The 115,343-nt window shown below is 62.8% G+C and carries 94 protein-coding genes, 1 pseudogene and 1 riboswitch (2 of these 96 cut by a window edge); of the genes and pseudogenes, 41 read left to right on the plus strand and 54 right to left on the minus strand.

Going from position 1 to position 115,343, the window contains the following annotated elements; all coding sequences use genetic code 11:
- Together G522_RS0114590 and G522_RS29030 are read left to right on the plus strand one after the other, a co-directional pair.
- On the plus strand, nucleotides 1-140 hold the 3' portion of the coding sequence (locus tag G522_RS0114590; protein ID WP_026791685.1) for an alpha/beta fold hydrolase. 625 nt of this gene lie to the left of the window's left edge; the window shows 140 of its 765 coding nt (coding positions 626-765); its start codon lies off the left edge, out of view; its stop codon occupies nucleotides 138-140.
- Between the two features lie 445 nt (nucleotides 141-585).
- Nucleotides 586-2,478: a PAS domain-containing sensor histidine kinase gene (locus G522_RS29030; RefSeq protein ID WP_051228645.1), complete on the plus strand. Its 1,893-nt coding sequence runs from the start codon at nucleotides 586-588 to the stop codon at nucleotides 2,476-2,478.
- Between the two features lie 31 nt (nucleotides 2,479-2,509).
- On the opposite strand, the gene G522_RS0114600 is transcribed toward G522_RS29030, so the two are convergent.
- On the minus strand, nucleotides 2,510-3,523 hold the full coding sequence (locus G522_RS0114600) for a zinc-dependent alcohol dehydrogenase family protein (RefSeq protein WP_026791686.1): 1,014 nt from the start codon (nucleotides 3,521-3,523) through the stop codon (nucleotides 2,510-2,512).
- A gap of 91 nt (nucleotides 3,524-3,614) precedes the next feature.
- On the opposite strand from G522_RS0114600, the gene G522_RS0114605 reads away from it, so the two are divergent.
- Nucleotides 3,615-4,478: a LysR family transcriptional regulator gene (locus tag G522_RS0114605; protein WP_026791687.1), complete on the plus strand. Its 864-nt coding sequence runs from the start codon at nucleotides 3,615-3,617 to the stop codon at nucleotides 4,476-4,478.
- A 399-nt stretch (nucleotides 4,479-4,877) separates the two neighbouring features.
- Entirely contained in the window at nucleotides 4,878-5,663 is a 786-nt protein-coding gene (locus G522_RS0114620; protein ID WP_026791688.1) for a nucleotidyltransferase family protein, read from the plus strand.
- Here the strand turns inward: G522_RS0114620 and G522_RS0114625 are convergent.
- Both G522_RS0114625 and G522_RS0114630 read right to left on the minus strand, forming a co-directional pair.
- On the minus strand, nucleotides 5,660-6,982 hold the full coding sequence (locus G522_RS0114625; protein WP_026791689.1) for a sensor histidine kinase: 1,323 nt from the start codon (nucleotides 6,980-6,982) through the stop codon (nucleotides 5,660-5,662). The two genes, G522_RS0114620 and G522_RS0114625, sit on opposite strands and share 4 nt — an antisense overlap.
- Nucleotides 6,979-7,641 (minus strand): response regulator, encoded by a 663-nt coding sequence (locus G522_RS0114630; protein ID WP_026791690.1) that lies wholly within the window; start codon nucleotides 7,639-7,641, stop codon nucleotides 6,979-6,981. The genes G522_RS0114625 and G522_RS0114630 overlap by 4 nt, the downstream gene beginning before the upstream one ends.
- Nucleotides 7,642-7,754: 113 nt before the next feature.
- Here G522_RS0114630 and dsbD point away from each other — a divergent pair, with 113 nt between their 5' ends.
- The 4 genes from dsbD (at nucleotide 7,755) to G522_RS26970 (ending at nucleotide 11,839) form a co-directional block, all read left to right on the plus strand.
- Nucleotides 7,755-9,554 (plus strand): protein-disulfide reductase DsbD, encoded by a 1,800-nt coding sequence (gene dsbD, locus G522_RS0114635; RefSeq protein ID WP_084633204.1) that lies wholly within the window; start codon nucleotides 7,755-7,757, stop codon nucleotides 9,552-9,554.
- A gap of 21 nt (nucleotides 9,555-9,575) precedes the next feature.
- Nucleotides 9,576-10,181: a DsbA family protein gene (locus G522_RS0114640; RefSeq protein WP_026791692.1), complete on the plus strand. Its 606-nt coding sequence runs from the start codon at nucleotides 9,576-9,578 to the stop codon at nucleotides 10,179-10,181.
- A gap of 14 nt (nucleotides 10,182-10,195) precedes the next feature.
- Nucleotides 10,196-10,864, plus strand: a complete 669-nt coding sequence (locus G522_RS26965; protein ID WP_051228647.1) for a L,D-transpeptidase — start codon at nucleotides 10,196-10,198, stop codon at nucleotides 10,862-10,864.
- A gap of 405 nt (nucleotides 10,865-11,269) precedes the next feature.
- Nucleotides 11,270-11,839: a sigma-70 family RNA polymerase sigma factor gene (locus tag G522_RS26970; protein ID WP_051228648.1), complete on the plus strand. Its 570-nt coding sequence runs from the start codon at nucleotides 11,270-11,272 to the stop codon at nucleotides 11,837-11,839.
- An 18-nt stretch (nucleotides 11,840-11,857) separates the two neighbouring features.
- On the opposite strand, the gene G522_RS0114655 is transcribed toward G522_RS26970, so the two are convergent.
- The 4 genes from G522_RS0114655 to G522_RS0114670 all read right to left on the minus strand — a co-directional run bounded on the left by G522_RS0114655 (nucleotide 11,858) and on the right by G522_RS0114670 (nucleotide 15,125).
- Nucleotides 11,858-12,211 carry a MoaF-related domain-containing protein gene (locus tag G522_RS0114655; RefSeq protein WP_051228649.1) on the minus strand — a complete coding sequence of 118 codons (354 nt, stop codon included), beginning with the start codon at nucleotides 12,209-12,211 and terminating at the stop codon, nucleotides 11,858-11,860.
- A gap of 54 nt (nucleotides 12,212-12,265) precedes the next feature.
- Nucleotides 12,266-13,477 carry an MFS transporter gene (locus G522_RS26975; RefSeq protein WP_084633192.1) on the minus strand — a complete coding sequence of 404 codons (1,212 nt, stop codon included), beginning with the start codon at nucleotides 13,475-13,477 and terminating at the stop codon, nucleotides 12,266-12,268.
- A gap of 171 nt (nucleotides 13,478-13,648) precedes the next feature.
- Nucleotides 13,649-13,942: an arsenic metallochaperone ArsD family protein gene (locus tag G522_RS26980; RefSeq protein WP_051228651.1), complete on the minus strand. Its 294-nt coding sequence runs from the start codon at nucleotides 13,940-13,942 to the stop codon at nucleotides 13,649-13,651.
- A gap of 130 nt (nucleotides 13,943-14,072) precedes the next feature.
- Nucleotides 14,073-15,125 (minus strand): permease, encoded by a 1,053-nt coding sequence (locus G522_RS0114670; protein WP_026791694.1) that lies wholly within the window; start codon nucleotides 15,123-15,125, stop codon nucleotides 14,073-14,075.
- Here G522_RS0114670 and G522_RS30785 point away from each other — a divergent pair.
- A complete protein-coding gene (locus G522_RS30785) occupies nucleotides 15,024-15,410 on the plus strand; it encodes a L,D-transpeptidase (protein WP_084633205.1) in 387 nt (128 codons plus the stop codon). The two genes, G522_RS0114670 and G522_RS30785, sit on opposite strands and share 102 nt — an antisense overlap.
- A 321-nt stretch (nucleotides 15,411-15,731) precedes the next feature.
- Nucleotides 15,732-17,366, plus strand: coding sequence for a methyl-accepting chemotaxis protein (locus G522_RS29035; protein WP_169453527.1), 1,635 nt, complete (start codon nucleotides 15,732-15,734; stop codon nucleotides 17,364-17,366).
- 28 nt (nucleotides 17,367-17,394) lie between these two features.
- Here the strand turns inward: G522_RS29035 and G522_RS0114685 are convergent, their stop codons facing one another.
- Both G522_RS0114685 and G522_RS0114690 read right to left on the minus strand, forming a co-directional pair.
- Nucleotides 17,395-17,841 (minus strand): DUF805 domain-containing protein, encoded by a 447-nt coding sequence (locus G522_RS0114685; protein WP_036839416.1) that lies wholly within the window; start codon nucleotides 17,839-17,841, stop codon nucleotides 17,395-17,397.
- A 328-nt stretch (nucleotides 17,842-18,169) separates the two neighbouring features.
- Nucleotides 18,170-18,607 carry an Lrp/AsnC family transcriptional regulator gene (locus G522_RS0114690; protein WP_026791696.1) on the minus strand — a complete coding sequence of 146 codons (438 nt, stop codon included), beginning with the start codon at nucleotides 18,605-18,607 and terminating at the stop codon, nucleotides 18,170-18,172.
- 136 nt (nucleotides 18,608-18,743) lie between these two features.
- Between G522_RS0114690 and G522_RS0114695 the strand changes: the two genes are divergently transcribed.
- Nucleotides 18,744-19,655, plus strand: a complete 912-nt coding sequence (locus G522_RS0114695; protein WP_026791697.1) for a DMT family transporter — start codon at nucleotides 18,744-18,746, stop codon at nucleotides 19,653-19,655.
- A 34-nt stretch (nucleotides 19,656-19,689) separates the two neighbouring features.
- On the opposite strand, the gene G522_RS0114700 is transcribed toward G522_RS0114695, so the two are convergent.
- Entirely contained in the window at nucleotides 19,690-20,367 is a 678-nt protein-coding gene (locus G522_RS0114700) for a glutathione S-transferase family protein (protein WP_210162928.1), read from the minus strand.
- Nucleotides 20,368-20,604: 237 nt separating this feature from the next.
- Between G522_RS0114700 and G522_RS0114705 the strand changes: the two genes are divergently transcribed.
- Nucleotides 20,605-21,552, plus strand: coding sequence for a hypothetical protein (locus G522_RS0114705; protein WP_026791699.1), 948 nt, complete (start codon nucleotides 20,605-20,607; stop codon nucleotides 21,550-21,552).
- Nucleotides 21,553-21,695: 143 nt separating this feature from the next.
- Here the strand turns inward: G522_RS0114705 and G522_RS0114710 are convergent, their stop codons facing one another.
- From G522_RS0114710 to G522_RS0114720, 3 genes are all read right to left on the minus strand, one after another.
- Nucleotides 21,696-22,247 (minus strand): invasion associated locus B family protein, encoded by a 552-nt coding sequence (locus tag G522_RS0114710; RefSeq protein ID WP_051228653.1) that lies wholly within the window; start codon nucleotides 22,245-22,247, stop codon nucleotides 21,696-21,698.
- Between the two features lie 12 nt (nucleotides 22,248-22,259).
- The gene (locus G522_RS29620) at nucleotides 22,260-25,307 is read right to left on the minus strand and encodes an autotransporter outer membrane beta-barrel domain-containing protein (protein WP_169453529.1); all 3,048 of its coding nucleotides are present in this window, start codon (nucleotides 25,305-25,307) and stop codon (nucleotides 22,260-22,262) included.
- Nucleotides 25,308-25,823: 516 nt separating this feature from the next.
- The gene (locus G522_RS0114720) at nucleotides 25,824-26,747 is read right to left on the minus strand and encodes a LysR family transcriptional regulator (protein ID WP_026791702.1); all 924 of its coding nucleotides are present in this window, start codon (nucleotides 26,745-26,747) and stop codon (nucleotides 25,824-25,826) included.
- Nucleotides 26,748-26,992: 245 nt separating this feature from the next.
- On the opposite strand from G522_RS0114720, the gene G522_RS0114725 reads away from it, so the two are divergent.
- From G522_RS0114725 to G522_RS30060, 3 genes and pseudogenes are all read left to right on the plus strand, one after another.
- Nucleotides 26,993-28,216 carry an ArsB/NhaD family transporter gene (locus G522_RS0114725; protein WP_036839419.1) on the plus strand — a complete coding sequence of 408 codons (1,224 nt, stop codon included), beginning with the start codon at nucleotides 26,993-26,995 and terminating at the stop codon, nucleotides 28,214-28,216.
- Nucleotides 28,217-28,265: 49 nt separating this feature from the next.
- Nucleotides 28,266-28,872 (plus strand): annotated as a pseudogene (locus G522_RS26995) (histidine phosphatase family protein).
- 274 nt (nucleotides 28,873-29,146) lie between these two features.
- Nucleotides 29,147-29,812, plus strand: a complete 666-nt coding sequence (locus G522_RS30060) for a hypothetical protein (RefSeq protein WP_156886942.1) — start codon at nucleotides 29,147-29,149, stop codon at nucleotides 29,810-29,812.
- 100 nt (nucleotides 29,813-29,912) lie between these two features.
- On the opposite strand, the gene G522_RS0114735 is transcribed toward G522_RS30060, so the two are convergent.
- Nucleotides 29,913-30,596 (minus strand): response regulator, encoded by a 684-nt coding sequence (locus tag G522_RS0114735; RefSeq protein ID WP_026791704.1) that lies wholly within the window; start codon nucleotides 30,594-30,596, stop codon nucleotides 29,913-29,915.
- Nucleotides 30,593-32,188: an ATP-binding protein gene (locus tag G522_RS27000; protein ID WP_051228654.1), complete on the minus strand. Its 1,596-nt coding sequence runs from the start codon at nucleotides 32,186-32,188 to the stop codon at nucleotides 30,593-30,595. The genes G522_RS0114735 and G522_RS27000 overlap by 4 nt, the downstream gene beginning before the upstream one ends.
- A 643-nt stretch (nucleotides 32,189-32,831) precedes the next feature.
- Between G522_RS27000 and G522_RS0114745 the strand changes: the two genes are divergently transcribed.
- The 13 genes from G522_RS0114745 to G522_RS0114810 all read left to right on the plus strand — a co-directional run bounded on the left by G522_RS0114745 (nucleotide 32,832) and on the right by G522_RS0114810 (nucleotide 52,487).
- A complete protein-coding gene (locus G522_RS0114745; RefSeq protein ID WP_169453532.1) occupies nucleotides 32,832-34,916 on the plus strand; it encodes a methyl-accepting chemotaxis protein in 2,085 nt (694 codons plus the stop codon).
- 257 nt (nucleotides 34,917-35,173) lie between these two features.
- Nucleotides 35,174-36,313, plus strand: coding sequence for a UDP-4-amino-4-deoxy-L-arabinose aminotransferase (arnB, locus tag G522_RS0114750; RefSeq protein WP_026791706.1), 1,140 nt, complete (start codon nucleotides 35,174-35,176; stop codon nucleotides 36,311-36,313).
- Complete coding sequence (arnC, locus tag G522_RS0114755; RefSeq protein ID WP_026791707.1) at nucleotides 36,310-37,290, plus strand: undecaprenyl-phosphate 4-deoxy-4-formamido-L-arabinose transferase; 981 nt, start codon at nucleotides 36,310-36,312, stop codon at nucleotides 37,288-37,290. Before arnB ends, arnC begins: the two co-directional genes overlap by 4 nt.
- A complete protein-coding gene (arnA, locus tag G522_RS27005) occupies nucleotides 37,287-39,338 on the plus strand; it encodes a bifunctional UDP-4-amino-4-deoxy-L-arabinose formyltransferase/UDP-glucuronic acid oxidase ArnA (RefSeq protein ID WP_051228656.1) in 2,052 nt (683 codons plus the stop codon). The genes arnC and arnA overlap by 4 nt, the downstream gene beginning before the upstream one ends.
- A complete protein-coding gene (gene arnD, locus G522_RS0114765) occupies nucleotides 39,335-40,237 on the plus strand; it encodes a 4-deoxy-4-formamido-L-arabinose-phosphoundecaprenol deformylase (protein WP_026791708.1) in 903 nt (300 codons plus the stop codon). The genes arnA and arnD overlap by 4 nt, the downstream gene beginning before the upstream one ends.
- A gap of 1 nt (nucleotide 40,238) precedes the next feature.
- The gene (gene arnT / locus G522_RS0114770; RefSeq protein ID WP_026791709.1) at nucleotides 40,239-41,888 is read left to right on the plus strand and encodes a lipid IV(A) 4-amino-4-deoxy-L-arabinosyltransferase; all 1,650 of its coding nucleotides are present in this window, start codon (nucleotides 40,239-40,241) and stop codon (nucleotides 41,886-41,888) included.
- Nucleotides 41,885-42,217, plus strand: coding sequence for a 4-amino-4-deoxy-L-arabinose-phosphoundecaprenol flippase subunit ArnE (gene arnE / locus G522_RS0114775; RefSeq protein ID WP_026791710.1), 333 nt, complete (start codon nucleotides 41,885-41,887; stop codon nucleotides 42,215-42,217). Before arnT ends, arnE begins: the two co-directional genes overlap by 4 nt.
- Nucleotides 42,214-42,612, plus strand: coding sequence for a 4-amino-4-deoxy-L-arabinose-phosphoundecaprenol flippase subunit ArnF (gene arnF / locus G522_RS0114780; protein WP_026791711.1), 399 nt, complete (start codon nucleotides 42,214-42,216; stop codon nucleotides 42,610-42,612). Before arnE ends, arnF begins: the two co-directional genes overlap by 4 nt.
- A gap of 126 nt (nucleotides 42,613-42,738) precedes the next feature.
- Nucleotides 42,739-45,273, plus strand: coding sequence for a cation-translocating P-type ATPase (locus G522_RS0114785; RefSeq protein ID WP_026791712.1), 2,535 nt, complete (start codon nucleotides 42,739-42,741; stop codon nucleotides 45,271-45,273).
- Between the two features lie 221 nt (nucleotides 45,274-45,494).
- Nucleotides 45,495-47,375: a potassium transporter Kup gene (locus G522_RS0114790; RefSeq protein ID WP_026791713.1), complete on the plus strand. Its 1,881-nt coding sequence runs from the start codon at nucleotides 45,495-45,497 to the stop codon at nucleotides 47,373-47,375.
- 363 nt (nucleotides 47,376-47,738) lie between these two features.
- The gene (locus G522_RS0114795; protein ID WP_026791714.1) at nucleotides 47,739-49,679 is read left to right on the plus strand and encodes a putative bifunctional diguanylate cyclase/phosphodiesterase; all 1,941 of its coding nucleotides are present in this window, start codon (nucleotides 47,739-47,741) and stop codon (nucleotides 49,677-49,679) included.
- 403 nt (nucleotides 49,680-50,082) lie between these two features.
- Complete coding sequence (locus tag G522_RS0114805; protein ID WP_026791715.1) at nucleotides 50,083-51,075, plus strand: alpha/beta hydrolase family protein; 993 nt, start codon at nucleotides 50,083-50,085, stop codon at nucleotides 51,073-51,075.
- A gap of 311 nt (nucleotides 51,076-51,386) precedes the next feature.
- A complete protein-coding gene (locus G522_RS0114810) occupies nucleotides 51,387-52,487 on the plus strand; it encodes an NAD(P)/FAD-dependent oxidoreductase (protein ID WP_026791716.1) in 1,101 nt (366 codons plus the stop codon).
- 208 nt (nucleotides 52,488-52,695) lie between these two features.
- Here G522_RS0114810 and G522_RS0114815 read toward each other — a convergent pair whose 3' ends face one another.
- The 3 genes from G522_RS0114815 to G522_RS0114825 all read right to left on the minus strand — a co-directional run bounded on the left by G522_RS0114815 (nucleotide 52,696) and on the right by G522_RS0114825 (nucleotide 55,277).
- A complete protein-coding gene (locus tag G522_RS0114815) occupies nucleotides 52,696-53,577 on the minus strand; it encodes an AraC family transcriptional regulator (RefSeq protein ID WP_026791717.1) in 882 nt (293 codons plus the stop codon).
- A gap of 143 nt (nucleotides 53,578-53,720) precedes the next feature.
- The gene (locus tag G522_RS0114820; protein ID WP_036839422.1) at nucleotides 53,721-54,368 is read right to left on the minus strand and encodes an NAD(P)-dependent oxidoreductase; all 648 of its coding nucleotides are present in this window, start codon (nucleotides 54,366-54,368) and stop codon (nucleotides 53,721-53,723) included.
- Between the two features lie 45 nt (nucleotides 54,369-54,413).
- Nucleotides 54,414-55,277, minus strand: coding sequence for an SDR family oxidoreductase (locus G522_RS0114825; RefSeq protein ID WP_026791719.1), 864 nt, complete (start codon nucleotides 55,275-55,277; stop codon nucleotides 54,414-54,416).
- Nucleotides 55,278-55,381: 104 nt separating this feature from the next.
- Between G522_RS0114825 and G522_RS0114830 the strand changes: the two genes are divergently transcribed.
- On the plus strand, nucleotides 55,382-56,272 hold the full coding sequence (locus G522_RS0114830) for a LysR family transcriptional regulator (protein WP_026791720.1): 891 nt from the start codon (nucleotides 55,382-55,384) through the stop codon (nucleotides 56,270-56,272).
- Nucleotides 56,273-56,279: 7 nt separating this feature from the next.
- On the opposite strand, the gene G522_RS0114835 is transcribed toward G522_RS0114830, so the two are convergent.
- The 7 genes from G522_RS0114835 to G522_RS0114865 form a co-directional block, all read right to left on the minus strand.
- Nucleotides 56,280-56,948 carry a hypothetical protein gene (locus tag G522_RS0114835; protein ID WP_026791721.1) on the minus strand — a complete coding sequence of 223 codons (669 nt, stop codon included), beginning with the start codon at nucleotides 56,946-56,948 and terminating at the stop codon, nucleotides 56,280-56,282.
- A gap of 64 nt (nucleotides 56,949-57,012) precedes the next feature.
- Nucleotides 57,013-60,087: an efflux RND transporter permease subunit gene (locus tag G522_RS0114840; RefSeq protein WP_026791722.1), complete on the minus strand. Its 3,075-nt coding sequence runs from the start codon at nucleotides 60,085-60,087 to the stop codon at nucleotides 57,013-57,015.
- Nucleotides 60,084-61,169 carry an efflux RND transporter periplasmic adaptor subunit gene (locus G522_RS0114845; protein WP_026791723.1) on the minus strand — a complete coding sequence of 362 codons (1,086 nt, stop codon included), beginning with the start codon at nucleotides 61,167-61,169 and terminating at the stop codon, nucleotides 60,084-60,086. The genes G522_RS0114840 and G522_RS0114845 overlap by 4 nt, the downstream gene beginning before the upstream one ends.
- 114 nt (nucleotides 61,170-61,283) lie before the next feature.
- Nucleotides 61,284-61,922 carry a TetR/AcrR family transcriptional regulator gene (locus G522_RS0114850; RefSeq protein WP_026791724.1) on the minus strand — a complete coding sequence of 213 codons (639 nt, stop codon included), beginning with the start codon at nucleotides 61,920-61,922 and terminating at the stop codon, nucleotides 61,284-61,286.
- A 206-nt stretch (nucleotides 61,923-62,128) separates the two neighbouring features.
- Nucleotides 62,129-62,695 carry a hypothetical protein gene (locus G522_RS0114855; protein WP_036839426.1) on the minus strand — a complete coding sequence of 189 codons (567 nt, stop codon included), beginning with the start codon at nucleotides 62,693-62,695 and terminating at the stop codon, nucleotides 62,129-62,131.
- A gap of 62 nt (nucleotides 62,696-62,757) precedes the next feature.
- Nucleotides 62,758-63,048: a type II toxin-antitoxin system RelE/ParE family toxin gene (locus G522_RS0114860; RefSeq protein WP_026791726.1), complete on the minus strand. Its 291-nt coding sequence runs from the start codon at nucleotides 63,046-63,048 to the stop codon at nucleotides 62,758-62,760.
- Entirely contained in the window at nucleotides 63,045-63,290 is a 246-nt protein-coding gene (locus G522_RS0114865; protein ID WP_026791727.1) for a CopG family ribbon-helix-helix protein, read from the minus strand. Before G522_RS0114865 ends, G522_RS0114860 begins: the two co-directional genes overlap by 4 nt.
- A 221-nt stretch (nucleotides 63,291-63,511) precedes the next feature.
- Here G522_RS0114865 and G522_RS0114870 point away from each other — a divergent pair, with 221 nt between their 5' ends.
- Nucleotides 63,512-64,594, plus strand: a complete 1,083-nt coding sequence (locus G522_RS0114870) for an OmpA family protein (protein WP_026791728.1) — start codon at nucleotides 63,512-63,514, stop codon at nucleotides 64,592-64,594.
- Between the two features lie 45 nt (nucleotides 64,595-64,639).
- Here G522_RS0114870 and G522_RS0114875 read toward each other — a convergent pair whose 3' ends face one another.
- Nucleotides 64,640-65,593: a hypothetical protein gene (locus tag G522_RS0114875; RefSeq protein ID WP_036839427.1), complete on the minus strand. Its 954-nt coding sequence runs from the start codon at nucleotides 65,591-65,593 to the stop codon at nucleotides 64,640-64,642.
- A gap of 165 nt (nucleotides 65,594-65,758) precedes the next feature.
- Between G522_RS0114875 and G522_RS0114880 the strand changes: the two genes are divergently transcribed.
- The 3 genes from G522_RS0114880 (at nucleotide 65,759) to G522_RS27015 (ending at nucleotide 68,913) form a co-directional block, all read left to right on the plus strand.
- Nucleotides 65,759-66,916, plus strand: coding sequence for an FIST N-terminal domain-containing protein (locus G522_RS0114880; protein ID WP_036839428.1), 1,158 nt, complete (start codon nucleotides 65,759-65,761; stop codon nucleotides 66,914-66,916).
- Entirely contained in the window at nucleotides 66,909-68,108 is a 1,200-nt protein-coding gene (locus tag G522_RS29040; protein ID WP_026791731.1) for a sensor domain-containing diguanylate cyclase, read from the plus strand. Before G522_RS0114880 ends, G522_RS29040 begins: the two co-directional genes overlap by 8 nt.
- 187 nt (nucleotides 68,109-68,295) lie before the next feature.
- On the plus strand, nucleotides 68,296-68,913 hold the full coding sequence (locus tag G522_RS27015) for an RBBP9/YdeN family alpha/beta hydrolase (RefSeq protein ID WP_051228657.1): 618 nt from the start codon (nucleotides 68,296-68,298) through the stop codon (nucleotides 68,911-68,913).
- Between the two features lie 75 nt (nucleotides 68,914-68,988).
- Here the strand turns inward: G522_RS27015 and G522_RS0114895 are convergent, their stop codons facing one another.
- The gene (locus G522_RS0114895; RefSeq protein WP_026791732.1) at nucleotides 68,989-69,432 is read right to left on the minus strand and encodes an RrF2 family transcriptional regulator; all 444 of its coding nucleotides are present in this window, start codon (nucleotides 69,430-69,432) and stop codon (nucleotides 68,989-68,991) included.
- A 333-nt stretch (nucleotides 69,433-69,765) separates the two neighbouring features.
- On the opposite strand from G522_RS0114895, the gene G522_RS0114900 reads away from it, so the two are divergent.
- Complete coding sequence (locus tag G522_RS0114900) at nucleotides 69,766-70,713, plus strand: aldo/keto reductase (protein WP_026791733.1); 948 nt, start codon at nucleotides 69,766-69,768, stop codon at nucleotides 70,711-70,713.
- A gap of 119 nt (nucleotides 70,714-70,832) precedes the next feature.
- On the opposite strand, the gene G522_RS0114905 is transcribed toward G522_RS0114900, so the two are convergent.
- Entirely contained in the window at nucleotides 70,833-71,903 is a 1,071-nt protein-coding gene (locus G522_RS0114905) for a threonine aldolase family protein (protein WP_026791734.1), read from the minus strand.
- A gap of 40 nt (nucleotides 71,904-71,943) precedes the next feature.
- Nucleotides 71,944-72,051, minus strand: a riboswitch (SAM-I-IV-variant riboswitch).
- Between the two features lie 299 nt (nucleotides 72,052-72,350).
- On the opposite strand from G522_RS0114905, the gene G522_RS0114910 reads away from it, so the two are divergent.
- The 3 genes from G522_RS0114910 (at nucleotide 72,351) to G522_RS0114920 (ending at nucleotide 76,387) form a co-directional block, all read left to right on the plus strand.
- Entirely contained in the window at nucleotides 72,351-73,856 is a 1,506-nt protein-coding gene (locus G522_RS0114910) for a pyridoxal-phosphate dependent enzyme (protein ID WP_026791735.1), read from the plus strand.
- A gap of 10 nt (nucleotides 73,857-73,866) precedes the next feature.
- Nucleotides 73,867-75,144 carry a PLP-dependent lyase/thiolase gene (locus G522_RS0114915; protein ID WP_169453534.1) on the plus strand — a complete coding sequence of 426 codons (1,278 nt, stop codon included), beginning with the start codon at nucleotides 73,867-73,869 and terminating at the stop codon, nucleotides 75,142-75,144.
- 439 nt (nucleotides 75,145-75,583) lie between these two features.
- On the plus strand, nucleotides 75,584-76,387 hold the full coding sequence (locus G522_RS0114920) for a DeoR/GlpR family DNA-binding transcription regulator (protein ID WP_245586670.1): 804 nt from the start codon (nucleotides 75,584-75,586) through the stop codon (nucleotides 76,385-76,387).
- 88 nt (nucleotides 76,388-76,475) lie between these two features.
- Here G522_RS0114920 and G522_RS27020 read toward each other — a convergent pair whose 3' ends face one another.
- The 3 genes from G522_RS27020 to G522_RS0114935 all read right to left on the minus strand — a co-directional run bounded on the left by G522_RS27020 (nucleotide 76,476) and on the right by G522_RS0114935 (nucleotide 79,003).
- Nucleotides 76,476-77,282: a triose-phosphate isomerase gene (locus tag G522_RS27020; RefSeq protein WP_084633206.1), complete on the minus strand. Its 807-nt coding sequence runs from the start codon at nucleotides 77,280-77,282 to the stop codon at nucleotides 76,476-76,478.
- Between the two features lie 80 nt (nucleotides 77,283-77,362).
- Nucleotides 77,363-77,995, minus strand: coding sequence for a dihydroxyacetone kinase subunit DhaL (gene dhaL, locus G522_RS0114930; protein ID WP_026791738.1), 633 nt, complete (start codon nucleotides 77,993-77,995; stop codon nucleotides 77,363-77,365).
- 3 nt (nucleotides 77,996-77,998) lie between these two features.
- The gene (locus G522_RS0114935) at nucleotides 77,999-79,003 is read right to left on the minus strand and encodes a dihydroxyacetone kinase subunit DhaK (RefSeq protein ID WP_026791739.1); all 1,005 of its coding nucleotides are present in this window, start codon (nucleotides 79,001-79,003) and stop codon (nucleotides 77,999-78,001) included.
- 469 nt (nucleotides 79,004-79,472) lie between these two features.
- Between G522_RS0114935 and G522_RS0114940 the strand changes: the two genes are divergently transcribed.
- Nucleotides 79,473-80,507 carry an NAD(P)-dependent alcohol dehydrogenase gene (locus tag G522_RS0114940; RefSeq protein WP_026791740.1) on the plus strand — a complete coding sequence of 345 codons (1,035 nt, stop codon included), beginning with the start codon at nucleotides 79,473-79,475 and terminating at the stop codon, nucleotides 80,505-80,507.
- A gap of 44 nt (nucleotides 80,508-80,551) precedes the next feature.
- Here G522_RS0114940 and G522_RS27025 read toward each other — a convergent pair whose 3' ends face one another.
- The 11 genes from G522_RS27025 to tal form a co-directional block, all read right to left on the minus strand.
- Entirely contained in the window at nucleotides 80,552-81,550 is a 999-nt protein-coding gene (locus tag G522_RS27025; RefSeq protein ID WP_051228658.1) for a sugar-binding transcriptional regulator, read from the minus strand.
- Between the two features lie 165 nt (nucleotides 81,551-81,715).
- Complete coding sequence (locus G522_RS27030) at nucleotides 81,716-83,410, minus strand: methyl-accepting chemotaxis protein (RefSeq protein WP_051228659.1); 1,695 nt, start codon at nucleotides 83,408-83,410, stop codon at nucleotides 81,716-81,718.
- Between the two features lie 678 nt (nucleotides 83,411-84,088).
- The gene (locus tag G522_RS0114955; RefSeq protein WP_026791741.1) at nucleotides 84,089-85,036 is read right to left on the minus strand and encodes a D-ribose ABC transporter substrate-binding protein; all 948 of its coding nucleotides are present in this window, start codon (nucleotides 85,034-85,036) and stop codon (nucleotides 84,089-84,091) included.
- 101 nt (nucleotides 85,037-85,137) lie between these two features.
- On the minus strand, nucleotides 85,138-86,178 hold the full coding sequence (locus G522_RS0114960) for an ABC transporter permease (RefSeq protein ID WP_026791742.1): 1,041 nt from the start codon (nucleotides 86,176-86,178) through the stop codon (nucleotides 85,138-85,140).
- Between the two features lie 24 nt (nucleotides 86,179-86,202).
- Nucleotides 86,203-87,732, minus strand: coding sequence for a sugar ABC transporter ATP-binding protein (locus G522_RS0114965; protein ID WP_026791743.1), 1,530 nt, complete (start codon nucleotides 87,730-87,732; stop codon nucleotides 86,203-86,205).
- Nucleotides 87,733-87,748: 16 nt separating this feature from the next.
- Nucleotides 87,749-88,429, minus strand: coding sequence for a DUF2291 family protein (locus G522_RS0114970; protein ID WP_245586672.1), 681 nt, complete (start codon nucleotides 88,427-88,429; stop codon nucleotides 87,749-87,751).
- A 742-nt stretch (nucleotides 88,430-89,171) separates the two neighbouring features.
- Entirely contained in the window at nucleotides 89,172-89,942 is a 771-nt protein-coding gene (locus G522_RS0114975; protein ID WP_026791745.1) for an SDR family oxidoreductase, read from the minus strand.
- A 75-nt stretch (nucleotides 89,943-90,017) separates the two neighbouring features.
- The gene (locus tag G522_RS0114980; RefSeq protein ID WP_026791746.1) at nucleotides 90,018-91,007 is read right to left on the minus strand and encodes a substrate-binding domain-containing protein; all 990 of its coding nucleotides are present in this window, start codon (nucleotides 91,005-91,007) and stop codon (nucleotides 90,018-90,020) included.
- An 85-nt stretch (nucleotides 91,008-91,092) separates the two neighbouring features.
- Nucleotides 91,093-92,085, minus strand: coding sequence for an ABC transporter permease (locus tag G522_RS0114985; protein WP_026791747.1), 993 nt, complete (start codon nucleotides 92,083-92,085; stop codon nucleotides 91,093-91,095).
- 44 nt (nucleotides 92,086-92,129) lie between these two features.
- On the minus strand, nucleotides 92,130-93,608 hold the full coding sequence (locus G522_RS0114990; protein WP_026791748.1) for a sugar ABC transporter ATP-binding protein: 1,479 nt from the start codon (nucleotides 93,606-93,608) through the stop codon (nucleotides 92,130-92,132).
- A gap of 567 nt (nucleotides 93,609-94,175) precedes the next feature.
- Entirely contained in the window at nucleotides 94,176-95,135 is a 960-nt protein-coding gene (tal, locus tag G522_RS0114995; RefSeq protein ID WP_026791749.1) for a transaldolase, read from the minus strand.
- A gap of 386 nt (nucleotides 95,136-95,521) precedes the next feature.
- Between tal and G522_RS0115000 the strand changes: the two genes are divergently transcribed.
- Nucleotides 95,522-96,358, plus strand: a complete 837-nt coding sequence (locus G522_RS0115000; RefSeq protein WP_051228660.1) for a DeoR/GlpR family DNA-binding transcription regulator — start codon at nucleotides 95,522-95,524, stop codon at nucleotides 96,356-96,358.
- A 112-nt stretch (nucleotides 96,359-96,470) separates the two neighbouring features.
- Here G522_RS0115000 and G522_RS0115005 read toward each other — a convergent pair whose 3' ends face one another.
- The 7 genes from G522_RS0115005 to G522_RS0115035 form a co-directional block, all read right to left on the minus strand.
- A complete protein-coding gene (locus tag G522_RS0115005; protein WP_036839430.1) occupies nucleotides 96,471-97,586 on the minus strand; it encodes an alcohol dehydrogenase catalytic domain-containing protein in 1,116 nt (371 codons plus the stop codon).
- Between the two features lie 152 nt (nucleotides 97,587-97,738).
- Complete coding sequence (dhaL, locus tag G522_RS0115010) at nucleotides 97,739-98,377, minus strand: dihydroxyacetone kinase subunit DhaL (protein ID WP_026791752.1); 639 nt, start codon at nucleotides 98,375-98,377, stop codon at nucleotides 97,739-97,741.
- Between the two features lie 14 nt (nucleotides 98,378-98,391).
- On the minus strand, nucleotides 98,392-99,387 hold the full coding sequence (locus G522_RS0115015) for a dihydroxyacetone kinase subunit DhaK (protein WP_026791753.1): 996 nt from the start codon (nucleotides 99,385-99,387) through the stop codon (nucleotides 98,392-98,394).
- An 869-nt stretch (nucleotides 99,388-100,256) separates the two neighbouring features.
- Entirely contained in the window at nucleotides 100,257-102,011 is a 1,755-nt protein-coding gene (locus tag G522_RS0115020) for an NADH-dependent [FeFe] hydrogenase, group A6 (protein ID WP_210162930.1), read from the minus strand.
- Between the two features lie 26 nt (nucleotides 102,012-102,037).
- The gene (locus tag G522_RS0115025) at nucleotides 102,038-103,672 is read right to left on the minus strand and encodes a NuoF family protein (protein WP_245586673.1); all 1,635 of its coding nucleotides are present in this window, start codon (nucleotides 103,670-103,672) and stop codon (nucleotides 102,038-102,040) included.
- A gap of 62 nt (nucleotides 103,673-103,734) precedes the next feature.
- Nucleotides 103,735-104,274 (minus strand): NADH-quinone oxidoreductase subunit NuoE family protein, encoded by a 540-nt coding sequence (locus G522_RS27035; protein WP_051228661.1) that lies wholly within the window; start codon nucleotides 104,272-104,274, stop codon nucleotides 103,735-103,737.
- A 401-nt stretch (nucleotides 104,275-104,675) separates the two neighbouring features.
- Nucleotides 104,676-105,155, minus strand: coding sequence for an RpiB/LacA/LacB family sugar-phosphate isomerase (locus tag G522_RS0115035; RefSeq protein ID WP_026791756.1), 480 nt, complete (start codon nucleotides 105,153-105,155; stop codon nucleotides 104,676-104,678).
- 256 nt (nucleotides 105,156-105,411) lie between these two features.
- On the opposite strand from G522_RS0115035, the gene tkt reads away from it, so the two are divergent.
- Both tkt and G522_RS0115045 read left to right on the plus strand, forming a co-directional pair.
- On the plus strand, nucleotides 105,412-107,448 hold the full coding sequence (gene tkt, locus G522_RS0115040; protein ID WP_026791757.1) for a transketolase: 2,037 nt from the start codon (nucleotides 105,412-105,414) through the stop codon (nucleotides 107,446-107,448).
- Between the two features lie 242 nt (nucleotides 107,449-107,690).
- Nucleotides 107,691-108,089 (plus strand): hypothetical protein, encoded by a 399-nt coding sequence (locus tag G522_RS0115045; protein WP_026791758.1) that lies wholly within the window; start codon nucleotides 107,691-107,693, stop codon nucleotides 108,087-108,089.
- Between the two features lie 56 nt (nucleotides 108,090-108,145).
- Here G522_RS0115045 and G522_RS27040 read toward each other — a convergent pair whose 3' ends face one another.
- The 5 genes from G522_RS27040 to G522_RS27050 form a co-directional block, all read right to left on the minus strand.
- Nucleotides 108,146-110,377, minus strand: coding sequence for a methyl-accepting chemotaxis protein (locus G522_RS27040; protein WP_051228662.1), 2,232 nt, complete (start codon nucleotides 110,375-110,377; stop codon nucleotides 108,146-108,148).
- Between the two features lie 321 nt (nucleotides 110,378-110,698).
- Nucleotides 110,699-111,916: a chromate efflux transporter gene (gene chrA, locus G522_RS0115055; RefSeq protein ID WP_026791759.1), complete on the minus strand. Its 1,218-nt coding sequence runs from the start codon at nucleotides 111,914-111,916 to the stop codon at nucleotides 110,699-110,701.
- Nucleotides 111,917-111,994: 78 nt separating this feature from the next.
- The gene (locus tag G522_RS27045) at nucleotides 111,995-113,041 is read right to left on the minus strand and encodes an HlyD family secretion protein (RefSeq protein WP_425414067.1); all 1,047 of its coding nucleotides are present in this window, start codon (nucleotides 113,039-113,041) and stop codon (nucleotides 111,995-111,997) included.
- A gap of 140 nt (nucleotides 113,042-113,181) precedes the next feature.
- The gene (locus G522_RS0115065; protein ID WP_245586674.1) at nucleotides 113,182-114,885 is read right to left on the minus strand and encodes an MFS transporter; all 1,704 of its coding nucleotides are present in this window, start codon (nucleotides 114,883-114,885) and stop codon (nucleotides 113,182-113,184) included.
- Nucleotides 114,882-115,343 carry the 3' portion of a TetR/AcrR family transcriptional regulator gene (locus G522_RS27050; RefSeq protein WP_051228663.1) on the minus strand. It continues 117 nt past the right edge of the window, so 462 of the gene's 579 nt are visible here — the last part of the coding sequence; the start codon falls outside the window, past its right edge — the gene reads right to left on this strand; the stop codon is at nucleotides 114,882-114,884. Before G522_RS27050 ends, G522_RS0115065 begins: the two co-directional genes overlap by 4 nt.

Below are 115,343 nucleotides of genomic sequence, written 5' to 3' on the forward strand. Positions count from 1 at the left end.
ACATCCCGGCCCAGGCGTTGCAGTTCATGGCCGACCGCGCCGGCTCCAAGCACACCGTGGTGGTCAAGGGCGCTTCGCACGTGGTTATGGTGTCGCAGCCTCAGGCAGTCGCCGAGCTGATTGACGAAGCGGCCCGCTAATACCAGCAAGCAAGCATCGCTGACCCAACAAGGATATGCCGGCGACAGGCGAGCCGGCATATTCAATATGCTACCATTTTCCAATATCAGCCGGCCGAGCCGCGGCACCGGAGCGCCCCAGCAACGGGACGTCTCCGAAGGCCCGAGGCGAGTCTATGGGATAGCCTGCGCAAGGATCTGGGCTAGCCTGAGCATTAACCTCAAGTTAAGTATTGCAGTCATGACGGCCTCGCCTTTTCCTCAAAGCTCCGAGGCGGTGCCGACAACCGCCGGCGCGTCGGCCTCAATTATTCATGCGGTTCATCCTAACTGACCGTTCTGTCCTAAGCCTTCCCATTACTTGAGGATTTCCTAGAATAGTCCGTAGGGCTGATCCTACTTTCCCGGTTGAAATCTAAGACTATTTTTGGCACCGTTAGAAAGCCTCTATCTCGGTCGGATAACGATGTTCAGCAAGCTGCCTGCCGACGACCTAGACCTCATCGACATATTCAATGCCTCGGCCAACGCGTACGTTATTTTTACGCGAGATCTGATTATCGCGGGTTGCAACGACGCCTATCTTCGGACAGTCGGCCGCGCGAGCCGGGAGGAGATTGTTGGCCGGTATCTGTTCGAGGCTTTTCCGGCCGCTCCCCAATCGGACGAATACCGGATTCTGACATCCTCATTCAGTCGGGTACTCGCCACCAATCAGCCCGATCACATCGCGCTTCTGCCCTACAGCACGTCGCGCCCCGGCGAACCGCCGGTGATACGCTATTGGAGCGCCACCCACATGCCGCTCCGCAACAAGCGGGGCGAACTGGCCTACATTCTTCAGCACACCGAAGACGTCACCGAGCTTCAGACGCTGCGCGAGCGCAACGCCCGCGCCAACATGGCCGAATCCGGCGTGCTGGCGCGGGCGCAGGCCGTGCAGACGGCGAGCGACAAGCTGTTCGGCGAAATCGCCCTGCTGCGCGACCTATTCGAGCAGGCGCCCGGGTTCATCGCCGTGTTGACCGGCCCCACCCATGTTTTCGAACTGGCCAACGACGCCTATCGACGGCTGGTCGGCCGTGACAACCTGATAGGTCAGCCGCTAGCTGAAGCGTTGCCGGAAGTCGTCGACCAGGGCTTCGTCGACATTTTGGATCAGGTCTGGCAATCGGGACATCCCTATACCGGCCAAGCCATACCTGTTTTCCTCCTGAGGGCCAGCAAGACGCCGCCGGAACTCCGGCATATCGACTTCGTTTACCAGCCGATCCGCGACGCCCAAGGCACCATGACCGGAATCTTCGTGCAGGGTCACGACGTCACGGAACGCTGGCGCGCCCAGCGCGATCTCCAGCGGCAGACCGACTTGCTGCGCCTTGCCCAGGATGGCGGTGGCTTCGGCACCTATGATTGGGATCTCAAGACCAACAGGGTATACGGCACCCGGCTGTTCCGTGAACTGTTTCACTTGCCGGATACCCCCGATGGGGTCTCCATCCAAGATGTGCTGCGCCATCTCCACCCCGACGACGCTCCACGATTGGCCGCGCTGATAAGCGCTGTCAGCCCGGAACTGGAGGAGCCGCACGAATTCAAGCTGCTCATCGACGACCGCGTCACCTGGGTCGGCGCGCGCGGCACCATCGTCCGTGATGCCTATGGCGAGCCCGAACGGGTGCTGGGCGCGGTGCATGACCTGACGCAGCGCAAGCAGATCGAGGAGCGGCTCGACATGGTGGCCCGCGAGAGCGCCCATCGCGTCAAGAACATCCTGACGATCATGCAGATCATCAGCGAGAACACGCTGCGCCGTGCCACTTCGCTTGAGGCGGCACGCCAGAGCCTCGGCGACCGCATCGCCGCCCTCAACCAGGCGCAGGTTCGCATTCTGGCCGGCCCCAAGGATAGTCGCCTCGATGCCATCGTTCGCGACACGTTCACCATTACCTATCAGTTGGACAACCGGATCGTCATTGAGGCCGAGGGCGACGCCGAACTGGCGCCACGTACCGGTCTCGGCCTTGCTCTCGCCCTGCACGAGCTCATCACCAACGCCTTGAAATATGGCGCTCTTTCAGTTGCCGATGGCAAGGTGATCATCGGTTGGCGCCTTACTCCCTGCCCAACGTCGGGCACCGTGCGCGTCAATCTCGACTGGCGGGAAGTGGGCGGTCCGCCGGTGACCAGCAGTGCTGGCGGCCAGGGCTTTGGCTCGATGCTGATCCGCAACAGCCTCGCCCACGATCCGGCAGGTCGGGCCGACTGGCTCGCCGCTCCCGATGGCGTACGCTGCCAGTTCGTTTTTACCGCCAAGCCAGTCACCGAGACCGCTGAGGAACAAGCGACCGCGAGTTGATCAGGGTCAGTTTTAACGCGAAGAGACCTCCTCAGCCGTGAACCAGCCCGACCTTGCCAAAATGCGACCCTTCTTCCAGATAGCCGATCGCCGCGACAACGTCCGTCCAATGGAAGGTGCGATCGATCACCGGTCGCAGGTCATTGACCTCGATCGCCCGACACATAGCCTCGAACGACTCGCGTGACCCCACCGGAATGCCGCGTACCTGAACCTGCCGGGTAAAGATATCGAGCGGATTGATGCCCCCCTCCCGCCCGCCGAGATAACCGATGACGTTGATCTGACCGCGCCGCGCGCACGCCTTTAGCGACTGCTGGAAGCTTTGCGGCCCGCCTACCTCGATGACATGGTCGACGCCTCGGCCATCGGTAAGATCAAAGACGGCATCGCCCCACTCCGGGATACGCTGGTAGTTGACACCCGCGAAGGCCCCGAGCGCCTTGGCGCGTTCCAATTTCTCGTCGCTGCTGGACGTGACGATGACCCTGGCTCCGCTGAGGCGGGCAAACTGCAGAGCAAACAGCGATACGCCGCCCGTTCCCTGGACGAGGACCGTTTCACCGGCCTTGATACCTCCCTCCGTGACGAGGGCATGCCATGCCGTGACCGCCGCGCACGGCAGGGTCGCGGCCTCTACGTCGGTCAGATTTTTCGGAGCGAGCACTGCCGCCTGCTCGTCGAGCAGCGCGTACTCAGCCAGCAGGCCGTCATAGGGGCCGCCGCGCTGGTAGCCTGTTTCCGCCATGCGGAAGGATCCGCCAACCCAACGCTGCCAGAACGTGCTGCACACCCGATCGCCGATCTTGAACCGCGTGACGTCCGCGCCGACTTCCACCACTTCGCCGACGCCGTCCGACAGCGGAACGAGCGGCAGGCTGAAGGCGGTGTGATAGGTGCCGTTGGTGATCTCGACGTCGCGATAATTGAGTGCCGTGGCCTTCACGCGGATCAGCATTTCCTGGCGGCGCGGCTTGAGGATCGGCCGCTCGACCAGCCGAAGATTGTCGGGGCTGGCACTATCCTGGAGAACGATTGCTTTCATCTGGGCATCTCCTGTTGAGGTGCGGAAAGGATGCACTTGCCAGAGATGACTTTCAAATTCATAATAATAAATATCATTATGCAGGTGAAACATGTTTGACGAGTTGCGCACCTTTGTCCTGTTCGGCGAAGAAGGCTCCCTGCAGAAGGTGGCGCAGCGACTTCCGCTGACGCAGCCGGCGGTCAGCCGTCAGGTGCAGCGGCTGGAACAGGCGCTTGGGCTGCGGTTGCTCGACCGCCGGCAGAAGCCGCCGGCCCTGACCCCGATGGGCGTGGAGGTGCTGGCCCGTGGGCGAGAAATTCTCGAAGCCGTCGAGAAGCTGAAGGCCATTGCCGCGCCCCCCGAGCCGGAGGGCGTGTTTCGGGTCGGCCTCGTCAACGGCCTCGCCCACGACACGCTGGCGAAAAGCTTCGCCGCCGTGATCGAGCGCTTTCCTCGTGTGTCACTGCGTCTCAAATCGGGGTGGAGCAGCGAACTGGCCGAACAGCACCGAATGGGACTTCTCGATGCCGCGATCATTCTATCCGATGGCTCGCAGTTCTATGACGCCGAGACGATCGGCGAAGAACACCTGATCGCCGTGGCCGCGCGCGATCTCTCCGCCTCGCCGGAACAACGGCAACGGCTTGGCTGGGTGCTGAGCCCCGAGCCCTGCGACGCCCGACGCAGCCTAGCCAAGCGGCTGGCGCAACATAACCTTCCCCTTATCGTGGTTGCTGAAATCGAGCACGCCGGGCTGCAGATGGCACTCGTGCGCCAGGGACTCGGGCTGGGATTGATGCCGAAGCGGCTTCTCGGCCGGACCCCGCCGGACGATATCGAAGAGATAGATGCTGTGAGCGGCTTTCACCTCGACGTGTTGATGCTCCGCTCACCGCATCTCGGCGCTATGGCGAAGGTTGCCGACGCCATCGCAACGGAAACAAGAGCCTTCGTCGCACAGAGCAACACCTGAATCGGCACCCAAAAGTCGCCTAAATCACAACCATTCGCCGCTGACAGCGTGCGGGCCGGATTGGTTCGCCGAACCCTTCCATCTCAGCCCCGCCGCACAAGGGGTGCTGACACTGATCGGTGGTCAGCATCTGCTCAGCGGCATCTCCGGCCACGACGCTGCCGACACAACGAATGAGAATCCCAATCGGGTCGCCCTGGTGTAACGGATGACGGCATTCCTCCGCTCGCACCTCCTGCCCGGCGACACATCCTGGCCCGATGCCTGCGCCGCGCTGGCGGCAGAGGAGCAGCCCAGCGGCCGTATCGAGTTGAAGTAAGGCAACGCCCCAGCCCCAAGAGGCCATTTGCCAGAGGGATCATGCCTCGTATATCCTGAGGTGCTGGCTTGGAGACCGATATGACCAGCACCCTTCCCGCCTCCCATCGCGCCTTCCTTGAGAAGGCTCTCGACATCCTCCCGCAGGACCCGCGCATTCATTCCCTGCTCGCCGGCGGGTCCATGATCCACGGCGGCATGGACGAGTTCTCCGATCTCGACTTCGTCGTGATCGTAGACGAGGCGTTCTATGAAAAGGTCCTGGCCGACCGAATGGAAATTGCTCGCCGCCTCGGACCGCTGCTGAGTGCCTTCACCGGCGAACACGTCGGAGAACCGCGCCTGCTGATCTGCCTCTACGGGCCGGAGCTTCTCCACATCGACCTGAAATTCGTCACGATGTCCGACCTGGACCGGCGCATCGAGCGCCCGGTCGTCCTCTGGTCGCGCGACAAGACCGCCGTCGAGGAGCGGCTGGATCGGGCGGAGATCCGCTGGCCCAACCTCGACCCGCAGTGGTTCGAAGACCGGGCCTGGATCTGGCTACACTATGGCGCCGCCAGGGCGTTGCGAGGCGAGCTGTTCGAAGCCCTGGGCATGCTGGCCTTCTTCCGGGAACAGGTACTCGGCCCCTTGCTCCACCGCCGGGCGAGCCGCCCGCAGCGCGGCGTCAGACGAATGGAGGCATTCGACCTCGATGGAACGGAACGGCTGGCGGCGACGATCGCCCACCACGATCTCCCAGCGGTCAAGGCCGCCCTGATCGCCTCCATCGACCTCTACCTCGACCTCCGCGCCGACGATCCTCCGCAGACCGAGGTGGAGGATATGCCCGAGAAGCTTTTGGCGTTCATCGACTCACCTTAAGAGCAAAAGCGAATTTCCACCCTGAGGCCGGGCGCATCTATGCGGTTGGCAAACACAAGTTTTGCTCCGATGCGCCGGGCGGCAAGGTCGGCGATGGTTAGGCCGAGACCGCTGCCGGAGCCGCTTCTGTGGCGACCGCGGAAGAAACGACGGGTGACCTCGGGGAGTTCGTCGTCGGGAATGCCGGGGCCGTCATCTTCGATGGCAAGGCCGACTCTCCCCGGCAGGACGGACCAGACGACGCGGCCGGGCGAAGCGATATGTTCGGCGGCGTTTTCCTGCAGGTTGCGGACGACGAGATAGAGGCTGTCGCGGTCGGCGCGGATCTCCAGCCCGTCGAGCGCGTCGTCGATCATCACCGTGATCTCCGGTCGGCGCGGCAGGCCGGCCACCACCTCGCGCACCAGGGCGCCGAGGTTCAAAGCGCCGCCGTCGCCCTCGACCTCCGGCAGCGCTTCCAGCCGGGCCAGCGCCAGCAACTGGCGAACCAGACGGCTGGCGCGGTCGACCGAGGTGATGATCTGCCTGAGCGCGCCATCGCGGGTGGGCGCGTCCTTGGCCGCCAGTGCCACCTGCGCCTGGGTCTTCAGGCCGGCGAGCGGCGTCCTGAGCTCGTGGGCGGCGAAGGCGGTCATTTCCTTCTCGTGCCGGCGCGCCGCCTCCACCTTGACGAACAGGCCGTTCAGCGCCGCGATCAGCGGCCGCACCTCGTCAGGCGCCCCCTCGCTGGCCACCGGGCTGACGTCGTCACCGGCCCGGCCGGCGATCTCGCCGGCGATCCGCCGGAGCGGCGCCAGCCCACGGCCGAGGCTCGCCCAGATCATCAGGCCGAGCAACGGCACCGCCAGCAGCGCCGGCCCGACCAGCCCGACGATCAGGTCGCGCGCCAGCCGGGCGCGCAGTCCGAGCCGATCGCCCACCGCCACGCGCACGCCATGCTCGGGATCGACCACCGTGTAGACGCGCCAAACCTCGCCATTCACCAGGCGGTCGGAAAAGCCCTCCCTCTCCTCGGCGAGATTGTCTTCCGGCGCACCGCCCGACCGGGCGAGCAGCCGGCCGCTCATCGACCAGACCTGGCAGGAAAGCTGCCGGTTATAGGTGAAGTCGGCCGCCGAGGCGGCGGCGACACCACCATTCTCCAGGTTGGAGCTCGCCACCATGGAGTGAACCATACGGGCCGCTTCCTGCAGGCGGGTGTCGAGCACGTGTTCCAGGTCGGCGCGGTTGGCGAAATAGATCCAGCCGACCGCGCACACCCAGATAGCGGCGGTGGCGGAAATCAGCAGCAGGAACAGGCGGCGGCGCAGCGAGGTCATGGCTCGCCCCTGAGCCGGTAGCCGACGCCCCTAACGGTTTCGATGGCGGTCCGACCGACCTTGGCACGCAGGTTATGGATGTGAACTTCGACGGCGTTGCTCTCCACCTCCTCCTGCCAACCGTAGAGCCGATCCTCCAGCTCGGCGCGCGAGCGGATGACGCCGGGCCATTCCATCAGCGCCGAGAGCACCGCGAACTCCCGCCGCGACAGCGACACCGCCTTGCCATCCACCGTCACGATCGACGTGGCGGGATCGAGCACGATGCCGGCCGCCTCGAGCATCGGGCCGGACCGCCCCTCGCGGCGGCGGGCGATGGCGCGCAGCCGGGCGGCCAGTTCGTCGAGATCGAAGGGCTTGCCGAGATAGTCGTCGGCGCCGGCATCGAGGCCGGCAATCCGGTCGGTCGTCTCGTCGAGGGCGGTGAGCAGCAGCACCGGCGTCGCATCGCCCTGCCGCCTGAGATCAGCGAGAATGTCGAGGCCGGCGCCGTCGGGCAGCATGCGATCGAGCACCACCGCGTCGAACCGCGTAGCCGACAGCGCGGCGCGCGCGTCGTCCGCCGTGAACACCACGTCGACAGTGGAGCCGGCCAAGCCGAGCCCGACCTTCAGCCCGTCGGCCAGCACCGGATCGTCCTCAACCACCAAGACGCGCATTCCACCCCTTCCCGGCAAATCTGTCGCCGATCAACCTTGCCTGCCTTAAGGCTGGCTTAAGGTCGGGCGACACTATGGGTCTGTCCAGAGGAATCAGCGAGGCGACCGGCGGCATGTTTTCTTCGATCACGGCGAGATGGGCCTTCATCCTCCTGCTGCCGCTCATGCTTTTTCCGCGGATCGCCGAGGCCCAGACGACGGTTCCCGCCCCCGCCGACAAGGTATTCGTGCTTTCGGCGAGCCGCGACGGCAACGGCGTGCTGCGCCTTTCCTTTGCGGTGGCGCCAGGCGCCTATCTCTACCGCGACAGCCTGAAGGCGACGCTCGCCGGCCGTGACCTCGCCCTCGCCCCACCGCCCGGCGAGACCAAGGACGATCCCAACTTCGGGCAAGTCGAGGTCTATCACCACGCCATCGCGCTGATGGTTCCTGGGCTGCCAGCAAGCGGCGCTCTCGGCGTCACTTATCAGGGCTGCGCGGAAGCGGGCATCTGCTATCCGCCGATCCGGAGCCGGGTCGATCTCGCCTCGCTCGCCGTCACGCCGGAGCCGCGCGCCTCGCTGCTCACCGATGCCACCGCGCCCGCCGCCCCTAAGGCCGGCGCGCCAGGCGCACCACCACCGGCCGCCACCGACACGGCGGGCACCGCTGGGGCCGACGCGGCGCTTTCGGGCAGCCTTCTCGCCGTTATCCCGACGTTCATCGGCTTCGGCCTGCTTCTCGCCTTCACCCCGTGCGTCTTCCCGATGATCCCGATCCTCTCGGGCATTCTGGTGGGGGCGGGACAACGCTCGGCCTGGCGCGGCTTTGCCCTGTCAACTGTCTATATGCTGGCAATGGCCGCCGCCTATGGCCTCGTTGGCCTCGCTGCCGGCTGGAGCGGTGCCAATCTTCAGGTCCTTCTGCAAACGCCGCTGGTGCTCGGCCTCTCGGCCGCCGTCTTCGTGGCCCTGGCGCTCGCCATGTTCGGGCTGTTCGAGCTGACGCTGCCCTCCTTCATCGCCACGCGCATCGCCAGCCTGCCGGTGCGCGGCGGTTCGCTCGGCGGCGCGGCGCTCCTCGGCTTCGGCGCGGCGCTGGTGATCGGCCCCTGCGTCACCCCGCCGCTCGCCGCCGCCATGCTCTATGCCATCGACACGAGCAACGCGGCGCGCGGCGGCTTGGCGCTGTTCTCCCTCGGGCTCGGCATGGGCCTACCCCTCGTCCTGGCCGGCACCTTCGGCGCCCGCCTGTTGCCGAAGGCCGGGCCATGGCTTGCCGACTTCCGACGCCTCTTCGGCCTGATCTTTCTTGGTGTCGCCGCCATGCTGGTCGCCCGGCTCACGCCGCCACCAGCCGGACTGGCGATCTGGGGCGTCTCGGCCATCACCGCCGCCGTCTTTCTCGGCGCCTTCGACCGGCTGGAGCGGGCAAGCCCCTGGAACACCCGCCTCACCAAGGCCGCCGGTCTCACGACGGCGCTCTATGGCGCGCTGCTGATCGTCGGCGCGGCCGGCGGCGGCAACGATCCCTGGCGCCCCCTCGCCTTCCTCGCCGGCAACGCGACCACCGAGACCGCCGCGTTGCGCCTGACCGCACCGGCCGACTTCGACCGCGCCTTCGCCAGGCTTGCGGCCAGCGGCAAGCCTGTGCTGGTGCTCTTCACCGCCGACTGGTGCACCGTCTGCAAGTCCAACGAGAAGGTCCTGGCCGAGCCGGGCCTTGGCGCTCGTCTGGCACGCATCCCCCGCATTGCCGTCGACATCACCGCCCAGAGCGTCGAGGCCGAAGCATTGATGACGCGTTTCCGCGTCGTCGGACCACCGGCCCTGTTCCTGCTCGACGCCGACGGACGGGAAATCCCCGGCTCGCGGCTGATCGGCGCTCTCGAAGCTGCCGATCTGACCGCCCGGCTCATCGCCGCCGGCGCCTGACCGTTTCACGAAAGGATCCCCATGCAACGACGTACCTTCCTCGCCGGCGCCACCGCGACGCTGGCTCTCGCCCTCGGCGGCAGCCCGGCGCTGGCCGCCAAGGTCAGCCTCGACGACGTTCTCCACGACCCCGCCGCCCCCGAGGGCGGCAATCTCAAGGGGGATCTCACCATCGTCGCCTTCTCCGACTACAACTGCCCGTTCTGCAAGAAGGCCGAACCGGATCTCGCCCGCGCCGTCCGCGACGATGGCAACATCCGCCTCGTCTACAAGGACTGGCCAATCCTGACGCAGGCCTCCGTCTATGGCGCCCGCATGGCGCTGGCCGCCCACTATCAGGGCGCCTACGAGCGCGCCCACCATGCGCTGATGTCGATCGACCGCCGGGGCGTGTCGCAGGACGACATGGAAAAGGCTCTCGCTGCGGCGGGCGTCGACATGACGCGTCTCGCGGCCGATCTCGAGGCCAACAAGAAGGACATCACCGCGCTGCTCGCCCGCAACATGGACCAAGCCGATGCGCTCGGCCTTCAGGGCACGCCGACCTACCTGATCGGGCCGCTTCTTGCCTCGACGCTTGATTATGACGGCTTCCGCGCAGCGATCGCCGAGGCACGCCGCAGCTAAGCAGGAGACGCCAAATGAGACTTGTCACGATTTTCGCCCTGCTGCCGTTGCTGCTTGCCGCCTGCGTCGGCTCGCCCGGCGGCCCGACGATGCCGATGCTGCCCTCCTTCCCGACCATGCCCTCCCTGGCTTCGATCTTTCCGGACGCTCCGGCTGTTTCACCGGAAAGCGCGGCCCCCCAGGCCAATCTGCCGCCGCCGCAATATCGCCGCCAGCTAGTCAACGACCCGACGGGCGCCGCGCCCGGCACCGTCGTCGTCGATCCGGCGCACCGCTACCTCTACCTGGTGCAGGAGGGCGGCATGGCGTTGCGCTATGGCGTCGGCGTCGGCAAGGCCGGCATGGAATGGTCCGGCAGCGCCAGGGTCGCCTTCAAGCGGGAATGGCCGCGCTGGACGCCCACCGGTGACATGATCGCCCGGGATCCCAAGCGCTATGCCCCCTGGGCGAAGGGCATGGACGGCGGCGAAGGCAACCCGCTCGGCGCGCGTGCGCTCTACTTGTTCGAGGGCAACAAGGACACGCTCTATCGCATCCACGGCACCAATGAGCCCGCCTCGATCGGCAAGGCCATGTCGTCCGGCTGCATTCGCATGATGAACGAGGACGTCATCGACCTCTACGAGCGCGTGCCCGTCGGCACCCCGGTCATCGTGCTGCCGGTCCAGCAGGCGGCAACGTAAGTCGTCACCGGAAAGCGGCGCGCGTGCCAAATCCGAGAGGCCGGTACGCACGCCCGATTGGCCCGATCTCGGATCACCCTTTCGTGGACGCCATTGCAGTGACCGGTGACGAACATGCCCGCCGCCCCACAGCCTCAGGAGATATGCATCCTTTTCTCGTCCGCTCCGTCTTTACCAACAAGGTGCCGTCAACGTTGTTGGGAGAAGAAGAGTGGAGCAGGATCGGGCGCGGGCCGCCAGACAATCGAATGACGCCGAAGGGACCCGATCAAAAATTGTTGGTGGGTGGTCTGCGACCGCCGTCAGCTATGCTGGGCCGTCCGTCAACATCGAGCGATGGTTGGTAGAGTTGGTACCTTCTGTTCCGTCCGCCCGGATCGAGGCCCTCACTCCCGGGGGGCGGCCATGATCGCCGCGCTAGAGCGCGAATCCTGGTCCGACGTGACCGCCAAGCTGAGGGATTTCGTCGGCCGACGGATCCGCAATCCTTCCGACCGCGACGACGTGGTGCAGGATGTGCTGCTCCGCGTTCTGGCCAATCTGCGCGATCTGCGAACGCCCGAAAACCCTGGTCCCTGGATTTACCGCATCGCCCGCAATGCCATCGTCGATCACTGGCGCCGGACCGCCGGATCGACAACGTCTCCTCTTTCGGACGACTGCGACGCTCCGGAAGCGGAGAACGAGGACGCCGTGCTGCAGGGCGTGGCCGCCCACCTGCATCTCCTCATCCGCCGCCTTCCGGAACCGTACCGCACCGCGCTGGTTCTCACCGAGCTGGAGGGGCTGCCCCATCGGGCCGCCTGCGAGCGTGTGGGTGTGTCGCTGGCGGCGATGAAGACGCGGGTTCGGCGCGGTCGTCTGATGCTCAAAGACTCACTCGAAGCGTGTTGCCGCCTGGACATCACGCCGGGCGGCAAACTCGTCGACTGCGCGCCGAAAGGTAAGGCGCCTCGTCCCTCCCGCGACGCGTGAGACGAGACGCCCCGGATTTTACTCAACAAGCCGAAACGGACCTTCAATACGCATGAATTCGTTCCCCGGCTTGGTAATATTGGCGTAGATGACCTTCTCCCCGAAATCCTCGACATGGACGACGGTGGTCTGGTTCTCCTCCTGCCACGCCACCATGAAAACGTCCTGTCGGATCGAAGTGACTTCGATCTTCACCGTCTCGACGAAGTCCTTATACTTGCCCTTCATTCCATAGATCGTCATCGACGATACAGAATGAAACTTGAATCTCACAAGCAGATCACCACCGTAATCGACTTCATAGAGATGACCGACGGCCGGGAAACTATACGGATCGGAAGTCTCGTTCGTCATGTATTCAATGCTGGGCATGTCACATACTCCTCTTCAGGTCGTCACCGGTCTGTATTCTTCGATGCGGGATAGTCAGGCGAGGGAGTGGCGTCGTTTCCTCCCAATTATCGAAAGTATTGTCCAAAGAGAAAATGCCCCGGATAGAGTCAGGACTCCGGCGATGATGTACATCCACTCGATATGACCTGAGGCAATGAGGGCGCCATTCGCCAGAGACCCGAGACCTCCTCCGACGAACATGCCGAAACTGACCAGAGACATGACCGTACCGCGCATCATCGGCAGTTGGGCCTGCGCATTCATGACCAGCGTCGACTGCAACAGAACAAAGGCCAAGCCAAAGCCGAAATAGCCGATGACAAGGGAAGGCGTCGAAGGCTGCCCCGAGGCGAGCGGTATCAGCAACGTCAATACGGAGAGCGCTCCGACGATGCCGGCAACTGGCACGAGTGCCGTTTTGAGTATGGGCTGCAAGACAGGAAGAAGTTTGCTGCTGGTGATCGACCCAACGCCAAAGGCGGCAACGATCAGACCAACCGTTATTATGGGAAACCCGGTGAGAGTCTGGACGTAATATCCGGAGAAGGAGAAACTGCCGAATACGGAGAAGCCGATAGCCAACACCACCGATATCATGCTGATCAATTGAGGATTTCGGAACGCCGCCGCGTAGAACTTGAAGATGTTGAACGGCCCCCGCGCGATATTTCCGTTCGGGACAAGGCGCAACACCAGTATCGATAAAACGAGCTCCGCCAGCCCATAGAGAATATAGACGCCGCGCCAGGATCCGAATTGCGCCAGAACGCCACCGATAACCGTAGCCAACGCGCCGCCCAGGAAGCCAAGACCGAGAACCTTTGCCATCGCCCCCTGGCGCTCGCGATCTCCGAACTCCGCGCCAATCAACGCCATCGTGACAGGGAATATCCCCGCTCCGAGCAGGCCGCTCATGACTCTGAAGAACATCAGGGATTCGAGGTTGAAGCTGAAGCCGACAAGAATGCTGAAAAGGGAGGTGCCCAGGGCGGCAACCTTTATGACACGACCTTTTCCGAATTTATCCGATAGCGGTCCGAAGATAATCGTGAAGAGCCCAAAGCTCAGCATATACGCAGTAACGGACAGTCCCGCTTCCGATATGGATAGTTTCAGGTCAGCGGCGATACTCGGCAAGAGAGATGCCGCAGCGTAATTCTCACCATTTGCCCAGAATGCCAGGAAACCGAGAACATAAGGAAGCGATGACTTAGAGGGTCTGATGTTGTTATCTGACATTTTCATTCATTACCACTTCGATACCAGTCTTGAAGCGGCGGACAACGCGACGTGCGCGTGGGATACGCCGCGGATCGCATCTCGACGAAAGGGGGGCGTGGAAGTCTCGTGATCAACATCGCCAGCGGAACTATGCCGCCGACTTGCCGCGTCTTGCGGCGAAGCTATAGGCCCGCCTCAACCGTCCAATTGGATATCAAGGGCCTGTGCGAGTTCATCTCGCGAAAGATAACGCCCGACGGCGACGATGCGTCCGTCAACGACGGTAATCGGCAGCCGCTCCATCGTCGTACCCATTTCCTTGAGCACGTCCATGTTGGCGGTAAATGCCTCCGGCGTACGCGCAAGGCTGTAGCGATAGACCTCGATGCCGTACTTGGCGATCAAACGCAAATCTTCCATGACTTGGAAGAGCGCGGGATCAACCGAGCGCGAACAGCAGGTCGGGCGATCGTAAAGTTCCATCTTCATTTGAAGCCTCCTGTAGAGTTCTTGGTCGTTTTGAGATTGATTTGTCGGTCAAAAGAACGCTTCTCGAAAGAGAAAGAGAGAGAATGTTCATCGCCCGAAGGCGTATTGGCGTCATCGTCCAGAGGGACGACTAGATGACGGCGTTGAACACATAGCCGATGATCATGATGCCGACGGACACCACGCCCACGAAGACTGCGATCAGACGCGGTTTGAGAACCTTGCGGAGGATTAGGATTTCCGGAGCGGAGAGGCCGATCACCGCCATCATGAAGGCCAGCACCGTTCCCAGCGCAGCTCCCTTGTCGATCAGCGCCTGCACCACGGGGATAATGCCGGCGGCATTCGTGTACATGGGAACGCCCAACACCACGGCGACCGGTACGGACCACCAAGCGTCCTTGCCCATCACAGAGGCCATGACATCTTCAGGAACGTATCCATGGATGACGGCACCGAGCGCGATGCCAAGCACGACGTAGAGCCAGACGCGACCAAAGATCTGCCGAACGTGAACCCAGCCGAATTCAAATCGCTCGGTCCATGTCGTGGTCGCCACGACATGCTCAAGCTCCTGTGTGGCCTGGATTTTCCGCACCCAATCTTCCAGATGACGTTCCATGCCCAGATGGCCGATAATCAGCCCTGACACGATGGCGACCGCGAGCCCCATCGCAAGGTAGAGAGTCGCGATCTTCCAGCTGAACAGGCCGAAAAGCAGCACGAGCGCGACCTCGTTCACCATGGGCGCCGAAATCAGGAAGGAGAACGTCACCCCCAGCGGGACGCCTGCCGAGAGGAAGCCAATGAACAGCGGCACCGCCGAGCACGAGCAGAACGGTGTGACGACGCCCAGTGATGCCGCGAGAACATTGCCGACACCCACCCGCCGTCCATGAAGCAAGGCTCGCGTACGCCCCGGCGAGAAATAGGTCTGGACGATGCCCATCACGAAGACAATGGCGACCAGCAATAGGAGGATGTTGGGGGTATCCAGGACAAAAAAGTGAACGGCTTCGCCGAGATGCGTGTCACGACTTAACCGCAGAAGCGCGATGACAGCATCGGCGGCATCCGACAGATGGCTGAAGAGGAACACCCAAATAAGCGCCGCGATAGCGAGTCCTATGAGCCAGGCGCTCAGGGAGCGCCGGGGTTGAGTGGCGGCGGAACTGTCGGGCATTGCCCCCTCCGAATAATCGTGTGCTCACGGGTAGAGACGGGGGGCGACGAAATTGGATGCATAAAAAACGAGTCGATCCCGGAGGCGTGCCGGGCGGAAGCCGTCTGGCGCACTCATCTCAGCGAGATCGGGAAAGGGGTCGACGAGCCCGCCTCAATCGGCAAGGCCATGTCGTCCGGCTGCATCCGCATGATGAACGAGGACGTCATCGACCTCTACGAGCGCGTGCCCGTCGGCACTCCGGTCATCGTGCTGCCGATCAATCAGATGGCACTGGCAGGCTAAGCCATCCCGCAAACCCACCGGCACGACGCAGGCCGCAAGGCCTGCGTCGTGCCGGTGGTCGAGGAGCGGTCACGCGGCCCTATTTGACGAGATGAAGGCCTCGAACCATTCTCTGCTATCCTTAAGTAGAAAAATGCAAATTTTTGTCGCCACTGGCCGTTGACTTCACTCTGCGGCGTAACCGAAAATTATAGACCTTCATCAACAATATCCCCGCGAGAAAAAGACACCGGAATAGCTTGGTGTCCCTTGGAATAGGCTGTCGAGACCAAGCGGGGTTATCGAAAAATGCTGTCGATCAGGTTCCAGCTGAGATCACTCTTGGTAATTTTTACAGGTCTTCTGCTCTTCCTCTCGTTGGGAACCTGGTACAGCCTTACCTCGATCCGGACGTTGCAGGACGAAGGCGCCACCATCGCCAGCCACGCCAACGAAGCAGCCGACGCCAGCGCCATGGGCGCACGTCTCTACCGGATCATCGCCGATACCGAGATCAATCGCGACCTCGCCGCGAGCCGCCGCGACTGGGCGGCCGCCATGGAGGCCGAGCGCGGCGCCATCAAGACGCTCAAGACCTGGATCACCGAGCCCGATCAGGCGGCGGCCCTCAAGTCCGGCGAGGCGGCGCTCGACCGGCTCGTCGCCCTCTATGAAGGTGACATGCTGCCGCGCCTCGACAAATCCAGCGAGATGACCCAGGACATCCGCGATCTCGACGGCAAGATCGACGACGTGGTCACCGAGATCGCGACGGATTTCGGCACCCTGAGGACACTGGCGGAAAAGCAGGCGAAGGCGGTCGACGAAGACTTCGACGGCCTGGCCGTCACCATCCAGACGACGGCGATTTCCATCCTGGTCATCGCGCTGATCGCCATCTTCGGCCTCAGCCTCAAGATTGACCGGGGCGTCTCCACCGGCGTGGTCGCCATCTCCAGGTCATTGCAGGCCATTGCGCGCGGCGATCTCACGGCCTCGTCTGAAAAGGCTGGCCGGCGCGACGAATTCGGCCATATGGCCGCCGAGCTCGATCAGGTGCGACGCACCCTTCTGGAGGCCGACGCGCTGCGTAGCGACATGTCCAGCCGGCAGGCGGAGGAGCGGCAGCGCCTTGAGCGGACATCCACCCTCACCCGCGATTTTGCCGCCCGCATGCAGGCCCTGTCGGACGGCTTCGGCAAATCGTCCGGCGAAGTGGCGACCAGCGCCCGCGACCTGTCCAACACCGCCGAGGAAACCGCGCTTCAGGCCCAGCAGGTGGCCGGCGCCGCCGAGGAAGCCTCGACCAACGTGCAGACCGTGGCGGCCGGCGCCGAGGAGCTTTCCGCTTCCATCCAGGAAATCGCCAAGCAGGTGTCGCACTCCTCCACGGTGGCGCGCGATGCCGCCGCCGAGGCCGAGACCTCGGCCAAGAACGTCGAGGCGCTCTCGGTCTCCGCCCAGGAGATCGGCGAGGTGGTGACGCTGATCAACTCCATCGCCGCCCAAACCAACCTGCTGGCGCTGAATGCCACCATCGAGGCAGCGCGGGCGGGCGAGGCGGGCAAGGGCTTCGCCGTGGTCGCCGCCGAGGTCAAGCAGCTCGCCGATCAGACGGCCAAGGCAACAGGCGAGATCGGCCGCAAGATTGCCGAAGTGCAGTCGGCAACCAGCCTCGCCGTGGAATCGATCTCTCGCATCGTCCAGACCATCGACACCATTCAGCACACGTCGGAAGCGATCGCCGGCGCCGTCGAGGAACAAGGCGCGGCCACCGACGAGATCGCCCAGAACACCCAGCGTGCTGCCTCTGGCACCGCCGACGTAACCCAGACGATTTCCAGCGTCGGCGCCTCCGCCGAACTCACCGGCGCTGCCGCCACACAGTTGATGAACCTGTCCGATCAGCTCGACAAACAGTCGCGCGATCTCAGCGCCCAGGTGCAGGATTTCGTGAAGAAGCTGGGCGCGGCGTGAGATTGGCGGGTTCTGCCGCCACCTCCGTTCAGCCCATCAAATCGTCGGGTTCCCTGGGCAGCTGGCAATACCAGACGATGACGGCGACCGTGCCGATCGGGAACGACATCGCCAAGAGCTGCAGCCAGCCGCTGCGGTTGATGTCGTGCAGCCGCCGCGCCGCCAGCGAGATCGACGGGACGATGGTGACCAGCGACCATGCGATGTTGACGAACGGAATGAACGACGTGGCGATGCCGACGACGAACACGAACAGGACGGTCCACCAGAACTCGGACCGGCTGGCTCGGCCCTCGAACTTGGCATAATTCGAGAAATAGGCGCGGATCGCCTGACCGAATTCCATAGGAAGGCCGGCTTCGCCGAACCTGTTGGGCCCGGTGGGCGGACGCTTGATGATGACTGGGATCGGGATAAGAACCCAGATCAGGACCAGCAGCACGGCCAACCATTCCGACCCGTTGGTGCTCAGCATGTTTTTCCCCCGACGACATGAGAACTGTCTTTCAGGCTGCTGACACGGCAAGCGACCCCACGCAGCGCCGACGCACAGCCCGAACGGCCAGCCTCCCTCCCCCGGAAAGCGTGGCGCACCAATCAGTAAGCATCGAATCTGGCTCAACGCAATCGGCGATGGCTGCGCCTTAAGGCGGGGTGAGAGCCGGCCAGATAGAAGGCCCCTGCTGGCAGCCGTTCTGGAACCGCTCGGCAACCTCCAGCCTGGTGCCGGCCGAGGTCTGACCGTCGCCTTCGAGGCTAGCCAGCCAGCCGAGACCGACGGCATAGGTATCGGGGGGCTCGGTTCACCCGAGCGGCGGGTTGCGTCGCTTTACCGGCTGCGATTTGACGATGGCGGTGTTGGTTTCGGCCTTGTCGGCGATGCGGTCCAGGATGTCATCGAGTTGGCCGATGCTGCGCACATAGAGGCGGGCGATGAAGCAGTCGTCGCCCGTCACCTTGTCGCACTCGACCACCTCGGGGATGTCGGCGATCAGCTGTTGCACGATATGCAGCTTGCCCGGCAGCGGCCGGACGCGAACGATGGCTTGCAGCGTATAGCCGAGCGCCTCCGGCGCCAGATCGATGGTAAAGGCGCGGATGATGCCGCGCTCCTCGAGCCGCTTCACCCGCTCCGACGTGCTGGGCGACGACAGGCCGATCGCCTGCGCCAGCTCCTTGACCGAGATCCGCGCGTCGAGCGACAGCGCTTCGACGATGCGGCGATCGACGTCATCCAGCATGGCCATTCTCCGGAAGGCAATTTGACCCCCATACCTGCATTAATTAGGCGTCATGTCAATTTCGCCTTTCTCATATCCTGTAAGCGCGACGGTTCATCTTCTATCGTTGAGGCACTCTTCTACGGAGATCCGAGCGATGACACACCGCGCCCAAGGAACGGCCGAGATGACGGCGGCCATGATCATTTCCGGCACCATCGGCCTGCTGGTCGTCCTCTCCGGACAGCCGGTGTTCAACATCGTGTTCTGGCGCTGCGCCGTCGGAGGACTGACGCTGCTTGCTGCCTGCGCCGCCTTGGGGTTGTTCCGCCCCGCTGTCATCAGCCGCCGGCAGATCGTCCTCGCCGCGCTTGGCGGCGTCGCCATCGTCACCAACTGGCTCCTGCTGTTCGCCGCCTATCCGCGCGCCTCGATCTCCATCGCCACGGCGGTCTACAACACCCAGCCTTTCATGCTGGTCGCCATGGGGGCGATCTTCCTTGGCGAACGGCTGACGCTCGGCCGCCTCGGCTGGCTGGCCCTCGCCTTCTTCGGCATGCTGGCAATCGTCCAGGGCCGGCCCGAGGCCGGCTACATCGGCAACGATTATCTCTTGGGCATCCTGATGGCGCTCGGCGCTGCCTTCTTCTATGCCATCGCAGCCATCATCACCAAGAAGCTCAGGGGCGTGCCGCCGCACCTGATCGCCCTGATCCAGCTGACGGTCGGCATCCTCATGCTGGCGCCGCTTGCCGATTTTGCGGCACTGCCCTCCGATCTCGACGGCTGGACGATCCTTGTCACCCTCGGCGTCGTCCACACCGGCCTCATGTACATCCTGCTCTACGGCGCGATCCAGAAGCTGCCGACATCGCTCACTGGCGCCCTCTCCTTCATCTACCCGGTCGTCGCCATCGCCATGGACATGCTGGCCTTCGGCGTCCGCCTGCAACCGACGCAGATCGCGGGCGCCGCAGTCATCCTGCTGGCGGCGGCGGGATCGACGCTCGGATGGTCGATGTCTCGCCCCGGCTTTGGACGCCGCCCGATGGAGCAACCGGAGCAATAGGGGGCACGGAAATCGTAGCCCCACGTGTCCAGCTTCAGGCGTCCTCGTTCTGCGGGAACATCGCCTTGCGCGATTGCTCGTCGAGGTCGGCCTTGAAGGTGTGGGCCGCCTTCATGTCGAGCGCCCGCTGGACGGCGGGGCGAGCGGCCATGTCGTCCATGAAGCGCTGGACATGGGGGTAAGCGGCCAGACCATCCGCTCCAAAGACATATCCGGCCGATGCCGCCCAGCCCCACAGGGCCATGTCGGCGATCGTGTAGCTGTCGCCGGAGAGATACCGGACCTGCCCCAGGCGCTCGTCCAGCACGGCATAGTGCCGGGCCACCTCTTTCACATAGCGATTGATCGCATAGGGAAGCTGTTCGGGTGCGTAGTGCAGGAAATGAATGGCCTGGCCGGAAAACGGCGACAGCCCCGTCGCCACCAGTTGCAGCCAGGACAGCATGCTGGCGTATGCGACGCCGTCCTCCGGCACGAAGACCCGATGTTTGCCGGCGAGATAGAGGAGGATGGCGTGCGAGTCGAAGACGGTCACGTCGCCGTCGACAATGGCCGGCACCTTGGCGTTGGGATTGATCGCCGTGAAGGCGTCGGCATGCTGCTCGCCCTTGAAGATGTCGATGGGCTTCAGCGTGAACGGCAGTTGAAGCTCTTGCAGCAGCACCGCCACCTTCATCGAGTTGGGCGTCGCGTGAAAATAGAATTCGATCATCGGGTTTGATCCTCGGCTGGCTCTCTGCCGACCGGCTGGGCGGCAATCGAGGCTGACCCGACCTTGCCTTGAAGCGAGCGAGCCCAACAAATTGATGCTGTGCTTTGGTGCCATCGACCCGATCAATGGCTGGCCAAGCCATCAAGCCCGTCGATCGGTCGTATCGAGGATCGGAATTTCAGCGGCGCATCCCCACTGCCCTAGATCATGGCCGTTGATGATCGAAAGGCACACCACATGATCCGTCGCACTCTTCTGGCCTGCGTGGCGATGACCACCACCCTCGCCATCGCCACGCAGGTCCTGGCGCATGACATCGCCTTCACCTCGAACAAGTCCTATCCGGAGAGCGTCACCTACTCGCCGCACCAGGATGTCTTTCTGCTGGGCTCGGTAACCCAGGGTATCGTCGCCAAGCTCGACAAGGCCGGCGCCTACACCCCATTCATCACCGACAACCGTCTGGTCTCGACAGTCGGTCTGCTGGTCGATGACGCCAGCAACACGCTGTGGGTGACCAACTCCGATCCGGGCGCCGGCGCGCGCACCGCCACCGCCACCCAGGGCAAGCTGGCGGCCATCGCCACCTATGACGCCACCACCGGCGCGCCGAAAGCCTACTACGATCTCGGCAGCCTCAGCCCGGGCGCCCATTTTGCCAACGACATCGCGCTCGACGCCGCCGGCAATGCCTATGTCACCGACAGCTTCGCGCCGCTGATCTACAAGATCGACAGCCACGGCAAGGCGTCGATCTTCGCTGAGAGCTCGCTGTTTCTGACCAGCGAGGGCTTCAACCTCAACGGCATCGCCTGGCACAAGGACGGCTATCTCCTGGTCGGCAAATACAACAGCGGCGAGCTGTTCAGGATCAGCACGAAGGACCCGACCGACATCCGGAAGGTCAAGCTGCCCGAGGCACTGACCGGCGCCGACGGCATCCACCTGATCGACGGCAAACACCTGCTGGTGGCGCAGAACCTTGCCGCCAACCGGACCGTCGAACTGACCTCTGGGGATGGCTGGCAGTCGGCGACCATCACCCGTACGGAGGCCAGCAAGCTTTCCATGCCGACGGCCACTGTCACCGTGGGGAAAGACGTCTACGTCCTCAATTCCCGCCTCGACACGCTGTTCGACCCCAAGGCTACCAAGGTCGGCGACTACCTGCTGCAGCAGTTCTAGCCTAAGAGGAGGCCGGCAAATTGTCCGGCCTTTTCCGCCGCTGTTGGCGAAGGGGGATTCCTAAATCAGTCGAGGTCGGCACAGGCGTGGCGACCGGACGCCGGCCCCAGGCAACTCCAACCTCCCCCATGCGCCATCGACCGCTATCGGACGAGCTCGGAAATCCTGTCCGCTGCCGCCGAAAAGCCTTTCAGCGAAACCGGAAGCGACAATTTCTGGTCGTCGACGGTAAAGGCGGACACCTTCATGACCGCGCCTCCGCGCATGGCGGAGAGCATACCGCGATCAATTTCAATCGGCACGACGCAGCCAGCCGGAATACAGGTCGTAAACGACTCCGGGACCGGCTGGCCCTCCTCGTCGATTGAAAGAGAAACGGGCCGATTGATCGCCAGGCCGAAGGGCATGATCAGCGCGCCCTTCAGCCCTTGGGGCGAAACCCGAAGCTCGACGGAAATGACCTGTTGTCCCTGAGGGGTGACCTGGGTCTGGACGACGGCACAGACCGGCTTTGCCGCGTCCTTTTGCGAGGCCATCTGGCAGCGGACGGTCCAGTCCTCGTGCGTTTCGCTCAGCGAAGATGCCCCGCCAGGCAGCGCTCCCTGTTGCGGCCCCTGCGTCTGCTGCGCCTTTATCGGTGTTGCGAAAAGCGCGAGCAGCACCAAGACGCAGGTTCTTTGGATGGTGTTGGTCACAGGTCGATCGCCCTAGAAGGAAACCGCGAGATTTGCCTTCAGACCCAGGTCCTGGGCACCCGATCCGAGCTGCCCCTGCGCGGCTAGGCCAAAGGTGGCGTCAGGAGTGAGCTTGAGGTCGAGTCCGGCTTCGATAAGGGCGCTGCTGCGGTCAATCGAGCTGCCGGCGATAGTGAATGCACTCGAGCCGGCGAAGGCATGGCTCGCGGTGGGCGTCGTATCGCCAAAGGCCTGGAGCCATCCAGCCATGCCGTGCAGATTGACGCGCGTGTCGCCAAGCGTCACCCCCTTTTCCGCGCGGATACCCAGCGTGGCGAAGGTCGTATCAGTCGTCCGGCTGGCGCTGGTGAGCGCCGCCGCCCCGCCGCTCTCGGTAAAGCCTTCGGTTCTGACGTTGACATGGGCGAGGTTGACGAAGGGCTCGAACCGAGCGACGTCCGTGTCGATCGCGTAGCCGAGCTCTGCGAAAGCCTGGAGCGTCTGATCGCTATAGTCGGCGCTGAGCCTGTCGGCAAAACCCGGAAATGCGACGTTACGCCTCGTGTCGATCTCCGACCAGGTCTGGGCGATCCCGGTGCGCAAGGCAACGCCCTTCCACCGCGTGCCTCCATAAAGACCGACAGTGTAATTGTCGCTGGATTCAGACGACCCGCGATCGTCGACCGAGACGCCCGACTGGCCGTAGCCGCCGAGAATGCCCACGCGCCAGTCGCCCAGCATGCCATCGGCGCCAGCGACCATGCCAACGGTGTGACGGCTGAGGCTGGCGGCATTGCCGTCGCTGCTCGCCCGGCCACCGTCGCCGAAGCCCGAACTCCACAAGGCCGGTCCGTCGCCGGAAGCCAAGGGCATCGAAGCCGCCCCCGCCAGATCATGCGTGGCAATCGGGGCGCTCGACGCGTCGACGCTGTCGAACGCCGCCCGCAGGCGCTGGTTGGCAGCGTCACGGATAAAGCGGCTGTCTTCAATTAGCCCCGTTGTGGTCGAGGCATGGATTTCGCCGGACAACTGATCGAAAGCAGAAGGCGCCGTCGCCGCATCCAGTGCCACGACCGCATCGAAGACTCCGTTACCAAAGGTCAGGCCATCGATACCCGTCGCCGTGGCGATCTGGTTGCGTGTTCGGCCAAGCTGACCGAAGGCAATGTCGTTGCGCTGTAGCGTCAGGGTGATGTCGTTCGTGCCATACGCAAGCAACGCGTTGAGAAAGGCGAAATCCGATGTCACGGAGTTGGGATCGAACGTTCCGAACACGCCCTGATCGGCCGTTAGGATGGTGTAGGTCTGGGTCGGCTTGTAGTTTCCGGCCGCGCCGATATGAACCACCGATCCGCCATTGATCGTGACGGTTCCCGTCGCGGCGATCAGATCGCTGCCGGTGCCATTCGGATCGACCTCAACTTCGTAGCGAGAGCCGCTGTTGAACACCATGTTGCCGTTGACGTGCAGCGTGCCAATGGAGTTTCCCGGCCCCACGGACGATCCGGATGCCATGGTTAGCAAGCTGCCCGCGCCCGAACCTATAGTCCCCGTTCCGGAAAGCCTGCCGCCGTTGCCAATCGTCGCGGAGCCACCCAACTGCCCGTTGAGGACCAAGGCCGAGCCGTCAACTGTGGTCGTCCCGGCAAAGCCGGACGAGTTGCCAGTGAGCGTCAAGGTGCCCGAGCCCGATCGCGCGATTGTGCCGGTCCCGGAAATGGCGCCGGAATAGGTGGTGCTGGCACTGCCCGCCAGGGTCAGCGTGTTGGCGTTGATGTTGACCCCGCCCGAGCCGCTCAACGAGCCTATGGCTTCACTCGTCTGCAATTCCGCCGAACCGCCGTTCAGGGCCAGTTCGGCCGTATCCGACATCGCATTGCCGCCGGCTAGGACCACACTTCCGCCGATGGCATCGATTCCGCCGGTATTGGTATTGGTACCGAAAAGGGTGAGCGTGCCGCTGCCACGCTTGAGCAGCTGACCACTCCCCGACATGTTTCCGAAGAACGCCGTCGAGCTGTTGTCATAGCCAGCGCCGAGTATGGTGTTGTTCAGGACAATGGTGCCGCCCCCGGAGATGGACCCCACATTTTCGGAGGTGTTGACCTGAAGCGTGGCGCCGGTGTTGACCGTCACTGCCGAGGCATCGGCAATCGCCAGTCCGCCGCTAATGACCAGGGTGCCTCCGGCGATCGTCGTGGCGCCTTCGTAGTAGTTCTGGCCGGTAATCGTCAGCGTGCCGGTGCCCGTCTTGGTGAAGCTACCGCCCAGGCCATCGATCGTGCCGTTCCAGTTGCTGCTGGTGTTATCCGCGCCGCTGGTCAGCGTCTGCCCGTTGGCAACCGTTATGGTGCCGCTGCCGGAGAGGGCGCCGGTCGTCTCGCTCGACTGCAGATCCAGGCTGCCATCCACCTGAAGAGCCGTACTGTCTTGGAAGACGTTACCGCCGGACGTAGTCAGCGCCGCACCGGAATCGACGACCACCCGGCCGATATCCTGGCCTGTCCCCGACCAGGTGGTAGTCCTCAGGAAGTGCAGAGTATTCGCACCTTCGATCGTTCCCGAGAAGCTTCCGCCGCTCACTATCATGTTGCCGATGGCGCCACCGATCAGCCCCCCGCCATTGAGACCGTTCACGAGGACGAGGCTCTTCACGCCGTAATCAAGAACCGCACCGCTGGCGACCGTGATGGACCGCAGGGACCACAGTCCTGTCACGGCTTGCGCCGTGCTCACCACCGTCGTTCCGCCATTGACGGACAACGTGCCCGCAGGACTTTGCCCAACCGTGCCGAAATTGTTAAGGATGATGGTCCCGCCTTGACCGGCAAGACCCAGATTGACGTTGGTGTCGTAGCCGACCCTTTCGACATTCACCGTGAGAGAGCCAGTTGTCGACAAGGTCGTGGTAGCATAGTTGACGAACTCCACCGGACCGGCGAGCGTTCCACTGGCGAGAACGCGCAAGTGCCCGCCATCGTCAATGCTGATGGTGCCCGAGCCAAGCTGGTTGACGCTGGTGATCTCCTCATAGCCCGTCACCGTGGCCTGAGCGAACGCCCCGGACGCCCAAAGGGTCAACAGCGCAGTACCCGCGGAAAACCGGGCGGCAAGGCCTAGCGAGCGCGACCGGCTAGACCGTCGTTTTTGCAAAAGCAACGCACAGGCAGGCAACATTCAAGCATACCTCAATAAGCAAATGAGATTTCATGAATCTGGGAGGTCTGTGCTGGCCGGGTATCCAGACGTTGCAAAGCAACCAAATAAGTGGTTCAACGGATACGTCCTGATACCATCGACGCTTCTAGGAAGCAACTGCAATGATTGTCTGCGCCCAGGCTCCCGCAGAAATTGCACTTTGACAAGTTTTTGGGGTGACCAAGTCAAGTAAAGCGCGATCCGGTGCGGCGTGTTGTGAAGCCGATCCAGGCGTGGCGACTTGAAGGATGAGGACTGGGCCGTTGTCGGCCGCTCGTTGCTGGCGAAGCGGCGCCGCCGGTCTCGTCCTTCGCAGGACAATCGGCACTTTCCTCAGGGGATTCCACGGTCTGCAGTCGGCTGCCCCTCTGGCGCGACGTGCGGAGCGACAAGACCTGGCTAGCTTGCCTGCCCGCGCCCGGCGCTGCGCAGCACTTGCTTGCGCAACCAGGCGTGCGCCGCGTCGGCACTCATGCGGGAATGCCAGAACAGGTTCATCTCGAACGGCGCCAGTTCGATCGGTGCCTCGACGAGATCGAGCACCTGGTCGAACCGCGCAAGAAAGCGGCGCGGCAGCGTGCAGATCAGGTCGGTGCTGCCGAGGATCAGCGGCGCCAGCGCGTAGCTCTGCACCGAGACGCTGACACGGCGTTCCCGCCCGATTTCCGCCAGCGCATGGTCGACCATGCCGGCAAAATGGCCACCGCTGGTCGAAATCAGGAGATGATCGAGGGCGCAAAATTCGTCGAGGATCAGCGGTCCGGTGCCCCGGGGGTGGCCGCGCCGCTGGGCGGTGACGAAACGCTCCTGGAACAGCTTGCGCGCCATCAACCCCGGCGCGCCATCCTCGGCGACGCCGATGAAGACGTCGATCTCGCCCTGTTCGAGCGCTTCGGAGATGCGGGCCTTGTCGGGGCTGGTGAAGGCGATCCTAACCTCGGGCGCTTCCGACTTGATCAGCGGGATCAGGTCGGGGGCCAGGATTGACACCGGATTGTCGGTGGCGGCGATCCGGAAGACGCGCTTGCTGGTGGCCGGATCGAACACCTTGGCCGTGCCGATGAAGTCGCTCAGCTGCTCCAGCAGCCGCGCCAGCTCGGGCTGAAGCGCCAGGGCGTGCGGCGAGGCGACCATGCCGCGCCCCGAGGTCGAGGGAATGAACAGCGGATCGCCCAGCAATTGCCTGAGCCGCGTCAAGCGGGCCGACAGAGCCGATTGCGTGATGTTCAGCCGGGCCGCGGCATGGGTGACGTTCTTGTCCTTGAGCAGGGCGTCGAAGGTCAAGAGCAACCCGACATCGAATTCAGCCAGCAAGTGGTTCACCGTCGACCCCATTGTCTTGAATGCGGGTGGCCTCAGCCACACAGTACATCATCCGACGCGGCCGAGAGAGGGGATCTCAACTCGTCCGACCCGCCCGTCGGGCAGACCCGTTTTCGCCTCAAATGCCCGCCACAAGCGCCACGCCGCCAGCCCGCCATCGCGAACTGCGGCCCCGACGCTCGCGAAATCTTCTAACTTTCAGTCCGGATTTCTGTCAGATGTACAGGAATCTACGAGGATGCTTGATGATCGCCGCTATCCTTATCTTTGCAATGACCTATCTCGTCATGGCCGTCGGCAAGCTGCCCGGCTGGCGGCTCGACCGGGCCGGCGCCGCCCTGCTCGGCGGCAGCCTGATGGTCGGCACAGGCGTCCTCACCCTCGACGAGGCCTATCGCGCCATCGACATGGAAACGATCACCCTGCTGCTCGGCATGATGATCGTCGTCGCCAACCTGCGCCTCTCCGGCTTCTTCCGCCTGGTGAACGGCTTCGTCGTGCCGCGCGCCCACTACCCGATCGTGCTGCTGACAGCCATCGTGCTCACCACCGGCATCCTCTCGGCCTTCCTGGTCAACGACACCATCTGCCTGGTGATGACGCCGCTGGTCATCGACGTGATCGAGCGCCTCGACCGCAACCCGGTGCCCTATCTCCTCGCGGTCGCCCTGGCCTCCAATGCCGGCAGCGTGGCGACCATCACCGGCAACCCGCAGAACATGATCATCGGCTCGCTGGCCCACATCCCCTACGGCACCTTCGTGACGACGCTGGCGCCGGTGGCCGGCGTCGGCCTCGTCCTCACCATCGTCCTCATCGCGCTGATCTACCGCCAGGAATTCCTGACCCGGGAAAAGCTGGCCGCCACCGCGCCGCAGCCGCCAGCCCGCTACCACGGCCCGCTGGTCTGGCGCTCGGTGCTCACCGTGCTGGTGATGATCGTGCTGTTCTTCCTCGGCCTGCCGATCGCCCAGGTGGCGATCCTTGCCGGCGCTCTGCTCCTGGTCACCCGCCGCGTCAAGCCCGAGAAGATCTATTTCGACATCGACTGGCCGCTCCTGGTGATGTTCACCGGCCTGTTCATCGTCGTCGCCGGCCTGGAAAAGACCGTGCTGACACCCGACGCCGTGGCAGAGGTCGGCAAGCTCGACCTCGCCAGCCTGCCCATCCTGGCCACCGTGACGGCCGTGCTCTCCAACATCGTCAGCAACGTGCCGGCCGTCCTGGTGCTGAAGCCCTTCGTCGCCGGCCTCGCCGACCCCCAGCGCGCCTGGCTCGCCATCGCCATGGCCTCGACGCTCGCCGGCAACTTCACCCTGATCGGCTCCGTCGCCAATCTCATCGTCGCCCAACGCGCCCGCCAACGCGGCGTCACCATCGCCTTCTGGCCGTATTTCACGGTGGGCGCGCCGCTGACGGTGCTGTCGATTGCGTTCGGGGTGGTGTGGCTCGGGTGGGTGGGGGCGTAGAGGAACAGCGGCGTTTGCCCCCCACAAAGCCAACGCGGAGATTTCGGCCTTGATCTACCTTCTCCGTCACGGCGAGACCGCCTGGAATACCTTGGGCAGATTTCAGGGCCAGAAAGATTCACCGCTCACACAGCTGGGCATCAAGCAAGCGGACTCCGTCGCCCGTCTCCTTCATCGGGAAATCCTAGATGCCGCGCACTCCTGCGAAATGCACATCAGCCCTCTCGACAGAGCGCTGGAAACGGCGGACCGGATACGGCGCGTGCTTCCGCTACCCAGCCGCCAAGACACACGGCTCATGGAGGTTTCCGTGGGCTCGTGGGACGGCCTGACGAAGTTCGAGATCGCCAACGAGTTCCCCGGCGCCCTCGACGGCGCAGACGCTTTCGACTGGTACTTCAGGGTCGCCAGACGGCGAGAGTTTCGACGCGGCTTGCAACAGAGCCAGAAGCTGGCTCGCCGACGTTCGGGGGCCAACAATCGCCGTCTCGCACGGGTTATTTGGCCGGCTGATACGCGGCGTCTACGCCGGCCTCTCCAAACGGGAGATGCTGGAGCTGCCCGTACCGCAAGACGGGTTCTACAAGCTTTCGAAGGGCGAGTTCCGGCTGATCAGCTACACAGAACGAGACGCCTCCAAAGGTCCCCACCCGTAAGAGGTGGTAATGGAAACGGCTCCGGACATTCTGGCGGCATGATTACGCCAGTTTATTAACAACGCCCTTTCGCGACGACAGATCTTCTATGTTAGGTCAAAAAGGGTCTAGCGTTCATCCCACTCAAACTGCCCCAGCTTAAAACGGTGGCGATCACTCGACCAAATAGATAATTTGGCTTCCTGTCGAGAGATATCGTTTAGATTTCATGGTTAGGAATAACATCATAACAAAAGTCTAGAAATATGATTTCTATACACAGGAAATAGTAAACATGCAAGAAAACTTGACGAAAGGTTGGAAATTAAGAACTCCCATGTCAGTTGCAGGAATCATATCCGTGATCACCGGCCTGTTAGCGATCTATGGAGTAGATAGAACTCAGCGGTTGTTTCAAGCTCGCATCAAGATAGACATTTTAAATATCAAGGTAGAAAGTGGGCTTCCAATCGCAGATGTAGAAATTACTAACAAGTCAGATCTACTTCTTGACACTGCTAATATTTTTGTAAAAGTCACAAAGCCGAACGGAACGCATTCGGAGGGAAGATTACCGGCAGTTGATCTCGCCCCCAATGAGGAGAAAGAATACAGTATTCGGATGGACCCCTTTTTACCCGAAAAGGGCGCAAAAGTAGAACTCTGCGTCGAAGCCGTTGGCCCTCTGCCCCTGACAAAAGCAATTTGGACGAGAGAATATCAATACACCAATTTCGTTCCCAAAGCGGGAGGTCGCCCCATGTGTAGGTATGGCGCGGCAGAGCTTTTAAAATACAAGACACTACCACCCGAAGCTATTGCGGAGCAAAAAGCTGGATGCGTTATGCCGGAATTTGCGAATCCCCAGATCGATTACATCCCAATAGACTTTTCATTGGACGAGATATCTAGATTACAAAACTGGGGAGTTCCAGGAATAATAAAAGGCTGCAGCCCTTGATTTGAAATGCCGTCACGGTAAACACATAGGGGGGGCGTTCGCTAGAGGTCTAGCGATAACAGGGAAGAGGGCCGGGAAATCAATTGGGTCCAAACTTTGCCTACCCTAGATCCCTGAACCTGTACCCCACCCCCGGCTCCGTCACGATCAGCCGCACTTCCCCGTCATCCCTCAGCTTCTGCCTGATCTGCCCCACGTACACCCTCAGATACTGTGTGTCGGCTTCGTGCTGATCGCCCCAAATGGCGGTGAGCAGTTGGCGGTGGGTAAGTACCGTGCCGGCGTTGCGGACGAGGAGGGCGAGGAGGTCGAATTCCTTGCGGGCGAGGCGGACGTCGCGGCCGGCTTTCAGCACGCGGTGGCGGGCGAGGTCGATTTCGAGGTCGCCGGTGGTGATGACGGGGGCCTCGGGCTCGCTCGGCCGGTGGCGCAGGGCGGCGCGCAGGCGAGCGAGCAGTTCGCCGACGCTGAAGGGCTTGTTGACGAAGTCGTTGGCGCCGAGGTCGAGCGCCTCGATCTTCTCGGCCTCGCGGTCGCGCGCCGACAGGATGACCACCGGCGTGGCGCGGGTGCGCCTGAGTTCGGTGAGCACCGCCTTGCCGTCCATGTCCGGCAGCCCCAAATCGAGCACGACGATGTCGGCCGGCGCGTCGCGCATGGCGTCGAGCGCCTGTTGGCCCGTGTCGGCGCGCTGCACCTGATAGCCTTCGAGTTCCAGCACCGGCGTGAGGAAGCGATGGATGGCCGGCTCGTCATCGACGACGAGTACCGTCTTGTCGGTCATGATGGCTCCTCGATCGGCAGCGACAGGGTAATGCGCGTGCCGTGACCGTTCTCTATGGGGCTCTCCGCCGTGGCCGTGCCACCGTGCAGGGCGACGATGCCCTGCGTGATGGCAAGGCCGAGGCCGCTGCCGTCGCCGCCATCGCCGGTGTGACGGGCGCCGCGCACGAACTTGTCGAAGACGCGCGGCAGGATGTCCGGCGAAATGCCCGGCCCGTCGTCCTCCACCGCAAGGCGCAGCCAGCCGCCGTCTTCCTCGGCATTGAGGGTGATCTTCACCTTGGGGCCGCCATGGCGGGCCGCGTTGGCGACCACATTGGAAAGCGCCTGCTCGATCAGGCTGGCGTCGGCCTTCACCAGCGGCAGGCCGGACGGCACGGAGAGCGTCAGCCGCCCTGCCATGCCGCGCCGCCGCGCCTGATCGGCCAGCCGGTCGGCGATCTCGCCGATATCCACCCAGTCGCGGCGGATATCGAGGGCGCCGGCCTCGAGCCGCGTCATGGAGAGGAGGTTGCGCACCATGCCGTCGAGCCGCTCGCCCTCCTCGCGGATGGAGGAGAGGAGATCGACACGCTGCTCGGGGCGGAGCCGCTCGCCGAAGTCGATCAGGCTGGTGGAGGCGCCAAGGATGGAGGCGAGCGGCGTGCGGAAGTCGTGGCTGATCGAGGCGAGCAGCGTGTTGCGGACGCGCTCGGTTTCCGCCTCGGCTCGGGCCGTGTCCGCCTCCTTGGCCAACGAGGCGCGGTCGATGGCCGACGCCGCCTGCTCGGCCAGCGCATGCAGCAGCACCTGCTCGTCGCCGTCGAGAAGCTGCCCGGCGTCGCCGATCTCCACGCCGAGGGCACCGACCGGCCGCCGGCCGATGGTCAGCGGCAGGAAGGTCCAGGCGCAATCGCCGAAGAACGGGCTGCCGGCGCCCGCCACCTCCTTGCAGCCGAAGGCCCATTCGGCCGCCGACAGCGCGGTGTCGTCGAGCTCCGTTCCCCGCGGAGCCAGTGCGGCGAGCGCCAGCCGATCGCCCTCGCCGAGCAGGAGGGCGCAGCGGCGGGCCGTCAGGCCACGCACCTCGCCGGCCACCGCCTCGGCCACTTCGGAGCGGTTGGCCGAATAGGACAGGCGGCGGGTGAAGGCGTAGAGCCGCTCGATGGTCCGCTCGCGCGCCATCGCCACCCGCGCCCGCTCGCGCGACTGGCCGGCCAGCGCCGCCGTGATGATGGCGACGATCAGGAAGGCGACGAGCGCCAGGAACTCGCGCGGCTGCGAGACGGTCAGCGTGTAGAGCGGCGTGATGAAGAAGAAATTGTAGCCGAGGAAGGCGACGACCGCGCCGAGAATGGCCGGCCAGATGCCGGAACGGATGGCCGGAAACAGCACCGACAGCAGCAGGATCAGCGCGACATCGGTGAGGTCGAACCAGCGACGGGCGGTATCGGCCAGGATCAGCCCGACGGAAACGCTGAGCAGCGCTTCGACATAGCCGACGAACGGCCCCGGCCGCAGCCACTCGGCGCGCGTCGCCAGAGTGAGGTCGACGACGGACGGATGGGCGCTCCCCGCTGCCGGGGGCGCAACGCGTGGTGAGGTCTCAACCATGGGTGCGGCGGACTGCCTCCGAAGTCAGAGCCTGAGCCGAAACTCTACCGAGGCGGGCATCTATGGCATCCGCTTGCTCCGAAAAGTCTGCAACTTTTCGGGCGGATGCTTGAGCTTCGATCTCTGCGCTTCCGGTACTTACGAACCTCAGGTTCGCTCCGCTCCGGTTCTCGAAATCATCGCTCTCTGCCCCGTCCCAGCCAATTTCAGATCAGGCTCCCACATTCGAGTGGTAGCTGGAAATCGCTTCCTCATCAACGAACGACCTTTGGCATGATTACTTGGACGTGCCCTAGGCAAAGTCCGGCGCAATACTGGACGGCCAAGGCGGCGAGCTTCTTCACCGGCCGCCGCACATTGGGCTCCGGTTCAGTCGGTCAGCCTGAATCAGGCTCGACAACCGCACCGAAAAGCAGCCTGTGCCTCAGCAATCCAGCTTGCCGAAAGCAGTCCCCTTTAAACGGTTGCCCAGCACATGGGCAAAGTAGAAATATTTACATCACCCACGATCGGTAACCGGGCTCACATCTGCCCGACGGGTTTAGGTCCCAACTTCGCAAAGAAAGTAAAGTCTAGAAGTATCCTATTAATGCGATTTTCATGCCTTCCCGGCAAAAGAGAGACGTTAGCGGAGATCCTGAACATGATGACTGTGAGTAATTTCTTAAGACTGCTCTTTGGCGTAATGCTCACAGTTACAATAGGGGTTCTCAGTCAGTCGGCTTTGCGATCGTGGAACGAGCTCAGCGATGCAAGGCGCATCGAAGCGGCAACCCGCGCCTCCGCCGGCCTGTTCGAAGCCATGGCCGACCTGCGCCTGGAGGGATCGTTGACCCAGGGCTTGCTGGGTCGCCCCGATCCCGGCACCCCGCTTCCCTACTGGGCGCCGGCGCGCGAAGGCCAGGTCAATGGATTGACCGACGCCATCGAGGCGATCAAGGGCGCCGACCTTGCCGACAGTGCCACCATCATCAAGCAGTTGCAGGATGAGCTTGACCAGTTGAAGGCGCTGCACAAGGCCACGGCCGACGCGATCACCAAACCCAAGGCGGATCGACCGGCCGACCTGCAGCAGAAATACACGGATTTCACAACCTCGGCCCGCACGCTGCTGACCGATGTCGGCACCAAGCTGCAGGCGTCGATCATGCTGCAGGATCCCCTGGTCGACCAGTTCGTGTCCTTGCACAATCTCAGTTGGACGATGCGCTCTTCCTCCGGTGAGGCGCTGACCAACATCACCAACAACGTCACAACCATCGGCGATATCCCGGCCACCGCGCTGACGGACCAGGCGGCCATGCACGGTCGCATCGACTTCATCTGGGCGACGCTCAACGACCGCCTCAAGGCCCTGCCGAAGACGCCTGGACTGACCAAGGCCCTGGCCGAGGCCCAGAGCGTCTATTTCGACCCCGCCTTCCGCGCCCAGCAGATCGCCTTCCTCAAGCAGCTGATGGCCGGTCAGAAGCTGGACATGACGCGCGACCAGTGGGACGGCCATGTCATACCGACGGTCATGACGCTGGCCAATGTTGCCCTGGCCCTGATCCAGTCCGCCAGTCAGGCGGCCAACGACAAGGCCAGCTCCGCCATGGTCGGCCTTGAGATTTCTCTTGGCCTGCTCGCTGCATCGCTGGTCTTCACCATCGTGGTGTTCCTGGCGATCGGCCGCCGCGTCACCAAGCCGCTGCAGCATCTCACCAAGACCATGCAGACCATCGCCGACGGCGCCCTTGAGACGGAAATCGTCGGCATCGGTCGCCAGGACGAAATCGGCGCCATGGCCCGCACGCTGGCGGTGTTCCGCGACAGCCTTAGCCGCAACCGGGAACTCGAGCTCGAAAGTGCCAGGGGCCGCGAGGCCTCCGAACAGGAGCGCAAGGCCATGCTGGCCGATCTGGCATCACGCTTCGAGAACGTGGTGGGCGGCATCGTCGCGTCGGTGTCCACCTCAGCCAAGGACCTTCAGGCAGCGGCCAGCACCTTGCAGGATGCCACGGACGAGACCAGCCTGCGCTCCAACAACGTCGCCGCCGCCGCCGAACAGGCCTCATCCAACGTCGCCAACGTGGCCGGCGCGGCCGAGGAACTCGGCGCCTCTGTGCAGGAGATCGGCCGGCAGATCGCCAGTTCGGCGGAAATGTCGCAGGCCGCCGTCGAAGAAGCGCGCACCACCGCCGTGGTGGTCAGTGAGCTTTCGGACGCAGCCACGCGCATCAGCGACGTTCTCGGCCTGATCTCCAACATCGCCGGCCAGACCAACCTCCTCGCGCTTAACGCAACCATCGAGGCGGCCCGCGCCGGCGAGATGGGCAAGGGCTTCGCGGTCGTCGCCGCCGAGGTCAAAGAACTGGCCAACCAGACCTCCAAGGCCACAGCGGATATCTCCGCGCAGATCGGCGCCATCCAGGAGTCGACCGGCCGGGCTGTCGGCGCGATCAGCGGCATCGCCGAGATGATCGGCAACATGAACCAGCTGACCCTTCAGGTCAGCGAGTCGATCGGGGCGCAGAACGCGGCCACCACCGAGATCGTGCACAGCATCTCGCAGGCCAGCGTCGGTGCCAGCGACGTGACGCAAAACATCTCCGGCGTGGCCCAAGCGGCGCTGCATTCGGGAACCGCCGGCAAGCAGGTCCTGTCGGCGTCGTCCCTGCTCGCAGAACAGGCCAATCAGATGCGCGAGGAGGTGGATCAGTTCCTCAAGACGGTTCGCGCCGCCTGACGCATCCCAAGTCAAGAAAGCAACGCCTTGAAATCGCTCCTCGGAAACGGGGGGCGATTTTTCATTTTTCCTGCCGCAAACCTGAACCAAGCCTCCACGAAATCTGGAAAGAACAAGGCATAAAGCGGACCTTAACAAGACTTTCCCGCCGTGTGGACGAACTTCAGTTCGGTTTCAGTTTGACGACATATGGCTCGACGCATAAACACGCCGAAGCCATCCCAGGCCTCAGCAAATCAAGGTGCACTCAGTTCTTCATGGCCGACTTCCTGCCCTTCTCCCGCCCCTCTATGGGCGGGGATGAAATCGCCGCGGTGGCAGACGTCCTGCGCTCCGGCTGGATCACTACTGGCCCCAAGGCCGCGGAGCTCGAGACCAGCTTCGCAGCACACACCGGCGCCAAGCATGCCGTGGCCGTCAGCTCAGCCACCGGCGGCATGCACGTGACGCTGCTGGCACTGGGGATCGGCCCCGGCGACGAGGTGATTACCCCCTCACTCACCTGGGTCTCCACCCTCAACATGATCGAGCTCCTCGGCGCCACGCCGGTGATGATCGACGTCGACCGCGACACGCTGATGGTGACGGCAGAGGCCATTGAGGCGGCGATCACGCCCCGCACCAAGGCCATCGTCCCCGTGCATTACGCCGGTGCGGCGCTCGACCTCGATCCGATCCGCGCCGTTGCCCGCCGCCATGGCATCGCTCTCGTCGAGGACGCCGCGCACGCGAGCGGCACGTATTACAAGGGGCGTCCTATCGGCAGCGAAGGCACGGCGATCTTCTCCTTCCATGCCATCAAGAACATGACCTGCGCCGAAGGCGGCATGATCGTCACCGACGACGCCGACTTCGCCGACCGCATCCGCAGCCTGAAGTTCCACGGCCTCGGCGTCGATGCCTTCGACCGGCTGACGCAAGGGCGCGCACCGCAGGCCGAGGTGATCCGTCCCGGTTTCAAGTACAACCTGCCCGATATCGCCGCCGCCATAGCGCTGGTGCAACTCAAGGCGCTCGCCGCCCACAATGACCGCCGCGCCGAGCTGGCCACCCGCTATTTCTCTGAGTGGGGCAACCTGCCGCTCCAGCCGCTCGCCCTGCCTGCCTGGCCGCACCAGCACGCCTGGCACCTGTTCATCGTCCGCGTCGACGAGGCGCGTTGCGGCATCGACCGCGACGGGCTGATGGCGGCGCTGAAGGAGCGCGGCATCGGCACCGGCCTGCATTTCCGCGCCGCCCACACCCAGAAATTCTATCGAGAGCGCTATCCGGCGCTGCGACTGCCCAACACCGAATGGAACTCGGCGCGCATCTGCTCCCTGCCGCTGTTCCCCGACATGGCGGATGCCGATGTCGACCGGGTGGTCTCGGCGCTCAAGGAGATCGTCACAGCATGAACCGCCTCGCCATGCCGCCCATCACCAAGGTGTCGGTGGTCATTCCCGTTTTCAACGAGGAAGAGTGCCTGCCCGAGCTGATCGCCCGCACCACCGCCGCCTGCGACCAGCTGACCTGCGATTACGAGATCCTGCTGGTCGACGACGGCAGTTCGGACAACTCTGCCGCCTTGATGATGGCGGCGGCCGAGACGCCCGACAGCCCGGTCATCGCCGTCATCCTCAACCGCAATTACGGCCAGCACTCGGCGATCATGGCGGGCTTCAGCCATGTCTCCGGCGATCTCGTCATCACGCTCGACGCCGACCTGCAGAACCCGCCGGAAGAGATCCCCCGCCTGGTCGAGATGGCCGCCAGTCACGACGTGGTCGGCACCATCCGCGCCAACCGGCGCGACAGCCTGTTCCGCAAGACCGCCTCGCGGATGATCAACCTGTTGATCAAGCGCACCACCGGCAAGGCGATGAGCGACTATGGCTGCATGCTGCGCGCCTATCGCCGGCCGATCGTCGAGGCCATGCTGAACTGCCAGGAGCGCAGCACCTTCATCCCCATTCTCGCCAACACCTTCGCCCGCCGCGCCACCGAGATCGAGGTGCGCCACGCCGAGCGCGAACACGGCGAGTCCAAGTACAGCTTCATGAAGCTGATCAACCTGATGTACGACCTGGTGACCTGCCTCACCACCACGCCGCTGCGCCTCTTGAGCGTCGTCGGCTCGGTCATCGCGCTCTCGGGCTTCGCGCTGACGGTGCTGCTCCTGGCGATGCGCCTATTCCTAGGTGCCACCTGGGCGGCAGAGGGCGTATTCACCCTGTTCGCCATTCTGTTCTTCTTCATCGGTGCCCAGTTCGTCGCCATGGGTCTGCTCGGCGAATACATCGGCCGCATCTACAACGACGTCCGCGCCCGCCCCCGTTACTTCGTCCACACCGTGGTCGGTGAGCGCCATCCCCAGCAGGGCAATCCATCATGAAAGCTGTCGTATTCGCCTATCACGATCTCGGCTGCATCGGCCTGAAAGCGCTGGTCGAGGCCGGCTATTCGGTCGAGGCGGTGTTCACCCACGCCGACAATCCCAATGAGAACCAGTTCTTCGGCTCGGTGGCCCGCACCGCTGCCGATCTCGGCATTCCCGTCTACGCGCCGGAAGACGCCAACCATCCCCTCTGGGTCGAGCGCATCAGGGCCATGGCGCCCGACGTCATCTTTTCCTTCTACTACCGCAACCTCCTGAAGGCCGACCTCCTGGCGCTGCCGCCGAAGGGCGCCTTCAATCTGCATGGCTCGCTGCTGCCGCGCTATCGCGGCCGGGCACCGCTCAACTGGGTGTTGGTCAACGGTGAGAAGGAGACCGGCGTCACGCTGCACCGCATGGTGGCGAAAGCTGATGCCGGCGCTATCCTCGCCCAAAAGCGGGTGGCGATCGATGACGACGACACCGCGCTCAGCCTGCACCACAAACTGAAGGCCGCGACCAAGAGCCTGCTCACCGAGGTGCTGCCGCAAATCGCCGCGGGCACCGCCGAGGAGACCGAGCAGGACCATGCCAAGGCCACCACCGTCGGCCGCCGCACGCCCGAGGACGGGCGCATCGACTGGCAGAAGCCGGCCCGCAGCCTCTACAACCTTGTCCGCGCCGTGACGCAACCCTGGCCCGGCGCCTTCAGCTACGCAGGCACGACCAAGTTCATCATCTGGCAGGCCAAGGTGCGTGACGATGTCGTCCCGGCGCGTCCCGGCACCGTGCTCAGCACCGCGCCCTTCGTGGTCGCCTGCGGCAGCGGCGCGCTGGAGATCGCCGCCGGCCAAGGCGAGGAAGGCATCTACCTTCAGGGCGCCCAGCTCGCCGAAAGCCTCGGCCTGGTCACCGGCGCGCTACTCAACTCCGTACCTGTGGTCGCCGCCAAGCGGCCGACCCGCGTGCTGATCCTCGGCGTCAACGGCTTCATCGGCAACCACCTCACCGAGCGGCTGCTCGCCGAGGACGGCTATGAGGTCTACGGCCTCGACATCGGCTCGGACGCCATCTCGCGCTTTATCGACAACCCGAGCTTCCACTTCGTCGAGGGCGACATCTCCATCCACTCCGAATGGATCGAGTATCACATCAAGAAATGCGACGTGATCCTGCCGCTGGTCGCCATCGCCACGCCCATCGAATACACGCGCAATCCGCTGCGCGTCTTCGAGCTCGACTTCGAGGAAAACCTGAAGATCGTCCGCTCCTGCGTCAAATATGGCAAGCGGATCATCTTCCCCTCGACCTCCGAGGTCTACGGCATGTGCACCGATGCCAACTTCGACGAAGACAAGTCGGATCTGGTGGTCGGACCGATCAACAAGCAGCGCTGGATCTACTCGGTGTCCAAGCAGCTGCTCGACCGCATCATCTGGGCCTATGGCGAAAAGGAAGGCCTGCGCTTCACCCTGTTCCGGCCGTTCAACTGGATGGGACCGCGCCTCGACAACCTCAACGCCGCGCGCATCGGCTCGTCGCGCGCCATCACCCAGCTGATCCTCAACCTCGTGGAGGGCACGCCGATCAAGCTGATCGATGGCGGCGCCCAGAAGCGATGCTTCACCGACATCAAGGACGGCATCGAGGCGCTGTTCCGCATCATCGAGAACCGCGACGGCCTCTGCGACGGTCAGATCATCAACATCGGCAACCCGGACAACGAGGCGAGCATCCGCGAGCTCGCCGAGATGCTGCTCGCAAGCTTCGAGAAGCATCCGCTGCGCGGCAACTTCCCGCCGTTCGCCGGCTTCCGCGAGGTGGAAAGCGCGAGCTACTACGGCAAGGGCTACCAGGACGTGGAGCACCGCAAGCCAAGCATCCGCAACGCCGAGCGGCTCCTGAAGTGGCGGCCGACCATCGATATGGCGCATACAGTCAACGAGACGCTCGACTTCTTCCTGAAGACGGTGGATCACGATACACCCAATTCGGTCCCTGAAGCCGAGGCTAGGGCACCGCTTCGGGTAGCAAACGCAAAAGTGTCGTTCGCAACAGTCAAATGAAGAAAGTCGGCCTGCGCATCGATGTCGATACCTTCCGGGGAACGCGCGACGGCGTTCCCCGCCTCCTTGACCTGCTCGACTGGCACGAGGTGAAGGCGAGCTTCTTCTTCTCCGTCGGGCCGGACAACATGGGCCGCCACCTCTGGCGCCTGATGCGACCGACCTTCCTCACGAAGATGCTGCGTTCCAAGGCTGCCTCGCTCTACGGCTGGGACATCCTGTTCGCCGGAACCGCCTGGCCGGGCCGCGAAATCGGCACGGCACATGCGGAGGTGATCGCCGCCTCGGCCAAGGCCGGCCATGAGATCGGCCTGCATGCCTGGGACCATTTCGCCTGGCAGACCTGGGCCGGCGTCTGGGGCGAGGAGCGCATGACGCGCGAGATCGAGAAGGGCCTCGACGTGCTCTCCACCATCGTCGGCCGCCACGTCGACTGTTCGGCTGTTGCCGGCTGGCGGGCCGACCAGACCGCCATCGAGGCCAAGCAAGGCTTCGGTTTCCGCTACAACAGCGATTGTCGCGGCACTGCCCCCTTCCGTCCGCGCCTTGCCGACGGATCGCTCGGCACGCCGCAGATCCCGACGACGCTGCCGACCTGGGACGAGGTGGTGGGGCGAGAAACCACGGCTGAAGACTTCAACGCCTTCATTCTGGACAAGCTCGTGAAAGCCGAGGGCACGCCGGTCTATGTCGTCCACGCCGAGGTGGAAGGCATCGCCATGGCCAAGCAGTTCGACGAATTGCTCGCCAAGGCGAAGGATGCAGGCATCGCCTTCTGCCCGCTCGGCAGCCTCTTGCCCAAGGATATCTCCAGCCTGCCCGAGGGACGGGTGACGCGCGGCACCGCCACTGGCCGCGATGGCTGGCTGGGCGTGCAGGCTGCGGCGGAGGCAAGCTGACATGAAGCGCTGGCAGCTGTTCTTCTGGTTCTTGCTGATCCCGCTCGCCTATGTCCTGCCGCTGCTAGGCCGTCGCCTGTGGCTGCCCGACGAGCTGCGCTACGGCGAAATCAGCCGCGAAATGCTGGCGGGCGGCAGCTGGATCTCGCCGCATTTCCTTGGGCTTCGCTATTTCGAGAAGCCGGCCGGCGGCCTCTGGATCAATGCCTTGGGCATGGGTCTCTTCGGCCAGAATAACTTCGGCGTCCGCGCTGGCGCGGTGATCTCCACCCTTCTCGCCGCCGCCATCGTTTCCTGGCTCGCCATGCATATCTGGCGCGACCGACGGACGGCGCTCACCGCTCTTGCCATCTATCTCTCGTCCTTCCTGGTCTATGCCGTCGGCACCTACGGCTCGGTCGATGCCGCCGTGACGCTGTGGCTGGTCGCCGCCATGGCCGCCTTCTGGGTGGCAGCCGAGGCGAAGACGCGAAATGGCCGGATCGGCGGCTATCTCCTGCTCGGTGTCGCCTGCGGCCTCGGCTTTCTCACCAAGGGCTTTCTGGCGCTGGCCGTGCCGGTCGTCGGCGTGCTGCCCTTCGTCATCGTCGAGCGGCGCTGGAGAGAGGTCCTGACCTACGGCCCGCTCGCCATCCTCAGCGCCGCGCTCGTCTCGGCGCCCTGGGCGATCGCCGTCTGGCGAGAACAGCCGGACTTCTGGAACCATTTCTTCTGGGTGGAGCACATCCAGCGCTTTGCCGACAGCGCCCACGCCCAGCACAAGGAACCGTTCTGGTTCTACATTCCGCTGTTCATCCTGGGCACGGTGCCCTGGCTGGCGCTGCTGCCCGCCTCGCTCGCCTTCGGCTGGACCGATCGGCGCAAGGACCCGGCGCTTATCTATCTCCTGGGATGGGTGGTGATGCCGCTTGCCTTCTTCAGCCTCGCCGAGGGCAAGCTGCCGACCTACATCCTGCCGTGCATGGCGCCGCTCGCCCTGTTGATGGCCCGCCGCGCCCGGACCCTCGGCACCGACGTGCTGTTCGTCGCCAATGGCTGGATCAACCTCGTGTTGGGACTAGGGCTGGGGCTCGCCGCCGTTGCCCTCATGTTGCCCTGGAGCGTCGCCCTAAAACTGCCCTACGCCTCCGGCGAAGGCGGCAAGCTGGCGTTTGTCGCACTGGCCCTGCTTGTCTGGGGCGGCATCGGCTGGCTTACGCTGAGGCGGCCAGGCCGGCGCTGGCACTGGGCCGCCCTCTGCCCAATCGGCGCCGCGCTGGTGGTGGGTGGCGTTCTGCCGCAAACTGTGGTCACCTACAAGAACCCGCAATGGTTCCTCGGCGAGGTGGCTCCGGCCCTCACCGGCAGCCGCTACGTCCTCGCCTACGGCCCCGCTTGGGCCTCGGCTGTCGCCTATACCGGCCAGCGCGATGACGTGCTGATCTACAATTGGCCGGGCGAAGTCGCCCATGGCCTCAGCTATCCCGACAGTGCCGACCGGCTCGTCACTGCCGACGCCTTCCCTGACTGGCTCGCCAGCCATCGGCACGACGGCAACGTGTCGCTTGTCATGCCGCTTGCCAAACCCGACCAGCCGGTGACCATGAACCCGGCGCCCGACCGGATCATCCGACAGGGCCGCATGGCGCTTTTCTGGTACAAGCAGCAATGATCGACATCCTCGCCGTCAACATCCTGACCTGCGCCGGCCAGCTGGCGCAAAAGCAGGCGGCGAGCGGTGAGCCGCAACAGGGCTCGCGCCGGCGCCATGTGCTCGTTTGGCTCGGCATCAGCCTCCTTTGCCTGGGCTCGGCCATGCTGCTCTGGCTGTCGGTACTGCAACGGGTGCCTGTCGGCGTCGCCTATCCGATGCTGAGCCTCAACTTCATCCTGGTGACCCTCGCCGCCCGCTGGTTCTGGCACGAGACGATCACCACCCGGCAATGGCTGGGCATCGCGCTGATCGTCCTCGGCGTCATCTTCGTGGGGCGTGGCGCATGACCACCCTGATACCGAAGGGCTTCGCCCCGGCCCTCCTCAGCGTGTTGCTCGCCAGCAGCGCCCAGCTCTTGATGAAAGGGGGCATCGCCGCCCTGCCGCCGATGGCCGATCCCCTGACCTTCGTGCCGGCGCTCTGGCACGTCTGGCCGGCCACGCTCGCCGTCGCCACCGGCCTGTTCTTTTATGTCGCGTCCATGCTGAGCTGGTACTTCGCCCTCAAATCCCTGCCGCTCAGCATCGCCTACCCGCTGATCAGCCTCAGCTACGTCATCGTCTGGCTCGCCGCCATCGCCCTCCCCGCCTTCCGCGACACCTTCAGTCTGGGGAAAGCGGGTGCGATGGTCATGATCCTCGCGGGGATCTATCTGGTGTGCGGGAAACCGCGAGGAGGGTAAGGCAGCGCTCCGTCTTCGACCATCGGCTACCGTGGTGGTTGTGCCTATGCCGCGGACAGCGGGCGTACCTACATCGGAACAAAGAGATAAGGCTCATTAAGCCACGCCTCGGCGAGGGGGCGCTCGATGACCGACATGCAGATGTCCACCGCTCCTCCGAAGGGGCTCTCTCAGGAGGACGCGGCGCGGCGGCTTGCCGATAACGGCCCCAACGAACTGCCAAGATCGGAAAAGCGCAGCCTCATCAGGATCGCGCTCGACGTGTTTGCCGAACCGATGCTGGCGCTGCTGCTCGTCGGCGGCGGCATCTATCTTTTGCTCGGCGACACCGGGGAAGGCCTGATCCTGATGGCTTTCGCCGGCCTTTCCATCGTCATCACCGTGGTGCAGGAGAGCCGGACCGAGCGTGTCCTCGAATCCCTGCGCGATCTCGCCAGTCCACGTGCCCTGGTGATCCGCGACGGCGAGCGCCGCCACGTCCCCGGTCGCGAGGTAGTGGTCGGCGACCTGATGGTGGTGGGCGAAGGCGACCGCGTCGCCGCCGACGCCTTGCTCCGGGAGTGCCATGATCTCGAAGCCGACGAGTCGCTGTTGACCGGCGAGGCGGTGCCGGTCAGCAAGCTGCCGGCAGACGAGGAGCGGCCGGAACGCGCCCGGCCGGGTGGCGACGGCCTGCCGTTCGTCTTTTCCGGCGCCATGATCGTTCGCGGCACCGGCATCGCCGAGGTCGTCGCCACCGGCGCCGACAGCGAGATGGGCCGGATCGGCCGGACGCTGGCCGCCGTCAAGACGGAAAAGCCGCGCTTGCAGATCGAAACAGGGCGCATGGTCCGCCTGTTTGCCGTGGCCGGCCTCGCCGTCAGCGCGGCGGTGCTGGTACTGTTCGGGCTGACGCGCGGCGATTGGCTGGGTGCCATCCTCGCCGCCATCGCCATCGGCATGTCGATGATGCCCGAGGAGTTTCCCGTCGTCCTGGCGGTATTCATGGCCATGGGCGCCTGGCGCATCTCCAAGGCGCACGTGCTGACGCGCCGCGCCAATGCCATCGAGGCACTCGGATCGATCACCGTACTCTGCACCGACAAGACCGGCACGCTCACCGAAAACCGCATGAGCGTCGTCGAGCTGCGACCACTCGGCAGCGCACCCGCCTGGCGCGCCGGGGAGATGCTGCCGGACGCCGTGTCAGCGCTGGTCAGCGTCGCCTGCCTTGCCTCAGAAGCCGATCCCTACGACCCGATGGAGCGCGCCTTCCATCGCCTCGCCAGCGAAAGCGAGCTGGCGCTAGGCACCGTCGTCGGCTGGCGGCTCGTTCATATCTTTCCATTGACGCGAGATCTTCTCGCCGTCACCCACGTCTGGGAACGGGCGGACGGCACCCTATTCGTGGCGACCAAGGGAGCGCCGGAGGCCATCCAGCGCCTGTGCGACCTTACGCCCGAGGACAGCGAGGCGTTGCGCGTCGAGACCGACCGCATGGCCGCTGCCGGTTGCCGTGTTTTGGCGGTCGCTGGGGCCGAGTATCGTGGAGACGACCTGCCGCCCGATCCATCGGGCTTCGCCTTCGCCTATCTCGGTCTCGTCGGGCTTGCCGATCCGCTGAGAGCCAGCGTTCCCCAGGCGATCGCCGAATGCCGCAGTGCCGGCATCCGCGTCGCCATGATCACCGGCGACTATCCGGCCACCGCGCTGTCCATCGCCCGCGATGCCGGCATCGCTGCCAGCTCGGCCATTACCGGCGACGAGCTCGACCGGCTGGACGACAGCCCGCTCGCCGCGCACATGGTCGAAGCCAACGTCTTCGCCCGCATCATGCCCGAGCAGAAGCTCAAGATCGTCGAGGCCCTGAAGCAGCGCGGCGAGGTGGTCGCCATGACCGGCGACGGCGTCAACGACGCCCCATCGCTGAAGGCCGCCGACGTCGGCGTCGCCATGGGCGGACGCGGAACCGACGTCGCCCGCGAGGCGTCGTCGATCGTGCTGCTCGACAACGACTTCAGCGCCATCGTTGCCGCCATTCGCCTCGGCCGGCGCATTTACGACAACCTCGGCAAGGCCATGGCCTTCATCTTCGCCGTGCATATCCCGATCGCCGGGCTGGCTCTGCTGCCGCTCGTGTTCGGTACGCCGCTGTTGTTCGGGCCGGTGCACATCGCCTTCCTGGAAATGGTCATCGATCCCGTCTGCTCGCTGGTGTTCGAAGCCGAAAGCGAGGAGCCGGACATCATGCGCCGACCGCCACGCGCACCCGATGCCCGCCTGTTCTCCGGATCGGCGATGGCCTGGGCCGCCGTGCAGGGCGTGGCCGGCCTGCTGGTCGCCGCCACGCTTTACCTAGTGACGCTCGGCGCCGGCTATCCGGCGGACGATGTGCGCGCCATGACCTTCGTGGCGCTGATCCTGGTGATCGTCGTGCTGATCATGGTCAACCGCAGCTTCGGCACCTCGCTGCTGGCGGCGGTCTCGCGGCCTAACCCGACATTGATTGGCGTGCTGGCGGTCATCCTGCCGCTGCTCGGCGTCGTACTGTTCTGGCCACCCGTCCGCGCCCTCTTCGGCTTCGGCCTGCTGCACGCCGACGACCTCGGCCTCGCCATCGCCGCGAGCACCTTGGTTCTAACCGGCCTTCAGGGAATGAAGTCGATGCTACCACGCGGATAGTGGCGGAAATGGTCGGATCAGATTTGGCACTCCTATGAAAATCGGTGCCTTTATCCTTTCTTTACACCCACCTCAAAGCATAAACTCCACATCTACTAAACGCCCCCACCGTATAAAGAAAACATAAAGAAGTTTATTTCTCATATAAAGTCGATTTTATTTGCACCCATCCCAACGGATAAATATCTCCTCGGCAAGGACAGTTCGGAGTTTGCCTTGCCATGTCGGGTTCTTCAGCACACGGCCATCACGTTCAGAGCTTTTGGGCCTTGGCGCTCGGATCGATCGGCGTCGTCTACGGCGACATCGGCACCAGCCCGCTCTATGCGCTCCGGGAGTCGCTGAGCCATGCCGCCGCCGATGGGCTGACGCGCTCCGAGGTGATCGGCATCGTGTCGCTGCTCCTGTGGTCGCTGACGCTGATCGTCACCGTCAAATATGTGCTGTTCATCCTGAAGGCCGACAACCGTGGCGAAGGCGGAACGCTGTCGCTCTTGGCGCTTGCCCAGGCGACGGTCGGCCGCCAGGCGCTGACGCTGGTGATCCTCGGCGTGGTCGGTGCGGCGCTGTTCTATGGCGATGCCATCATCACGCCGGCCATCTCGGTGCTCTCGGCCGTCGAGGGACTGGAGCTCGCCTCGCCCGGTTTCAGCCGATATGTGCTGCCGCTCACCACCATCATCCTGATCGGCCTGTTCGTCATCCAGGCGCGCGGCACCGGCAGCGTCTCCAGGTGGTTCGGCCCGATCACGCTGGTTTGGTTCGTGGTGATCGCCCTCCTCGGCCTCAAGCACATCGGCGACGATCCCGCCATCCTCTGGGCGATCAACCCCTTGTGGGCGGCGCGCTTTCTCGCCGAGCACGGCCTCGGCTCCTTCGCGGTGATGGGCTCGGTGTTCCTGGCCGTCACCGGCGCCGAAGCGCTCTATGCCGACATGGGCCATTTCGGCCGCAAGCCGATCCAGTGGGCCTGGATCGCAGTGGTATTCCCGTCGCTCGCCCTCAACTACATGGGCCAGGGCGCCATGGTGCTGGCGCGTCCCGAGACCATCGAAAATCCATTCTTCCTGATGGCGCCGGACTGGGCGCTGGTGCCGCTGGTGGTGCTGGCGACGCTGGCCACCATCATCGCCAGTCAGGCCGTCATCTCCGGCGCCTTCTCACTGACCCAGCAGGCGATCCAGCTCGGCCTCTTGCCGCGCCTGGAGATCCGCCACACCTCGGCGGCGCAGGTCGGGCAGATCTACATGCCCAAGGTCAACTGGCTGCTGCTCACCGGCGTGCTGTTCCTGGTGTTCGCCTTCAAGAGCTCCAGCGCGCTCGGCAACGCCTATGGCATCGCCGTGACCGGCACCATGGTCAGCACCTCGCTGATGGCTTTCATCGTTTTCCACTATGCCTGGAAATGGCCGCTGTGGCGGGCAGTGGCGGTGATCGCGCCCATGCTGGCAGTTGAGATGGTATTCCTCGCCAGCAACCTGATGAAGCTGTTCGACGGCGGCTATGTGCCGGTTCTCGTCGCCGCCGCCATCGGCATCGCCATCTGGTCGTGGATGCGCGGCACCAAGCTGACTCACGCCAAGGCGCGCGCCGAGGCCATTCCGCTCAATGATCTAATCGGCATGCTCGGCCGCTCGTCGCCGGCCCGCGCCAAGGGCACCGCCGTGTTCCTCACCGCCGACCCCACCATCGCGCCCAGCGCGTTGATGCATAACCTCAAGCACAATCACGTGCTGCACGAGCACAACCTGATCGTCACCGTCGATTACGCCATGACGCCGCACGTGCCCGAGGACGAACGGATCGAGGTGTTCCCCCTCGACGGTGGTTTCAAGGAGGTGCACGTTCACCTCGGCTACATGGACGATTCCAACCTGCCGATGGCGTTGGAAAAGGCCCGCAGGCACGGCCTGAAGATCGACATCATGTCGACCAGCTTCTTCATCAACCGCCGCTGGTTCAAGCCAGCGGTGACCTCGGCCATGCCGCGCTGGCAGAACCGCCTCTACATCTCGCTCACCAGGGCGGCTACCAACGCCTCCGACTTCTTCCGCCTGCCCTCCAACCGGGTGATCGAGATCGGCCAGCAGTTCAGCATCTAGGGAAGCCCGAAAAGGTGTGAGACTTTTCGGATAAGCGGATGCGTGAGCGGACGGCCATCCGTCCGAAGTTGGAAAACTTTCGGATAGCCGGACGCGCGTATCTCTCGTAAGTATTACGGATGCCACTCAACCAAAAATTCAAATGAACCATATCATTCAGGCAAGTCGCGCATCCGATGGTTGCGCGCAAAACGCCGTGCGGTGAAAGTTCATGCATAGATTAATGGAAGATCAAACAATACATGGCACAACAGAGGAGCCTACGTAGACTCCAGATAATTTCTACCGATAGAGTTTACATCCTGTTTTCCTTGGAGGGCACGTATGAGAGCAACGGGCCCGGGGATTTCACGGAACGAAAGTTTGGATGAGCGGCCGTATCACCGGGAGATCCGGGCCGAACAGCTGAGTATTGCCCTCAATAATCTCCCCACCACCCTAATCTCCTCCGTCATCATATCCACGTCGGGAACGATCGTCCTCGGCACTGAGTCCGGTTATGCGTGGATTCCCTGGTGGCTCGTCGCCGTGATCGGGACATCGATCCTGAGAGGTCTCTGGCTCCTGGGAGTTCGTCGCTCGCCCGCGGCCGCGCGTGACACCGAGAGATGCCTCGGCCAACTGCGCCTACATGCCTTCCTGGCCGGCCTGACTTGGGCTGCCGTGCCGGTTTTGCAGATCGGCCATATCGAGACGATGTCGGGGGCGCTCACGGCCTTCCTCATGGCAGGCATTTCCGCTGGCGCGCTCATCCAGAGTATGACGCTAGCCGATCATGGCATCGTGTTCTTCACGCCTATCCTGCTGGCCACCGCCGCCACCTTCCTGGCCCAGGGGAACCTCGCCTGCGGCGTTGTCGGGGCGAACACCCTGCTGCTGCTCACCATGATGATCTTCCAGGCGCAGCGCGGTTCGGCGCGGTTCTGCCAAGGCGAAGAAGCTCGCCTCAGCTCGCTAGCGCTTGCCAAATCGGTCAATGAATCGAACCGCAAGCTGGACTACCTCGCCAACCACGACAGCCTGACCGGCCTCCATAACCGAGCGGCCTTCAATGCCGAACTGGCCGCCCGCCAGGCAAGGGGTGCCGGGCTGGCGCTCGCCGTCATCGATCTCGACAACTTCAAGCTGGTCAACGATACGCGCGGCCACCTCATCGGCGACAAGGTGCTGATAGAAGCGGCTACCCGCATCTCCCGCGCCTGCCAGCCCAGCGAATTCATCGCCCGTCTCGGCGGCGACGAGTTCGCGATCATCATCGACTCCGCCCCTTGCGAACAACGCGCCGAAGCCCTCAGCAAACGGGTGGTGGCGGTGATGGGACGGCCGTTCGTCATCGACGGCGTTACGTTGGTGATCGGTGCGTCGATCGGCCTCGCCCTGTTCCCGCAGGATGCTGCTGAACTCACCGAGCTGTTCGCCGCCGCCGACATCGCCCTCTATGCAGCCAAGGACAAGGGCAAGCATCAGGCCTCCCGGTTCGATGCCGACCTGCGCACCAAGCTCGAAAGAAGCCAGCGCATCGAGGCGGAGATCGGCGATGCCCTGACGCACGGCCTTCTCAACGTGGTCTTCCAAGGACAGCACAATCTCACCACAGGCGCTGTCATCGGCCATGAAACACTGATCCGCTGGGCGCATCCCGAACTCGGGGCCATCAGCCCGGCGGAAATCCTGTCGGCAGTGAGGAGCGCCGACATGGGCGACCAGTTGACGGAGTTCGTTGCCAAGGAGGCCTGCCGCCTCTTGCGCGCGCTGACCAAGGCGGGCGACACCACTTCCACGGTGGCCATCAACATCTCGCCAGCCGAATTCCTGACCGGCAACCCGGTGGGCATCATCCTTGAAATCATCGACCGGTTCGCCATCCGCCCCGAGCGCTTCGAGGTGGAAGTCACAGAGGAAACCATCCACGATCTGACGGGCGTCAACGCCGAACTCAACAGGCTGATGTCGGTTGGCGTGAAGATCGCCATCGACGATTTCGGCGCCGGCCACTCCTCGCTCGTCAAGCTGGCGTCCCTGCCCTTCGACAAGCTGAAGATCGACCGCTGCCTGATCTCGGGCATCGACGGCCAGGAAAAGAACGCTCAGCTCATCGCCACCCTGATCGGTCTCGGCAAGCAGCTGAATTTCACCGTGCTGGCCGAAGGCGTCGAAACGGCCGCCGAAGCCGAAACCCTGCGGCGCCTCGGCTGTGCCCAGGTGCAGGGATTCCACTTTTCTCGCCCGGTGCCGGCGCAAAGCATCGTGGCGCAGGCTCGGGAAGAGGGCGCGCGAACGAAAGAGCTGCGGCAGGTTTCGTGATAGGTCGCGCCTGCTGCGGAAAGCGAATGAAACGCCCCTAGATCAACCGTCTTGAGGATCCGGATATCGCGCGCTGCGAATTTCGTATTCATCAAGCGGCGCGCGGCGCAGGATATCCAGATAGCGCTCTCTCGCGCCCACTCACCCAGCTCCGGCGAAATATGCCCCATCGTTTCGATCGACGGTGCCATCCAGTTCCACCGCGAGTAGCTATCGTCCTTGAGGCCATCCGCGCGCAGTGGCGCATCCCCCGGCGCTCGCCTATCTCGCAATTCGGCCGTCAAGGCATGCCCCTCCGCCATACGACGAGGTAAGCTGGTTCTGCCCGTCCCGAAGATGCGGCGGAGTTTGCGGGGGTAATCGTTAATCGACCCGTTTCAGAGCCAGGATCAAAGGGGGAGCCATGCCGGTTGGTCTCAAAAGGGGGGCGTGCGTTGATCCCCGTCGGTTGAGTTGGGATGGCAATGCCCCTCGCCCTTTGGCTTGGACGGCTTGGTATCCTGCCGATGAGAGTTCGATCGCTGACGTACCTCTGGAAAGGTCATGGTTTCGGAAAGAACCTATTGCCCTCAACGCGCCTCTGGCTCGTTCAAACCGCGCGCTTCCGTTGGTTGTCCTTTCGCATGGAACTGGAGCAACCGGGGATGCATTGGAGTGGCTGGGACATCGGCTGGCTCAGCGGGGCTTTGTTGCGTTAGCAGTTGACCATCACGGGCACACTGGCTCCGAACCCTATCGTGCAGAGGGTTTCCTTTGCATGTGGGAGCGGGCGAGTGACCTGTCGGCTATTCTCGATGAGCCTAGTTGGAGAAGTTCGTTAGGGGTGGGGACAGTCGAACGTGTCTTCGCTGCGGGCTTTTCGGCAGGTGCATATACAGCTCTCCTGCTAGCCGGAGCCCGCGTCGCATTCTCACAGTTCGAGCCGGGAAACCCAGAAAAGAGTCCCATCCGGGGGCCGCGAGAATTTCCAAACCTCGCCGACGAACTACCCAAACTCTACGAGAATCCAGTTTTCCGGAAGTCCTGGGATCGGCGGCGAAGCGACTTTTCCGATCCCAGAATCCGCGCTGTCTTCGCAATTGCTCCCGGCCGCTCCGTCTTGGGATTCTCCCAGGATAGTCTTCAGACAATCAATAGGCCGGTGCATCTGATAGGAGGTGACGGGGATACTGTCGCGCCGCCTGAACAGTGCTGTGCGTGGCTGTCACAGAACATTCCCCGTTGCAGTTCTGAAATTCTCGTCGGAAGTGTCGGCCACTACGCCTTCTTGCCCGAGGGATCGGTCATCGGACAAGAGGCCGCGCCCGAGCTGTTTAGGGATCGGGAAGGGCTAAATAGGGCTCTCGTCCATGATGAAGTCGCAGGGAAGGCCGCGGAGTTTTTCGCCAAAGCGTAGCTTCAGTCATGGCCCCTGCGATGGCAGGAACAGACAAAGCCGCTCGCCGCCATCCCAATTGCAGGCGCCGGCCCCTTTGTGCGGCAATCCGATCCATATCCGGACGAACGACGACGCTGCGAGGCACAGACCGACGCTGATCATCGGCAGGCCGGCGATCCCCCCGCCAAATGGGGCAGCACCACTTGGATCACGTCTATCAGAGGTCGCACCAGTTTGCCTGCACCAACACGCGCCCCTACTATCCCCGTGCACGGCCGTCTATGACGGGCGAGCTCTCGCACCCATAGCGTCGGACAGAGGAAGTCTCGATGGAGGAAGCGGATTGCATCGTGGTGGGCGCCGGCGTGGTCGGCCTAGCCATTGCTCGCGAACTTGCCCGCTCCGGTCGCGAGGTTCTGATTGTCGAAGCCGAAAGCGCCGTCGGAACCGGCGTCAGTTCCCGAAACAGCGAGGTTATCCACGCTGGCATCTACTACCCCACCGGTCTCGTGAAAACGCACCTGTGTACCGAAGGGCGGGTGCAGCTCTACGCCTTCTGTGCGGACTACCGGATACCGCATCGACGCTGCGGCAAGATCCTGGTGGCAACCACCGATCACGAGATTGCCAAGCTCGAGGCGATCAAGGCCCAAGGCAATGCCAACGGCGTCGACGATCTTCGCTGGCTGTCGGCCGCCGAAGCGTGTGCGCTCGAACCGGAGCTTACGTGCGTCCGGGCGCTGCTATCGCCTTCGACCGGGATCATCGACAGCCATGCCTTCATACTGGCCTTGCAGGGCGACGCCGAAAGCCACGGCGCAATGGTGGCATTTCAAACGCCGGTCGTCGGCGGCGGCATCGAGAATGGCCGGCTGGTGATCGAGACCGGCGGCGCCGACCCCATGCGCATCGCTGCGCGTACCGTCGTCAACGCGGCGGGTCTCGGGGCACAACACCTCGCCTTGGCCATCAAGGGGGTGCCGGCTGAGACGGTGCCACTACTCCATCTGGCCAAGGGCAATTACTTTGCGCTGGCGACGCGCGCTCCATTCTCCCATCTCATCTATCCGATGCCGGTCGCCGGCGGGCTTGGCGTTCATCTGACGCTGGATCTCGCCGGGCGCGCCCGGTTCGGCCCCGACGTCGAATGGATCGATGCAATCGATTACAGCGTCGATCCGGCCCGGTGCGCGTCATTCTACCCGGCCATTCGTGCCTACTGGCCGAACCTGCCGGACGGGGCTCTCGCACCAGACTATTGCGGCATCCGCCCCAAGATCGAGCGCCCCGGCGGATCGACAACCGACTTCATGATCGCAGGTCCCCAAACCCACGGGCTCCCCGGACTATTCAACTTGTTCGGCATCGAATCGCCCGGGCTGACGGCGTCACTGGCCATTGGTCGCCTGTTGGCCAGCCTCGCCAACTGAATTGCCGCGGAGCTGGCCCGTCAGTCCTTAAACCCATTCCGAATGGCGGCGAACACTGGGTACACAACGCCCCCAGCCGATTGTCAGCCAAGCGAAGGGTCGAAGAATGCTATGCGCACTGACAAGCTTGGGCGACACCACCTCGACGGTGGCCGTCACCATCTCGCCGTTGGAGTTCCTGACCGGCAAAAGCTGCCTTCCAAGCCAGCTATTTCAGCGGCAAGAACAGCTCCGCCGCCGTCCCCGCCCCTTCCCCCTCCAGGAAGAACCGCTGGCAGTAGATGGGGAAGTCGCGCATGTCTTCGCCGCTCTGCGGTAGCCAGTCGCGGTAGAGGTAAAGGGCGGCAGGTTCGAGGTTGTGGGTGTCGCCGGTGACGCGCAGCACGGCGCAGCGCCCGCCCGGAATCTCGCCCGGCTTGGCGTTCTCGGGTCCAGCCTCGATCGGCTGATCGGCATCGACGCCGACGCAGAGATCCATGCTGTAGTCGGCGGGGTTGGCAGGGCGTCGCTCGGAATACCAGACGTTGAAGGTGGGATTGGTGAAAGGCGAAAATCCCCTGGCCTTGCGCCAGGCGATGAAGCGCTGGATGGTGGCATCGAGCGTTTCGGGATCGCCCCGATGCTCGAAGATGGCGACGCGGGTCGGGGCGACTTCGCGGATGGTGACGTCGGCGGGACTGAAGATCGTCTGCATGAGCTTGCTCCTGGCGTTTTCGAGTGGCCCGAAGGCGGCAAGCCACGGCTCCCAGTCGGGAGACTTGCGGAAGGACGACGGCGATTGCCCAATCCGTTGCCGGAAGGCGCGGGCGAAGGCATCCGGCGCGTCGTAGCCGGCATCCAGCGCAATATCCGTGACGCTCTTGGTTTCCCAATAGGCCAGCTGATGGGACGCGCGCTTCATGCGCGCCAGCTGGACATAGCGATGGACGGACAATCCGAAGATCGCCGCGAACTGCCGGTGGAAGTGGAACTTCGAAAAGGCCGCGACGCCGCTCAGCACCTCAAGGTCCAGATTGCCGTCGAGATGCCGTTCGATATAGTCCAGCACTCGCCGCATCCGGGCATGGTAGTTCTCGGCGGCATCCCTCATCGTTTCGTCGTCTCTCCTTGCGTGGCGGATTTGAGCTAACCCCATCCCGCCCCGCCCTGCTCCACCGATCTTGCGGTTTGGCACGGGGCCGAAAGGCGGACCGCAGGCGTCCAGGATACGTCGGGCACCCCGCCAGGGTCCATTCACCAGGCAATCAGCGGCGACTGACCTAGCCACTCATCGCTCCCCACCTGGTCGAGCACGAAGCGCGCCACGTCGGCGCGGGCGATGCTGCCGCCGTGGAAATGCAGGAGATCGGTGAGGGCGCGGTTCGTCCCGCGGCCGGGCTTGTCGCTGAGGATCGCCGGGCGAACCAGCACCCAGTCGAGGCCGCTCTGCCGCACGATCGCCTCCTGCCGGTTCTTGTCGGCATAGACCTTCCTGAGCAGCAGCGGGAAGATCAGCTTGTCGAACAGGAGGCCGCCGTGTCCCACGCTGTCGCCGGCGCCGAGGCCGGTGATGGCGACGAGGCGGTCGACACCCTCGGCTTGCATGGCCTTCACCAGCGTCTGGGTGGCGGTGGAAAGCAGCATCACCTCACGGAAGGGGCTCGCCGGCGTGCCGAGGGCGCTGACCACGGCATCGCGCCCCTTCACGGCCCGGCGCAACACCGCCTCGTCGCGGGCGTCACCGACGATCAGCGTCACGCCCTTGAAGTCTTTAGCCTTCTCGGCGGAGCGCACGAGCACGGCGACGTCGTAGCCGCGCGCCACCGCTTGGGCGACAATCAGGCGGCCGGTGCCGCCGGTGGCGCCGAGGACGAGAATCTTCGGCTGGGTGGAATAGATCATGATGACGGTCCTTCGGATGAGGGTTTGGTTCGGCCAGTCGCCCCGTCAGGAGGCGATGGCCTTGGCGAAATCGCGATAGGTGTGGAGCGGCCGGCCGAGTAGCTCGACGAGGCGGGCCATGTCGCCAGCCTCGGGAACCATGCCGTCGCTGACGTAGCGCTCGGCCATCAGGCGCATCTCGTAGGCCATCCACTTGGGCATCAGCGCCTGCAGGTTCTGCTCGAAGCCACTGGGGTCGTCGCCGCCGTAGACGATGGGGCGACCCAGCACGTCCGACCAGATGGCGGCGAGATCGGTGCCGGTCAGCGTGTCGGGGCCGACCAGATTGAGGATCTCACTCGGCAGCTTCTCGGCTGCGCGGTCGCGGCGGATCAGCTCGATGGCGGCGACTTCGGCGATGTCGCGGGCGTCGATCATGGCGACGCCCTTGCTGCCGATTGGCATGGGATAGACGCCGTAGTTGATGATGACGTCCTTGATCATCAGCTCGTTGTCGATGAAGTAGGCCGGGCGCAGGATGGTGGCGCTGAAGCCCATTTGCTCGATCATCCGTTCGACGCCGGATTTTACGGCGAAATGCGGCACGTTGACGAACTGGTCGGCGTGGATCACCGAGAGGTAGACGACGCGCTCGACGCCGGATTCCCGGGCAATGTTGAGGGCGATCAGTGCCTGGGTGAATTCGTCGCCGGCCACCGCATTGAGCAGGAACAGCGTGCGGACGCCGGCGAACGCCTGGCGCAGCGCATCGATGTTGAGCAACTCGCCCTGGGCGATCTCTACATTGGCCGGGAAGTCGGCCTTGGCGACATCGCGAACGAGGACGCGCACCTCGGTGCCGCGGCTCACGAGTTGATCGACGACGTGGCGGCCGACGCGACCGGTGGCACCGGTAACGAGAATGGTCATTTGGGTCACTCCAGGTTGGTGTCAGAAGACACCCCGAAAATGAGTGATCCACATTCGATCCGATAGACGTTATATCTGGACGCACCGTCTCACAGGTGGAACAGATGGACCTGCTCGCCCTCGCCGATTTCGCCCTGGTTGCCAAGCATGGCGGCTTTGGCCGCGCCGCCCGCGCCGCCAACCGGCCCAAGGCGACGCTGTCGCGCCGGGTGGCCGACCTCGAGGCCGATCTCAACCTGCGCCTTTTCGAACGCGGGGCACGTGACCTGAAGCTCACCGAGGAAGGGCGCGCCCTCTTCGAGCGGGCCGGGCAGTTGCTTACCGAGCTTGAGGAGACGGCGAGCGCCATTGCCTCGGGTGGCGAGCGCCCGCGCGGCCGATTGAGGGTCAGCGCACCGCTGCTGTTTTCCCAGACCGCCATGGGCAAGATCGCCGCCGGCTTTGCTCTGAAATACTCCGAAGTGCGGCTGGAGGTGACGACGGAGGATCGCCCGGTCGACATGATCGAGGAGGGGTTCGATCTGGTGATCCGCGTCAACCCCGAGCCGGACGACAGCCTCGTCGGCCGCGTCTTCCTGCATGACCGACTGGTGGTGGTGGCAAGCCCCATCCTCCCCCGCCCCACGGACGACAGCAAGGTGCCCGCCGTGATCCGCTCGGCCGGCGACCGCCGCACCTGGGAGGTGAGGACGCCGACCGGCCGTGCCGCCATCGCCATCGAGCCGGTGCTCGGCCTCGCCTCGCTCTTGATGGTGCGGGACGCCGTGTGCGCCGGCGTCGGCGCCGGGCGGCTGCCGCTGTCGCTGGTCAGCCACGATCTCGCCGCGGGCACGCTGGTTTCCTGGGGCGATGCCGACGCGCCGGACATCGCGCTCTGGGCGCTCTACCCGTCGCGGCGGCTGCTCAGCGCCCGCGTCTCGGCCTTCCTCGACTATCTGAAACAAGCCTTTCCCATGGGTACGCCCGACGAGCTCGCCACCTATATCGGCCGGTGACCCGGCGTCAGTCGTCCCGGTTTCTGAGGGACAGGCCAAAGCCCATCAGGGCGACGCCGCGCAGCGTCAGGTCGGCCCTGAGCACCAGATCGGCGGCCATCGGCAGCTCGAGCCCGATGTCGTTGGTGGACAGCAGCACCACCAGGAACCAGGCCAGCAGGAACAGGCCGGCAAGGCCGCTTGACCCCATCCAGGTGAAGGCGTTGGCGATCCTGTACGTCAGGCCGATCCAGATCCGGGCCAGCGACGACAGGGCAAAGCACAGCCCGAACGCGGCCAGAGACAGGCCGCCCGAGAGACCGGAATCGAAGATAAGGACACCGCCGATCAGGATGTCGCAAAGGCCCATGCACAGCCAGTCGGCGTAGATGGCGGGGCCGGCCATGCGAAGGATCAGCAGCGACTGCAGGAAGCCGCCGAAGATCGAGGCCATGCCGGGGAAGTAGCGGCCGTTGACCCGATAGGCGATCAGCGACACGATGGGAACGCCTGCCAGGCCCGCCAGCATGGTCCCGAGCGCCAGCATCCGACGCCAGCAGCCATTGCCGCGAAACCGGTCCTCGGTACGGTCGCGCGCCGCCAGGATGGCATCGATCAACGTCGCCACCGGCCGCAGGAGATGGGCGTAGCGGCGCCCCGAAGGTGGCCCGAAGAAGGGAGGCTCGTCGAAGGGCACGGCAGGGTCTCACCGCCGATGGGGTTGCCGGCGGCTCCCCGATCGCCGGGGAACCGCCTGTCGATCAGCCCGGCCTGGCCTGATCGATGGGAGTTGCAGGCTTGGGATGGATGCGGTGCCAGGCGACGTAGAGCGCCGGCAGGAATAACAGCGTCAGCACGGTTGCCACCGCGAGGCCGCCGACGATGGCGAAGGCCATCGGCCCCCAGAAGATGGTCGGCGCGATGGGGATCATGCCGAGCGTCGCCGCCGACGCCGTCAGCAGGATCGGCCGGAAACGGATGGCCGCCGCCTCGACGACCGCGTTCCACGGATCGAGCCCCGCCCGCTTTTCCTGCTCGATCTGATCGATCAGGATCACCGAATTGCGGGCGATCATGCCGATGAGGGCCAGCACGCCCAGGAGGGCGACGAAACCCAGCGGCTTCTGCGCCATGAACAGCGCCAGCACCACGCCGATCACCCCAAGCGGCGCCACGCTCAACACCATGAACACGCCGTTGAACGAGCGGATCTGCACCATGAGTATGGTCACCATCAGAAGCAGCATCACCGGCACCACCGCCATCACCGAGGCCTGCGACTTGTTGCTCTCCTCGACGGCGCCGCCAAGGTCGATGCGATAGCCGGCCGGCAGGCTGGCGGCGAGGTCGTGGATCGGCCCCTTCAGCGCCTCGACGATGGAGGCCGGCATGGTGCCGGGCGCGGCGTCGGCGGCGATCGTCAGGGTCGGCCGGCGATCGCGCCGCCACATCAGCGGGCTTTCGAGGCCATAGTCCACCTGGGCGACCTGGCTGAGCGGCACCGACTTGCCGCCCGTCACCGGCAGCTGCAGGGTGCGGATGGTCGACAGCGACATGCGCTCGTCGGCCTTCGCCCGGATGACGACATCGACGAGATAGATGTCGTCGCGCACCTGGGTGACGGTACCGCCGGAGACGATGGCATTGATCGCCTGCGACACCTGCAGCGAGCTGAGGCCGAGGAGGCGCGCCTGATCCTGATCGACATGGATCTGGATCGTCCGCGTCGGCTCCATCCAGTTGTAGTTGATCTTCTGCACGCGTCCGTCGCGGTTGAGGGTCTCGGCGACCTCGAAGGCGATCTCCCGCACCTTGTTTTCCGACGGCCCGCTGACACGATACTGGATTGGCCAGCCGACCGGCGGCCCCAGTTCCAGGGGATAGACGCGGCCGATGACGTTGGGGAAATCCTCCGTCAGGGCTTGTTCAAGCATGGCCTTGACGCGGTCGCGCTCGGCGAGCCCCTTGGTCACCACCACCGCCTGGGCGAAGAAATCGTTGGGCAGCTGCAGGTCCATCGGCAGGTAGAAGCGCACGGCGCCCCGGCCGACATAGGTGCTCCAGTGGTCGACGTCGCCATCGTCCGACAACAGCTTGTCGATCTTGGCGGAGATGTCGCGCGACGCCTCGATCGAGGCATTCTGCGGCAGCTTCAGGTCGACCAAGAGCTCCGGCCGATCGGACGGCGGGAAAAACTGCTGGGGCACGAAGCGCATGCCGTAGACGGCGACGGCGAACAGCACCAGCGTCAGGACGATGGTCGCCCAGCGCCAGACCATCACCTTGGCGACGACGGCACGGAACACCTTGAGGATCGGCCCGTTGCCGACCTCGTGGTGGCTCTCCTTGGGTTTCTTCAGGATCCACACGCCGAGCAGCGGCGAGAACAGCGCCGCCACGAACCACGAGGAGATCAGCGCGATGCCGACCACGGCGAAGATCGAGAAGGTGTATTCGCCGGCCATCGACTTGGCAAAGCCGATCGGCACGAAGCCGGCAATGGTCACAAGCGTGCCGGCAAGGCGCGGATAGGCGGTCGACTGATAGGCAAAGGACGCCGCCGCCTCCTTGCTCTCGCCGCGTTCGAGGCGGGTGATCATGCTCTCGATGGTGATCATGGCGTCGTCGACCAGCAAGCCGAGGGCGATGATCAGCGCGCCGAGCGAAATGCGCTGCAGGTCGATGCCGAAAATCTGCATCGCCACGAAGACGATGGCCAGCACCAGGGGGATCGACAGCGCGACGATCGAGCCGGCCCGGAAGCCGAGGCTCAGGATGCTGACGACCAGCACGATGGCGATGGCTTCCCATAGCGCCTCGGTGAAGTCGCCCACCGCGTGTTCGACGGTGGCGGCCTGGTCGGCCACCTCGTGCGTCTCGACGCCCATCGGCAGATCGGCCATGATGCCGGCCATCGCGGCGCGGATGTTCTTGCCGAGCACCAGCACGTCGCCACCGTCGCGCATGGAGACGGCAAGGCCGATCGCCTCCTTGCCGTTGACGCGGAAGAGAGGCTGCGGCGGGTCGGACGGTCCGCGCGTCACCTTGGCGATGTCGCCGAGGCGGATCAGCCGGCCGTTGGCGGCGAAGTTGACGGCGAGGATGTCCTTCTCCGACTTGAAGCCGCCGGAGGTGCGCACCAGGATCTTCTCGTCGGAGGTCTCCACCACGCCGGCCGGGGCGATGGCATTCTGCGCCTGCAGGGCGGCGATCAGTGCGTTCTTGTCGAGGCCGAGCCCGGCGATCTGGTCGGTGGAGAACTCGACGTAGATCCGCTCGTCCTGCACGCCGAGCATGTCGATCTTCGACACGTCGGGGATCTGAAGCAGCTGCGAACGAATATCCTCGACATAGTCGCGCAGTTCGCGGCTCGAAAAGCCGTCGGAGGTGAAACCGTAGACGATGCCGTAGGTGTCGCCGAACTCGTCGTTGAACCAGGGACCATAGGTGCCCTGCGGCAGCGTATCCTTGATGTCGCCGACCTTCTTGCGGACCTGATACCAGATCTCCGGCACGTCGGCCTTGGGCGTCTTGCCTTCCAGCGTCACGAAGATCGTGGTGACGCCGGCCTCGGTGTAGCTCTTGATATAGTCGAGATGCGGCGTTTCCTGCAGCTTGCGCTCGATGCGCTCGGTGACCTGCTTCAGCGTCTCCTCGATGGTGGCGCCGGGCCACTGGGCCTGCACCACCATGGTCTTGATGGTGAAGGCGGGGTCCTCGCCGCGCCCGAGGCCGGTGTAGCACCAGGCGCCGGCCAGCGAGATCACCAGCATGAAATAGAGGATCAGCGACCGGTTGCCGATCGCCCAGGTGGAGAGGTTGAAGCCCTTCTTCATGACGCGCTGCCCAGAAGGCGGACTGTCTGACCCGGGTGCAGCGACTGGACGCCGGCCGTGACGATGGTCTCGCCCGGCCACAGCCCGTTGGAAAGAATGACGCTCGACGGCTCGTAGCGCGCGACCTCGACGCTGCGCAGCGCCACGGTCAGCGCCTTGGTGTCCACCACCCAGACGGCGTTCGACGCGCCGCTGCCGTAGACGATGGCCGACGACGGCACCTCCATGCCCGCGGGTGCATCGAGCAGCGTGGTGCCCGACACCGTCGATCCCAGCTGCATGGCCTCCGGCGGCGTATCGAGCGCCACCTTCACCGTGTAGGTGCGGGTGACGGGGTCGGCCTGCGGCGCGATCTCGCGGATATAGCCGCTGGCGCCGATCTTGGTGTCCTCGGTCAGCGCGACGGTGAAGGCGGGCTTCTCCGGCAGGGCGCGGATGATCTGGCCGGACACGGCGAACACCGCGTCGCGGCCGCCATCGCTGGCGATCTGCGCCACCGACTGGCCGGCCGCCACCACCTCGCCGGCCTCGGCGCCGGTGGCGATGACCGTGCCGGCGGCGTCGGCGGTCAGGATGGTGTAGCTCAGTTGCTCCTCGGCGCTCTTCATCTGCGCTTCGGCGGAGGCGACCTGCGCCTCGGCCGACTCCAGCGCCTGCTGGGCCTGATCGAACTGGGCGTTGCTGGCAAAGCCCTTGCTGAGCAGGCCGTTCTGGCGGGCATAGGTGTTGCGCGCCTCGACGAGCTGCGCCCGGGCGGCCGACAGCAGCGCCTCGGTCTGCAGCACGGTGTTCTTCTGGATCTGGTCGTCGAGATGGGCGATCACCTGCCCCGGCATCACCTGGTCGCCGATGCGCACCGTGCGGTCGATCATGTGCCCGCTCAGGCGGAAGGCGAGGTTGATTTCGGTGCGCGCCCGCACCTGCCCGGTCAGGATCACCGGTTCGCCGGCGGGACGCTGGCCCACCACCACGGTCCGCACCGGGCGGGCCTCGGCGGCCGGCAGCTTGGGCTCATCGCATCCACTCAACAGGCAGGCAGCCATTGCCACCGCAAGGCTTGCCGCCGAACACCAACCACGCATCGTCTTACCTCTCAGGCAGGGGCACAGCCCCGAGAAGACCGCACAAAGCTCCGCCCACCGGGGAAAGGCCGATCCCACCCCGGGAAAAGAGCTGAATTGCAAAGTGAAAGGCTCCTAAATGCCGTGCAAAAAGAGCTCCGTTACCGACATCGACAGGTAGAGATAGGCGTCTTCCTTCGGAATCTCCGGCGCCAGCTTCGCCAGGATGTCCGGGAAACCATGCGGCTGACTGAGCGCATTGGTCAGGATGATGAAGAACAGCGCCGGATGGCGGCTGCGAATGAGGCCCGTTGCCATCGCCTCGTCAAAGGTTGCCTTTCCCGAGGCATAGGCAGGCGCCAGCAGCTTCTCGGCGATGAAGTCCGCCCGCTCGCCGCCGTCGGCCACCGAGCGGAAGGCGAAGTCGCGGATTTCCGGGTTGTCCTTGTAGAATGCAACCGTCTTCTGGATGATGATCGCCAGCCGTTCCTCGACCTTGAGCTGGGTGTCGCCGGAGATTTGCGTCACCACCTCCATCATCGGCTCGGCCCGCGACAGAACCCGTTCGGCGGCGGCGGCCCAGAGCTCGGCCTTGCCGCCGAAATGCACCCGGATGAGGTTGGCGCCGACACCGGCAGCCGTTGCCACGCTGCGGATATCGGTTCCCTCATAGCCCTGCGCCGCGAACAATCGCACCGCCGCCGCGAGCAGCGCCTCGCGTCCGCTCGGCATGTCCTTGGTCCGCCGCCCGCGCGGCACGGTCGCCTTGTCCATCGCCCGACCTCATAATATGTTCAACCGTACATATAATGGAAAGGGCCGGTTTGCAAGGGACTGGCGCGCGCGACGCCCGGCCCATAACGAAAGGCGGGGATGCGAGGTTGCCTCAACGACAAAGGGGTTCCCGACCACTGGCGCGCGGTGTAGCCGTCAACGCGGTCGAGCTGACGATGACAGCGGAGGCTATCCCGTGCCTTGCCTCAATTTGCGATCCACTGATTGATCATCCGCCTGACCCGCCAGTGTCCGCCCTTCTTTTCCAGGAAGATCTTCGTGCCGGACGCGACGAAGTCGCCGGGGCCGTCCGGCGTCCATTGATCGTTGCCGCCTTCCCGCTCGACCGTGGCGCGCGATAGGTCCCTGTTGAAGATCGGGTAGGTGAAGGTGGTGTCCGCCGTGTTGAGATAGGGTTTGGCCGCCCCGGCCAGCTTCTTGGCCATGGCGCGCGCCGTCTTGTTCCGCTCGGCGAGATCACAGAACTTCTCGGGATGCGCGTTGCGCGGATCGAGAGCCTCCCGCACGGTCAGCAACGGCTGAGGCGGCTTTTCGTCATCACCCACCCTGCCCCACGCCTCCCCGAAGACGCAGGGAAGATCATAGTTCCATCCGTCCCCCGGCTGGATCTTGGCGAGCAGCACCTGGAATATGGCCCGCACCTCGGCTCTCTCGCGCGCCTCATGCGCGGGGCTCGCCGCCTGTGAGGACTGTGCCCAGATGCTCCACAAGGCCGCCATCAGGACGGCCGCACCGCCGCAAGCTCCCTTCATGATCCCCCCGACCAACACAACCCAAGGCACCGACACTTAGCATCTTCGGTGGTGGCAACCCACTACAGCCCATCCGGCCATTTCTGAGCGGTATGCATCACGGTCAGGATCTCGATGGCGGAAGGCGTCACGCGATAGGGCACGATATAGGGGATGTCCGCAAACATCAGTTCACGTGTCCCTTCGATGCGCCCCACCCTGCCGATGGCAGGCTGCTCGGCCAACAGGTCCACACCGGCGATGATCCGCGCCACGACGCGGGCAGCGGCTTTGGGGTCTTCCCGTGCGATATAGGCGCCCGCCTGATCAAGTCGCCGAATGGCCCGCTTGGTCCATCGGAGGTCGCGCTTCATGCGCCCTGCCCCGGCGTCACATACTTGGCGACAACGCGCGCCAGATCCTCGGCCGAGCCGAACTCGTCGCTGTCGGCTTCCGAGAGACCTGCTTCGATTTCGGCTATCTGCCATTCCTCGCGGACCAGATAGTCGGCGATGGCCTGAGCGGCCAGATAGGAGCGCGGACGATCGAGCTTGCTCGCCAGCCTGTCGAGCTTTTCGGCCTTGTCGTCGTCAAGGCGCACTGTGAACGCGACCATGAAGGCACTCCTGCTGGTTCAGTGTGGATCTTCGGCACTATCGATGAACCCAAGAGGTTTCTCAAGAACCATGGCGCCCTTCGCATTGAAACGCCCTCACCTACGCGAAAGTCCATATCCGTTCTTTCGTTTCCGGTTGTATCCTTGCCAGCGCGGCGCAAGCCTTCGGCAATATTTCAAGCCGGATCGCCGCCCACTCGGAGCCCAATTCGGAGCCAATCATGTCACACTGGAAAGCGGGCGTCCTGCTGACGCTCGGACTTCTCGGCTTTATTCCGGCCGCCCTTGCCGATGCGACGCTGCCAACCAAGGACATCAAGGGGGCCGCCGACAACCCGCTGGTACCGCGCTACGAGGGGTCGTTCATCGTCAGCTACGCCCAGCAGAAGTTCACTGATTTCAATCTGCCGCTGTCGCCGCTCGAGGCCAACGGCAAGCTCGACGCCATGAACAACAATGTCTTCGCACCCAAGCAATCCAAGGATCTCGAGGGACAGCTGACGCGGCTCGTCTATGTCGAGCCTGAGGATCGCTCGCCGCTCGAGGTGCTGCGCAACTATCAGGACGCGCTGAAGAATGCCGGCGGCGAGGTGCTCTGGGAGTGCAAGGACGAGGACTGCGGCGGCTCGTCGGTGCGCTCGAGCTCCGGTGGCGGTGGCGACACCAGCCTCACCATGCATTTCTTCAAGGAGAAGGACCTGAAGGACGAGGCCTTCTCCAACGGCGCCTGCGCCGTCACCGCGAGGATCACCGACCAGCGCTATTTCTCCGGCCGGTTGCCGGGCGACGGCGGCGACACATTCCTCGCCGTGCAGACCTACACCATCTCCAGTGGCGGCTCCTATTGCGACGCCCTCACCAACCGCACCATCGCCATCGTCCACATCCTGGAGCCGAAGGCGCGCGAGCAGAAGATGGTGGTGGTGAAAGCCGAGGAGATGGCCAAGGACATCAACGCCGCCGGCCACGTGGCGCTCTACGGCATCCTGTTCGACACCGACAAGGCAACGCTGAAGCCGGACTCCGAACCGACACTGACCGAGATCGCCAAGCTGCTCGCGGACAATCCCGACCTCAAGGTGGTCATCGTCGGTCACACCGACAATGTCGGCGCCTTCGACTACAACATCGACCTCTCCAAGAAGCGGGCGGCCGCCGTGGTCGGCGCGCTGACCAAGCGCTTCCAGGTTCCGGCCGACCGGATGAAGAGCGCCGGCGTCGGCATGGTGGCGCCGGTTGCCACCAACACCACCGACGACGGCCGCGCCAAGAATCGCCGTGTCGAGGTGGTGAGACTCAACTAAGCCGAATGGAAGATGCGTGAGGGGCGCTTATGGCGCCCCTCCCCGTTATGCCGCGAATCCCTCCCGACCCCGGTTGATCAGGTCGCGGAACGGCCGGGAGGCCTCGGCGAGCCTGTCGTCCCAGTCGGGGTTGGGCCGCTGCCCCTCGATCTCGGCAAAATAGACCTGCATCAGCGCGGCGATGCAGAAGGGATCGATCAGCGCCCGCTGCAGGGCCACCGCCAGGAGCAGCGCGAAGGCCAGCGTCCAGCCGGCCGTCTCGCCCGGCACTAGGTAGACGAAGGCCGCTGCCGGCGAGATCAGCAGTGCGAACAGCACCACCGTCAGCGCCCAGCGAAACAGCATCAGCCAGACGGAGTTACGCAGGATGGCCGGCGCGTTCTGGGCATAGAGCACGATGCTTTCGCGCGCCGTCGTCCAGGGATCCGTCGAAGCGATGCGGATCTGCCGGGTCAGCACCAGTTCGTCGATGAAGTTGGTGGAGAGACGCACCACTGTATCCACCAGCCGCACGAAGCCGGAAAGGCCCGGCATCCCCATGAGATCGGTCAGCCAGTCGATGAGCCTCGTCACCGCGCGCACCGCGCCCTTGACCAGTTGGTCGAGCACGAATAACAGGCTCACCTCGCCAAAGCGTTCCCGCACGATGGCGAGCGCCGCCGCCACCTGCCCCTTGCCGGGCGGCAGCGGCGTGCCGTCGAAGGCCTGCGTCAGCGCCGCCACGTGACCGGCGGTGAGGAGATAGAGGAGATAGTCGCGAATCCACCAGAGGATGATGCCGAGCACGACAAAGCCGAGAAGGCCGCCATAGATCGTTCCAGCCTCGACAGGCACCGAGCTCACGATATGGCCAAGTCCCCAGCCGAGGAAGGCCCCGATGGAAACAGTGAGCATGGCGCCCACGGCGATCGCCAGATTGACGGCGAGCCGCAGCACCAGGAAGGGCCAGGTCCGGCCAACAAGGCCAAGCGACCGCCACACCGAAAACGACCAGAGCATCCGTCCCCTCCGTCCATGCTTACGCAAGCGATACGGTCCTTGGCATTTACCGCAATGGCTTAACGAAGAGGTTACTTTTACAGCAGAATGTAAACATTGATAAGAAGATGGAAGCGGTGGACGGGGCATAGTGGGGTTGACTTCGATGCCCGAGACCACCCCAACATGCGGGACCCCATTCGCCGTTTTCAGTCGATCAGTACAAATGCCCGCACAGCGGTGCGCGAGTTTCGCGACGGCGTGTCACAACCCAACATGGCCTTCGTGCTGTTCTTCTGCTCCAGCGCCTATGAACTCGACGAGATCGCCGAGGAGATGGCCCTGGGGTTTCCCGGCGTTACGGTTTTCGGCTGCACGACGGCCGGTGAGATCGGCCCCGAAGGCTATCTCACCTACAGCCTCAGCGGCGCCAGCTTTCCCCGCGACAGTTTCGCAGCCGTCGGTCGCCTCGTCCCCGACCTGCAGCGGTTCGAACCGGCATCGGCGCGCATCCACGTCCAGTCGCTACTGCTGGAACTCGATGCCGAAACCGCTGACCGCCCGAGACTCGTCAATCGCTTCGCGCTGTCGCTGATCGACGGCCTGTCGATCCGCGAGGAACTGGTCGGCCGCGCCTTCCAGTCGGCGCTCGACGATATCTGTCTGATCGGCGGATCGGCGGGCGACGATCTCAACTTCCGACGCACCCACGTCTACGCCGATGGCGGCTTCCACACTGACGCTGCGGTGGTGATGCTGATCGCCACGTCGCGACCGTTCCGCGCCGTGAAGATTCAGAATTTCACTCCGATGCAGGAACGGCTGGTGGTGACGGCGGCCGAACCAGAACGCCGGCTGGTCCGGGAGATCAACGGGCTGCCGGCCACCGAGGAATATGCGCGAGCGACCGACACCACCCCGAAGGGCCTCGGCCCAGCTAGGTTCGCCGCGGCGCCGATCGTCGTTTTCCTGAGCGGCAGCCAGTACGTGCGCGCGGTCCAGACCGCCCATGGCGACGGCAGTCTCACCTTCTATTGCGCCGTTGATGAGGGCATGGTGTTCCGTATCGCCAGCATGACGGATCTGCTCTCCGACCTGAAGGCCGCGCTGGCGGAGATCCGCGACGCCATCGGCAGACCCAAGCTGCTCATCGGGTTCGACTGCATCCTGAGAAAGCTGACTATTTCCGCCAAAAGCCTGACCCGGGACGTCGAACACCTGTTCGAAGAGAACAATGTCGTCGGCTTCTCCTGTTATGGCGAGCAATATCAGGGCATCCACGTCAACCATACCCTGACGGGCGTCGCGATCGGCGACTTGCCGGAGGACACCCGGCATGGCTAAGCGTCCGCTTCTGGGCTCTGAGTCCGACCCGAAACTGCTGCTGGCCGAGATCGCCCGGCAGAACAAGGTCATCGAGGCGCTAATGAACCGGCTGGAGCGCAACGCCGCCGGCGACTATCGTACCGAATTCGACGAACTCCAGACGGCCGTCGCCCTGAAGGGCGAGGTGCGCCGCCGTACCGCCGCCCTGGAAACCGCCCTCCGAGACAACGAGCTAATCACCCGCAAACTGCGCGAATCCGAGTTCAAGCTGCTCGGCGTCGTCAACCAGCCGCTGGTCGGCATCTCCACCTCCGAAGAGGGAAGATTCACTTTTGCCAACAAAAAGATGGCCGACATGTTCGGCTATGACGTCAGCGAGGTGATCGGCCGTGACGTTCTCACCCTGGTGGCCGAGTGCGACCGGCCGATGGTGGCCGAGCACACGCGCCAGCGCATGTCCGGCGAAGTGCCGATGGCCGACTACACCTTTCGCGGCCTGCGCAAGGACGGTGTGGAGATCGATATCGAGCTGCACGGCAGCGTCCACAACGTCGGCGTCAGGCCGGTCGCCGTCAGCATCATGCTCGACATCAGCAAGCGCCGGCAGGCCGAGCGGCGGGCCGAAGGGCTGCATGCCCTCTTGCGCGAGCAGTCGCTCCGCGACGCGCTGACCGGACTCTACAACCGCCGCTATCTCGACGTGGCGCTGGAAGAGGAATGCAATCGGGCCCAACGGGACGGCCATGCCTTCAGCGTCGTCATGTGCGATCTCGACCATTTCAAGCTGGTCAACGACCGATACGGCCATCAGGCGGGCGACGACGTGCTCGCCATCATCGCCGCGGTCATCGACAAGCGCTGCGGATCGGCAGCCCAGGCCTTCCGCTACGGCGGCGAGGAGTTTCTCGCCCTGCTGCCGGGCCAGACCGGTGCCGCGGCGGCCGGCTGGGCCAACGCACTGCGCAAGGAGCTGCAGACGCAGATCGTCAATCCCGGCCGCGACGCCTTCCGCATCACCGCTTCCTTCGGCGTCGCATCCTTCCCCGAGCATGGCCTCTGCGGCAACGATCTGATCGGCCTCGCCGATCAGGCTCTTTACCAGGCCAAGCGAGGCGGCCGTAACCAGGTGCGGATTGCCGATCTCTCAAACGGGCGAGCCTCTGCCCTCCAGGAACCGCCCCTTCCAATGACAGCACAGGGCAGAAGATAGCGAACCGGGCGGCGAAGGTGGAGAGTCACTTCATCTCGTCATGGATCGACAGCGGCAACAGCCATCCGCCTTGCGGGCTGAAAACGAAAAATCAGACCACTACAAGCATTTCTCGAGCGCTTAACCTTTCGCAACGCGGTGGAAGCGACGGGCGCTTTGCCGCCATTCTGGCGAAGGGAGACATGCGATGGCGACGCTCATTCTTCCGGGCTGGCAAGGCTCGGGGCCCGGACACTGGCAGGCGCATTGGCTGAACCTGATGGACAGGACGGTGCTGGTGCGGCAGCGCGATTGGGAGCGCCCGGATCTCGATGACTGGCTTGCAGAGGCAATCGAGGCGATCGAGCGCTATCCGAATCCCATTCTGGTTGGCCACAGCCTCGGCGCCATCCTGATCGCCCACCTTGCGAGCCGCTACCCGGACCTGCTGATCGCCGGCGCGCTGCTGGTCGCGCCCGCCGACGTTGACAACCAGGCGGACACCGTGCCGGCCGTCGCCTCCTTCGCTCCCATTCCGACCGGGCCGCTCGGCTTTCCGGCCATCGTGGTCGGCAGCCGCAACGATCCGTGGATGCCATCCGCCCGCGCCCGTATCCTCGCCCGCATGTGGGAGGCTGAGTATGTCGACGCCGGACATGCCGGCCACATCAATGCCATGACTGACCTGGGCGCTTGGCCCGAAGGTCAGAAGCTGCTCGCTCGCGTAACGGCGGTGGCACGAAGTCGGTCGCTGGCGCGCGGCAGCGGCTTCTGCGGCGGTGCGGCGCGCAAGGGAATTTACCCATTGGCCGCTGCCGCGAACTGAAAATGACCTGTCAACAATCAGCAGCGCGGCATCACCGCCGAGAATAGCGGCCGGCCTCCTGACGGAACACTGGCACTAGCCGGCGAGCACCATGGCAGCCGTGTTGGATTTCTGCAGCATGTCGGCCAGCGTGGTGCGGTCGAGCACCTCTGCCATGGCGTCCCGCACCTCGGTCATGACAATGCGGACCGAACAGGTGGAGAGGTCGCCGCAGTCGTCGCAGGGCTGGAAGGCGGTCCGACTGGCGCAGGCAATCGGCGCCAGTGGTCCATCAAGCGCCCGCACCACCGGTCCGATGACAATCTCGGCCGCCGGGCGGCTCAGAGCAAAGCCGCCGCCGGGGCCTTTCCACGAGCGGACGAAGCCAGCGTTCTTGAGATCGCGCATGATGGCGTCGAGGAATTTCTTGGAGATATTCTCGCGTGCCGCGATTTCCGCCACCTGGACCGCCTTGCCAGGCTCCGAGCGAGCAAGGTGGACCAGCGCCTTGAGCCCGTATTTGCCCTTCTTGGTCAGCATTGCTCGTCTCCAGACGCGTTAAAGGCCGAAATAGCGGCGTACGGGCATGGCGTCAATCGATCGGAGCTCCTTTGGCTCACCACAATGACGGAAGTTGATGCATCCCGTGAGTTCGCGGCAATTCGTTCTGGATCCGATCGGAACACCTTGGAAGATCAAGGCAAACCATGTGCGGTCAAACCGGCTTCTCGCGGCATATCGTTCCAGCATCACCCGGCAAAAGGAAAATACAAGCCTGATGACGCCCGGAAATATTGGCTAGCCTTCTCAGGATTGCTGGCCAGATCCAGCACACAGACCTCTTCCGGAGCGAGGAAAATGCCAGAAGGCCGAATGCCGAGCCCCCTGTCTACCGTCGCAGGCAAGCCACTGTCACGGGTCGGACTTGGTACGGCCGCTTTTGGCAAGGGTGGCAATGCAGACGACCTCGCTGACGCCACCTTGCGGCGTGCCCTCGACCTCGGCATCAACTGGATCGATACGGATGCAGTGTTCGGATTTGGCGGTGCCGAGCGGCTGATCGGCCGCACCCTGGCCGAGCTGCCGGTTGATGATCGTCCCTTCATCGCCATTGCAGCGGGCTACGATTGGGATGGCCGATCACGGCGAGTCACGCCGCAGCTTGCCATGCAACCGCGCCGCCTGCGTCAACAGATCGAACGGTCACTCGCCCGCCTCGGCATTGAAGCCGCCGACCTCGTCAAACTCAATCTCGACGCAAGCTCGGACGCGCTATTCGAAGATGCATGGTCGACTTTGCTCGATCTCAAGCAGAGCGGCCTCGTCCGAGCGGTTGGCCTGATCGCACCCGACAGCGCTCGCCTCGAACGCGCCGAGCGGATCGGCGCCTGCGACGCCGTCTACGTCGAGTTGTCGCTGGTCGATCGCCGCATCGGCGACAGTGAACTTCTATGGCGGCGGATGCCAACGTCTACGATCATCGCCTATCGGACGCTTGGCGGTGGCGAGCTGGTGTCACCCAGCGGCCCCATCGATGCGCCCAACAAACTGGCCCTAGGTCCGCTCAGGCAGCTTCTCCAAACAATCGCCACCCGTCGGCACGCAATGCCGTCGGCCGTCGCCGCAGCCTGGAGCCTGACCTGGCTAGGAATAGCCGGCATCGCCGTGGGGGCTCAATGTCCCGAGCACATCGCCGCTGTCGCTTCTGCGCCGGAGGTCGAACTCTCCGTGCGCGACCTTTCCGACATCGCAAACCTCTTGCCGACACTCGGTCCCGAGCGCGGCCCTCTTCATCCCCGCCGGTTCGCCAAAGCGGCATGAACCCAGTCGTTTTCTCTCAGAAGAGTTTCAGCTCCCGTCTCCCAACATCGCCCGCTCGGCGCTCGACAGTTCCCGAGACGGCCCCGCGAAGGCTCAACCTCTCGTCGCCGTTCGTCAATTCAAGCCGTGGGTTCTGCTTGTTCCTGCGTGAGCGCCAACGCTGCCGCCGAACGAATGTCGGCGGCGAGCTCATCGACGCGTGCCGGATCGGCGTCCCAGGCGAACATGAAACGGGCACCGCCGCCGATGAAGGTGTAGAAGCGCCAACCTCGACGGCGCAACTCGTCCAGCACGGCCTCGGGAGCACTCAGGAACACCGAGTTTGCCTCTACGGGAAAGAGCAATTCGATGCCGGGCACGCCGGCGATCGCCGCCGTCAACCGGGCTGCGCAAGCGTTGCCGTGGCGGGCATTGCGCAGCCAGGCCCCACTTTCCAGCATGCCGATCCATGGCGCCGACAGGAACCGCATCTTCGACGCGAGCTGCCCGGCCTGCTTGCAGCGATAGTCAAAATCCTCGGCCAGCGCCCTGTCGAAGAAGATGACAGCTTCGCCGACAGCCATGCCGTTCTTGGTTCCGCCGAAACAGAGCACGTCGACGCCGGCCTGCCAGGATAGCTCGGCCGGCGAACAGCCAAGCGCCGCACAGGCATGAGCAAAGCGGGCGCCGTCCATATGCAGCTTGAGCCCCAGCTCCCGGCAGACCGCGGCGATGGCTCGGACTTCCTCGATGCTATAGACGAGGCCGGTTTCGGTTGGCTGGGTGATGGTCACCACCCGAGGCTTGGGGAAATGGATGTCGGACCGACTGTTGGCCAGCGCCCTGATGATATCCGGCGTCAGCTTGGGTGCCGTCGGTGACGCGACAAGCAGCTTCGATCCGTTGGAAAAGAACTCGGGCGCGCCACACTCGTCGGTTTCCACGTGCGCCGACGAGGCGCAGATGACGCTGTGGAACGACTGGCAAAGGGAAGCGAGAGCCAGCGAGTTGGCCGCTGTGCCGTTGAAGACGAAAAAGACCTCGCAGTCCTTTTCGAACAGATGCCTGAACGCGTCGGCGGCGCGCTGGGTCCACGCATCCTCGCCATAGGCGATGGCCGAGCCGCCATTGGCGCGCTCCATCTCGGCCCAGGCCTCGGGACAGATGCCGGCGTAATTGTCGCTTGCGAATTGCTGGGCGGGATTGGTCACGTCAACTTCCTCTCATTTCAGAAGCGGAGCGACGCGTGGCTGGGATCCCGTTGGTTGCCGGTCGGCCACATCCCCCTCTTCACGAAGGGCACCACCTTGCTCGGGAGCAGGTTGGTGTCGGGCGTCTCCCCGACTCTTGATGCATGAATGGCAATTACCACTACAACCGACCTCCGGCAACCGTCTGTCGAGGCGTGCCGATAGAAACGCCCGGTCTCCTTGCCTCTGGTATCCTTTTGCCTGCTCCTTGATGCCGATTCATACCAAGCTGGCTCAAGTCCAAGCTTTCTATATTCTCCGGTGGCGCGGCTTGCGGCACATCATGTCGCCATCGGCGCAACTGCGGCATCCTGAATGCGCGCACGAGGCTTGCACGATCGGGACGCCTGCCGGCGCAAGGATCGCGGATAGGCGTGCGACCACGGAACGAATAAGGGGATATGGACTATGGCGCGGCTAGGTTTGGAACGTAACGTCGTCGATCAAGAGGTTCTCGACCGGACCATCGCGCGCCTCGGCCAGGAAGGCGTATTGCTGCCGACGCTGGGACAGCTCGCCAATCCCAAGACCGTTCCAGACGGCGTCCGCAAGCGTCTCGCCAGCGTCGATCCCGATGTGGCCAATCCCCTCAACCTGTTTCGTGTGCACTGGTTCAACGACGCGGCTCGCAGCGGACTCACCGACACGCCCGTCCACGTCGAGCTGCCGAGCGAGCTGACCGGCGTCAAGGCGCGCATCGTGCTGGCGCTCGGCAACCGCTTCCCGATGATCCGCGCCCACAAGGTGCTCGCCGCCTACGGCTGCCTGGTGCCGCGCCTCGTCACCGGACAGTTCGACCCCAGCCATCATAAGGCCGTCTGGCCGTCCACCGGCAACTACTGCCGCGGCGGCGTCGCCATCTCGCGCATTCTCGGCTGCCATGGCGTGGCCGTGCTGCCGGAGAACATGAGCCGCGAGCGCTTCGACTGGCTCGACAAGTGGGTGGTGGACAGTTCCGACGTCATCAAGACGCCCGGCTCGGAGAGCAACGTCAAGGAAATCTATGACGAGTGCGCCCGGCTCGACAGCGACGCCGACAACATCATCTTCAACCAGTTCTGCGAGTTCGGAAACTATCTCGTTCACCGTACCTGCACCGGCGCGGCGCTGGAGACGCTGTTCAAGGCGATCACCAAGGACCGCCCCGGATCCAAGCTTGCGGCTTTCGTGTCGGCCTCCGGATCGAGCGGCACGCTGGCAGCCGGCGACCATCTCAAGGAGCATCACGGCACCAAGATCGTCGTTGTCGAGGCGACCGAGTGTCCGACGCTCCTGGAGAATGGCTTCGGCGAGCACAACATCCAGGGTATCGGCGACAAGCACGTGCCCTACATCCACAACCTCATGAACACCGACATGGTGGCCGGCGTCAGCGACAGCGACACCGATCGGCTGATCGTGCTGTTCAACACCGAAGTCGGCCGCAACTACCTGATCGAGCGCCGCGGCATCGATCCGAAGCTGGTCGCCGACCTCAGCAATCTCGGCCTGTCGTCGATCTGCAACATGCTCGCGGCGATCAAGACCGCCAAGTATTACGACATGGGCCCGGACGACGTCATCGTCACCCTGGCCACCGATGGCGCCGCCATGTACGGCAGCGAGATCGACAAGGTGATCAAGCGTGATTTCGGCAACCGCTTCGACGCGGTGGCGGCTGGCGAGACCTGGGGCCGTTCGCTGGCGGCGGCGTCGACCAGCGACCTCCTCGAAATGACCTATGTCGACCGCAAGCGGGTGTTCAACCTCGGCTACTTCACCTGGGTGGAGCAGCAGGGCGTCTCCATCGAAGAGTTCAAGGCTCGCGCCAAGCAGTCCTACTGGGACGGCCTGCTCGATCTCGTGCCGGCCTGGGACAACATGATCGCCGACGTCAACGCCAAGAGCGGCGTTGCCAAGAAGCTGGGCGTCTGAGGCGATGGCGGTGAAGTTTCGTTGCCACGGCTGTGGCGCTGAGATCGACGCTGGTGTTCGGTTGGCCTTTGCCTGCCCGAATGCTGGCTTGGGCGACGATATCGACCACGTTCTCGTGGCCGACAGCGAAACGCTGCCGCTGTCGATCGGCAACGAAACCGACCCCTTCCTGCGCTATCGGCAATGGCTTTCGCCTTATAGGCTGGCACGGTCATCCGGGCTGTCTGACTCCGCCTGGTTCGATCTCGTTGGCAAGCTGGATCTGGCTCTGGCGGCTGTCGACGGAAGCGGCTTCCGCATCACACCTATGGCCGAACGCATTGGTCTCGCCAAGGCAATCGGTCTGTCGGGTTCGCTCTGGGTGAAGGACGAAACCCACAATGTATCGGGTTCACACAAGGCCCGGCATCTGATGGGCGTAATGCTCTATCTACGGGTCCTTGAGGCGGCTCGGTTGCCGGCCGGCGAAAATATGAAGGCACGGCGGCTGACGATTGCTTCTTGTGGCAATGCAGCCCTCGCTGCCGCCGTGATCGCAAGAGCCGCCGAATGGCCGCTGGACGTGTTCATTCCACCTGATGCCGATGAGGCGGTGAAAGCGAGGCTCAAGGAGCTCGGGGCGGCGATTACCATCTGTGAGCGGAGACCTGGCGAGGCAGGGGATCCCTGCTACCTGCGCTTCCGTGAGGCCGTGGCAGCGGGCGCCATTCCGTTTGGCGTACAGGGGACAGACAATGGACTGGCCATCGAAGGCGGCCGTACGCTGGCCTTCGAAATGGCGGAAGAATTCAGCCGGGTTGGCGTGGTCCCGGATGCGCTATTCGCTCAGGTTGGCGGTGGGGCATTGGCAAGCGCGCTCGCGCAAGGCTTGGCCATCGCGCGCGCAAACGGCCTGTTGCCCTCGCTTCCCAAACTATTCGCCGTCCAGACGGCAGGCTGCGCACCACTGGCGCGCGCCTGGGAGCGTCTCGACGGGATGGATCTCGACGTGCCGGCAAAGAAGCGATCACAGTTCATGTGGCCGTGGGAAACGACACCGACGAGCCTCGCGCACGGCATTCTCGACGATGAAACCTATGACTGGTGGGCAATCGCCGAAGGCATGCGCGCCAGCGGTGGCTCGACCGTCGTCGTCGACGAGAGCCAGGTCGCAACGGCACACAAAGCAGGACGTCTGCACACCGATATCGTTGCCTCTGCGACAGGCACTTCTGGCCTCGCCGGCGTGATCGCCAAGCCGGAGGCTGGCAGGCAGATCGCTGTTATTTTTTCCGGTGTGGAACGATAAGCCCCGGTGTCGCTTTATCCGGCATATCGCCGATTTCGCTTCGTGGGTGACGATGAGAGGCCGTCATGAATCGGTCGGCTATTTGGTCGGCCGTCCTTGTCGTAGATCTGCCCTTTCCATTGCGTTTTCAGGCCGGGGATCATCTCGTTATCGGGGCACCTCAGCACGACGGACGAGACAACACCATAACACCCAGATCAGCCAATCTGTGTTTGTTTGATAAGTTATGTTGATATTTTTGTGACTTTACGGTAGGAACTGTCTCAAACAGGAGAGCTACAATGTCATCCTTAGCCCAATGGATCAGGGACGAGGTTACAAGTATCCCGATAGCCGTTGGCTGCAGGAGGCTTTCTGATTGTGCGGTTGGCGCTTTTGTCCTCTCGCGCGATACCACGACGGATCCGTCTGCCTAAATCCCCAGCGACGGATTCATGCCGTGCAACACAACGATGATTTCCAGCAAGTGAAAGCGTCGGCCGGGCCGACCGGGCGACGTAAGGCGCTTCTCGACTACCTGCTGCCGGCCGGTTCGGCGCAAGTCGAGGAACTTGCCGATCATTTCGGCGTCAGTCGAATGACCGTCCATCGCGACCTCAGGCTTTTGGAGGAACAGGGAATTGTTCGCCGCGTCCACGGCGGCGTAACGGTTCGCTCGTCCAGCCTCGCCGACAGCACCATTCTCTATCGCGCCCGCCTTGCCGACGCCGAAAAGGACGCCCTCGCCCGCGCCGCCGCTGAACTCGTCGAGCCCGGCCAAGCCGTGATCCTTGATGACTCGACGACGGTCGGCCATCTCGCCGCGCATCTCGTCGACTGCAAACCGTTGACGGTGATTACCAGCAGTCTGACGATCATCGACACGCTCAAGGATGCTCCGGGCATCGAGACAATCTGTCTCGGAGGGCACTACAACGCACGTTTCAACGCGTTCTTCGGTTATCTTTGCGAGCAAGCCGTCGGCTCGCTGCGCGCCAATACCTTGTTTATGTCGACATCAACCATCCTCGGTCTGATTGCCTTTCATCAGCAAGAGGAAGTAGTGAAAACCAAACGCGCGCTGATGGAAGCAGCCGATCGCAAGATCCTGCTGATCGACAGCTCCAAGTTCGGCAAGACATCGCTGATCAAGCTCGCCATGCTGACCGAGTTCGACCAAGTGATTACCGATAGCGGCCTTTCTGAAGCAGACGCCGATGCGCTGCTCAAGGACGGCGTCAAGCTCACCATTGTCGAGGCTTGACCGTCGTCAGGGGATGCGGTGGCCGAACAAGAGTTCGGAAGGCTTCCGGCCAGAATCCCATATAGGCTTGGGGAACGTGGAAGACGGCCTACCCGATCGCAGGCATAGCTTTGGCGGGTGTGGAGGTCGCGGCTTTGCGCGCCGCCATGACCCGTGAGATCAATGCGGCGAACCCGTCCGCGGACCAGGCGGCGCGACCAACAAACAGGCCGTCGATGGCCTGTTCGCCGGCCAAGGCCGCGGCATTGTCCAGATTGACGCTGCCGCCATAGAGCACTGGCACAGACGGGGCTCCCAGCTCCTTCAAGGCGACATGGAGCGCAACGTGAACGGGGCGCGCCTCTTCGGGACTGGCCGGCACTCCGCCCTCTCCGATCGCCCATATCGGTTCATAGGCAACCAGACAGCGGCTGATCTCGCTCTTGGTCAAACCGGCAAAGGCGAGCTTCACCTGTCGCACCACCGCGGCACCCGATGCACCGGCTGCCCGCTCCTCGGCGCTGTCGCCGACGCAGAGCAGCGGCCTAAAGCCATGCCGCAAGGCGGCTTTCACTTTCAAATTGATTGTTGCGTCCGTCTCGCCGAAATGCTCGCGGCGCTCGGAGTGGCCGAGTTCGACAAGATCGATGTCAAACTCCTTCAGCATCACGGCCGATATTTCACCGGTGTAGGCCCCCGCGTCCGCCCAGTGCATGTTCTGAGCCCCGAGAAGGACCGGTGCCATACCGATCGCTTCACGGGCGGCGGCAAGCGCCGTAAACGGGGGGATGATGAAGAGTGCATAATCGGCCCCGGCATCATCGGGCAATCGCGCCTTGAGGTCGGCAATGTAGCGTCGTGTTTCGGCAACCGTCTTGTTCATTTTCCAGCCGGTACCGATCCAGAATGTGCTCACCTTTGCCTCCACCCACACGGAGACGAAGGCCCAGCCGCCCTCGCCTATCCGCTCTATACCCAGCCATCATTGTTGGAACGTTACGCGGCGATATAGTCGCGCATTGCCTCGAGGATCAGCGACATCGAGACGGCCCCCGGATCCGGGTGACCGAGCGACCGCTCACCAAGGGTCCTTGCCTTGCCGGTGGTGGCAATCATGCCTTTGGTCGCCTCAACACCGCCTTTGGCAGCATCGGTGGCGTTTCGCACAGCGGTAACGAGACCGCTCGCGATGGCGGCCTCAGCTGCGGCGGCGGCCGGCGCCAAGGCATCGATCATCGTCTTTTGCCCGGGCTGGGCGCCGCCACGTTTCTCCACGCCTTCAAGTCCGCGCGCCAGGAAACCTGCCAGACCCTCGGCATCCAGCGCGGCACGTTCTTCGAACGCGGCACTGCCGGCGCGAAATAGCGTGCCAAAAACGGCACCGGCAGCCCCTCCTGTCTTGGCCATGATCGCCGTACCAGCGGCCTTGAATACCTTCGCGACCGACTCTGGATCGGTGGTCGCCATTGTTTCTTCAACGGCGGCGAAGCCGCGGCGCATGCCGATGCCATGATCACCATCGCCGATCGCCTGATCGACCTCGGTGAGCATGTCAACGCTGGCGACGAGATGCCGGGCGACGGCCGTAAGCATATCGCGTGCCTGGGACGGAGTGAGTGTGTCGTACATGGATCAAGCCCTCGAATAGGCAAAGGAACGGGCGGGCATGTCGAGGTAATGCTTGAGCTCGGCATCGAGCTTCATCAGCGTGATCGACAGTCCGGCCATCTCCTGGCAGGTCAGGAAGGACCCCACATCAGTCCGATGGACGGCAATTCCCCGTTCTTTCAGGACCTGGTGCACCTTGCGACTGACGATCAGCATTTCCATGCAGGTCGTCGCACCGAGGTTGTTCACCAGGAGAGCGACCTCGTCGCCAGCTGAAAATGGCAGATCGGCGAGGATACGATCGGTCATCTCCTCGGCGATGGCGTCGGCCTCGGTTATCTTGCGGCGGGCGATGCCGGGCTCACCATGTGCGCCCATACCGATTTCGATCTCGTCTTCGGGCAGTTCGAAGGTGCGCTCTCCCGTTTCGGGAATGGAGCCGGCGGCAAGGGCCACCCCCATCGAGCGTGTATTGTCGCGCGCCTTGATGGCCACGCGATAGACTTCGTCAAGGTCGTCCAGCTCAGCTGCAGCTCCACCAGCCACCTTGATGACGAAGAAATCGCCGGCGATGCCGCGCCGATCGGTCATGCGCTCGGGCGGCGCGGCGGCGACATCATCCCAGACCCGTACCGTACGGGTGACAATTCCAGCCTCCTCGGCAAGCTCAGCGGCGATATCAAAGTTCATGTTATCGCCGGCGTAGTTGCCATAAACCATCAACACGCCTCGGCCCCGCTCAATGGCCGACAAAGTGTCGAGAATGAGATCGGGGGTCGGCGCTGCGAACACCTCGCCGCACGGGGCGCCATCGGCGAGATTGTAACCGACGAAGCCCGGAAACATCGGCTCGTGACCGCTGCCGCCGCCGATCAACAACGCCACCTTGTCGTCTGCCACCTGTGCCCTGACGACGGCATTGCGCCCCTCGAGACGGCGAAGATCGCCGCCACAGGCAGCGACCAGACCGTCAATGAGCTCAGAGACGACCTCAACGGGATTGTTGAGTAACTTCTTTGGCTTACCCACGCCAAATCCTCCCATTTTTTTGCTTATGCGGCCAGCGGCCGGAAGCCACCTGTCCAATTAGGCATATAGGGCCATCCGGCTGAGCACATGTCAATAACAATTTCATTGTTATGTTATTTTAGTATCCAAAAATTGTTGCTTTAGGACCACTCACCACAAGTTCGGACAGGCTAAAGCTTCCTGTATACACTAAATGGTTGCCGTAAGCCGATACTCACAATCAACTAAAATCCTGATTTCATTACATTTTAATCCTGCCTCAGTCCAATGCTACGCAAATTTACGTGGAACAGATACTAACTTCGATCGGGAGTGATTTGCTTGCATATATCGCATTCAAATGTTATCAAATGATCATAGGTCGTGATGCACGTAGCGAACCAGCCCGGAACGGGACGAAGGAGACTTCGCGAGGCTCAGGATCAAACCGCGCGGCGCCAAGCCGTCGCGAAAAGGCGGAGGAGAAAACATGAAGGCGCTTGTGCTCGAAGAGATCGGCAAGATTCGTCTGCGGGACATCGATCTGCCGACTGTGCCTGGCCCGGACGACGTCAAGATTGCCATGAAGAACGTCGGGATCTGCGGCAGCGACGTACACTTTTACGAATATGGCAACATTGGCCCGTTCGTCGTGAAGAAGCCGATGGTACTCGGCCATGAAGGCGCCGGCGTTGTTGTCGCGGTCGGCGCCAACGTGACCTCGTTCAAGGTTGGCGACAAGGTTTGCATGGAGCCGGGCATCCCCGACTGGACATCGCGGGCCGCGCGCATGGGCCTTTATAATCTCGATCCGGCCGTGCGTTTCTGGGCGACGCCGCCGGTGCACGGATGCCTGGCGCCGGAAGTGGTGCACCCCGCCAACCTCACCTTCAAACTGCCGGACAATGTTAGTCTCGCCGAGGGCGCGATGGTCGAGCCACTGGCCGTCGGCATGCAGGCGGCCACCAAGGCTCGCATCGAACCCGGCGCCACCGCAGCCGTGATCGGCTCGGGCACGATCGGCATCATGACAGCCCTGTCGGCAGTGGCTGCGGGCTGCTCGGATGTCTTCGTCATCGATCTTCAGCAGGAGAAGCTCGACGTCGCCGCGAAATATCCATCGCTGACGCCGATCAACCTCGCCAAGGAAGATGCCGTCGCCCGCGTCAGGGCCGCCACAGGCGGCTGGGGTGTCGATGCCGTCTTCGAGGCGAGCGGTAGCATGAAGGCCTATGACACGCTGTTCGACTACGCCTGTCCAGGCGGCTGCGCGGTGCTGGTCGGTATGCCGGCCAAGCCGGTTGCCTATGACGTGGTGGCGGGACAGGCCAAGGAGCTGCGCGTCGAGCACGTCTTCCGCTATGCCAACATCTACGATCGGGCCATCAACTTGCTGGCGTCCGGCAAGATCGACGTCAAGCCGCTGATTTCGAAGTACTATTCGTTCGAGCAGGCGGTCGAGGCGTTCGAGTTCGCTGCCAAAGCGCCCGCCAACATTATCAAGACGCAGATCGTCTTTGCTTGATCCTGATGCCGCCGGAGCCGAAGGGAGCCGGCGGCACCGTCTTCTTACGGCTGGCCCGCCGCCAAGCGTTGCGCCCGTTGCCGCCTTTTGCTGGTGGCGTCGTCGAGAGCCAGGACCGTGTGGGCGTTGGCCGAGCTGGTGGCCAGCGTGTTGACGACACCGGTCCTGAGCGCTCCCAGAATGCCGGCCGCCTTGGTGTTTTCGCTGGCGATGGCGATGACGTTGGGGATGCGCCCGAGTTCACCGATCGTCAATCCAATGATGCGGCCTTGCATCGGGGTCCGTGACTGATTGCCCTCGATGTCGATGAAATCGTAGCCCATCAAATCGCCAATGGTTCCCGACAGGCGCGCCTCGACGATCTCCTGCGGCGAGAACCATCCCATGCGAACCATGTTGCTGTCTTCACTGAGATCGCCAACCCCGATCAGCGCCATATCGGCCCGGCGGGCCCGGTCGAGTGTTTGCTTGATCGTATCGTTCTTCAAGAGCGCGGCGCGAATATCCGGGTTGGCAACCAGCGCCGGCGCATACAGCGTCTCGCTCTCACCGCCAAAGCGGGAGGCAAGGCGCCGGCAGATGTGATCCGGATTCATGAACTCGCCCGCCCTGAGCGAGCCACCGATGGCCGATACGAAGGTAACCGCCTTCTGGGTGGGGGCAAAGATATTGTCGGCTACCGCACCCACATTGCGCCCCATGCCGACGGCCACGATCATGCCATCAAGCAGTGTCTTGTCGAGATAGTTGGCGACCAAATTGGCGAGCGCCGCCCGCTGGGCGTCCGGATCGCGGTTGTCGGCGGCAATCAGTACCCGGTCGATCCCGAAGCGCTTGACGAATTCCTGTTCGAGTCGAAGGCTCAACGAAGGATGGGTTCGGACGGCAATCTCAACGATACCCTCATCGCGCGCCTGGCGGAGCAGCCTCCCGATCTTGGCGCGCGACATGTGATATTTGCGGGAGAGGGCTTCCTGCGTTTCTTGCTCGAGATAGTAGGCCGCGGCAATTTCGGTCAGAATGGTCAGCTCTGGATCGTTCATGGTCTCTGGCTCGTTCCATCCTGCAGCGCTTGCGACGCGGCGCCAGCCACCGCCGACGCGACCGCCAGACCGCCGATCGATGGTTGGTTCGTTCGGCTCGCCGGAACGGTGATTTAGCATATGGACGGGGCGTGATCAGCCCCGCCGACCGGCTTAGGGCGAAGGTCAAGCCGCCCGTATTTCTTCGACGAAGGCGCGCACTTCCTCTCCGAGCTGAGCAGACTGCTGTTTTAGCTCTTCGGAAACGGACAGTACGTGTCGCGCCGCCGTGTCGGTGAGCTGCGAGGAATTGCCAACCTTTTCCAAGATCGTCGTTACTTCCGAGGCCGCCTCGGCGGCGCGTTGCGTATTCCGGGCAATTTCGGCCGTTGCCGAGCCCTGTTCTTCAACGGCGGAGGCAATGGACTGCGAGGAAAGTTCGATGGTGGACAGTGTCTGAACGATGCCGTCCATCGCCCGCTCCGCCGCGTCGGTCGCCGCTTTGATCTCTCCAATCTTGCCACCGATCTTCTCGGTTGCTCCCGTCGTCTGGTTCGCCAGTTCCTTGACCTCGGCGGCAACAATGGCAAAGCCGCGTCCAGCTTCTCCAGCTCTTGCCGCTTCGATGGCGGCGTTGAGCGCCAAGAGATTGGTCTGCGAGGCGATGTCGCTGATCATGCTGACCACCTCGCCGATCTCGTGCACCGCCGTCGACAGCACCCTGACGCTGGAGACGCTGTCGCGAGCCTCTTCGGCTGCCTGGCTCGCCGTCAGCGACGAGCGCTCGACCAGCGATGCAATCTCCTGGATGGAAGCTGTGAGCTCCTCGGCGCTGGCAGCGACCGCATGGACATTCTGCGAGGCATGATCGGCGGACGACGATCCCTCCTGTCCATGCCGTGCCGTGTCGCTGGCAGTTCCCGTCAGATTGTTGGCCGAGTCGGCAAGCGCCATCGAAGAGGCGCCGAAGCCGGACACCATTTCCTGCGTTCGTTCGACAAAACGTTCGGCAAGCCTGGCGCGTTCGGCGATCACCGCCTGCTGACGGGCATCGATTTCTTTCTGGGCGGCTCGTTCGGCAACGCCGGCGGCCAAGGCACAGCGCAAGCCCTCGAGGCTCTCGGCGAGTGCACCCACTTCATCCTTGCGCTGATCGTGGGGAATGGAAAGGTCGTAATTGCCGCCTTCGATTTCGGCCATCAGGCCGAGCAGACGGCGCAGCGGCCGTGAAACCGTCCGGCTCATGAAGCCGATACCAACTGCCATCACCACGATGACGGCGAGCAACGTTCCGCCTGAGGCAAAGCCGATCGACAGCCAGGAATAGCCATTGTTGGCTTTCGACTCGGCCCGCACGTCCTTGAGCAGCAGATCGTTGAACCGGACGGCGGTCGCCTGGGTTTTCTCGATGGCCGGGGTGCAGGACTTCAGCATGTCACCGACGGCAGCAGTAACCTGCGCCCGATCGGGAGAGACCAATCTCTCCATGACGCTGCCGCAGGTCTCCAGGAAGAGCTTATCGAGACTGGACCGGATCGCCTTCAATTCCGCTTCCTTGGCCGGTAGAGCCTTGGTGGCAGCGTCGATATATTTGTTGAAGTTCGAACGGCTGGTGGTTCGCAGCATCGCAGCCTCTTGATTCTGCTCCGGGCTGGAGGCCGCCGCGTTCTGATACATCGATGTTACGATGTCGGAGATCGCTCGATTGGCTCGTCCGACATAATCGGCAGCAGCCACCGAGCCGTTGAGCAGGTCAGAATAACGCTGATCAACCATCAGCATGTTGACCGACGAATAGCCACTGCCGAGCAGCGCCATCACGCCCAGCATGCCGACCAACAGGTTGGTCTTGACCATGAGCGAAGCGTTGACAATTCGCATGTTCTCTCCCCTTCCAGGACTTGCGCTCCCTTGAGACAGCGCTCCAAGCGGCCATCCCAAAGCAGGCCTCCTCTCAGAGGCCCGCCCTCTTCTCACCACCATCGTCGTGGTCGTTGATCGACCCGGCGCCTCGGCGATCACAGGAAGCGACAAGACCGAATGGTCATTTCCCCTCGCCTTCTGACGGGAGTCGGCCAAGGGCTGTCACTTCACAGACGATAATATCACCATGAATATTGATATAATTCTAACGTGATGACGATATGTGCGCTTGTTATGTTTGACAATGGAAGACGTCGATTGCCAATCGGGGCTTTGAGTCCCTACCCATCAGGTCAAGCGCCTCGATTGGTTGGTGGCCCTCAAACAATCAGCACCCGGCCACTCGCCATTGGCCAGCCTATTGACGGTCGCTTCATCGAAGTCATCCAACAATAAAAAGGCCCGCATCACCAAGGCGATGCGGGCATACGCCCTGGTTTCCGGGCCTGCATCACACACTGCACACCTCAGCAGTGTGACCGGCGTCGGTTTGGCCGTCTCCGGCTCCGCCGCTTCCTTCGGGGGAGCAAAGGCCGACGGAGCCGGACGACCCGAAAAACATGGCTTCTCGTTGGAGGGCCCTCCGGCCAAGTGGCGACGTATCTCCGCGCACTCGACCGGAGGTCAGTTCAGTCGTTACTCGGAGAACACGAAGGGCGAGGTCATCTTGTCGACGTTGTCCTTGGTGATCAGGATGCAGTCATAGAGCTGCTTTTCGGTGTCGGCGCCGGTCTTGCCAGTCTTGATGAACTTGTCCGCCTGCTCGACGGCCTTCTGCGAGAAGACAGCCACCGGCTGAAGGACGGTGTACTGCAGTTCACCAGCCTTGATGGCGGCGACGGCGTCAGGCGAACCGTCGAAACCGCCCACCTTCACCTTGTCGAGCTTGCCGGCTTCCTTGAGGGCCGCGACCGCGCCGAGCGCCATCTCGTCGTTGCCGGAGATCACGCCGATGATGTCGGGGTGGGCCTGCAGCAGCGACTGCATCTTCTTGTAGCCCTGGGCGCGATCCCAGTTGGCCACTTCACGGCCGGCCTTGACGAGGTCGGGGTATTGGGTCAGCACGGTTTCGTAACCGTTGGACCGGGTGGCGGCGTTGTTATCGGCCGGGTTGCCGAAAAGCTCGACGTAATTACCCTTCTCGCCAACCATCTGCACCCACTGCTGGGCACCAATGGCCGCGCCCTGGGCGTTGTTGGAGACCAACTGTGCCTTGGCGAGACCTTCCTGGTTGATCTCGGCGTTCACCAGGAACACCGGAATGTTGGCAGCGATTGCCTTCTTGACGGCGCCCACCGAACCGTCGGCATTGGCCGGGTCGAGGATGATGGCCACCGACTTGTTGGTGATGGCGGTGTCGATCAGCGTGCTCTCGGTGTTGGTATCGCCCTTGTGCGCGGCGACGTTGGCGGTGTAGCCGAGCTTCTCGGCGGTCGCCTTGGCCACTTCACCTTCGGTGAACCAGTAGGGGTTGGCCGGGTCAGTGACGATAACGGAGATGAGGCCGTCGGCGTAGGCGTAGCCACTCATCAGAGGGGCTGCGGCAGCGGCGGCCAAGAGCACGCGGCGGAAGGCTTTAGGCATGTTTCACTCCCTAGGTTGTTTTTCGCGCCAGACAGGCAACGAAGCTTTCCGCCCAGGCATTTTCCTCCGGCCTGGAGCAGAGAAGAGCGTAAGGACGGTGGTCAGAGACGTTTGCCACCGTACTGAAGACTATTGAGCAACACGGCGAGCACGATGACCGCACCGGTGAATACGGTCTGCCAGTAGGCAGAGACGCCGATGATCACCAGACCATCCGACAGGAAGCCGATGACGAAGGCGCCAAGCATGGTCCCGCGCACGTTGCCACGACCGCCATTCAGCGAAGCGCCACCAATCACCACCGCCGCGATGGCAATCATCTCGTAGGTGAAACCGGCGGTCGGACCGGCTGAGGTCAGCTGCGATGACAGAACCAGTCCAGCCACCGACGACAGCATTCCGGAGAGGGCGTAGACGCAGATGTGAACAAACGGGACCGGCACGCCTGACAGCTCGGCGGCGCGCTGATTGCCGCCGGTGGCGTAGATCCAGCGGCCGAAGGCGCTGCGGGCCAGAATGATACCGAAGATGGCGGCCAGCAAAGCGAGGATGATCACGCTGACCGGAATACCGAACAGACGGTTGAAGCCCAGCCAGTCGAACCCGGTGTTGCCGTAGGTCTCGTTGCCACCGAGGTTGTTGTAGGTGAGGCCGTTGGTGATCAGCAGTGCTATGCCGCGGGCGACATAGAGGATGCCCAGCGTGGCGACGAAGGACGGAACACGCAGATAAGCGACAAGAACACCGGTGATCGAGCCAAGGAAGGCGCCGAAGGCCAGCGTCATCAGCGTCACGGCCCAAACGGGTGGATAGAGAATGACGCCAAACGCGTTGAAGGTGACGCCCTGCATCAGGAAGCCGGCGATGATGCCGGCAAGGCCGAGCACCGAGCCGACCGACAGATCGATGCCGCCGGTCAGGATCACCAGGAGCATGCCGATGGCCAGAATGCCATAGATCGCCACATGCGACGACATGATGAGTAGATTGCTGATCGTCAAATAGTTCGGCGACATCAGCGAGAAGAAGATGATGATAACCAGAAGAGCGCCAAAAGCACGGCCTTCGATGAGAAGGTTGGCTATGTTGATCTTCGGCTTGGCAGCGGTCGGGTTCATTTTTGAAACATCTGTGCTAGACATCAACGTTGTCCTGCTCACTGGACTCTAGTGGACAACGGCTTCACCCGAAGCCGCCATAATTCGTGCTTTGGTCACGTCTGAGCCGAACTCGGCCGAGATCTTGCCCTTGTGCATGACGATGATGCGATGAGCGACGCTCAGGCATTCGCCGACTTCCGAAGTCGTGTAGAGAACGGCAAGTCCCTCGCGAGCACCCTCGGCAAGCAGGCGGAAAACCTCTGCCTTAGCGCCGATGTCGATGCCACGGCTCGGTTCGTCGAGCAGGATGGCCTTCGGGTTGGTCGACCACATCTTGCCGATGACCACCTTCTGCTGGTTGCCGCCGGACAGCGAACCAATCAGGTGATCGGGCGAGCCCGCCTTGACTGTGGTGCGGCGAATGGCGTTGTCGACATGCTCGCGTTCAAGCCGCTTGGACGTGAACAGCCCCCTAACGAGACGCCGCAGGTTGGCGAGCGAGAGATTTTGGCCGATGGTCATGGTTTGCACCAAACCATCGCGTTGACGGTCCTCGGGGACCAGCACCAGGCCCTCGGCGATCCGTTCGGCGATGCTGGTGCGGGTGATGTCGCGGCCGTTGAGTTCGACCCTGCCATGCCGAGCAACAAGTCGCCCAGCCAGGCATTCGAGCAGTTCGGTACGCCCCGCCCCCATCAGGCCGTAGATGCAGACGATCTCTCCGGCACGGACATCAAGCGACAGTTCGTCGACCAGCTTCTGATTGCCGGTCGCATCCGCCACCGTGACCTCATCGACCTTGAGCACGACGTCACCGAACGGATAGCCCGTCGGTGGAGATCCGAGATTGAAATGCTCGCCAACCATGTGACGGACGATCCACTCGAGATCGATATCCTCGCGCGGAGCGTAGGCCGTCATGTTGCCGTCGCGCAGAACCACGGCGTGATCGGTGATCTGCAGCGCTTCCTCGAGATGATGGGAAATGTAGACGATCGACACCCCCTTCGCCTTCAGGTCGCGGATCACCTTGAACAGAACTTCCACTTCGGAAGCCGAAAGCGCGGAGGTCGGCTCATCCATGATGAGGATGCGGCTATTGACCGATAGCGCACGGGCAATCTCGACGATCTGCTGCTGGCCGAGGCGAAGGTCTTCGACCTTGGTTCGCGGATCGATGTTTTCCTCGAGTTCGGTGAGCAGCAGACGGCACTGCCGCTCTTCCTCGGCAAAGTCCACACCCTTCATGGTGCGGATTTCGCGGCCCATGAAGATATTGTCACGCACCGTCATGTTCGGCGCGAGGCTGAGTTCCTGGTGGATGATGGAAATGCCGTGGTTGCGCGCATCGGTCGAGGAGTCAAATTCGATCGGGTTGCCATCAAGAATGATCGTGCCGGAGGTCGGCTTGTAGACACCCGACAGGATCTTCATCAGCGTCGACTTGCCCGCACCATTTTCGCCGAACAGGGCGGTAACCTGACCGCTCCGAACATCGAAGTTGACGCCCTTGAGCGCCTGAATGCTGCCGAATATCTTGGCAACGTTGCGCGCGCTCAGAACAATTTCAGACGTTTCCGGCTCGGCAACGGGGATGACGGATGTGTCCACTTTATTGGACCTCCAGGCGCACCGGCGTCACCAGCCAGCTCTTGGGATTGATCAACCGAAACGCTCCGACCACGTTCACTTTCTTGCCAGCCAGCGCGCTGGTATCGACCGCAGAAAGAACCGTCTTCTTCATCTCGTTGTTGAGGGCAGAGCCGGCGTTCTGGTACTCGATCTGATTGGTGAACTGCCCGAAGTTGACGGTGCCGGTCGCATCCCGCAGTTCCGTGCCGTTGATGGCGGGGCCGGTCTGGATGCGGATCTTCACATCCGGCAAATCGGCAACCGTGACTTCATAAAGTCCGGAAGCTTGGCGCTCGCCGGCGACACCGACAAATTTCACGGAGAACACCGGTCCCGAACCGCCGGCAATGCCGTATTTCGAAACCGCTTCATTCTTGTTGGCAAGAATGGCCTGTTGCAGGGTCGCCGCTTCGACGGCGCGCGCCTCGATCGCCGCCTTGATCTCAGGAAAGGCCTTGGTGCCATATACGGCTGCCGAGAAGGCGGCCTGACGCAAATCCTCCGACGAGCCTATCCGCACGACCTTGGTGTCCAGTGCGATGGCCAGAATGACAACAACGACGCCGCCGAGCAGCGCAAAGCGACGCCACTTCGGCCGTCCGGACGGCGAGGCACCGCCCGTCTTCATCTCCATGATTGACGCATACGCCTTGTTGATCATCGCCTAAGAACCCCGAGCGTTAACGATCACACTAGGGCTGGTTGGAAGCGGCGCATTTGCCGGCACCATTCCGGCAGCCGAGACATGCCCTCTCGATCACGATGCCGACCATCGGCTTCGCAATTGGAATGTCTTGATTTCCTCCCAGTCGACGCGCCTCGGACTATCCTCGCCACCGAGCGTGTGATCTGTTGTTATTTTGATCAAACCATACGGCAAGCGTAACATGGATGTCAATGACATATGTTTATTTTATACCACAAACATGTTCTTTTAGGGTGAACCAGTGCGATAAATCGCATATCGCACGCTTGGCGGGAAAGGCTTCCGGGTTCGCCCAATCCGAGAAATAATGCATTTTAAACAATGGTATGATGGAAGTTCGGCCTCGTGACTTGATGGAGTCGGCCGACGGCCGCTTTCCCTCGCACCGATGCATCATGAAACGTAACAACATCCCTTGCCCAGTGCCGACCGGTCAAGAGGCCTGTCCTGGCCGGATCGCTGCAACGATAGTCTGCATCACCGGACCTCGTTTTGGCGTGGTGCCGTCGTGAGGAAACAGCCGCACGTGACGACGACTCGCAGTGATAAGCTCCAGCGCCTGGACATGAACAACGGCCCGGTGGCGCACTGAAGCGCCGATCGGACCGTTGCAAATGAGCCCCAATCGCCCAGGCGGTCAGGTATCGCGTTGCCTGCCCCGATGGAACAACCCGTTCCGTCGAGCGGCGGTCGAAATTCAGACGATGGTGTAGCCGCCATCGATCAGCAGGTCGGCACCGGTGATCATGTCGGCGCCGCTGGAAGCGAGAAACACGGCGGCGGCGGCAACCTCCTCGGGCAGGGCAAAACGCCCAATGGGAATGCGCGTCTTGAGCGCTTCGCCCTTGGGATTATCCCAGGCCTTCTTGCCCAGATCGGTGAGGACGACGGTCGGCGACAGCGTATTGACGTTGATGCCGTACTTGCCCCACTCGGCAGCCAGGACCTTGCTGAGGCCGATGACGCCGAACTTCGACGCGCAATAGGACACATGCTGGTCGATGGCCACCGTACCGGCCTGCGAGGCCATGTTGATGATCTTGCCACCGCGACCGGCCTTGATCATCGCCTTGCCGGCAGCCTGCGACATATAGAAGGTGCCGGACAGGTTGACTGCAATGGTCTGCTGCCAATAGTCGCGCGGCAGTTCCTCGGCCGGGGCGAGCTGAACGATGCCGGCGCTGTTGACCATGATGTCGATATGTCCGAACGCCTTCTCGGCGGCGACGATCACCTGTTCGGCGGACTCTGGATTGGAAACATCGCAGACGAAGGCCTTCGCACCATTGCCGAGCGTATCGGCCTTGGCCTTGGCAATCTTTTCATTGATGTCGATGACACCGACCGTTGCTCCCTTGGCGGCGAAGGCAGAGGCGATGGCGCTGCCAATGCCAGAGCCACTGCCGGTGACAAGCGCAACCTTACCGGTCAGAGAGAAGCTAAGATCAATGTTGCTGGACTCGGTCATGACTGTCCTCGATTCAAGGTGAGGGGCGGCGGCCCGCCCCTCCCGTCGTTGGTCTGTTCAAGCTAAATTCTCAAATTACTTGCGCGTTGCCAGCAGCGCGTCGACGTTCTCGGCAGTCACGGGCGTCCAGGGAACGTTGTATTCCTTGTCCTTGCCATCGTTCCACGGCATGTCCTTGCCGTATTTCGTCCAAATTTCGGATTCGGGCTTATAGTCGCCCTTCTTGGCATAGAAGATAGCGAGGTCCATGGCGCCCTGGGCCTGGGCGGTGGCGTCCTGCAGGATCGATGTCATCTCACCGGCCTTGGCAGCGCGCAGGCCGTCGGTGATGCCATCGATGCCGGCAATGGCGTAAGACTTGACGTCGTTGCCGGCCGCCTTGATCGCTTCGATGGCTCCGAGCGCCATCTCGTCGTTCTGGCCGATGACGCCCTGGATCTGACCCGGGTGGGCGGTAAGCCAGTTCTCCATCAGCTTCTGCGCTTCGGCGCGTGACCAGTTGGCGGTCTGGTCCTCGAGCACCTTGACGTTTGGACACTCGGCGAGCGCCTTCTTGTTGCCTTCGAGCCGCTGGATCTGCGCCGACTGGCCGATCGGGCCTTCGATGATCACGACGTTGCCTTTGCAGCCGATCTTGTCGAGGACGATCTTGGCTTCCATGTAGCCGGAGATCCGATCGTCGGACCCGACATAGGCGGACAGCAGATCAGAGTTGACGCGCGTGTTGGAGCCGATCACCGGAATGCCGGCGTCATGAGCGGTCTGCACGCCCGTCGCACCGGCATCGATGTCGATCGGTACGAAGATGATGGCATCGAACTTCTGGGTGACCATGGTCTTGAACTGATCGTTCTGGACCAAGGCGTCGTAACGGCCGTCGAAGACCGTCAGTTCGACATCACCATTCTTGACGGCTGGGTGCTGCTGCAGCGCAGCCGACCAGATCTGCATGAACTCGGCGTTGAGACCGTAGGGGGCGGCGCCGATCTTGAGCTTCGTCTGCGCCGAGGCCGGGACGGCCAGAAGGGCGGTTGCCGCAATGAGAGCAAGCGCTAGTTTTTTCATGACGTTTCCTCCACTTTTTTGTTGTGACGCCAATCCACACCACGCGACGGACGGCCGAACGAGCCGCCGTCCTCTCCCGAAAGAGCTAGGCGCCGTAGCTTCTCTTCTGGTCCAACATGACGGCTCCGACGATCAGCGCGCCCTTCAGCACCTGCTGGTAGTAGGATTGGATCCCCATCAGATCGAGGCCGTTGTTCATGACGCCGATGATCAGGGCGCCGATGAGCGTTCCGGTAATGCGGCCGATGCCGCCGGACAGACTGGTGCCGCCGATAACCACCGCGGCGATGGCATCGAGTTCGTAGGCAATGCCGGCCTGGGGCAGAGCCGAACCGGTGCGGGCGCTGAGCAGCATGCCGGCGAGGCCGGCGAGACCCGCCGAGATGACGTAGACGACGAAGCGAATGCGCACGACGTCGATGCCCGAGGTTTTGGCCGCATGCGCGTTGCCACCGACGGCGTAAATGTAGCGACCGAAGCGGGTTCGAGTGAGGGTCCACCAGGCGAGCCCGAAGACGATTGCCAAGATGATCACCGGGGCGGGAATACCCAGCACGTGACCGGTGCCGATCCAGCGGAATTCGGGCGTCAATGCCGGCACGGGCCGGCCGCCTCCGTAGATCAGCGTCAAGCCACGGGCCGCCGACAGCATGCCGAGCGTGGTGACGAAAGCCGGGACCGAGAAATAGGACACGATGAGGCCCGATAGCGCGCCACACGCGACACCCACCGCAACGCCGACCGCCAGGGCTATTATGACGGGATAAGGCGCACCGTAAATCGCAGCGGTCGAAGACGTTGTCGCAAAGCTGGCACTGACGATGCCGGCAAGCGCCACGACCGAACCGACCGACAGATCGATGCCGCCTGTCAAGATGACGAATGTCATACCGACGGCCAGCACACCGTTGATCGACGTCTGAAGCAGCACGTTCGAAATATTGCCAGGCGTCAGGAAGAACTCGTTCGATACCGAGAGGATCGCAGCAAGAATCAGGAAAGCGAGGAAGATGCCGTATTCCTGAATGAGGGTCCGCCGCCGCTCGGCGGTGAACCATCTGGATCGAGTTTCGCTCATTGACACCGTTCTCTCCTCCTGCGGCAACAAGCTCCGCGAACTGTTCAGGTCGACAGATTGACGAGCGCCTGAGCGTTCGTTTCGCGGCGGTCAAAGGTGCCGACGCTCTTGCCGTTCCGCATCACCATGATCCGATCGGCCATGCCCAAGACTTCGTCGATCTCCGACGACACCATCACCACCGTGCCGCCCGCGTTGGCGAAATCGCACATGATGCGATAGATTTCCCGCTTGGCGCCGACGTCGACGCCGCGCGTCGGCTCGTCCAGAAGCAAGATCCTGGGATTGCGCAGAAACCACTTGCCGAGCACAACCTTCTGCTGATTGCCCCCTGACAATCCGGACACTGGCATGGTGTCGCGAGCCGCCTTGATCTGGAAATCGGCCCGCATCCGCCGGCTGGCATCCACTTCGCCGGCGCGGTTCATGACAAACAGCGGGCTGAGCTCCGGCAGGCTGGCCATGCAGATGTTGGCCCTGACGGAATCGAGCAGATTGAGCCCCGTCGACTTGCGATCTTCTGTTACCAGGGCCACGCCGAGCGCCATGGCATCGGTTGGCTTGTTGATCGTGACCGACTCACCGTCGATGAAGATTGCTCCGGCGGACGCCTTCTCCAGGCCGAACAGACATTCGAAAATCTCGGTCCGTCCCGATCCCATCAGGCCGTAGATGCCGAAGATCTCGCCCTTATGGGCAGAGAAGGAAATCGCCTCGAAGGCATCGGATCGGCAGAGGCCTTCAACCTCGATACCGACGTCGTCACCCGGCGTATTGGTCTTTACATATTCTTCTGACAGTTCGCGTCCGACGATCATCCGGATCAGGTCCTGGCGATTGACCTCGGCCAGCAGGCCGCTACCAACAAAGGCCCCGTCCCGGAAGGCGGTATAGGTGTCGGCGATCTCGAAGATCTCCGACAGCCTGTGTGAGACATAGACGACGCCGCGGCCCAGCGCTTGCAGACGGCGGATGGCGGAAAACAGGCGCTGCGCCTCCCGCTCGCCGATCGCCGAGGTCGGCTCGTCCATGAAGATCACCTCCGCATCATGGCTGAGCGCCTTGGCAATCTCGACCAGCTGCATTTCGGCGACCGTCAGATCGATCATTCGCTGTGTGGCGCGGATATTGAACTCGAGCTCGTCTAGAAGAGCCTGAGCCGCCCGATTCATCGAATTGAAATCGATGCCTCCGAACCGGCGCGAAGGCTCCCGGCCGAGGTAAATGTTCTCGGCCACGGTCATATGGGGAATTGGGCTGAGTTCCTGCTCGATGATGGCGATACCGGCCGCCAGCGCTTCGGCAGGGCTGGCATAGTCCACTTCGGCACCCCGGCGCCGAATGACGCCGCCGTCGCGTTTGTAGATCCCCATCAGAATCTTCAGAAATGTCGACTTACCGGCGCCATTGCCGCCGCATAGCGCGTGGACCGACCCGGCGCGCAGCTCGAGCCGCCCATCAGACAAAGCTGCCACGCCGCCGAAGGACTTTTTCAGCCCCTCGACCTCAAGAAGAAGTTCCACGTGTTTCCTCCCGAATGCGCTCACCCCTCCGTGGCGCACCTCTGGCCATGACCCGAGCGTAACTCGGCACAAGAAACTGACCGGTCGGTGATGGCGTTCTGACGTTCACCCCATCCAGGAGGCAAAACTCTTCGCACGACCACCACGGACAAACGCCAATGGCAGCCTATAAGCGGCCTTCCTCCCGCCAAATGCTCGGACGCTCCTCACCGTACCCATACATGATTGTTGTTATTTTGATCAAAGACTATGACGTGTGTAACACGTGTGTCAATAGTATTTGTTTTCATTCTACCAAATTTTCGTGAAAATTGCTTCATCTGGCGGTAAGGAACCAACCAAACAACATCCGGCGCCGCAGTTGGAATAGCGACCCCGGGATAGGAGAAGGTCACTCAGCTGCGAAAAACAACATCTTTCCCGACACTCGGGGCCAGCCGGAACGCATAACTCGCCGATCGCAGCCCTCCCCTAAGTCGAGCCGGGATTTCGCTTCAAATGTAACATCGAGCAATGTCGCCCTTGTCCCGCGCGCGGATAACCGGCGCGGGACAACCCGAGGCAGAGTCAGGCAGGCAACTTAGCGCGCAGCAGCCCACACAGGGTTTCGGTGTCCTTGCCAAACTGGCGAATGCCTTCGGCCAGTTTTTCTGTCGCCATGGCATCTTCGTTGAGCTGCCAACGGAAACTCGTCTCGTCGAGATTAAGCGGACGGATATCGCGCGAAGGCGGAGTCGCGCCAAGCTGCCGCTCTACCGGGCCTTCGGCGGCCCGCAGTTCCTCCAGCAGATTAGGACTGATGGTCAGCCGATCGCAGCCAGCCAGGCCGAGGATCTGGTCGGTGTTGCGGAAGGAAGCCCCCATCACCACCGTCTTGTAGCCAAAGGCTTGGAAGTAGTCGTAGATCTCACGCACGGAGCGGACGCCGGGATCATCAGCGGCCGAAGTAACGACTGTTCCGTGAGCCTTGTACCAGTCGGTAATGCGTCCGACGAAGGGAGAAATCAGGAAGACACCTGCGGCGCCGCAAAGGGCCGCCTGAGCCTTGGCGAAGATCAGCGTCAGATTGCAGGCAATGCCTTTTTCCTTGAGTTCGGCCGCCGCCTTGACCCCTTCCCAAGTCGCGGCAATCTTGATCAGAATGCGCGACGGATCGACACCGGCTTCACGATAAATGGCAATCAGACGCTCGGCGCGCTTTACCGTACGCGCCGTGTCGAAGGAAAGACGAGCGTCCACTTCGGTCGACACATAGCCTGGCACGATGCGGGAGAGTTCGGCGCCGAAATTGACTGCCAGCTTGTCGAGCGCCAGCTCGAGGCGAGCCTCCCCACCGCGTTCGCGCGCCACGGCATAAGCCACGGCATCGTCCATCAGTGCGGCGTATTCGGGCTTGCTGGCCGCCTTGAGAATGAGGCTGGGATTGGTGGTGCAATCCTGCGCCCGCACGGCCTTGATCTGGGCAATGTCACCCGTATCGGCAACGATCACCGTGTGACGGGCGAGTCCGGCGAGTTTATCGGTCATGGCGGTTACCTTCGTTCAGGCTGCTGCTGGCGAAGGGGTCGCCAGCGCGCGCTTTGTTGGAAACGATGGGCTGAACGTAGCATGCAACTGGCTCGAGTCAAGAAAATATAACACAATTATGTTATTTATGTATCATATATGTAGTTGTAATGATACGATAACACGTTCGGGCTCACACCCCCTCCGGATAATTGCGAAGTCGGTTGCAAGCTTAAGCCGATGATCTCACATGACCGTCCGGGAGCCAGAATGCTTCTGCGGCCCCGCTTCGCGCGCCCACAATCACCCCTTGAGCAGGGTCGGCATCCACCTAAAGCAGCGGGCGTTGTAACGACAAGGTGCTATAATTTTCGCCGGATTGTGCTAACACCGGTACGGATTCCCCGATGAGGAACGTTACGACCGTGGATATCGAACAAGACCGACGCCGAGGCGTGAAGCCGTCGTCCGGACCGGAAGGGCGGCGCAAAGCGCTTCTCGAATATCTTCTGCCTGTCGGCTCCGCCCAGGTGGACGAATTGGCGAACCACTTCGGCGTCAGCCGAATGACCGTTCACCGCGACCTAAAGATACTTGAGGAACAAGGCATCGTTCGACGCGTCCACGGTGGCGTGACCGTGCATTCTTCAAGCCTTGTCGAAAGCACCATCCTCTACCGGTCGCGTCTCGCCGATGCCGAAAAGGAGGCCATTGCCCGTGCCGCCATCGAGATGGTTGAGCCCGGACAGGCCATCATTCTCGACGACTCCACCACCGTGTCCCGCATGGCACCGCTGATCGTCGGCTGCAAGCCGCTGACAGTCATCACCAATAGCCTTACGGTGATCGACATGCTGAAGGAGGCGCACGGCATCGAAACCATTTGCCTCGGTGGGCACTACAACTCCCGCTTCAATGCCTTCTTTGGCTATCTCTGCGAGAAGACCGTTTCGACGCTCAGGGCCAACACCTTGTTCATGTCGACTTCGACTATTCTCGGTGCCGTTGCCTACCACCAGCAAGAAGATGTGGTCCGGACCAAGCGAGCGTTGATGGAGGCCGTCGACCGCCGTGTTCTGCTCGTCGACAGCTCCAAGTTCGGCATCACGGCGCTGATCCGCCTGGCGGGTCTCACCGAGTTCGACACGGTGATCACCGATTCCGGCATTCCGCCGGCTGAGGCCGAACTGCTGCGCAAGAGCAACGTGCAGCTGCGCATCGTGGACGCCGCTCCGGTTGATTGACCGGCCAACGGTTTGGTATGCCCACAAACGCCGTGTCGGGAAACGTTCCTCGGCGCGACACCGCGGCGGCTATTGGTGCGTGGGCGGCTACGCCACCCACGCACGCCTTCGATCAGGGGATCAGCATGATCTTGAGGGACTTGTCGCCCTTCTTCATCATCTTGAAGCCGTCGTCATAATCCTTAAGCGGTAGCTTGTGAGTCACCACGCCCTCGGTCGGCAGACGGCCATCGGCGATGGCGTCGATGACGAACGGATAGACGTAGGGGCTCAAGTGAGCTCCGAGCACATCCAGCTCCTTACGATCGGAAATGATCGACCAGTCGCAAGTCACGTCGTGGCTGAAAACGCTGAACTCGACGAAGCGACCGAGCTTACGGATCATCTTGAGACCCTGCAGGACGCTGGACGGGTGACCGGTGGCCTCGATGTAGACATCGCAGCCATAGCCGTCGGTCAGATCCTTGACGATCTTGTCGACATCTTCCTTGAACGGATTGAGCACCATGTCGGCGCCGAACTTCTTGGCAAGCTCGAGCCGATCTTCCTTGCCGTCGAGAACAATCAGCTTCTTCGGATTCTTCAGCCTTAGGGCGCCAACCATGCCGAGACCCAGCGTACCGGCACCCGACAACACGACGACATCATCGAACTGGACATTGCCCCGGTTGACCGCGTGCGCCGAGCAGGCATAGGGCTCGATAAGAACAGCCTTCTCCAGCGGCAGGTTGTTGGGAACCTTATGGGTCCGCGACTCCTTGGGGAAGCGCATATAGGCGGCCATGGCGCCGTTGACGTTGGTCTGGAAACCGTAGACGTCATGCTTCTCGCACATCCAGTACTCACCGCGCTGGCAGAAGCGACAATGGCCGCACGGAACGATCTGTTCCGAGATCAGCCGGTCACCCAGCTTGTACTTGCCCTCAGCGGCGACATTTTCACCCAGCTCGACGGCGATGCCGACGAACTCGTGGCCGGGAATCATCGGCGCCTTGATGTAGGCGGGCTGATCCTTGTCGCCCCAGAAGGAAGGTGCGCCGTCATAGCTCTTGATGTCGCCGGCGCAGATACCACAGCCCTCGACCTTGATGATGATCTCGTCCGGACCGGCCCGCGGCACATCGACCTGGGTGAAGCGGAAGTCGCCGGGCGCGTAGGCAACGACAGCATCCATCTTGGCCGGCAGGTCACCAAGCGAGATGGAGCGGGCATTTTTCACGAAGTTCATTTCTTCCTCCCTGAGAGTTCGGCGGCGCCACATCATGACCGATGAAAACGCCCGCCAGCTTGGTACGTTGTCAGTCGCAGACAGCCCCTGACCGTGACGTGTTGGCCATGGTCGTCCTCGCACAAGGGGCCTTGGATCGGCGGCTGCTCCGGTCAGTTGAGTTTCGAGGCGACGCTGGCGGCCATGGTCTCCAGAATAATGCAGCAGGATGCCGAACCGGCATCCAAGACGCCGCGCGAACGCTCACCGAGACGGCTCGCCCGCCCCACCTTGGCAATCATGGCAACCGTTGAATCCCGCCCCTTGCGTGCGGCCTCGGTCATGTCGTTGAGAGCCGTCCGATAGGGCTTGCCGGCTGAGGTGGCCGCTTCGAAGGCCTCCACCGCCGGCACCAGGGTGTCGAGCAACGTCTTGTCACCCGGCTTGGCGCCGCCGATGTCGAGCACACCGTCGAGACCGGCGCGGATCATCCGACCGAAGGCGGTGGCGTCGAGCTCGGTGGCTCCATCGAGGGAGTCGGCCATCTCATTGAAGAACGTGCCGTAGAGCGGCCCCATCGAGCCACCGATGCCGGCCATCAACGTGTTGCCGAGGATGCCGAAGCTCTCTTTCAGGCCAGGTGTCGGCGAGCCGAGCGCTTGAGCGCAGAGGTTGAACCCCTTGGCCATGTTGACGCCGTGATCGCCATCGCCGATGGCGCCATCGATCTCGCTAAGGTGGTCGCGCTGAGCGACGATCGCCTTGACGAGATCTGTCACCAGAAATCCGGCCGCGTTGACGGGAAGGGTCATGACAGGTCCCCCGCTCACTTCACAAGACCGATTGACCGGGCAGGACGAGCCAGCAGCCGATCGAGTTCGTCGTCGAGACGCATGACGGTGAGAGTCGCGCCCATCATCTCGAGAGAGGTGAAGTAGTTGCCGACAAAGTTATGCTTGATCTCGATCTTCTTCTGCCCGAGCAGGTCGGCGATTCGATCATAGAGAATGTAGAGTTCCATGACCGGCGTGGCACCAAGGCCGGACAGCAGAACAGCAACCTTGTCACCTGCTGCGAAAGGCAGGTCGGGCAGCACGTAATCCACCATCATGTCGGCCATCTCGGCCGCCGGCTTGGTCTTCATGACCGATACGCCCGGCTCACCGTGATGGCCGATGCCGACCTCCATCTCGCCATCCTTGATCTGGAAGTTGGGATGTCCAACCGCGACCAGCGTACAAGGGCTGAGACCGATACCGATCGAGCGAGTGTTATCGATGGCCTTCTGCGCAGCGGCGATAACCTCATCGAGGCTGCCGCCTTCGGCAGCGCGCGCCGCGCCGACCTTCCACATCAGAATCTCACCGGCAACGCCCCGGCGCTTGGCCAGCTCGTCCTTGGGCGCCGACGCGACGTCGTCGTTGGCCACCACGGTCTTGACGGTGATGCCCTCCTTGGCGGCCATCTTGATGGCCATTTTCACGTTCATGTTGTCGCCAGCATAATTGCCATAGAGGCAGGCAATACCAGCACCGCCATCACAGGCCTTGAAGGCGTCATGGAAGGCTTGGGCCGTGGGGGAAGAGAAGATCTCCCCGATCGCCACCGCATCAACCATGCCCTCGCCGACATAACCAAGAAAAGCCGGCTCATGACCGGAGCCGCCTCCGGTTACTACGCCGACCTTACCGGCCTTCGGGGCCGAATTGACCTTGATCACGCGCGGGTTTGCTGTCGCTGACACCAGATCGCGATGCGCCTTGACATAGCCGCTCACGGCGTCTTCGACCATGCGATCAGGGTCATTGAATATTCTATTCATCGGTTGTCTCCACCCTAAGTCCGTTATTTTTATCAATCCGGCCGCCAAGCTGGACACACCTCACCCGTTACTGCCAACGCCTCTGGCGAGGGCAGTCGTCATCCTTCAAACTTGGCAAACCGTCCGCTGGCACGTCTACTTGCGTGGACCTAGCGACCCAATTCCTTCCCTATCGCAACCTTCAATGCTGCGTTTATTGTTTGATGGGACGCTACGCTTGGCCCGGCCGGATGTCAACACGAATGAGCGTTTGTTCGCGTTCTTACGGGCAAAAACGACACAAATAATGATACAAAAATCCCAAATATCACATATATAGGCCTGTTTGTGTGCGATTCTCGTTCAATCCCTCATCTCAAGCTGAGACCATGGTCAAAGCTGGTCAAAAACACCGGCCATATTTGTGAGCATCGGATCAGCGAGCGGTCATTTGCTCAACGCAGCGCAGGCGTATTTTTTGCCTTCGTGCTAAAATATTCTATTATTAATGACCCAGTAGAAGTAAAATTTGAATTTACTGAATTCCATATAAAGTAATAAATATCGATGCGCCGGTTCACATTGAAGTTTTTTACACCAAAACTTAAAAATTTAGACGGGCATATTTTCTATCGTCGGCATTCGAAAAGGAACTCGAGGCGCTTTTTTGAAAACATGCGAGGCCTCAACTCGCTGCGACTTGGATATCAACCCAAATGGTATGCGAGCATTCGGCGCAGTCGTAACATAGCTTCACATCGGTTGCGCCATAAACCCACTTGCGAGCCCTTTCGACAGCCCACAAGGTCATCGGCAGAGACGGCCGCAGAACGCATCGGGCGGCCGCGCAGATTGCCACTGCACGGCCGCCCGACGTCAAGCACGAGATATCAGCGCTTGTATTCCGGCAGCACCTGATAGCCGGTATGCAGGAGGTCGTGAGCCTTGTGACCGCCGATCTCACCTAGAAACTCGGCATAGAGTTCCTTGATGTAGGGATTGTGGTGCGAACAGCGCCAGAGGCCCGCTTGGTCTTCCTGGTAGAGTCCGGCCGCCCGCTTGGTACGAAGTTCGTTGGTGGCGCCATAAGGCTGTCCACCACCGCCAACGCAACCACCGGCGCAGGCCATCACTTCGATAAAGTGATAGGGCAACTCCTCGCCGGCCTCACGAGCGGCCCTCACCTTGTCGATCACCTGCTCGACATTGGCGAGACCATGCGCCACGGCGACGCGGATCTCCTTGCCGGCGACGGTGATCTTGCCTTCCTTGACGCCCTTGAGGCCGCGGGTCATCTCGAAGTCAACGCGCGGAGCATCCTGGCCGGTGACGTAGTAATGCGCCGTGCGGAGAGCGGCTTCCATGACACCGCCGGTGGCACCGAAAATCGTACCGGCTCCTGTGTAGGCGCCGAGCATATGATCCGGCTGCTCCTCGGGGATCTCCACGAAATCAATGCCCGACTGCTTGATCATGCGCGCGAACTCACGCGTGGTCAGCGACACGTCCACGTCCTGATAGCCCGAAGAACTCATCTCCTTGGAACGGATGATCTCGGACTTCTTGGCCGTGCAGGGCATGACCGACACCACGAAAACCTTGGCTGGATCGATGCCCATCTTCTCAGCGTAATAGGTCTTCGACAGGGCTCCGACCATCTCGTGCGGCGACTTGCAGCTGGAGAAATGGTCGATCATGTCGCCATGGAACTTCTCCATGAAATCAACCCAGCCCGGGCAGCAGCTGGTGATCAACGGCAGTGCACCCGTTCCTTCGAGCAACCGACTTTTGAACTCGGAGGCTTCCTCGATGATCGTCAGGTCGGCGCCGAAGTTGGTGTCGAATACCGCCTTGAAGCCCATCCGGCGCAACGAGGCGTAGATCTTACCGGTCAGGTTGGCGCCAATGGGGAAGCCGAAAGCTTCGCCCACGGCAACACGCACCGCCGGAGCGATCTGAACCACGCAATAGGCGTCCGGATCCTGCAGCTTGTTCCAGACATCGACGGTTTCGTCATACTCGACGATGGCGCCGGTCGGACAATGGGCAGAGCATTGACCGCACCGCACGCAGGGCGAATCCGCCAACGGAATATCGCCGGCTGCCGCGATACGGGTCTTGAAACCGCGATTGAGGAAGCTCAGCGCCCAGACGTTCTGATGCTGCTGGCAGACGGTGATGCAGCGACCGCACAATACGCACTTGCGCGGGTCAAGGACGATACTCCTGGTGGAGGTGTCAAGCGGCAGGTCGGGAACGATGTTCGGCAGATCTGAGGCATTCATGCCGAAGTCGGCAGCGAGCGCTTGCAGCTCGCAGTTCTGATTGCGCAGGCAGGTCAGGCATTCGTTCGGGTGACGAGACAGCGTCAACTCCAGGATACCGCGCCGCACCTCGACGATTTCCGGCGTCTCCGTCAGAATATCCATGCCCTCGTCAAGCGGCGTGCAGCACGAGCGCAGCATCTTGCCGGTGTTCTTCACCTTGACGATGCAGATGCCGCAGGCGCCGGTCGCCTCGAGATCCGGATGCTTGCAGAGCGTCGGAATCTTCACGTGAACCTTGCGCGCCGCATCCAGGATGGTGGTTCCCGGGGCGACCTCCACAGGCACGCCGTTAATCGTTGCATTGATCATATTTGTCATTTCGACCACTTCTCGATCTCGGGAAATCAGGCTTCGGCAGCCACGGGCTTCTTGAGGCGTTCGGTGAACTCCGACGTGAAGTGCTTGAGCGCCGACAGCACCGGGTTCGGAGCCGTTTGTCCGAGCGCGCAAAGCGAACCCCTCTGCATGGCTTGAGCGATCATCCTGATGTTCGCGATGTCCTCCTCAGTGCCGTCTCCGGCAACGATCTTGTCGAGAAGATGCAGCATCTGCGTGCCGCCGATGCGGCAGGGCGCGCACTTGCCGCAGGATTCGTCGACGCAGAAATCGAGATAGAAGCGGGCGAGTTCGACGACGCTATCCTGATCGTCGATGACGATCAGGCCGCCAGATCCCATCATCGAGCCCAGCTGTTGCAGATGCTCGTAGGAGATCGGCGTATCGAACTGGCTTTCCGGGATCATCCCGCCCGACGGACCGCCGGTCTGCACGCCCTTCACCTTGCGATCGGTGCCGGTGCCGCCGCCGATCGTCTCGACGATCTCGCGGATGGTGATGCCCATGGGGACCTCGACGAGGCCGTTGTGGGCGATCTTGCCGGTCAGCGCGAATACCTTGGTGCCCTTCGACTTCTCCGTTCCCTTGGCGGCGAACCAGTCGGCGCCCTTGAGCAGGATGCGCGGCACGTTGGCAAGCGTTTCGACGTTGTTGACGCAGCTCGGCTTGTCCCACAGCCCCTTGACCGAGGGGAACGGCGGGCGCGGACGCGGCGTACCGCGCTTGCCCTCGACCGAGGCGATCAGGGCGGTTTCCTCACCGCAGACGAAGGCGCCGGCGCCCAGGCGGACGTCGAAATCGAAGCTCCATCCCGAGTTCAGGATGTTGCGACCGACGAGGCCGGCCTGACGGGCCTGACGTATGGCCTTCTCGATGCGGTCGACGGCGAGCGGATATTCGGCGCGAATATAGAATACGCCATTGGTGGCGTTCATGGCGCGCGCGGCGATCATCATGCCCTCGATCACCGCATGTGGGTCGCCTTCCAGCACCGAGCGATCCATGAAGGCGCCGGGATCGCCCTCGTCGCCGTTGCAGATGACGTATTTGACGTCGGACTCGACGCGGCGGGCGAAATCCCACTTGAGGCCGGTCGGATAGCCCGCGCCGCCGCGGCCGCGCAGGCCGGAGGCCAGCATTTCCTTGCAGATTTCCTCCGCCGACATGGTCAAGGCCTTCCTAAGGCCTTGGTAGCCGCCATGGACCAGATAATCGGCGAGCTTTTCCGGGTCGGCGTGGCCATTGTTGGAGAGCACGACACGCTCCTGCATGGCGAAGAAGGCGGCATGCAGATCGACGACGTGGGCGCCGAGCGGCCCAACCGGATCATCAACCTTGCCGCCACTGGCGATCGGAGCGACCACGTCTTCGACGAGGCGCGTTGCGAGATCGGGTGTCATCTCGCTGAACAGGATATCCTCGTGCGCCTTGCAGGTCATGCGCACCAACGGTCCTTTGCTGCACAGGCCCATGCAGCCCGTACCGCCAACCTGGACTTTGCCGTCCAGCCCTCTCTCGGCGATGTCGGCCTTGATACGCGCGACGATATCCGCCGCGCCGGATGACTGGCAGCCCGTGCTCGAGCAGCAGACCAGGCGCACTTCCATCGCTTGCTGTTTGGCAAGCTCGGCGGCAGCTTTCACTTCAAGCTCTTCCGGCTTCATAACGGTCCCACTTGTGTCTGGAATTGTTCGGTTTCGTCGGCCTATTCGGCGTCGGCGGACTCGGCGGCAACGTGCATCGGCTGGTCGTGCTTGACGTGCTCGAGCAGTCCATGGGCGTCAGTGACGTCCTGTTTGCCGTAGACCTTGCCGTTGACCGAAGCGAGCGGCGCGAGACCGCAACAGCCGAGGCAACGCACCCCTTGAAGGTGATATTCGCCGTCAGGCGTGCTTTCGCCTTCCTTGATCCCGAGCTCAGCTTCAACGCCATGCAACAGCTTCGGCGAGCCCTTGATATGGCAGGCCGTGCCGGTGCACACCGAAATGATGTATTTCCCCGGGCTTTCCAGCTTAAAGTAGTTATAAAACGTCAGTACTTCGTAGATGTTGGCCAGCGGAACGCCCATCTCGCGGCCAAGCTTCATGGCGGACTCCCGTGGCACATAGCCAAGACGTCCCTGAAGCTCGTGCAGCGCCATGATGAGGCTGCCTTTCTTCTTTTTCCACTTCTGAGCCAGAACGATGATTTCGTCCTCCGGGGCCTCTTCGACCTCGATTTCGTCTACCGCAGTTTCGTCACTCATCTTTTTTTCGTCCGTGCAGCTTCTGTTATAGTTTCAATCGATTTAGCCGTCAGGCGACAACCCAGCCTCAGTGCATGCCGTCAATCAACGGGGAGTCGTTCCAATCGATCTGCCTTCAAGCCGACCCGAATATTAAGATCTTACTGTCATGTTTTCGGAGCCATCAGGCACTAGGACCATGTCGTTCGCTTTAACTCTTGATGAGGCTTTCACATCGTCGACCGCGCATCAAGAAGTATAGTCCCCTATAAGATGAAATCGGTATTCGATTCGAAACGTTACTATAGCTCTTTCGTTCTATTTCATGATTGAACGCGAAAGCGCTAGAGGGGCCCAGCGGCCGCCTCCAGTCACTTCGTCGATGGATTTGATGCAACAAGCTGGCGCGAATCCCGCCGCTTTCAGGCTTCGCTTTCGCCGAGATTCGCGGCGTATTTCCTGTCCACGTCTTCAATGGCCCTTACGTTCCCGCCGGACGGCCCATTTGGATCGAATTTTCCGGTGAGAGCCAGGAAGGTGTCGGCAATCAGCTTGGCGTGCTCGACGCCCACGACGCGTGCGCCCAAGGTGATGATCTGTGCGTCGTTGGAAAGCGCGGCTCGTTGCGCGGAATACACGTCGTGCGTGAGGGCGGCGCGAATGCCACGAACCTTATTGGCGCTGATGCAAACACCAATACCCGTTCCGCAAATGAGGATGGCCCGATCGTAAGTCCCATCCAGCACCCCGGTTGCCACGCGGTCGGCGAGATTGGCATAAAAGGGGTCGGCGACTTTGCCGTTACGCGACACTTCGAACACTTCGAAGCGCGTCTTGAGATGTTCGGCCAGCACATGGGCCAGCCCTTCTCCGGCACTATCACCGGCCACCGCCACCTTGATCATGCTTTCCTCTCCGCATGTTGGCGCCCGTTTTCGCTCGCCGGGGCTAATGGCCTCCGCTGGTCGGGTGCGAACCTGAACGTTTCCGTCTCTCGACGGTGACGTTCAAATTCTCATCACTCTGTGCGTCTCGGGTCTTTCTGGGCGGAAGATAACACCGTAACAGCCAAAATCAACCTATTTGTGTTGGTTTGATAACTTATGTTGATATTTTTGTGCCTTTGCGTTAGGAGCTGTCTCAAATAGGAGAGGCATCATGTCGACCACAGCTCAATGGATCATGGAAAAGGCCACTCACGCGCCAATCGACTTTCAGCTTGCCAATTGTATCAGGGCGCTTGCCATCGACGCCGTCGAAGCCGCGAATTCCGGCCATCCCGGAGCACCACTCGGCATGGCGGACGCGGCTGCCGTGCTCTTCGCCCGGCACCTGAAGTTCGATGCCGCCACGCCCGACTGGCCAAATCGCGACCGTTTTGTGCTGTCCAATGGCCATGCGTCGGCGCTGCTCTATGCGCTGCTCTATCTCACTGGTTATGAGGATATGACCATCGAAGAGATCAAGGCGTTTCGTCAGTGGGGATCGAAGGCAGCCGGTCACCCGGAATATGGGCACGCCAAGGGCATCGAGACCACGACCGGACCGCTCGGCCAGGGCATCGCCGGTGCGGTGGGCATGGCGATGGCCGAACGTCGCCTGGCAGACGAGTTCGGCACCGACCTCGTCGATCATCACACCTTCGTACTCTGCGGTGACGGCTGTCTCGAGGAAGGTATCAGCCAGGAGGCCGCTTCGTTGGCCGGTCATCTCGGCCTCGGCAAGCTGATCGTTCTCTATGACGACAACGGCATCACCATCGACGGCTCTACGACGGTCAGTTTCTCAGAGGACGTTCCCGCGCGCTTCCGCGCTTGTGGCTGGCATGTTCAAACGTGTGACGGTCATAACACGAGCGCTCTCGACGAGGCGATTACCGCAGCCAAGGCTGCCACCACACGTCCCTCGCTGATTGCCATGCGCACGGTGATCGGCTTCGGCTCGCCCAACAAGGCCGGCAAGGAATCCTCCCATGGTGCGCCGCTCGGCGCGGAAGAAGCTGCTGCCACCAAGGCAGCGCTCGGCTGGACGGCAGCCCCCTTTGAAATACCCGCCGAGTTGCTCGCGCGCTGGCGCGAGATCGGCGCGCGGGGCATGACGGCCCGCAAGGCCTGGCAGGAGCGACTTGCCGCTCAGCCAGCCGCTCTGCGCACGGAATTCCAGCGTCGAGTGAGCGGTGCGCTGCCCGCCGGCTATCCGAGTGCCGTCGAAGCGCTGAAGCGCGATCTCTTCGCCAAGCCGCAAAAGGTTGCCACGCGCCGCGCCAGCCAGATCGCTCTGGAGGCCATCACCGCCGCGGTGCCGGACATGATCGGCGGATCAGCCGATCTCACGGGCTCAAATCTCACACGGGTCAAGCCGGTCGACAGCCAATTCACCCGCTCGCAATCCGGGCGCTACGTCGGTTATGGCGTGCGCGAGTTCGCCATGAGCGCCATCATGAACGGCATGACAGTCCATGGCGGCTTCATTCCCTATGGCGGCACATTCCTGGTGTTCTCCGATTATGCCCGCGGCGCGATCCGTCTGTCGGCACTGATGCGCATCGGCACCATCTATGTGATGACCCATGATTCAATTGGTCTTGGCGAAGATGGTCCGACCCATCAACCGGTGGAGCATCTAGCCTCTCTGCGGGCTCTGCCGCGCCTCCTGGTGTTTCGCCCGGCGGACGTCGTCGAGACGCTCGAATGCTGGGATATCGCCGTGCGCAACCGCAACCGGCCGTCGCTGCTGGCGCTATCAAGACAAGCGGTGCCGCAGCTGCGCGGCAAGGAAGCCGAAGACCCGACAGAAAATCGGGCCGCCCTAGGTGCCTATGTGATCCGTCGCTTCGGGGGCGAGAAGCAGGATGTGACGCTGCTTGCCACCGGCACCGAGGTATCGCTAGCCATCGAGGCGGCGGAAGCCCTGACAAAAGAGGGCTTGGCGGTCGCCGTTGTATCGATGCCTTGTTGGGAACTGTTCGAGGAACAGTCCAAGGCCTATCGCCAAAGCGTACTGGGAACGGCGCCTCGCATTGCCATCGAGGCTGCCGGGAAGTTCGGCTGGACGCGTTATGTCGCCAGCGAGGAAGACGTCATCGGTCTTGATGACTTCGGGGCATCTGCCCCGGCTGAGCGGCTCTATGCAGAGTTCGGCATCACGTGCGACGCCATCGTCGCCAAAGCGAAGGCCCTGACGGGACGCGCCTGACGGCTGTCCTAGACAGGACCGAGGCGGAGAGCAGCTGAAGGCTCCACGGTCATCGACCGCTTCAGTGTTCCCGCAGCTAGAGGGCGGCCTCCTCCCGCCCCCACTGGAGCCGTGTCGGAGCACTCCCGATCCGACACGGCAACCGCTCCTCTGGTCAAAACGGATTGTTGCAAGAAACAGCGGCCCGCAGAAATGCCGCAAACGCCACGTATCGACCTTTTGATAAACACAAGGGCGATACGATGAACCAGCATGCGCGTGACATCGAGCCGGACCTCGGCCCGCTCCTCGATCTGGCGGACGATCTGCCTGAGCAAGACGCTCCGGGATACCGCAGGACTGAACCCAGCCTTGAAGCCGATAGCCGGAAAAAACCCGGCTTGGCATTCGGGCCGATGGACCGGATCGGTCAGGAAAGCTCCTCGCCTGCCAAACAGCCTGTCCGGCGCGGCGATGGTGCCCCAGCGCCCTCCAGATCTGCCTTGCTGACAGCTTGGGGCAGCTTCTGGCGCGCCGTGGTCATCGGGGTTGTATCCGGCACGGTAGGAGGTGTGATCGGCGCCCTTACGCTGGTCTGGCTCACCGGCGCCGGCTGGAGTGTGTTTGCCAAGCTGCTCATCGACGCCATCGGGCATCTCTGAAGGCAGATATTCGGTCTCCCAAGAAGCAAGCCGGCCAGTGCGATATACGGCACCGATCAGGCGGCAAGCCGTCCTGCGACCAACTGATCGACTTCTTCATCCGACAGCATGCGGTCGACGAACTGGACGCCCATGACCTCGGCATTCCGCCAGACCACCTTGGCCTCCAGAGCCCCGAGCGTCGGGTGGTTGACGCGGCATTGCACGCCGGGCTCCATCCCATCGACTAACGCGAGGCGCATACCGGAGCGTGAGATGTCATGCAGGCGAAGCGGACGCCGAGTGCCATTGGCGAATTCGACAGTCACCAGAACATCGGCCTCTTTGCGAGTGTGCCGGCGTTGATCCATGAGATCATGGACGAGAGCGTCCACTTCGGATTCAAGGCTCCGAACCTGATCGACCAGCTTGGAGCTCATATCCGCAAGCTTTCCAGCCGCCTCTTCGGTATGGGATGCGAGAGGCGGCAGGCAGTTTAGGCTGACGACCACGTCGTGGTTGGCCGCCGTTGAGCGATCCAGGCTCTTATTGATCTCAGATGTCGCCACGCTCTGCTGCTCTACTGCACCGGCAATCTTGGCGCTGAGGGACGACATGCCTTCGATTGATCCGGTAATCTCATCGAGCGAAGATGCGACTTCCTGTGCCGCGGCGCGAATGTCTTCCACCTGCCGGGTGATTTCCTCGGTTGCGCCCGCCGTCTGGTTGGCGAGTTGCTTGACCTCGGCGGCCACCACGGCAAACCCCTTGCCGGCATCGCCTGCCCTGGCCGCCTCGATGGTCGCGTTGAGGGCGAGAAGGTTGGTTTGCTGGGCAATGGCCGAAATCAGGGTCGTTACTTGACCAATCCGCTCCGACGCCTCGGAAAGTTTGGTTCCCAAAGCCTTGGCAGCCTCCGAGCGGGTGCGGGCCGCCGTCGCTCCCTTGGCTGAGACCACCGTCTGTTGCGCAATATCGGAAATGGAGGCCGCAAGTTCGGTAACGGAGGACACGACGGCGTTCATGTCCCTGTTGGTGAGGTCGAGCCGCGTCAGTGAGCGGTCGAGTTCACCACGTGTCGTCGACGCGTTCGTCGCGACAACATCGATGACGACGCTGACATTTTGGGCGAGACCGTTGATAGCTGCGACAACGGAGTTGACCGATAGGCGAAGGCGATCGGCGACCTCTGCCAAGGCATTGCGCTTGTTCTGGAGGAGTTCGCGTTGCCGCTCCTCGGAATTGGCTTCGTTGAGCTTTTCGATCGTCCGGTCTCGGAAATAGGCGACGGCACGCGCCAGTTGGCCGACCTCGTCGGTACGGCCGGCCTCGGCAAGTTCGGTGGAAATATCGGCGTCGCCGAGTTCCCGGATATGAACGTCGAGGCTGCTGATGCTGCGCACGATCGAACGCGACAACAGCACCGCAGCGGCGATGGCCAGGAGGGCAATGCTGAGCGCAAGACCGAGCATGGTGGCCATGCGTGTCCAAAAGCCAGAGACGCGAACGTCGAGCAGATGATCCAATTGCTCGGCCGATTGCCGCCAATAGGTATCCGCGGCCGCAACGAGCGTTTTGTTCGCCGCCGAAAGTGCGGCAACATCGGCGGATGCCCGTGCCGCATCGTTCCTCAAGTCAGCCGCGATTTTGTTGGCCGTTCCCGCAAAGGCTCCAACCCTGCCGACAAATGCCTTGGTTGGGCTGTCGAGCGCTGCGGCGACGGAACCCGAAGCGTTATTGGCCATCGCAACGTCAACCGAGGCTTTGATCGTGCCCATGTCGGTTTCGATCTGCCCCAGAAGCACGATGAAAGCGGCGCGAGCGGTATCGTCGAGGGTATCGAGCTTCGATTGCGCGCGCGCCAGCATATCCAGTTCGGCCGTGCGGGTGATCAGGTCCGGCAGACGGACGACAACCGTGTCCATCACATAGAAGCTGTCGAGATCCGGATCGAGGATGAGATTGCTGTCGTTGCCCGCCGCCGTCGCCAAATCACGGAACGCAGTGCCAACCTCAGGCGTTTTCTTGTCGGACAGCGAAAGGCGACCGGCTGCGTCGCGAACGGATGGCGAATAGTCAGGCCCAGCGAGAGACTTGGCGGCCTCCAGCACCTTTGCATCGCTGCTTTCAGGCTCGGATGCCCAGGCGATCAGCGATGGCCACATTTGGCGAAGCCAGCCGGTTCCGGCTAGTTCCGCTTCGGCAAATGCAATGTCTTTTTCGCTCTGCAGTATGAATAAGCCTGACATCAGCCCAAGCGGCAGAAGCAGCATGATAACAACGATAGCCAGCTTTTTCCGAATGGACATTCGTCTGCTCCGTCCCGCCCATACGCCGGCTTGTCGTTTCAGCGCTCATCGGCCTAATATTTAGGCATATGATGGAAAGCTGGATCGATTCTGCCGGAACCTCCACGAACACGGCTGATATTTATTAAAGTATATTTTCGGTCATATTTATTAATGTCGTATTTATTTTCCGGCCCAACAATATGCCGCGTCACCTTGCGCTCGCTGCCTATTGGGGACCTGGGAATTCTTGCCAGACCATAGATGAGAATGGCGCCCCCGGAAAATACGTTCCTGGATTGCATCGCAGAACTTTCGCTATTTGAAATCCTGCGACCTCATTCAGCCAGAGAGTGCCAGGCCGGCGCCCGCTACCGCCGAGAAGGCGACAACAAGCCACGGCGGCGCCTTCCACACCATAAGGGCGACGAAACCGGCGAGCGCCAGGGCGAAGTCCCGCAGATCGAGGATCGCGCTCGCAAAGACCGGAGAGTAGAGAGCCGTTCCCAGAATACCGACGACGGCGGCGTTTGCTCCGCGCATCAAGGATTGCGCGACGGATTTGGTGCGAAACTGGTCCCAGAACGGAAGAATGCCGATCAGCACCAGAAAACCCGGAAGAAAGATGGCCAGCAAAGCCAGTCCGCCTCCCATGACACCATTCGGCGCGGGCCCCAAAACAGCACCCAGATAGGCTGCGAAAGTGAAGAGCGGCCCGGGCACGGCCTGCGCCGCGCCATAGCCGGCAAGAAAGGCATCATGGGTTACCCAGCCACCGCGCACCACCTCGGCATCGAGAAGCGGCAGCACGACGTGGCCACCGCCGAAGACAAGGGCTCCTGCCCGATAGAATCGGTCGACGACAGCAAATGCCTGTGAGTGCCCGGCCAGGAGCGGCAGCAGGACCAGTAAAGCCAAGAAGGCCAAGATAGCTGCGACGGCCGCCCACCGGGACACGGGAACGGTGACGTGGCCGCCGGCCGGCTTCACCTCCTCCCGACCGAGAGCCAACCCGCCAGCCGCGCCCAGGACAATAGCGCCTAACATGCCGACGCTTCCCGGCACGAAGGCCATCAAGGCGACGGCTGCAACCGCAATGGTCGATCGCTGGCGATCAGGACAAAGATTTCTGGCCATCCCCCAGACCGCTTGTGCCACGATGGCCACCGCGACGATCTTGAGACCGTGCAGGGCGCCGGTTCCCATCGGTCCGCCGATGGTCGGCGCGGCCAATGCGAAGAGCAGCAGGATCAGCGCCGAAGGCAAGGTGAAAGCCAGGAACGCCGACAACGCACCCAACCAGCCGGCTCGCATCATGCCCAGGGAAAAGCCGACCTGACTGGAGGTCGGCCCCGGCAGGAACTGGCAAAGCGCAACGAGATCGGCATAGGTTTGGTCGTTCAGCCAGCGCCGACGAACCACCAATTCCTCGCGGAAATATCCCAGATGGGCGATAGGACCGCCGAAGGACGTCAGACCCAGTTTGAGAAAGGTGGAAAATACCTCAACAGCATTTCCGCGCGCGCCTTCTTCACCAGAGCCAACAACTTGATCCGCCATCGACGCCGCCCTTACCTGCCCATTTTGGACATAGTGTCATGGTGGTGGCGGGTGACAAGCCCATGACGGCTCCCAAGCCTAAGATCGACCAGACACCCCAGCCGGTGCGTTGGCGGCTGCCGTATCGACCCGAGCGATGACCGACATGCCGGGCCGCAACCGTTCAGCCAGCGGCTGACCGTCCAGCAGGCGGATGCGGACGGGGATGCGCTGCACCACCTTGGTGAAGTTGCCGCTGGCATTGTCGGCCTTGAGCACGCTGAATTCCGAGCCGGCGGCCGGCGCCAGTTCCTCGACGACCCCTTGCAGAGAGGCACCGTTGAGGCCATCGACGTCGATGGTCACCGGCTGTCCGATCTGCATGTGAGCGGTTTGCGTTTCCTTGTAGTTGGCCACAATCCAGCGAGCTGGCGGCACCAGGAACATCAGCTGCGTGCCGGCGGTGACATATTGCCCCTTCCGCACCGAACTCTCGCTGATCTGTCCATCGGCAGGCGCAGTGATCACCGTATTGCCGAGATTGATCCGTGCGAGATCGGCGGCCGCCTCGGCGGCCTGCACCTGCGCTGTCAGACCCGACCGTGAGACGTCGGTGGCTCGTACCTGCGCCTCCGCCAGGCTGACATTGGCCTCGGCGGCCGATACGCCGGCTTCGGCAACCTTGAGGTTGGCGACGGCGCTGTCGAGATCTGTTTCAGCGCGAATGCCCTTCTGGGCAAGCGAGCTCACCCGCTCATAAGCCGCCTTGACCTGATCAAGCTGCGCTGTCGCCTGATCGAGAGCCGCCTTGCGGACGGCGACGGTGGCGACGTTCTGCGCCATGGTCTGGTCGACATTGGCAAGCGATGACTTGGCAATATCGAGTTGCGCTTCCGCCTGCGCGAGCTGCTGGCGATAGATGCGGTCGTCGACCCTGACCAGGGGCTCGCCGGCTTTCACGAATTGAAAGTCACGCACCGGCACCTCGGTCACGTAACCGCTGACCTGCGACGACAGCGCGGTAACCTGCCCGCGAACATAGCTGTTTTCCGTCACCTCGACGGTGCTGGTGAACGGCCAGAGATGCCAAGCCCACAACACCGCAGCCGAGCCGGCGAACGCCACCAGCGCCATGGCGGCAACCATTGCGACGCTGGCCTTGGCGACCTTTGGCGGAGCGGATGCCTGGCTCGGCGCGGCGTCGGTGGTCTCGCCATCCATGCCGCGGCGAGCCTGGGCGGCTACCGTGGTGGTTTGTTCCGGCAGAGGCGGACGAACGGGCTGGTTCATTGCAGATGGATCCTGAGTTTGCGGGCCTGCCTGTAGCGCGCAGCGGTCAGGCGGCGATGGGTCAACCGGCGAGCCTTTTCGACGCCACCCGTCAGGACGCGGAAGATGTCGCTGGCGAAAGTCCAGAACAGAAAAGCGAATGCGATCAGGCTATTGAGAAGCGATGCGTCGTTGTAGGCCCGAACATTGGCCTCACGTGTGGCAACCTGAGCCAGCAATGCCTGCGCCTGGATATCGCGACGCGACGGATCGACGATCGTCTTGGCATAGACGCCTTGGTAGATCTTGATCCTCTGTGCCACTTGGGGATCGGCCGGGTTGAGCTCGGCGGTGAGGACGGCCGAATACTCGTGCTCCCGGTAGAGCTGATAGGTGCTGAGCACGGCCGGTCCGGCGAGGCCGCCGATCCCCTGCGATAGACTAAAAAGCACCGAGAAGGTCACGATGTGATCGGTACCGCGCGCCAGAGCCTTGGTGATCCCCATCAGCAGCAGCGGCCCGATGAACATGCCGGTGGCAAGCGAGATCATCAACTGGCTGAGATAGACATCCTGCGGCCGGGTGAGATTGGTGGCGCTATGTTCAAGGTAGCTGCCGGCGACGACAAGCGTGATGGAGACGCCCAGGATGGCCAGTATGCGCTTGGGACCGAACATCAACGCCGAGGCCACGGCGCCGGCGATCGTTCCGACAAAGATGACTGCGTAGAGAGGCTGCAATTGGTCCGGGCCCATGCCGAGCATTCTGAGCAGACCGGGCGCCGTGTAGCTCTGCTCTGAGAGCAGGAAGCGCATGCCCACCGCGCCCATGCCGAAGCGGAAGGCGTCGCTGGTGCCAAGCCAGCGCGTCATGACAAGGGGGTGGGCGCGATGATGCTCGATCAGCCCAGCCACCGTCACCATGACCAAAGCAGCAATGACCGCGTAGGCCATCCAGGAATTATCTTCCCACCACTGATAGCGCATCTGGGCGAAGACGGCGCCCACCAGGGCAATCGCCGGCGCCAAGAGTGCAAAGGACAGAAAATCCAGCGGTTCGAAGGTCTGGACGCGGATGCCCTGCGGCAGCTTGACGATAACGATCGCTGCCAGGCTGAGGAGGGCCATCCCCAGCTCGAGCCGATAGATTTCCCGGAAGTCACCCGTACTGGCCAACCAGGGTGACAGGACCCAGGCGAGCGGCGTCATGGCCTGCATCAGCCCCAGGGCTAGGCAGAGGGCCCGCCCAAGATGCTTTAAAGGAAAAGCCTGCATCAGATAGAACATGCCGAGCGTCGTCATCGGCGCGGCGGCAAAGCCGGCCACGGCGCGCAGCAGCAACGCCGTCGGGTAATCGGCGACGACGAGATGCAAAACGCAGAGGACGACATAAGCGATGATGCCGGCTTCGGCGAAATGGCGGATGCCGAATCTCTGCCGGCATTTGAAAAGGATCAGATTGGCCGACGCGTTGAACATGACATAGACAGCCGACAACCAGACGGCTTCTGACGGTGTCAGGCCGAGGTGACCCTGGATATTCTGCAAATTGGCGGCAATCAGGCCGGTGCCGAGACCACTCGTCGGGATAACCAGCAAGCCGACCAGACCATAGGCAAGGCGGCGGCGGGGTGTATGCTTGACGAAAGCAGGCGACCCGGGAATGCGAGGGCGCTCCTCAGGATCCCAGTTGGGTAATGGATCGATGGGCCGGGCGTTCATTTCGCTACCGCCCGAAGGGCCATCGAGCGCGGACGCAAACCTTCGACCATGAGTTCGAAAGCCCGCAGGCTGAGCCGGGCCTGTTCGTCGGCAGAGCGACCTCGCAGCGCCGAGCCCAGCATGCTCACGAGCAGCGTGACGTCCTCGACCTGGACGTCGGGACGACAGGTTTCAGCCTCGACGGCGCGAAGGATCAGCGGCGAGAATATCTGGTGGAAGCGCTCGCGCACCCGCCGTACCTCGGGTGCGTTGCGGTCGAGCACGCGCCAGTAATCGATCAGTGACGAGCGGGCATGGATACGTTCGGCATGGAAACGCAACAGCACGAAGAAGGCATCGTCACGGTCGCCGAGTTCAACCGCCTTGGCGGCTGTTTCCTCCAGCCCCTGTTCGAGGAGAGCGACGATCAAGTGGTGGCGATCCGGAAAATGCCGGTAGAGCGTGGCCCGCCCCACGCC

Origin of the sequence: Pleomorphomonas oryzae DSM 16300, from assembly GCF_000422965.1 — a bacterium.
Lineage (GTDB): Bacteria > Pseudomonadota > Alphaproteobacteria > Rhizobiales > Pleomorphomonadaceae > Pleomorphomonas > Pleomorphomonas oryzae.

What these genes read in the sequence shown, in the direction of transcription:
- G522_RS29030 (WP_051228645.1), top strand. Translation starts at nt 586, where the DNA reads ATGTTCAGCAAGCTGCCTGCCGACGACCTAGACCTCATCGACATATTC.
- G522_RS0114600 (WP_026791686.1), bottom strand. Translation starts at nt 3,523, where the DNA reads ATGAAAGCAATCGTTCTCCAGGATAGTGCCAGCCCCGACAATCTTCGG.
- G522_RS0114605 (WP_026791687.1), top strand. Translation starts at nt 3,615, where the DNA reads ATGTTTGACGAGTTGCGCACCTTTGTCCTGTTCGGCGAAGAAGGCTCC.
- G522_RS0114620 (WP_026791688.1), top strand. Translation starts at nt 4,878, where the DNA reads ATGACCAGCACCCTTCCCGCCTCCCATCGCGCCTTCCTTGAGAAGGCT.
- G522_RS0114625 (WP_026791689.1), bottom strand. Translation starts at nt 6,982, where the DNA reads ATGACCTCGCTGCGCCGCCGCCTGTTCCTGCTGCTGATTTCCGCCACC.
- G522_RS0114630 (WP_026791690.1), bottom strand. Translation starts at nt 7,641, where the DNA reads ATGCGCGTCTTGGTGGTTGAGGACGATCCGGTGCTGGCCGACGGGCTG.
- dsbD (WP_084633204.1), top strand. Translation starts at nt 7,755, where the DNA reads ATGTTTTCTTCGATCACGGCGAGATGGGCCTTCATCCTCCTGCTGCCG.
- G522_RS0114640 (WP_026791692.1), top strand. Translation starts at nt 9,576, where the DNA reads ATGCAACGACGTACCTTCCTCGCCGGCGCCACCGCGACGCTGGCTCTC.
- G522_RS26965 (WP_051228647.1), top strand. Translation starts at nt 10,196, where the DNA reads ATGAGACTTGTCACGATTTTCGCCCTGCTGCCGTTGCTGCTTGCCGCC.
- G522_RS26970 (WP_051228648.1), top strand. Translation starts at nt 11,270, where the DNA reads ATGATCGCCGCGCTAGAGCGCGAATCCTGGTCCGACGTGACCGCCAAG.
- G522_RS0114655 (WP_051228649.1), bottom strand. Translation starts at nt 12,211, where the DNA reads ATGCCCAGCATTGAATACATGACGAACGAGACTTCCGATCCGTATAGT.
- G522_RS26975 (WP_084633192.1), bottom strand. Translation starts at nt 13,477, where the DNA reads ATGAAAATGTCAGATAACAACATCAGACCCTCTAAGTCATCGCTTCCT.
- G522_RS26980 (WP_051228651.1), bottom strand. Translation starts at nt 13,942, where the DNA reads ATGAAGATGGAACTTTACGATCGCCCGACCTGCTGTTCGCGCTCGGTT.
- G522_RS30785 (WP_084633205.1), top strand. Translation starts at nt 15,024, where the DNA reads ATGGCTGAAGAGGAACACCCAAATAAGCGCCGCGATAGCGAGTCCTAT.
- G522_RS0114670 (WP_026791694.1), bottom strand. Translation starts at nt 15,125, where the DNA reads ATGCCCGACAGTTCCGCCGCCACTCAACCCCGGCGCTCCCTGAGCGCC.
- G522_RS0114685 (WP_036839416.1), bottom strand. Translation starts at nt 17,841, where the DNA reads ATGCTGAGCACCAACGGGTCGGAATGGTTGGCCGTGCTGCTGGTCCTG.
- G522_RS0114690 (WP_026791696.1), bottom strand. Translation starts at nt 18,607, where the DNA reads ATGCTGGATGACGTCGATCGCCGCATCGTCGAAGCGCTGTCGCTCGAC.
- G522_RS0114695 (WP_026791697.1), top strand. Translation starts at nt 18,744, where the DNA reads ATGACACACCGCGCCCAAGGAACGGCCGAGATGACGGCGGCCATGATC.
- G522_RS0114700 (WP_210162928.1), bottom strand. Translation starts at nt 20,367, where the DNA reads ATGATCGAATTCTATTTTCACGCGACGCCCAACTCGATGAAGGTGGCG.
- G522_RS0114705 (WP_026791699.1), top strand. Translation starts at nt 20,605, where the DNA reads ATGATCCGTCGCACTCTTCTGGCCTGCGTGGCGATGACCACCACCCTC.
- G522_RS0114725 (WP_036839419.1), top strand. Translation starts at nt 26,993, where the DNA reads ATGATCGCCGCTATCCTTATCTTTGCAATGACCTATCTCGTCATGGCC.
- G522_RS30060 (WP_156886942.1), top strand. Translation starts at nt 29,147, where the DNA reads ATGCAAGAAAACTTGACGAAAGGTTGGAAATTAAGAACTCCCATGTCA.
- G522_RS0114735 (WP_026791704.1), bottom strand. Translation starts at nt 30,596, where the DNA reads ATGACCGACAAGACGGTACTCGTCGTCGATGACGAGCCGGCCATCCAT.
- G522_RS27000 (WP_051228654.1), bottom strand. Translation starts at nt 32,188, where the DNA reads ATGGTTGAGACCTCACCACGCGTTGCGCCCCCGGCAGCGGGGAGCGCC.
- G522_RS0114745 (WP_169453532.1), top strand. Translation starts at nt 32,832, where the DNA reads ATGATGACTGTGAGTAATTTCTTAAGACTGCTCTTTGGCGTAATGCTC.
- arnB (WP_026791706.1), top strand. Translation starts at nt 35,174, where the DNA reads ATGGCCGACTTCCTGCCCTTCTCCCGCCCCTCTATGGGCGGGGATGAA.
- arnC (WP_026791707.1), top strand. Translation starts at nt 36,310, where the DNA reads ATGAACCGCCTCGCCATGCCGCCCATCACCAAGGTGTCGGTGGTCATT.
- arnA (WP_051228656.1), top strand. Translation starts at nt 37,287, where the DNA reads ATGAAAGCTGTCGTATTCGCCTATCACGATCTCGGCTGCATCGGCCTG.
- arnD (WP_026791708.1), top strand. Translation starts at nt 39,335, where the DNA reads ATGAAGAAAGTCGGCCTGCGCATCGATGTCGATACCTTCCGGGGAACG.
- arnT (WP_026791709.1), top strand. Translation starts at nt 40,239, where the DNA reads ATGAAGCGCTGGCAGCTGTTCTTCTGGTTCTTGCTGATCCCGCTCGCC.
- arnE (WP_026791710.1), top strand. Translation starts at nt 41,885, where the DNA reads ATGATCGACATCCTCGCCGTCAACATCCTGACCTGCGCCGGCCAGCTG.
- arnF (WP_026791711.1), top strand. Translation starts at nt 42,214, where the DNA reads ATGACCACCCTGATACCGAAGGGCTTCGCCCCGGCCCTCCTCAGCGTG.
- G522_RS0114785 (WP_026791712.1), top strand. Translation starts at nt 42,739, where the DNA reads ATGACCGACATGCAGATGTCCACCGCTCCTCCGAAGGGGCTCTCTCAG.
- G522_RS0114790 (WP_026791713.1), top strand. Translation starts at nt 45,495, where the DNA reads ATGTCGGGTTCTTCAGCACACGGCCATCACGTTCAGAGCTTTTGGGCC.
- G522_RS0114805 (WP_026791715.1), top strand. Translation starts at nt 50,083, where the DNA reads ATGCCGGTTGGTCTCAAAAGGGGGGCGTGCGTTGATCCCCGTCGGTTG.
- G522_RS0114810 (WP_026791716.1), top strand. Translation starts at nt 51,387, where the DNA reads ATGGAGGAAGCGGATTGCATCGTGGTGGGCGCCGGCGTGGTCGGCCTA.
- G522_RS0114815 (WP_026791717.1), bottom strand. Translation starts at nt 53,577, where the DNA reads ATGAGGGATGCCGCCGAGAACTACCATGCCCGGATGCGGCGAGTGCTG.
- G522_RS0114820 (WP_036839422.1), bottom strand. Translation starts at nt 54,368, where the DNA reads ATGATCTATTCCACCCAGCCGAAGATTCTCGTCCTCGGCGCCACCGGC.
- G522_RS0114825 (WP_026791719.1), bottom strand. Translation starts at nt 55,277, where the DNA reads ATGACCATTCTCGTTACCGGTGCCACCGGTCGCGTCGGCCGCCACGTC.
- G522_RS0114830 (WP_026791720.1), top strand. Translation starts at nt 55,382, where the DNA reads ATGGACCTGCTCGCCCTCGCCGATTTCGCCCTGGTTGCCAAGCATGGC.
- G522_RS0114840 (WP_026791722.1), bottom strand. Translation starts at nt 60,087, where the DNA reads ATGAAGAAGGGCTTCAACCTCTCCACCTGGGCGATCGGCAACCGGTCG.
- G522_RS0114845 (WP_026791723.1), bottom strand. Translation starts at nt 61,169, where the DNA reads ATGCGTGGTTGGTGTTCGGCGGCAAGCCTTGCGGTGGCAATGGCTGCC.
- G522_RS0114850 (WP_026791724.1), bottom strand. Translation starts at nt 61,922, where the DNA reads ATGGACAAGGCGACCGTGCCGCGCGGGCGGCGGACCAAGGACATGCCG.
- G522_RS0114855 (WP_036839426.1), bottom strand. Translation starts at nt 62,695, where the DNA reads ATGAAGGGAGCTTGCGGCGGTGCGGCCGTCCTGATGGCGGCCTTGTGG.
- G522_RS0114860 (WP_026791726.1), bottom strand. Translation starts at nt 63,048, where the DNA reads ATGAAGCGCGACCTCCGATGGACCAAGCGGGCCATTCGGCGACTTGAT.
- G522_RS0114865 (WP_026791727.1), bottom strand. Translation starts at nt 63,290, where the DNA reads ATGGTCGCGTTCACAGTGCGCCTTGACGACGACAAGGCCGAAAAGCTC.
- G522_RS0114870 (WP_026791728.1), top strand. Translation starts at nt 63,512, where the DNA reads ATGTCACACTGGAAAGCGGGCGTCCTGCTGACGCTCGGACTTCTCGGC.
- G522_RS0114875 (WP_036839427.1), bottom strand. Translation starts at nt 65,593, where the DNA reads ATGCTCTGGTCGTTTTCGGTGTGGCGGTCGCTTGGCCTTGTTGGCCGG.
- G522_RS0114880 (WP_036839428.1), top strand. Translation starts at nt 65,759, where the DNA reads ATGCGGGACCCCATTCGCCGTTTTCAGTCGATCAGTACAAATGCCCGC.
- G522_RS29040 (WP_026791731.1), top strand. Translation starts at nt 66,909, where the DNA reads ATGGCTAAGCGTCCGCTTCTGGGCTCTGAGTCCGACCCGAAACTGCTG.
- G522_RS27015 (WP_051228657.1), top strand. Translation starts at nt 68,296, where the DNA reads ATGGCGACGCTCATTCTTCCGGGCTGGCAAGGCTCGGGGCCCGGACAC.
- G522_RS0114895 (WP_026791732.1), bottom strand. Translation starts at nt 69,432, where the DNA reads ATGCTGACCAAGAAGGGCAAATACGGGCTCAAGGCGCTGGTCCACCTT.
- G522_RS0114900 (WP_026791733.1), top strand. Translation starts at nt 69,766, where the DNA reads ATGCCGAGCCCCCTGTCTACCGTCGCAGGCAAGCCACTGTCACGGGTC.
- G522_RS0114910 (WP_026791735.1), top strand. Translation starts at nt 72,351, where the DNA reads ATGGCGCGGCTAGGTTTGGAACGTAACGTCGTCGATCAAGAGGTTCTC.
- dhaL (WP_026791738.1), bottom strand. Translation starts at nt 77,995, where the DNA reads ATGTACGACACACTCACTCCGTCCCAGGCACGCGATATGCTTACGGCC.
- G522_RS0114940 (WP_026791740.1), top strand. Translation starts at nt 79,473, where the DNA reads ATGAAGGCGCTTGTGCTCGAAGAGATCGGCAAGATTCGTCTGCGGGAC.
- G522_RS27025 (WP_051228658.1), bottom strand. Translation starts at nt 81,550, where the DNA reads ATGAACGATCCAGAGCTGACCATTCTGACCGAAATTGCCGCGGCCTAC.
- G522_RS27030 (WP_051228659.1), bottom strand. Translation starts at nt 83,410, where the DNA reads ATGCGAATTGTCAACGCTTCGCTCATGGTCAAGACCAACCTGTTGGTC.
- G522_RS0114955 (WP_026791741.1), bottom strand. Translation starts at nt 85,036, where the DNA reads ATGCCTAAAGCCTTCCGCCGCGTGCTCTTGGCCGCCGCTGCCGCAGCC.
- G522_RS0114960 (WP_026791742.1), bottom strand. Translation starts at nt 86,178, where the DNA reads ATGTCTAGCACAGATGTTTCAAAAATGAACCCGACCGCTGCCAAGCCG.
- G522_RS0114970 (WP_245586672.1), bottom strand. Translation starts at nt 88,429, where the DNA reads ATGATCAACAAGGCGTATGCGTCAATCATGGAGATGAAGACGGGCGGT.
- G522_RS0114975 (WP_026791745.1), bottom strand. Translation starts at nt 89,942, where the DNA reads ATGACCGAGTCCAGCAACATTGATCTTAGCTTCTCTCTGACCGGTAAG.
- G522_RS0114980 (WP_026791746.1), bottom strand. Translation starts at nt 91,007, where the DNA reads ATGAAAAAACTAGCGCTTGCTCTCATTGCGGCAACCGCCCTTCTGGCC.
- G522_RS0114985 (WP_026791747.1), bottom strand. Translation starts at nt 92,085, where the DNA reads ATGAGCGAAACTCGATCCAGATGGTTCACCGCCGAGCGGCGGCGGACC.
- tal (WP_026791749.1), bottom strand. Translation starts at nt 95,135, where the DNA reads ATGACCGATAAACTCGCCGGACTCGCCCGTCACACGGTGATCGTTGCC.
- G522_RS0115000 (WP_051228660.1), top strand. Translation starts at nt 95,522, where the DNA reads ATGAGGAACGTTACGACCGTGGATATCGAACAAGACCGACGCCGAGGC.
- G522_RS0115005 (WP_036839430.1), bottom strand. Translation starts at nt 97,586, where the DNA reads ATGAACTTCGTGAAAAATGCCCGCTCCATCTCGCTTGGTGACCTGCCG.
- dhaL (WP_026791752.1), bottom strand. Translation starts at nt 98,377, where the DNA reads ATGACCCTTCCCGTCAACGCGGCCGGATTTCTGGTGACAGATCTCGTC.
- G522_RS0115015 (WP_026791753.1), bottom strand. Translation starts at nt 99,387, where the DNA reads ATGAATAGAATATTCAATGACCCTGATCGCATGGTCGAAGACGCCGTG.
- G522_RS0115020 (WP_210162930.1), bottom strand. Translation starts at nt 102,011, where the DNA reads ATGACAAATATGATCAATGCAACGATTAACGGCGTGCCTGTGGAGGTC.
- G522_RS27035 (WP_051228661.1), bottom strand. Translation starts at nt 104,274, where the DNA reads ATGAGTGACGAAACTGCGGTAGACGAAATCGAGGTCGAAGAGGCCCCG.
- tkt (WP_026791757.1), top strand. Translation starts at nt 105,412, where the DNA reads ATGTCGACCACAGCTCAATGGATCATGGAAAAGGCCACTCACGCGCCA.
- G522_RS0115045 (WP_026791758.1), top strand. Translation starts at nt 107,691, where the DNA reads ATGAACCAGCATGCGCGTGACATCGAGCCGGACCTCGGCCCGCTCCTC.
- G522_RS27040 (WP_051228662.1), bottom strand. Translation starts at nt 110,377, where the DNA reads ATGTCCATTCGGAAAAAGCTGGCTATCGTTGTTATCATGCTGCTTCTG.
- chrA (WP_026791759.1), bottom strand. Translation starts at nt 111,916, where the DNA reads ATGGCGGATCAAGTTGTTGGCTCTGGTGAAGAAGGCGCGCGCGGAAAT.
- G522_RS27045 (WP_425414067.1), bottom strand. Translation starts at nt 113,041, where the DNA reads ATGGTTGCCGCCATGGCGCTGGTGGCGTTCGCCGGCTCGGCTGCGGTG.
- G522_RS0115065 (WP_245586674.1), bottom strand. Translation starts at nt 114,885, where the DNA reads ATGAACGCCCGGCCCATCGATCCATTACCCAACTGGGATCCTGAGGAG.